This window comes from Bacillus fungorum, from assembly GCF_002746455.1.
Lineage (GTDB): Bacteria > Bacillota > Bacilli > Bacillales > Bacillaceae_G > Bacillus_A > Bacillus_A fungorum.
This window is the reverse complement of record NZ_NWUW01000019.1, coordinates 1-93658: the sequence shown is the minus strand read 5'-3', so window position 1 is coordinate 93658 and position 93658 is coordinate 1. Positions and strand designations below refer to the sequence as shown.

89 protein-coding genes, 20 tRNA genes, 3 rRNA genes, 4 pseudogenes and 2 riboswitches are annotated in these 93658 nt (G+C 35.8%); of the genes and pseudogenes, 24 read left to right on the top strand and 92 right to left on the bottom strand.

The features are described 5' to 3' along the window. The 13 genes from CO726_RS22245 to CO726_RS22185 all read right to left on the bottom strand — a co-directional run. Window positions 1–103: ribosomal RNA gene (locus CO726_RS22245) — 16S ribosomal RNA — on the bottom strand; the annotation flags it as partial. A 77-nt stretch (window positions 104–180) separates the two neighbouring features. After that, window positions 181–251 (bottom strand) — tRNA-Gly (locus CO726_RS22240). A gap of 1 nt (window position 252) precedes the next feature. Beyond that, window positions 253–329 (bottom strand) — tRNA-Pro (locus CO726_RS22235). 4 nt (window positions 330–333) lie between these two features. Next, window positions 334–410, bottom strand: a tRNA-Arg gene (locus tag CO726_RS22230). Between the two features lie 96 nt (window positions 411–506). Then, window positions 507–589: transfer RNA gene (locus tag CO726_RS22225), tRNA-Leu, on the bottom strand. Window positions 590–605: 16 nt separating this feature from the next. After that, window positions 606–678, bottom strand: a tRNA-Lys gene (locus CO726_RS22220). A 5-nt stretch (window positions 679–683) separates the two neighbouring features. After that, window positions 684–758: transfer RNA gene (locus CO726_RS22215), tRNA-Gln, on the bottom strand. Window positions 759–845: 87 nt separating this feature from the next. Then, window positions 846–921: transfer RNA gene (locus CO726_RS22210), tRNA-Asp, on the bottom strand. Between the two features lie 46 nt (window positions 922–967). Continuing rightward, window positions 968–1043: transfer RNA gene (locus tag CO726_RS22205), tRNA-Val, on the bottom strand. 4 nt (window positions 1044–1047) lie between these two features. Then, window positions 1048–1122: transfer RNA gene (locus tag CO726_RS22200), tRNA-Glu, on the bottom strand. An 8-nt stretch (window positions 1123–1130) separates the two neighbouring features. After that, a tRNA-Ser gene (locus CO726_RS22195) sits at window positions 1131–1221 on the bottom strand. A 3-nt stretch (window positions 1222–1224) separates the two neighbouring features. After that, window positions 1225–1299 (bottom strand) — tRNA-Asn (locus CO726_RS22190). A gap of 114 nt (window positions 1300–1413) precedes the next feature. Beyond that, window positions 1414–1872, bottom strand: coding sequence for a SprT family protein (locus CO726_RS22185; RefSeq protein WP_099685708.1), 459 nt, complete (start codon window positions 1870–1872; stop codon window positions 1414–1416). Between the two features lie 195 nt (window positions 1873–2067). Between CO726_RS22185 and cmpA the strand changes: the two genes are divergently transcribed. After that, window positions 2068–2184: a cortex morphogenetic protein CmpA gene (gene cmpA, locus CO726_RS22180; RefSeq protein WP_001143642.1), complete on the top strand. Its 117-nt coding sequence runs from the start codon at window positions 2068–2070 to the stop codon at window positions 2182–2184. 57 nt (window positions 2185–2241) lie between these two features. Here cmpA and CO726_RS22175 read toward each other — a convergent pair whose 3' ends face one another. The 6 genes from CO726_RS22175 to acpS form a co-directional block, all read right to left on the bottom strand. Beyond that, the gene (locus CO726_RS22175; protein ID WP_136699815.1) at window positions 2242–4410 is read right to left on the bottom strand and encodes a Tex family protein; all 2169 of its coding nucleotides are present in this window, start codon (window positions 4408–4410) and stop codon (window positions 2242–2244) included. Between the two features lie 67 nt (window positions 4411–4477). After that, entirely contained in the window at window positions 4478–4828 is a 351-nt protein-coding gene (gene ndoA / locus CO726_RS22170; protein ID WP_000635963.1) for a type II toxin-antitoxin system endoribonuclease NdoA, read from the bottom strand. Between the two features lie 4 nt (window positions 4829–4832). Beyond that, a complete protein-coding gene (locus tag CO726_RS22165) occupies window positions 4833–5120 on the bottom strand; it encodes an antitoxin EndoAI (protein ID WP_000004570.1) in 288 nt (95 codons plus the stop codon). 311 nt (window positions 5121–5431) lie between these two features. Continuing rightward, a complete protein-coding gene (gene alr / locus CO726_RS22160) occupies window positions 5432–6601 on the bottom strand; it encodes an alanine racemase (protein ID WP_098758668.1) in 1170 nt (389 codons plus the stop codon). A gap of 118 nt (window positions 6602–6719) precedes the next feature. Next, window positions 6720–7670: a LolA family protein gene (locus CO726_RS22155; RefSeq protein WP_136699817.1), complete on the bottom strand. Its 951-nt coding sequence runs from the start codon at window positions 7668–7670 to the stop codon at window positions 6720–6722. Between the two features lie 157 nt (window positions 7671–7827). After that, on the bottom strand, window positions 7828–8187 hold the full coding sequence (acpS, locus tag CO726_RS22150; protein ID WP_099685706.1) for a holo-ACP synthase: 360 nt from the start codon (window positions 8185–8187) through the stop codon (window positions 7828–7830). Window positions 8188–8279: 92 nt separating this feature from the next. Between acpS and CO726_RS22145 the strand changes: the two genes are divergently transcribed. After that, window positions 8280–8828, top strand: coding sequence for a rhomboid family intramembrane serine protease (locus CO726_RS22145; protein WP_099685705.1), 549 nt, complete (start codon window positions 8280–8282; stop codon window positions 8826–8828). Window positions 8829–8880: 52 nt separating this feature from the next. On the opposite strand, the gene uvsE is transcribed toward CO726_RS22145, so the two are convergent. The 14 genes and pseudogenes from uvsE to CO726_RS22075 form a co-directional block, all read right to left on the bottom strand. Then, window positions 8881–9843: a UV DNA damage repair endonuclease UvsE gene (gene uvsE, locus CO726_RS22140; protein WP_099685704.1), complete on the bottom strand. Its 963-nt coding sequence runs from the start codon at window positions 9841–9843 to the stop codon at window positions 8881–8883. A gap of 92 nt (window positions 9844–9935) precedes the next feature. Then, window positions 9936–11519 carry a degradosome RNA helicase CshA gene (cshA, locus tag CO726_RS22135; protein WP_000206603.1) on the bottom strand — a complete coding sequence of 528 codons (1584 nt, stop codon included), beginning with the start codon at window positions 11517–11519 and terminating at the stop codon, window positions 9936–9938. A gap of 305 nt (window positions 11520–11824) precedes the next feature. After that, window positions 11825–13201 carry a UDP-N-acetylmuramoyl-tripeptide--D-alanyl-D-alanine ligase gene (gene murF / locus CO726_RS22130; RefSeq protein WP_099685703.1) on the bottom strand — a complete coding sequence of 459 codons (1377 nt, stop codon included), beginning with the start codon at window positions 13199–13201 and terminating at the stop codon, window positions 11825–11827. A gap of 60 nt (window positions 13202–13261) precedes the next feature. Continuing rightward, on the bottom strand, window positions 13262–14347 hold the full coding sequence (locus CO726_RS22125; protein ID WP_099685702.1) for a D-alanine--D-alanine ligase: 1086 nt from the start codon (window positions 14345–14347) through the stop codon (window positions 13262–13264). Window positions 14348–14598: 251 nt separating this feature from the next. Continuing rightward, window positions 14599–15870, bottom strand: a complete 1272-nt coding sequence (locus CO726_RS22120) for an MDR family MFS transporter (RefSeq protein WP_099685701.1) — start codon at window positions 15868–15870, stop codon at window positions 14599–14601. A 109-nt stretch (window positions 15871–15979) separates the two neighbouring features. Next, on the bottom strand, window positions 15980–16117 hold the full coding sequence (locus CO726_RS22115) for an amino acid permease C-terminal domain-containing protein (protein ID WP_281259849.1): 138 nt from the start codon (window positions 16115–16117) through the stop codon (window positions 15980–15982). Further along, window positions 16102–16254, bottom strand: a pseudogene (locus CO726_RS32855) (amino acid permease); the annotation flags it as partial. The pseudogene CO726_RS32855 and the gene CO726_RS22115, both read right to left, overlap by 16 nt. A gap of 153 nt (window positions 16255–16407) precedes the next feature. Further along, window positions 16408–17580, bottom strand: a complete 1173-nt coding sequence (locus CO726_RS22105) for a homogentisate 1,2-dioxygenase (RefSeq protein ID WP_099685700.1) — start codon at window positions 17578–17580, stop codon at window positions 16408–16410. After that, on the bottom strand, window positions 17546–18502 hold the full coding sequence (locus tag CO726_RS22100; RefSeq protein WP_099685699.1) for a fumarylacetoacetate hydrolase family protein: 957 nt from the start codon (window positions 18500–18502) through the stop codon (window positions 17546–17548). The genes CO726_RS22105 and CO726_RS22100 overlap by 35 nt, the downstream gene beginning before the upstream one ends. Before the next feature lie 66 nt (window positions 18503–18568). Next, window positions 18569–19687, bottom strand: a complete 1119-nt coding sequence (gene hppD / locus CO726_RS22095) for a 4-hydroxyphenylpyruvate dioxygenase (protein WP_099685698.1) — start codon at window positions 19685–19687, stop codon at window positions 18569–18571. Between the two features lie 393 nt (window positions 19688–20080). Continuing rightward, window positions 20081–20191 (bottom strand): DUF3948 family protein, encoded by a 111-nt coding sequence (locus CO726_RS22090; protein ID WP_001083700.1) that lies wholly within the window; start codon window positions 20189–20191, stop codon window positions 20081–20083. A gap of 42 nt (window positions 20192–20233) precedes the next feature. Next, window positions 20234–20341 (bottom strand): DUF3948 family protein, encoded by a 108-nt coding sequence (locus tag CO726_RS22085; RefSeq protein WP_000664237.1) that lies wholly within the window; start codon window positions 20339–20341, stop codon window positions 20234–20236. A 43-nt stretch (window positions 20342–20384) separates the two neighbouring features. Then, window positions 20385–20501: a DUF3948 family protein gene (locus tag CO726_RS22080; RefSeq protein ID WP_000654250.1), complete on the bottom strand. Its 117-nt coding sequence runs from the start codon at window positions 20499–20501 to the stop codon at window positions 20385–20387. 34 nt (window positions 20502–20535) lie between these two features. After that, on the bottom strand, window positions 20536–20643 hold the full coding sequence (locus tag CO726_RS22075; RefSeq protein ID WP_000664237.1) for a DUF3948 family protein: 108 nt from the start codon (window positions 20641–20643) through the stop codon (window positions 20536–20538). Window positions 20644–21093: 450 nt separating this feature from the next. Between CO726_RS22075 and CO726_RS22070 the strand changes: the two genes are divergently transcribed. Beyond that, window positions 21094–21966: a Cof-type HAD-IIB family hydrolase gene (locus tag CO726_RS22070; RefSeq protein WP_099685697.1), complete on the top strand. Its 873-nt coding sequence runs from the start codon at window positions 21094–21096 to the stop codon at window positions 21964–21966. Between the two features lie 38 nt (window positions 21967–22004). On the opposite strand, the gene CO726_RS22065 is transcribed toward CO726_RS22070, so the two are convergent. The 6 genes from CO726_RS22065 to CO726_RS22040 form a co-directional block, all read right to left on the bottom strand. Beyond that, a complete protein-coding gene (locus tag CO726_RS22065) occupies window positions 22005–22970 on the bottom strand; it encodes an ABC transporter ATP-binding protein (RefSeq protein ID WP_099685696.1) in 966 nt (321 codons plus the stop codon). Further along, on the bottom strand, window positions 22967–23947 hold the full coding sequence (locus CO726_RS22060; protein WP_099685695.1) for an ABC transporter ATP-binding protein: 981 nt from the start codon (window positions 23945–23947) through the stop codon (window positions 22967–22969). Before CO726_RS22060 ends, CO726_RS22065 begins: the two co-directional genes overlap by 4 nt. 10 nt (window positions 23948–23957) lie before the next feature. Next, a complete protein-coding gene (opp4C, locus tag CO726_RS22055) occupies window positions 23958–24881 on the bottom strand; it encodes an oligopeptide ABC transporter permease (RefSeq protein WP_098758361.1) in 924 nt (307 codons plus the stop codon). Window positions 24882–24893: 12 nt separating this feature from the next. Then, the gene (locus CO726_RS22050; RefSeq protein WP_136699814.1) at window positions 24894–25850 is read right to left on the bottom strand and encodes an ABC transporter permease; all 957 of its coding nucleotides are present in this window, start codon (window positions 25848–25850) and stop codon (window positions 24894–24896) included. 103 nt (window positions 25851–25953) lie between these two features. Then, on the bottom strand, window positions 25954–27681 hold the full coding sequence (locus tag CO726_RS22045; RefSeq protein ID WP_099685694.1) for an ABC transporter substrate-binding protein: 1728 nt from the start codon (window positions 27679–27681) through the stop codon (window positions 25954–25956). A gap of 241 nt (window positions 27682–27922) precedes the next feature. Further along, window positions 27923–29623, bottom strand: a complete 1701-nt coding sequence (locus CO726_RS22040; protein WP_099685693.1) for an ABC transporter substrate-binding protein — start codon at window positions 29621–29623, stop codon at window positions 27923–27925. A gap of 237 nt (window positions 29624–29860) precedes the next feature. Between CO726_RS22040 and CO726_RS22035 the strand changes: the two genes are divergently transcribed. Continuing rightward, entirely contained in the window at window positions 29861–30058 is a 198-nt protein-coding gene (locus CO726_RS22035; RefSeq protein WP_136699813.1) for a hypothetical protein, read from the top strand. A 15-nt stretch (window positions 30059–30073) separates the two neighbouring features. Here CO726_RS22035 and CO726_RS22030 read toward each other — a convergent pair whose 3' ends face one another. The 7 genes from CO726_RS22030 to CO726_RS22000 form a co-directional block, all read right to left on the bottom strand. Beyond that, entirely contained in the window at window positions 30074–31219 is a 1146-nt protein-coding gene (locus CO726_RS22030) for an ABC transporter permease (RefSeq protein ID WP_099685691.1), read from the bottom strand. Window positions 31220–31231: 12 nt separating this feature from the next. Continuing rightward, window positions 31232–32428, bottom strand: a complete 1197-nt coding sequence (locus CO726_RS22025) for an ABC transporter permease (protein ID WP_099685690.1) — start codon at window positions 32426–32428, stop codon at window positions 31232–31234. 15 nt (window positions 32429–32443) lie between these two features. Then, window positions 32444–33376: an ABC transporter ATP-binding protein gene (locus tag CO726_RS22020; protein WP_099685689.1), complete on the bottom strand. Its 933-nt coding sequence runs from the start codon at window positions 33374–33376 to the stop codon at window positions 32444–32446. A gap of 138 nt (window positions 33377–33514) precedes the next feature. Beyond that, a complete protein-coding gene (locus tag CO726_RS22015) occupies window positions 33515–34171 on the bottom strand; it encodes a response regulator (protein ID WP_099685688.1) in 657 nt (218 codons plus the stop codon). Further along, on the bottom strand, window positions 34168–35361 hold the full coding sequence (locus CO726_RS22010; RefSeq protein ID WP_099685687.1) for a sensor histidine kinase: 1194 nt from the start codon (window positions 35359–35361) through the stop codon (window positions 34168–34170). Before CO726_RS22010 ends, CO726_RS22015 begins: the two co-directional genes overlap by 4 nt. 146 nt (window positions 35362–35507) lie before the next feature. Next, window positions 35508–37388, bottom strand: a complete 1881-nt coding sequence (gene abc-f, locus CO726_RS22005) for a ribosomal protection-like ABC-F family protein (RefSeq protein ID WP_099685686.1) — start codon at window positions 37386–37388, stop codon at window positions 35508–35510. A 125-nt stretch (window positions 37389–37513) separates the two neighbouring features. Next, complete coding sequence (locus CO726_RS22000) at window positions 37514–37648, bottom strand: RAxF-45 family protein (RefSeq protein ID WP_000830642.1); 135 nt, start codon at window positions 37646–37648, stop codon at window positions 37514–37516. Between the two features lie 420 nt (window positions 37649–38068). Between CO726_RS22000 and CO726_RS31540 the strand changes: the two genes are divergently transcribed. After that, window positions 38069–38197, top strand: a complete 129-nt coding sequence (locus tag CO726_RS31540) for a spore coat protein B (RefSeq protein ID WP_136699812.1) — start codon at window positions 38069–38071, stop codon at window positions 38195–38197. 135 nt (window positions 38198–38332) lie between these two features. Then, the gene (locus CO726_RS21990) at window positions 38333–39121 is read left to right on the top strand and encodes a DUF4931 domain-containing protein (protein ID WP_099685685.1); all 789 of its coding nucleotides are present in this window, start codon (window positions 38333–38335) and stop codon (window positions 39119–39121) included. Window positions 39122–39137: 16 nt separating this feature from the next. Here the strand turns inward: CO726_RS21990 and CO726_RS21985 are convergent, their stop codons facing one another. Continuing rightward, the gene (locus CO726_RS21985; protein ID WP_099685713.1) at window positions 39138–39671 is read right to left on the bottom strand and encodes a transglycosylase SLT domain-containing protein; all 534 of its coding nucleotides are present in this window, start codon (window positions 39669–39671) and stop codon (window positions 39138–39140) included. A gap of 250 nt (window positions 39672–39921) precedes the next feature. Between CO726_RS21985 and CO726_RS21980 the strand changes: the two genes are divergently transcribed. Then, window positions 39922–41571 (top strand): DUF2334 domain-containing protein, encoded by a 1650-nt coding sequence (locus tag CO726_RS21980; protein WP_099685684.1) that lies wholly within the window; start codon window positions 39922–39924, stop codon window positions 41569–41571. 35 nt (window positions 41572–41606) lie between these two features. Here the strand turns inward: CO726_RS21980 and CO726_RS21975 are convergent, their stop codons facing one another. The 6 genes from CO726_RS21975 to CO726_RS21945 all read right to left on the bottom strand — a co-directional run bounded on the left by CO726_RS21975 (window position 41607) and on the right by CO726_RS21945 (window position 47184). After that, window positions 41607–43502: a TatD family hydrolase gene (locus CO726_RS21975; protein WP_342750727.1), complete on the bottom strand. Its 1896-nt coding sequence runs from the start codon at window positions 43500–43502 to the stop codon at window positions 41607–41609. A gap of 86 nt (window positions 43503–43588) precedes the next feature. Continuing rightward, window positions 43589–43744, bottom strand: a complete 156-nt coding sequence (locus CO726_RS31875) for a hypothetical protein (RefSeq protein WP_169513061.1) — start codon at window positions 43742–43744, stop codon at window positions 43589–43591. A gap of 535 nt (window positions 43745–44279) precedes the next feature. Next, entirely contained in the window at window positions 44280–44636 is a 357-nt protein-coding gene (locus CO726_RS21960; protein ID WP_099685683.1) for a YxeA family protein, read from the bottom strand. Window positions 44637–44774: 138 nt separating this feature from the next. Continuing rightward, complete coding sequence (locus CO726_RS21955) at window positions 44775–45611, bottom strand: YitT family protein (protein WP_016089616.1); 837 nt, start codon at window positions 45609–45611, stop codon at window positions 44775–44777. Window positions 45612–45729: 118 nt separating this feature from the next. Beyond that, window positions 45730–46059 carry a PH domain-containing protein gene (locus CO726_RS21950; RefSeq protein ID WP_099685682.1) on the bottom strand — a complete coding sequence of 110 codons (330 nt, stop codon included), beginning with the start codon at window positions 46057–46059 and terminating at the stop codon, window positions 45730–45732. Between the two features lie 147 nt (window positions 46060–46206). Then, window positions 46207–47184 carry a LacI family DNA-binding transcriptional regulator gene (locus CO726_RS21945; RefSeq protein WP_099685681.1) on the bottom strand — a complete coding sequence of 326 codons (978 nt, stop codon included), beginning with the start codon at window positions 47182–47184 and terminating at the stop codon, window positions 46207–46209. 305 nt (window positions 47185–47489) lie between these two features. On the opposite strand from CO726_RS21945, the gene CO726_RS21940 reads away from it, so the two are divergent. Next, window positions 47490–47585 carry a DUF3948 family protein gene (locus tag CO726_RS21940; RefSeq protein ID WP_080118129.1) on the top strand — a complete coding sequence of 32 codons (96 nt, stop codon included), beginning with the start codon at window positions 47490–47492 and terminating at the stop codon, window positions 47583–47585. Window positions 47586–47659: 74 nt separating this feature from the next. On the opposite strand, the gene CO726_RS21935 is transcribed toward CO726_RS21940, so the two are convergent. Beyond that, a complete protein-coding gene (locus tag CO726_RS21935; RefSeq protein WP_099685680.1) occupies window positions 47660–48265 on the bottom strand; it encodes a lysophospholipid acyltransferase family protein in 606 nt (201 codons plus the stop codon). 336 nt (window positions 48266–48601) lie between these two features. On the opposite strand from CO726_RS21935, the gene CO726_RS21925 reads away from it, so the two are divergent. Continuing rightward, window positions 48602–48697: a DUF3948 family protein gene (locus CO726_RS21925; RefSeq protein WP_098758342.1), complete on the top strand. Its 96-nt coding sequence runs from the start codon at window positions 48602–48604 to the stop codon at window positions 48695–48697. 60 nt (window positions 48698–48757) lie between these two features. Here CO726_RS21925 and CO726_RS21920 read toward each other — a convergent pair whose 3' ends face one another. Next, window positions 48758–48898: a YrzO family protein gene (locus CO726_RS21920; RefSeq protein WP_000894068.1), complete on the bottom strand. Its 141-nt coding sequence runs from the start codon at window positions 48896–48898 to the stop codon at window positions 48758–48760. A gap of 21 nt (window positions 48899–48919) precedes the next feature. Next, the gene (locus tag CO726_RS21915) at window positions 48920–49888 is read right to left on the bottom strand and encodes a DMT family transporter (RefSeq protein ID WP_136699810.1); all 969 of its coding nucleotides are present in this window, start codon (window positions 49886–49888) and stop codon (window positions 48920–48922) included. A 128-nt stretch (window positions 49889–50016) separates the two neighbouring features. Between CO726_RS21915 and CO726_RS21910 the strand changes: the two genes are divergently transcribed. Beyond that, on the top strand, window positions 50017–50883 hold the full coding sequence (locus CO726_RS21910) for a LysR family transcriptional regulator (protein WP_099685678.1): 867 nt from the start codon (window positions 50017–50019) through the stop codon (window positions 50881–50883). A gap of 330 nt (window positions 50884–51213) precedes the next feature. Here CO726_RS21910 and CO726_RS21900 read toward each other — a convergent pair whose 3' ends face one another. After that, window positions 51214–52161 carry a substrate-binding domain-containing protein gene (locus CO726_RS21900; protein ID WP_099685676.1) on the bottom strand — a complete coding sequence of 316 codons (948 nt, stop codon included), beginning with the start codon at window positions 52159–52161 and terminating at the stop codon, window positions 51214–51216. 132 nt (window positions 52162–52293) lie between these two features. Between CO726_RS21900 and modA the strand changes: the two genes are divergently transcribed. The 7 genes and pseudogenes from modA to CO726_RS21865 all read left to right on the top strand — a co-directional run. Then, the gene (gene modA, locus CO726_RS21895) at window positions 52294–53100 is read left to right on the top strand and encodes a molybdate ABC transporter substrate-binding protein (protein ID WP_099685675.1); all 807 of its coding nucleotides are present in this window, start codon (window positions 52294–52296) and stop codon (window positions 53098–53100) included. 5 nt (window positions 53101–53105) lie between these two features. Then, window positions 53106–53780, top strand: coding sequence for a molybdate ABC transporter permease subunit (modB, locus tag CO726_RS21890; protein WP_099685674.1), 675 nt, complete (start codon window positions 53106–53108; stop codon window positions 53778–53780). Between the two features lie 300 nt (window positions 53781–54080). Further along, window positions 54081–54932, top strand: coding sequence for a GRP family sugar transporter (locus CO726_RS21885; protein WP_048528634.1), 852 nt, complete (start codon window positions 54081–54083; stop codon window positions 54930–54932). 192 nt (window positions 54933–55124) lie between these two features. After that, window positions 55125–55928, top strand: coding sequence for a pyrroline-5-carboxylate reductase (proC, locus tag CO726_RS21880; RefSeq protein ID WP_099685673.1), 804 nt, complete (start codon window positions 55125–55127; stop codon window positions 55926–55928). A 1-nt stretch (window position 55929) separates the two neighbouring features. Further along, window positions 55930–56763, top strand: coding sequence for an aldo/keto reductase (locus CO726_RS21875; protein WP_098758336.1), 834 nt, complete (start codon window positions 55930–55932; stop codon window positions 56761–56763). Window positions 56764–56906: 143 nt separating this feature from the next. Then, window positions 56907–57013, top strand: a riboswitch (SAM riboswitch). 128 nt (window positions 57014–57141) lie between these two features. Beyond that, window positions 57142–58782, top strand: coding sequence for a peptide ABC transporter substrate-binding protein (locus CO726_RS21870; protein ID WP_099685672.1), 1641 nt, complete (start codon window positions 57142–57144; stop codon window positions 58780–58782). Between the two features lie 379 nt (window positions 58783–59161). Beyond that, window positions 59162–59338 (top strand): annotated as a pseudogene (locus CO726_RS21865) (peptide ABC transporter substrate-binding protein); the annotation flags it as partial. Window positions 59339–59387: 49 nt separating this feature from the next. On the opposite strand, the gene CO726_RS21860 reads toward CO726_RS21865, so the two are convergent. The 3 genes and pseudogenes from CO726_RS21860 to CO726_RS21850 form a co-directional block, all read right to left on the bottom strand. Next, on the bottom strand, window positions 59388–60530 hold the full coding sequence (locus CO726_RS21860; protein ID WP_136699809.1) for a YhgE/Pip domain-containing protein: 1143 nt from the start codon (window positions 60528–60530) through the stop codon (window positions 59388–59390). A 58-nt stretch (window positions 60531–60588) separates the two neighbouring features. After that, window positions 60589–61170: a TetR/AcrR family transcriptional regulator gene (locus CO726_RS21855; protein WP_099685671.1), complete on the bottom strand. Its 582-nt coding sequence runs from the start codon at window positions 61168–61170 to the stop codon at window positions 60589–60591. A 73-nt stretch (window positions 61171–61243) separates the two neighbouring features. Then, a pseudogene (locus CO726_RS21850) lies at window positions 61244–61561 on the bottom strand (helix-turn-helix domain-containing protein); the annotation flags it as partial. A gap of 172 nt (window positions 61562–61733) precedes the next feature. Between CO726_RS21850 and CO726_RS21845 the strand changes: the two are divergent. Beyond that, on the top strand, window positions 61734–62201 hold the full coding sequence (locus tag CO726_RS21845) for a YusW family protein (RefSeq protein WP_001221552.1): 468 nt from the start codon (window positions 61734–61736) through the stop codon (window positions 62199–62201). A 16-nt stretch (window positions 62202–62217) separates the two neighbouring features. Here the strand turns inward: CO726_RS21845 and CO726_RS21840 are convergent, their stop codons facing one another. The 5 genes from CO726_RS21840 to CO726_RS21820 are packed head-to-tail and all read right to left on the bottom strand — an operon-like array spanning window position 62218 to window position 67516. Continuing rightward, entirely contained in the window at window positions 62218–63828 is a 1611-nt protein-coding gene (locus tag CO726_RS21840; protein WP_001975321.1) for a peptide ABC transporter substrate-binding protein, read from the bottom strand. A 13-nt stretch (window positions 63829–63841) separates the two neighbouring features. Further along, window positions 63842–64615, bottom strand: a complete 774-nt coding sequence (locus tag CO726_RS21835) for an ABC transporter ATP-binding protein (protein WP_000205663.1) — start codon at window positions 64613–64615, stop codon at window positions 63842–63844. Then, window positions 64612–65622, bottom strand: a complete 1011-nt coding sequence (locus CO726_RS21830; RefSeq protein ID WP_099685669.1) for an ABC transporter ATP-binding protein — start codon at window positions 65620–65622, stop codon at window positions 64612–64614. The genes CO726_RS21835 and CO726_RS21830 overlap by 4 nt, the downstream gene beginning before the upstream one ends. After that, a complete protein-coding gene (locus CO726_RS21825) occupies window positions 65579–66583 on the bottom strand; it encodes an ABC transporter permease (protein ID WP_099685668.1) in 1005 nt (334 codons plus the stop codon). Before CO726_RS21825 ends, CO726_RS21830 begins: the two co-directional genes overlap by 44 nt. A 15-nt stretch (window positions 66584–66598) precedes the next feature. Continuing rightward, a complete protein-coding gene (locus CO726_RS21820) occupies window positions 66599–67516 on the bottom strand; it encodes an ABC transporter permease (RefSeq protein WP_099685667.1) in 918 nt (305 codons plus the stop codon). A 136-nt stretch (window positions 67517–67652) separates the two neighbouring features. Next, window positions 67653–67758: riboswitch (SAM riboswitch) on the bottom strand. 168 nt (window positions 67759–67926) lie between these two features. Between CO726_RS21820 and CO726_RS21815 the strand changes: the two genes are divergently transcribed. Then, the gene (locus tag CO726_RS21815) at window positions 67927–68142 is read left to right on the top strand and encodes a DUF3951 domain-containing protein (protein ID WP_000371390.1); all 216 of its coding nucleotides are present in this window, start codon (window positions 67927–67929) and stop codon (window positions 68140–68142) included. 16 nt (window positions 68143–68158) lie between these two features. Here the strand turns inward: CO726_RS21815 and CO726_RS21810 are convergent, their stop codons facing one another. The 6 genes from CO726_RS21810 to CO726_RS21785 all read right to left on the bottom strand — a co-directional run bounded on the left by CO726_RS21810 (window position 68159) and on the right by CO726_RS21785 (window position 74945). After that, a complete protein-coding gene (locus CO726_RS21810) occupies window positions 68159–68662 on the bottom strand; it encodes a hypothetical protein (protein WP_098758331.1) in 504 nt (167 codons plus the stop codon). Window positions 68663–68924: 262 nt separating this feature from the next. Further along, the gene (locus CO726_RS21805) at window positions 68925–70136 is read right to left on the bottom strand and encodes a multidrug effflux MFS transporter (RefSeq protein ID WP_245916710.1); all 1212 of its coding nucleotides are present in this window, start codon (window positions 70134–70136) and stop codon (window positions 68925–68927) included. Between the two features lie 166 nt (window positions 70137–70302). Further along, window positions 70303–72024 (bottom strand): DUF3981 domain-containing protein, encoded by a 1722-nt coding sequence (locus CO726_RS21800; protein ID WP_099685665.1) that lies wholly within the window; start codon window positions 72022–72024, stop codon window positions 70303–70305. Window positions 72025–72102: 78 nt separating this feature from the next. Continuing rightward, window positions 72103–72636 carry an MFS transporter gene (locus tag CO726_RS21795; protein ID WP_099685664.1) on the bottom strand — a complete coding sequence of 178 codons (534 nt, stop codon included), beginning with the start codon at window positions 72634–72636 and terminating at the stop codon, window positions 72103–72105. Continuing rightward, window positions 72633–74069 carry an FAD-binding oxidoreductase gene (locus CO726_RS21790; protein ID WP_136699808.1) on the bottom strand — a complete coding sequence of 479 codons (1437 nt, stop codon included), beginning with the start codon at window positions 74067–74069 and terminating at the stop codon, window positions 72633–72635. Before CO726_RS21790 ends, CO726_RS21795 begins: the two co-directional genes overlap by 4 nt. A 111-nt stretch (window positions 74070–74180) precedes the next feature. After that, the gene (locus tag CO726_RS21785) at window positions 74181–74945 is read right to left on the bottom strand and encodes a hypothetical protein (RefSeq protein WP_099685663.1); all 765 of its coding nucleotides are present in this window, start codon (window positions 74943–74945) and stop codon (window positions 74181–74183) included. A gap of 145 nt (window positions 74946–75090) precedes the next feature. On the opposite strand from CO726_RS21785, the gene CO726_RS21780 reads away from it, so the two are divergent. Further along, on the top strand, window positions 75091–75999 hold the full coding sequence (locus CO726_RS21780; RefSeq protein WP_099685662.1) for an NAD(P)-dependent alcohol dehydrogenase: 909 nt from the start codon (window positions 75091–75093) through the stop codon (window positions 75997–75999). A 202-nt stretch (window positions 76000–76201) separates the two neighbouring features. Here the strand turns inward: CO726_RS21780 and CO726_RS21775 are convergent, their stop codons facing one another. Beyond that, window positions 76202–76978: an SDR family oxidoreductase gene (locus CO726_RS21775; RefSeq protein ID WP_136699807.1), complete on the bottom strand. Its 777-nt coding sequence runs from the start codon at window positions 76976–76978 to the stop codon at window positions 76202–76204. A 439-nt stretch (window positions 76979–77417) separates the two neighbouring features. On the opposite strand from CO726_RS21775, the gene CO726_RS21770 reads away from it, so the two are divergent. From CO726_RS21770 to CO726_RS21755, 4 genes are all read left to right on the top strand, one after another. After that, complete coding sequence (locus CO726_RS21770; protein WP_099685661.1) at window positions 77418–78704, top strand: DUF5068 domain-containing protein; 1287 nt, start codon at window positions 77418–77420, stop codon at window positions 78702–78704. 140 nt (window positions 78705–78844) lie between these two features. Next, window positions 78845–79336 (top strand): RNA polymerase sigma factor, encoded by a 492-nt coding sequence (locus CO726_RS21765; protein WP_099685660.1) that lies wholly within the window; start codon window positions 78845–78847, stop codon window positions 79334–79336. After that, the gene (locus tag CO726_RS21760; protein WP_099685659.1) at window positions 79336–80253 is read left to right on the top strand and encodes a sigma factor regulator N-terminal domain-containing protein; all 918 of its coding nucleotides are present in this window, start codon (window positions 79336–79338) and stop codon (window positions 80251–80253) included. Before CO726_RS21765 ends, CO726_RS21760 begins: the two co-directional genes overlap by 1 nt. 241 nt (window positions 80254–80494) lie before the next feature. Next, window positions 80495–81001 carry a DoxX family membrane protein gene (locus tag CO726_RS21755; RefSeq protein ID WP_099685658.1) on the top strand — a complete coding sequence of 169 codons (507 nt, stop codon included), beginning with the start codon at window positions 80495–80497 and terminating at the stop codon, window positions 80999–81001. 71 nt (window positions 81002–81072) lie between these two features. On the opposite strand, the gene CO726_RS21750 is transcribed toward CO726_RS21755, so the two are convergent. From CO726_RS21750 to CO726_RS21655, 20 genes and pseudogenes are all read right to left on the bottom strand, one after another. After that, complete coding sequence (locus CO726_RS21750; protein ID WP_099685657.1) at window positions 81073–81639, bottom strand: DUF4256 domain-containing protein; 567 nt, start codon at window positions 81637–81639, stop codon at window positions 81073–81075. Window positions 81640–81757: 118 nt separating this feature from the next. Further along, a pseudogene (locus tag CO726_RS21745) lies at window positions 81758–83714 on the bottom strand (S9 family peptidase). A 279-nt stretch (window positions 83715–83993) separates the two neighbouring features. Then, window positions 83994–85796, bottom strand: coding sequence for a glutamine--fructose-6-phosphate transaminase (isomerizing) (gene glmS / locus CO726_RS21740; RefSeq protein WP_099685656.1), 1803 nt, complete (start codon window positions 85794–85796; stop codon window positions 83994–83996). Between the two features lie 12 nt (window positions 85797–85808). Beyond that, window positions 85809–85994 carry a hypothetical protein gene (locus CO726_RS21735; protein WP_001208183.1) on the bottom strand — a complete coding sequence of 62 codons (186 nt, stop codon included), beginning with the start codon at window positions 85992–85994 and terminating at the stop codon, window positions 85809–85811. A gap of 287 nt (window positions 85995–86281) precedes the next feature. Beyond that, entirely contained in the window at window positions 86282–87628 is a 1347-nt protein-coding gene (gene glmM / locus CO726_RS21730) for a phosphoglucosamine mutase (RefSeq protein ID WP_099685655.1), read from the bottom strand. After that, window positions 87621–89096 (bottom strand): CdaR family protein, encoded by a 1476-nt coding sequence (locus tag CO726_RS21725; RefSeq protein WP_099685654.1) that lies wholly within the window; start codon window positions 89094–89096, stop codon window positions 87621–87623. Before CO726_RS21725 ends, glmM begins: the two co-directional genes overlap by 8 nt. Next, window positions 89089–89910 carry a diadenylate cyclase CdaA gene (cdaA, locus tag CO726_RS21720; RefSeq protein ID WP_098760785.1) on the bottom strand — a complete coding sequence of 274 codons (822 nt, stop codon included), beginning with the start codon at window positions 89908–89910 and terminating at the stop codon, window positions 89089–89091. Before cdaA ends, CO726_RS21725 begins: the two co-directional genes overlap by 8 nt. A gap of 248 nt (window positions 89911–90158) precedes the next feature. Then, window positions 90159–91052, bottom strand: coding sequence for an arginase (rocF, locus tag CO726_RS21715; protein WP_099685653.1), 894 nt, complete (start codon window positions 91050–91052; stop codon window positions 90159–90161). A 209-nt stretch (window positions 91053–91261) separates the two neighbouring features. After that, window positions 91262–92407 carry a glycerate kinase gene (locus CO726_RS21710; RefSeq protein ID WP_136699806.1) on the bottom strand — a complete coding sequence of 382 codons (1146 nt, stop codon included), beginning with the start codon at window positions 92405–92407 and terminating at the stop codon, window positions 91262–91264. A gap of 114 nt (window positions 92408–92521) precedes the next feature. Next, a tRNA-Ala gene (locus tag CO726_RS21705) sits at window positions 92522–92594 on the bottom strand. A 10-nt stretch (window positions 92595–92604) separates the two neighbouring features. Then, window positions 92605–92676, bottom strand: a tRNA-Gly gene (locus tag CO726_RS21700). A gap of 5 nt (window positions 92677–92681) precedes the next feature. Next, window positions 92682–92757 (bottom strand) — tRNA-Lys (locus CO726_RS21695). 5 nt (window positions 92758–92762) lie between these two features. Continuing rightward, window positions 92763–92837, bottom strand: a tRNA-Gln gene (locus CO726_RS21690). A gap of 65 nt (window positions 92838–92902) precedes the next feature. After that, window positions 92903–92986 (bottom strand) — tRNA-Tyr (locus CO726_RS21685). 17 nt (window positions 92987–93003) lie between these two features. Further along, a tRNA-Val gene (locus tag CO726_RS21680) sits at window positions 93004–93079 on the bottom strand. A 5-nt stretch (window positions 93080–93084) separates the two neighbouring features. Continuing rightward, window positions 93085–93159, bottom strand: a tRNA-Glu gene (locus CO726_RS21675). A 22-nt stretch (window positions 93160–93181) separates the two neighbouring features. Next, window positions 93182–93254, bottom strand: a tRNA-Thr gene (locus tag CO726_RS21670). Window positions 93255–93258: 4 nt separating this feature from the next. Then, window positions 93259–93333, bottom strand: a tRNA-Asn gene (locus CO726_RS21665). A 9-nt stretch (window positions 93334–93342) separates the two neighbouring features. Beyond that, window positions 93343–93458, bottom strand: a 5S ribosomal RNA gene (gene rrf, locus CO726_RS21660). Between the two features lie 87 nt (window positions 93459–93545). Then, window positions 93546–93658: ribosomal RNA gene (locus tag CO726_RS21655) — 23S ribosomal RNA — on the bottom strand; the annotation flags it as partial.

Sequence of the window (93658 nt, the reverse complement as noted above, 5' to 3'; positions counted from 1 at the left end):
CCGCTAACTTCATAAGAGCAAGCTCTTAATCCATTCGCTCGACTTGCATGTATTAGGCACGCCGCCAGCGTTCATCCTGAGCCAGGATCAAACTCTCCAATAAAGTTAGTTTGTCTAGCATCTAAAAATAAAAATTGACGTTTCACGTTGTTTGTTTCGTTCAGTTTTCAAAGAACTAAAAGCGGGTGAAGAGAATCGAACTCTCGACCAGAGCTTGGAAGGCTCTTGTTTTACCACTAAACTACACCCGCGTGGTCGGGAAGACAGGATTTGAACCTGCGACCCCCTGGTCCCAAACCAGGTGCTCTACCAAGCTGAGCCACTTCCCGTAATTGGCGCGCCCGAGAGGAGTCGAACCCCTAACCTCTTGATCCGTAGTCAAACGCTCTATCCAATTGAGCTACGGGCGCTTATTCATGATGTTTTTTCGTCGTTGTATTTTGGCGACTCAATTATCTTATCATACTTCTTTTTCAAATGCAAGTACTTTTTAAAAGATTTTTTGATGCGGCCGAGAGGACTTGAACCTCCACGGGGTTTCCCCCACTAGGCCCTCAACCTAGCGCGTCTGCCGTTCCGCCACGACCGCGCGGAAAAAACAAAAGTGAGCCATGAAGGACTCGAACCTTCGACCCTCTGATTAAAAGTCAGATGCTCTACCAACTGAGCTAATGGCTCGTAAATGGCTGGGCTAGCTGGATTCGAACCAGCGCATGACGGAGTCAAAGTCCGTTGCCTTACCGCTTGGCTATAGCCCATCGAAATACTTATCTTCTTTTCAAAGACAAAAGTTATTATACCATAATGACCAATAAAAAACAACTGCCAATTAGCAGAAGTTAAAATGGCGGTCCCGACCGGGGTCGAACCGGCGATCTCCTGCGTGACAGGCAGGCATGTTAACCACTACACCACGGGACCATTTAATCTTTACATTAATATCATTTTACTTTTCATTATAATATTATGGTGGAGGATGACGGGATCGAACCGCCGACCCCCTGCTTGTAAGGCAGGTGCTCTCCCAGCTGAGCTAATCCTCCGAAGTGGTGACCCGTACGGGATTCGAACCCGTGTTACCGCCGTGAAAGGGCGGTGTCTTAACCACTTGACCAACGGGCCAATATGAATGGCAGAGAAGAAGGGATTCGAACCCTCGCACCGCGTTCGCGATCTACTCCCTTAGCAGGGGAGCCCCTTGAGCCACTTGGGTACTTCTCTGTATGGCTCCGCAGGTAGGACTCGAACCTACGACCGATCGGTTAACAGCCGATAGCTCTACCACTGAGCTACTGCGGAATAATAAAGACAATTTGTATCTTATAAAATTTCTCATCGTAAGTCAAGAAGTTTTTTCACAACATCTTGTACAAACGTGACATGTTTATAATATACTGGATTGCGTTTTCACTGTCAAGATGTTTTCTTTATCAAGATTAGTTTCCCTTTACACTTTCCGCAGACATATCTTTTTGTATTTATTTGACGCCTCCTTACATATTGAAGCGAGCATTCCATACATTCATACATATAAACCTTTTTTTCCTTCTCTTCATTCATCATTCGTTTACAAAAGCGCGGTGCACCAACTGCCTTTAACAGTTCACGAAAATCCTTATCCCGGTGCTTATACCCTCTCCCTGTAATATGTAAGTGATAATGACAAAGTTCATGTTTAACGATCCCAACTAATTCTTCTTTCCCATACATTTCGTAATATCGATAATTCAGTTCAATATTGTGCGTATTCAATAGATAACGTCCACCAGTTGTACGCAACCTACTATTAAACATTGCCTTATGCAAAAACGGCATTCCGAAGTATTGTAGCGATACTTCTTCCACTAGCCCTTGTATTTCTTGCTCATCCATTCCCATTCCTCCTAAACAAAAAAATATTTTTACACTTTTCTCCTCTCTTATACATATATTAAATAGTACATATACCCATCCTCATTCAAGAAGCGTGGTTTCTAAAAACATAGCAAAAATAGAAATCCACTCACCAACCTCTCATCAATAGTACCTTACATTTTTGAGAGTAGGATTAAACAAGGAGGGATTCCTATGCCTACGTGGCTAAAAAAACAAATGCAACGCGCATATTTTGAAAAAAACCGGTATCAAATTAAATTACTAAATGAATGCTGGTTTTATTATAGCAAAATACATCAAAGCTCCTAATCCATTACACGTTTTACCACATAAAAAAAGAGCAGTTTCATCTGCTCTCTTCTCTTACTATTCAATCGGCAACATAGATAATGCAACGCGACCTTTTTTCGTATCAATATCATCTACCCATACTTTGACGATTTGTCCGACAGATACAATATCTAACGGATGCTTCACGTACTGTTTGCTTAGTTTAGAAATATGTACTAAACCATCTTGTTTTACACCTACATCAACAAAAGCACCAAAATCAACAACGTTACGAACTGTTCCTTCCAGTTCCATACCACGTTTTAAATCTTCTAATTTCAAAATCCCTTTTTTCAGAAGCGGTTTAGGCAACTCATCCCTCATGTCTCGCTCCGGACTAATGAGTGCATCTATAATATCAACTAACGTCGGCTCCCCAACTCCTGTTTCTTGCGACAACTTAGAAATCTCCACTTCTTCTAAACTCTTTTGTAATTGTGGTTGCCCTACGTCATCTTTTGATAATCCTAGACTCTTCAATAACAATTCAACATTTTTATATTGTTCTGGATGAATACCTGTACGGTCTAACGGATTTACCCCTTCTAATATACGTAAGAAACCTATACATTGTTCATATGTCTTCGCACCTAGACGTGGTATTTTCTTTAAGTCTGTTCGTTTTGTAAATTTCCCTTCTTCTTCACGCTTTGCTACAATATTTTTCGCGACAGTTTTTGATAAACCCGAAACATATTGTAACAACGCAACTGAAGCTGTATTTACATTCACACCGACTTGGTTAACTGCCGTCTCTACTACAAACGTTAATGATTCATTTAATCTTTTTTGAGATACATCATGTTGATATTGTCCAACCCCAACTGATTTAGGATCAATCTTTACAAGTTCAGCAAGTGGATCTTGCAGACGTCTTCCAATAGAAACCGCACTTCTTTCTTCAACCTGTAAATCCGGGAATTCCTCACGTGCTAAATCAGAAGCCGAATACACACTCGCACCCGCTTCGTTCACAATAATATAGAAGACTTCTCGTTTCACATTTTGTAATACATCAACTATAAATTCTTCCGATTCTCTAGAAGCTGTACCATTCCCAATCGCAATCATTTCAACTTGATATTTATCAATAATAGAAAGAACTTTCGCTTTTGCATCTTCATATTTACGCACTGGTGGATGCGGATAAATAACATCAATATATAGAACTTTCCCCGTATCGTCTACAATAGCTAATTTACATCCCGTTCTATATGCAGGGTCTACAGCTAACACAACCTTCCCTTTCATTGGAGGTTGTAATAACAAATTACGTAAGTTCTCAGAGAAAATATGTATCGCTTGTTCCTCAGCTGTTTCTGTTAATTCTTTTCGAATCTCTCTTTCAATAGAAGCTTGAATTAATCGTTTATAACCATCCTCAATTGCTAACTTTACATACTGTGCACTTTTTGAATCGTTATCACGAATTACTTTCTTATATAAGAAAGCTACTATCTCATCTACTGGTGGAACAACAGAAACTCTCAATATATCTTCTTTCTCACCGCGATTCATCGCTAACACACGATGCGGCACGACTTTCTGCAAAGGTTCTTCATAACTGTAATACATTTCATATATATTCTTTTCATCTTTCTCTTCATCTTTTACGGACGAAGACATAACACCTTTTCTAAAAGTAACATTCCGAATCCAACTACGATACGCCGCTTCATCTGAAACGATCTCTGCAATAATGTCTTGGGCACCTTGTAATGCTTCTTCTGCAGACTGCACTTCTTTCTCTGCATTCATAAACTCCATTGCCTTCTGATTTGGATCTTCTTTCTTATATAACAATAACCATTCAGCTAATGGTTCTAATCCTTTTTCTTTTGCAATCGTTGCTTTCGTTCTTCTTTTCTCTTTATATGGACGATATAAATCTTCTACTTCTTGCAACTTTGTAGCTTTCACAATTTGCTGACGTAACTCCCCTGTCAGTTTGCCCTTCTCATCAATAAGACGAAGAACCTCTTCTTTCCTATCTTCAAGTTGCATCATATATTGCCATCTCTCTAAAATTGTACGAATTTGCACTTCATCTAAAGAGCCTGTCCATTCTTTTCGGTAACGAGCAATAAATGGAACTGTGTTACCTTCTTCTGTTAATTGAATAACATGACGAACTTGCTTTTCGGTAAAGCCTAATTCCTTCACTAACATTTTCATTAACGCTTGTCGATTATCTACCATTTCCATATACAACCGCAACCTCCTCTATAATAAAAAAAGTTGCCCTGCAAAGAGAGCAACTTAAACTGCCGATTTAAAAATCTATTAGTCCTAAACTAATTTGTAGCGCTTCATCTACACGAATCATCATCACTTCATCTAAGTGAGTGATTTTGTCCGTTAAGCGCTGCTTATCGATTGTTCGAATCTGCTCAAGTAAAATAACAGAATCTCTCTCAAAACCGTACTTTTTCGCATCAATTTCCACATGAGTGGGTAATTTCGCTTTTTGAATCTGTGCAGTAATAGCCGCTACAATCACCGTTGGACTAAAACGATTTCCGATGTCATTTTGAATGACAAGAACCGGACGAACGCCTCCTTGCTCAGAACCAACAACTGGGGAAAGGTCTGCAAAATACACGTCGCCGCGTTTTACAATCAAAATATTACCCCCCGCTAACTAAGCGTTCTACTGTATGAGCTGCTTCATACTCTGCTAAGAAAGCTTCAGATGCAATACCAAGATTAATTTTTCCCATTTCAATGTACCCACGTCGCATTGATTCATGTTGGTAGCGTTTCTTCGTCTTATGTTGACGCAATAACAGTTGTGTTGCCTGGCAAATTAGTTCATGGCGATTCTTATTCTCTTGTTTTCCAATTCCGTCCAATTCCGTTACCATTTGCTTTGGCAACCGAACCACGATTTCAGTAGTTACACTTGATTCGGACACAAAAATACACCTCCACCGTCAACTACACACCCAAATATATATATGACACCTATTGTAATAATACCATTGTATGGAGCCTGTTGCAAAGACTTCCTTATTCCTTGCTTATGTTTTCCAATTCACAAACAAAACATTCATATTCTTTTATTTTTTATCTCATTACAAACAAGAAACGGAATGGTTTCTTCGCAAAATTCACTTTAAATCATGTTAAAAGTACTTATAAGTAAAAAGCTTCTCGTCAAAAAATGAACTTATTCTTAACCAATGAACAGCCCTCTCAAATGACAAGAAGCAAATCATACTACCTTCTATATGTCGTTCAAATAATTGATTACTTCTACAACCTTGCCATGCCGTATAAATATTCTCGGAACCCGGAAGCTTATCGTTGCAATAATTTCATAATTAATAGTCCCGGAATATTCAGCAACCTCGGTAGCACTAATATATTCATCACCTTGTCTTCCAATGAGTGTAACTCTCGTACCAAGCGGCACTTCACAAGGAAGGTGTATCATGAATTGATCCATTGTTACTCGACCTACAATCGGTACCCTTTTACCATTTACAAGCACTTCAAATCCTTGTAATCTTCTAAGCCACCCATCTGCATATCCAATTGCAACAGTTGCAATCCATTCTTCCGTTTTCGTTCGATAAGTGACGTTATAACTGATTCCATCCCCTTTAATCACCTGTTTAATATGAGCAACTTTCGTATGCAGTGATAGCGCTGGTTCTAATTTAAACGGTAAAAAAGGGCGTATTTCTACAGATGGGGATAACCCATACATCGCAATACCAATTCGTACTGCATTAAATGTGATTCCTTGAAAACGTAGCGTTGCAGCACTATTAGCTGTATGGACAAATTTAGGATCTACTCCGAATTCTTTCAACCAACTTAACTGCTGCAAAAATGTGTTATATTGCTTATCAAAGTAAGAAGTCTCCACCTCATCTGCTGTTGCGAAATGTGTATACACTCCTTCTAATTCTAAGAATGGTGCACCTTCTAAACTCTTTAAAAACTCTTTTAATTCTTTGCGCTCGCGTATTCCAATTCTCCCCATACCACTATCAAAATTAATATGGTATTTCATTGTAGACCAACCATCCCAAAGTTTGATTGCCTCATCCACCCATTCTTTTTGAAAAACAGTTAACGCTACATCATTTTCAGCAGCTACATTGACATCACGAGGCGGGGAAGGACCTAACACTAAAATTGGCGCAGTAATACCAGCCCTCCGAAGCACTAAAGCTTCGTCTAAAAAGGCAACCGCTAATCTTGTCGCGCCTGCTTCTAATGCCGTTTTAGCTACTGGTACATAATCGTGTCCATATGCATTAGCTTTGACTACAGCAAAAATCTCTACATCACTTGGAATGAAATTTTTAATGTGTGTAAGATTGTTATAAATTGCATCTAAATCCACTTCCACCCAAGTGTCACGGTAAAATGGTGCTTCTTCCATAAATACACTTCCTTATACACGATATGCGAAGCTTATTCTTTTATATGCTTCTTTTATGAAATCCGCCCTTCAAACTAAGAAAAGACGTGGTGCACATATATCACCACGTCTAAGAAGTTTACTTCACTTGCTTCTCTGTAACTGAACGAGCAACCATTAATAGCTCCTTCGGCTCTAAACCTTTAGACACGAGCATATATTCTACTCCGTTATGCGACCACGTTAAAGAGTCTTTCGTCAATGCTCCAATCGTGAAGCCAAGATCAACCAATTCTCCGCTTACACTTATCGATGAAGAAGCCTCTGCAACTTTTGCCTTTTCTTGTATTAAAGTAAAGGATTTCTTACTTCCAGTGTATGTGAGTATCGCACGCTTGCCACTGTCTGTCTTCAACTCTTGTTCATCTTTCAAAACCATACCTTGCGGCGTATCACGCGGATACAAAATAGCAAACGGTTTGTCTTCTTTCGCTGTTGTTTGAACATCTACTTGCGCTCTAGACATATTTTGTTTCGTATCAAATGCACCTTTATCAAATTTCGCTTCAAATTTCACTTTAGAGAAATCTACTTTCACAAGAACATTTTGATCATTATCCATTAACTTCACCGAAACTGGCGTTAAATCACTTTTCTTCAATGTAATCTCTTGTCTTGGCAACATGTTTTGATGTTGATAGTTTGTTTTTGTTTTAAAAATATAATACTTATCTGTTTTCTCGAAAGTAAGGTTTTTCTTATCCTGCAAAATATCTCTCACAAGTGATTCATATAAATAAGCCTGACTACTATTTTGTGGCCAATCACTTTGGAAACGGAAACTCTTATTAAGCGCCGGTGTTAATACAAATACCCCTTCTTCATTTCTTAAAATAATTTGGCTTTGATCTTTTTTCGCATTTTGTAAATTCACACGATAAAAAGAAGGTTCCTTATGCCAAATCTCTACGTTATACTCCTGAGGCTCATTCCCTGTTTTAATAGATAATTTCGCTTCAGCTTGATAACTTTTCAACCCTTTTACTTTCGCCTCTAAATCTCTCACAACATCATCTTGTTTCTTTTCCATACAACCCGCCAACACAAAAACGGTTAATAAACCGACAAGAACTAAAAACAGACGCCTTTTCATCACTTCAGCCCCTTTGCCCCTTATAAATGAATGGAAGATGTACCTTCCTTATCGCTACCTCAAATATATGAGACAAAGATATAAAATATGCAGACTAGCGTGACGAGCTTTCTAAAACAACTTGAGCAACAGCAAACTCCTTACTATGGCTAATTGATAAATGAACAATATGCTCTGTACCTGTAACAAGAATCGGCTTACCTCTCTCATCATTTTTCACTTCAATATCTAAAAAACTCACTTCTTTCCCAATGCCAGTTCCTATCGCTTTTGAATACGCCTCTTTCGCTGCAAATCTTCCAGCCACAAACTCTATAAGGCGACTTCCCTTCAGCTCCTTAGCAACATTACGTTCACTTTCAGTTAAAATACGTTCCATAAATTTAAGCTTTCCATCTAGCATTTTTTCAATTCGGTTCAATTCAATAATATCGATTCCAATCCCTACAATCATTTCAAAATCCCCTTCTTCTATTTAGCTTTCTTTTTTCATATTGTAAGAATAACAGAGAATCTTTCTGATGCAAAAGGAGTGATACTCACAACATGCTAATACCATCTACCCGCATTTCCTTACAACCAATCGTCATCGCTTTACTTTTTATACAATTAGTCATGATTATGTTAGGCGACTTTTTTCTCTTTCCTATGGCAGCCTATAATGAATATATCGCTAAAGGTGAATGGTGGCGTCTCATAACTTCTCTGCTTGTACATGTAGACTTACAACATTTCCTTTCTAATAGTATTTGTTTATTCGTGTTTGGCTCTTCTATTGAAAAACAACTAGGGCACTTTTCTTTCATCATTATTTTTTTCCTTTCTGGCATTCTTGGAAATATTTCTTCTTATCTTATTATGCCTCTTGAATATATTCATGCCGGGGCATCTGGTGGTATTTTTGGATTGCTAGGGGCACAATTATTTCTATTATATAGTCGATATCGTTCTTTCAATCCAAGAGACATTGCTATTTTTTCAATTATGATATGTATATTACTCCTATTCACTTTCTTCAATCCCTCCGCTAACCCCATAAGCCATTTAACAGGATTGATCATTGGCGGTATTTGCACCCCTTTTTTAATAAAGTGAAACTTTAATCAACCCACAAATAGCGGGATAAAAAAACTCGATGGTGCAGAGCTTATTTAATATAAAAGCTTGCACCATCGACAATTTCTACATCTGTTTGTTTACTTAAATCTCTCATTAGTTGAAATAAAGACTCATCCTTCTTCTTCGCCTCAATCATACAATCAATTTGCGAAACACTTCCCTTTATCTTTTTTAAAAAAGATAAAAAAGTATCTACATCAATAAAGTCCGCATGTGCTCTCGGGTCTTTTCCCTCTCTAGGACTAGAAATGTGCATTTTCACTGGTAACAAAGACGATTCCCACGTATGTACAACACGAGCCCAATCTTCATGCCAATCTTCTCGTTCATTATTCATCATATGGTGATGCAAATCAAACACGACTGGAATATCTAACTTCTCACCCAAATACAATGTTTCTTCTAAAGAAAAGGTCGTATCATCATTTTCTAATATGACCATCTCTTGAATACCTCTTGGGACATTCGACCAATTTTCTATAAAACGTTCTAATGCAAGTTCCTTATCGTTATAACCTCCACCCACATGCAATACACACCTCTGTTTATGTTCAATCCCCATACCTTTTAATAATTTTTTATGCATCTGCAATGTCTTTACGGATTGTTTAAAAATACTCTCTTCAGGTGAATTCAGTACAACAAAATGATCTGGATGGAAATCAATTCGCATGTTCATACGAATTGCGTATTCACCTAGCACTTTTAAATTTTCTTTCAACGGACGAATGTAGTTCCACTCTAGCAACTCCTCATGATTCGCTAAAGGAACAAGCTTGGAACTAAGCCGAAAGAAAGATATATCATGCCCTTTATTATGCTTTAACAACCGTAAACAATTTTCTAAATTCGAATTAGCAATTCTTTCGAGTTTACGAATTGCAGCCTCCCGATCATCAATTCGTTGAAACTGCGCATATGTCATCGTTTGAGATGGAGATGCATTCTTTAAATGTACACTCATCGCAACATACCCAAGTCTTACAAGCATGTAGCACCTCTTTTCTACACAAGTTATTATGTAGTATGTACAATTACAGAAATAAAAAAAGAGAATACCCGCAAAGGGCATTCTCTTTTTTATTAAGCTTGTGGACGGCTATGATGTTTTCTTTCGCCACGTCCATTTGAAGATCCAGGGCGACCTTGACCTTCACCTTTACGACCACGGCTACCACCATCACGATTACGATCACGGTTACGGCCATCGCCACCACCGCGTCCATCACGATTGCGATCACGGTTACGACCATCGCCACCGCCGCGTCCGTCACGACTACGATTACGGTTACCATCACGGTATCCGCCTCCGTTACCGCCGCGTTTTTTAGAACCGCCACCTCTTGAAACAACTGGTGGTTCTGATGTTAAAGCGATTGGAGTTGTATCTGGCTCTTTTGTCATCATTTTTAAAGCAGCAGCTACTACTGTTACAGAATCATTCTCTTCTAACATTTCTTCTGCAATACGCTTGTAGTATGATAAGTTCTCATTTTGGATTGTGCTTTGAAGCTTTTCAGCGATTAAACGTTGTTGACCTTCTAATGCCTCGTCAAGTGTCGGTGCTTCCATACGGTCAACTTTACGTTTTGTTGTGCGCTCGATATTTTTTAATTGTCCTGATTCACGTGGTGTTACAAATAACATTGCAATACCTTTTTTACCCGCACGGCCAGTACGACCGATACGGTGAACGTATGATTCTGGATCTTGTGGGATATCGAAGTTGTATACGTGTGTTACACCTGAAATATCAAGACCACGTGCAGCAACGTCTGTTGCAACAAGAACTTCAATAGCACCTTCTTTAAATTTACGTAATACAGACATACGTTTCGCCTGTGTTAAGTCACCATGAATACCTTCTGCTGCATAACCACGTAAGTTTAATGCTTCTGATAATTCATCAACACGACGCTTTGTACGACCGAATACGATTGCAAGCTCTGGAGATTGAATATCTAGCAAGCGTGTTAACACGTCAAACTTTTTCTTTTCTTGCACTTCTAAATAGAACTGCTGAATGTTTGGCATTGTTACTTCTTTTGCTTTTACTTTAATGTGTTGAGGCTCAGTCATGAAACGCTCAGCAATACGACGGATTGGATCTGGCATTGTCGCTGAGAATAATAATGTTTGATGTGTTTCTGGCACATCTGTTAAAATCGCTTCAATATCTTCAATGAAGCCCATGTTTAACATTTCATCTGCTTCGTCAAGAACAACAGTCTCTACGTTTTGTAAGCGAAGTGTTTTACGGTTAATATGATCTAAAATACGACCCGGCGTACCAACAATAATGTGTGGGTGTTTTTTTAGAGCACGAATTTGGCGGTTAATATCTTGACCACCATAAATTGGTAGAATACGAACGCGCTTATGTTTACCAATTTTGTATAACTCTTCTCCAACTTGAATTGCTAATTCACGCGTTGGCGCGATAACAATACCTTGAACTGCTTCTTTATTTGTATCCACTTTATCTAATAGTGGTAATCCGAATGCTGCCGTTTTCCCTGTACCTGTTTGTGCTTGTCCAATAATATCTTTACCTTGCAATGCATGTGGAATTGTTTCAGCTTGAATTGGCGTAGCCTCTTCAAAGCCCATACTTTCAACAGATTGCAGTAAAGACTCACTTAATCCTAATTCTCGAAATGTTGTCAATGTTACTTCTCCTTTTCTATCCTATACTTATCATTTAAAAAAAGGCGTTTTCCGAATTTGCGGAAAAGCCCTTTTCCTGAATGCTCACGTATATAAACGGGCGTATATTCTTCGCGAAAATACTTCTAAACGTTATTACACTTTATCAATTATAAGTTTTGTATGTGTAAAAAGCAAACCCAACTGTTACCTTATTTTCATATTCAGAGTTTTTTTCTTCACTTTTATTTTTTTATGTGTACTGTAAGCGCTTATTATAAGTTTCTTCTATTTTCGTGGCTATCATCCCTATTTATATACACCAATTATTTCAACATCGTAATTACTTCTTCTAATTTCATACCGCGAGATGCTTTTACTAATACAACATCTTTCGCATCGACTACTGCTTGCAACTCTTTCACTAACTCTTCTTTATTATCATACGCCTTTACACGTTCATTAGGGAAATTAATTTTCGCTCCTTCAGCAATTTGAGCCCCTAATTTACCATATGTGAACACATATGAGATTTTTGCTGGATCGATTAATTTACCTACTTCATAATGAAACTGCACTTCTTGATCTCCAAGCTCTAACATATCACCGAGCACAACAATTTTTTTAGCAAATCCATCTAAACCATTCATTAGGTGAAATGCTGCTTCCATAGCTGTCGGACTTGCATTATAAGCATCATTGATAATTGTTAATCCACTATTTGTTTTTACAATTTCCATACGCATGCCTGTCATTTGAAGTGTTACTAAACCTTCTTTCATCTCTTCCCACGTTACCCCAAAATGTTTCGCAATTGCCATAGAAGCAAGCGTATTATATACATTGTGTTTTCCTAATACAGGTAGATAGAATGAAATATTTTCTTCTCTATTCATTTTAAAGTGTGTCCCAGTTGCTTGTAATGTTACAGTCGTTGGATAGTAATCGTTTGCTCGAGCATCACCAAACGTAACGGTTTCAGCTATTAAATTCATTTCAGGAACACGATTTGTTAATAATGGCTCATCCCCGTTATATACGAACACTCCACCTTCTTGTAATCCTGTCACAATTTCTAATTTCGCTTCAGCAATTGCCTCACGAGAGCCTAAGTCCATTAAGTGTGCCTCACCAATGTTCGTAATGATAGCTGCATTTGGACGAGCTAACTTAGATAAGAATTCAATTTCGCCTCGGCTTGACATACCCATTTCTAATACAGCTACTTCTGTATTTTCTTCTAAGTTTAAAATAGTAAGAGGTAACCCGATATGGTTATTGAAGTTTCCTTCTGTTTTTTGAACTTTGAATTTAGTCGCAAGAAGACTTGTTACAATATCTTTTGTAGATGTTTTACCGTTACTACCTGTCACACCAATAACTTTAACATCCAATTGATCGCGATAGTTTTTCGCTAACATTTGTAATGCCGATAGCGTGTCTTCTACAAAAATAACTGGAAGATTCTGAGGTGGATTCGCTACATCTTTCATCCATAATGTCGCCACAGCCCCATTTTCAACAGCTTTATCTACAAAAGCATGTCCATCGAAACGTTCACCTTGAATCGGAACATATAGGTTTCCTGTTTCGATTTTTCTCGTATCAATAGACACTCCTTGTATAGTAATTCCCTCATATTTCTCTGCTAATCCCGTACCATTGACCATCTGTTCCACTTGTTTTAACTTTCGATTTATCATAAAAACACTCCTTACATAGAGGAAGCACTATTCCTGCGAATAGTGCCTCCTCCTTTTTTGTTAGATTGTATATTTAATTTTTTGTTTTTCTTCGTGACGCTCGATTGCTAAACGAATTAGCTCTTCAATTAATTCCGGATACGGTAATCCAGTATGTTGCCATAGTAGAGGGAACATACTAAACGGCGTAAATCCTGGCATTGTATTTACTTCGTTAATATATACTTCTCCATCTTTCGTTAAGAAGAAATCAGCTCTTGTTAAGCCAGCACCATCTAACGATTGGAATGCAATAATCGCATCTCGCTTAATAGCATTAGACTCTTCTTCTGTCATTTCAGCTGGAATAATTAACGCTGTATCGCCATCGATATATTTCGACTTATAATCATAGAAGTCTTTTTTCGGTACGATTTCACCTACAACTGAACATTTCGGTTCATCATTACCTAATACACCAACTTCTACTTCACGTCCAACGATATTTTCTTCTACAATAATTTTACGGTCAAATTGGAATGCCTCTTCAAATGCACTCTCAAGCTCTTCACGATTTTTACACTTATTAATACCAACACTTGAACCAAGGTTTGCTGGTTTTACGAAGCAAGGATATCCTAATACTTCTTCTACTTTTTCATATGCTGTTTCACGATCTTTTTCCCATGCGCTACGAATGAATGATGCATATTTTGCTTGTTTCAATCCAGCTTCTGCAAAGATGTTTTTCATAACAACTTTATCCATACCAGCAGCAGATGCTAGAACACCGTTTCCTACATAAGGAATGTTCATCAATTCTAATAATCCTTGAACCGTTCCATCTTCACCATTTGGTCCATGTAGTAATGGGAAAATAACGTCGATAGCATTTTCCTCAGAAGCTGCAGATGGAATGATTTCTGTACTTAATGATAACGGAGAAATTGCATTTTCTGCACCGCTCATTTTTAGAACTTCAACATCTGTTACTTCACCTGCAATACGCTCACCGCGCACCCATTGACCTTGTTCTGTAATATAAATTGGATGAATCTCGAATTTATCTTGATTTAATGCTTTAATAGCAGCAAGAGCCGTTTGTAGCGAAACTTGATGCTCAGCTGATTTTCCACCATATAATAAACCTAATTTAATTTTTGTCACTGAAATCACCCTAACCAATTGTTTTCATTTTTCTATTTTAGCACTTTTTATAAAAATAGGTAGTTCCTATTTGAAATAAAATGTAACTTCCACAAATAATTAAATGACACCACTTATTGGTTTTCTATACTTTTTCTATATAACTTTCTTCACAATTCCACGAATTTAAATTCTAAAATAAAATTGCACCCCAATCTAGTTATGTAACTAAAATATGTAGAAATCCCTTTTTTGTGTATGTCATCTACTCATTAAGAAGATTGTTTGGTTAGTGTGCCTTTTTGCCTTTGTTCAACGAGACGATCTAAAGAAACATATACAATACCTGCAACTACACATCCTACAGCTAAAATTGTAAATAAAAAGTGGCCAAGTAATCGATCTAATAAAAAACCTCCAAGAAGTGGACCGAATGCACTTCCTGTAATCCATTGCAAACTTGCAGCTCCCATATAAGTCCCTCTCAAATGCTCAGGGGCCAAATTCGCTACAAACGTCATCTGTACAGGCGACATAATCATCTCACCTAACGTATATATGGCATACACAAGCATTAGTGTTATTAAAATAACTGTAACATTTGCATCAAATGCCCCAAACCACTTCGGTAACCATCCTATAAAAAATAATCCAATTCCAAACAAACATGCACCATATAACATTGTCTTTCCGACAGGTTTATCTGTAGCCCATTTTGAAATTTGAAATTGGAACAACACAACTAATAGTCCGTTTAGCGCCATTAAATATGGGTATGGATTGTTAGTTCCAAAAATATCCTTCATTTCATTATCAAAGTGCAGTGGCAACATGCCCTCTGTTTGAGAAAATCCCATTGAAATAATGATACCTGCTAATAAATAAATCATTAGTGCCTTATCTCGCAATACAATTTTCCACACTGCTCCCGATTCCTTTTCTTTCTCCTCTTCTTTATTCATACTCTTTGGCATCGTCTCTTGAATAAGGATGAATACAAGTAATGCATAAAATAACATCGTAGACGAGGCAATAATAAAAACGAGGTTCTTCGACAACATAACTACCGAAGCGCCCATTATGGGGCCAATTGCAGCACCTATATTGTGCCCCATTCGCAACAAACCATATGCTTCTGTTCTTTTTTCTGGCGCTGTTACATCCGCAACCATCGCTGATGCAGCTGGATGAAATAACGAATTACTTAACCCTAAAAAAACAGATAAAATCGCATAAGGAATAAATCCTTCTATAAATAAAAAACCGAGCATTAATACCGCATTACTCGTCATCGAAAATATCATAATCGGCTTTCTTCCATATATATCAGCAATTCTTCCCCCTATAATTGATCCAAAGCTTGCAGCAATTGGAGAAAGCGCCATAATAACTCCAACCTGTAATAATGAATCTACCTTATCTTTTAAATATAATGCAAAAAAAGGCATCAACATCATCATTGCAATTCCATTTAACGTCTCACCAATAAACCGAATCCATACGTTACGGTCCATCTCCCTTAACTCACGCCATGTATTTTTCATCATTCCACCCCTTTTGTTCGCCACCAATTATCTTACAATACATTCAGAAGAATGTAAATTTTCAAAATAAAAAAATCCATCCTAACAGAATTAGGATGGATTTTTCTACTTATAAATTTGCTGCATCATCTTCGTCTTTACTATTATTTAAAGTACTATGTTTTTGGCTATATAAGAAGTAAACCGCAATACCGATAACCATCCATATACCAAAGCTAATCCAAGCCGTTCCGGATAATTGAAGCATATGGTAGGAATATGGATTCCAAATCCCTTCAATAAAGATTGAAAATAAGCGGACCAACCGTTTGCCACAGCAGAGGTAGCAAGTAAATACTCCAGCATTAAGTCCGATCCAATTAATAATGCAAATACTTTTCCCAGTCAATACTTTTGTCAAAATAAGTAGAAATTCTTATGAGTACGCACTATCTTTATCATTTTTTCTATATATCTTTCTATAACTTTTTTGGTATTATTATACATGTCGATTCCACAAAAGAGGCATGCTCCGTTATTGAGCATGCCTCTTTTTACTTATTTCACAGTATATGATCCCTCTTCAATCCAGCTATACATATATTTTTCATCTTCTGTTCCATGCGCTTGTTTTACAATGCGAAGCGGACGAAATGTATCTATCATAACAGCTAATTCAAGCGTTTCTTTCTTCCCTATACTTGCCTCTGTTTTCCCAGGGTGTGGCCCATGAGGAATACCGCTCGGATGAAGTGTAATAGAACCTTCTTCCACTCCCTTTCTGCTCATAAAATTACCTTCCACATAGTAAAGGACTTCATCACTATTTACATTACTATGATAATACGGAGCTGGAATAGATTCTGGATGATAATCATATAAACGTGGTACGAAAGAACAAATAACGAAATTGTGACCCTCGAACGTTTGATGTACTGGAGGTGGCTGATGAATACGACCTGTAATTGGTTCAAAGTCCTCTACATTAAAGACCCAAGGATATAAATAACCATCCCATCCAACTACATCTAACGGATGATGCCCTAAAACATGCTTGTGCATATAGCCCCTCGACTTTGTCATTACGACAAACTCACCTTTTTCATCATATGTCTCTAATTTTTCAGGACCACGAATATCTCTCTCACAAAAAGGGCTATGCTCTAACAATTGTCCGTATTCATTGCGATAGCGACGCGGCGTTGTAATTTGGCTATTTGCCTCTACAACAAGAAACTTAGTCTCTCCTTCATCTGGAATAACACGATAGATCGTTCCAATTGGAATCGTTACATAATCACCTTTTCTATAGTGAATCGTTCCAAACATCGTTTCGATTTCCCCTGTTCCATAATGAACAAACAACATTTCATCGCCATCACCATTACGGTAGAAATAATCCATTTTTTCTGTTGGAGTCACTACTCCGATTAATAAATCTTCATTTCCAAGGATGAAGTTTCTTCCACTTACTGCATCGCCAGTTTTTTTATTTTCTTTCGTGCGAAAATGCCGATGAGCAAGAGCTACATCTTCTTCATACTGCAACTGACAAGAATGAGATAATGCCGAATGCGATACTTCCGTTGGCATATAATGATGATACAAAATAGATTGCGTACCAGAAAAACCTTTCGTTCCCATTACCTGTTCACGATAAAGTGATCCATCTTTTTTACGGAATTGTACATGTCGTTTATGAGGTAGCTCCCCCATGTGACGATAAAACATGCTCATCACCTGCTTCCTTTTCTTTTTTGACCGTATTACGTAATGTACCTAAACCAGTAATCGTAAGTTCTACAACATCTCCATCTTGCAGCCACTCTTCTGTACCCAGTTCTAAAATACAACCTGTTCCTACTGTCCCAGAACCAATTACATCGCCTGGATATAACGTAACGTCTTCCGAAGCACGTTCAATCATTTCAGCAAATGTATAGTAAATATCTTGGAAGTTTCCCTTTGATAATAACTTTCCATTTACATGAGCCGTCATCTCTAAATCATAACGATCACCGTTACGATAAACATCTAGTTCCTCTTTTGTAACAAGGTGCGCTCCTAATGAAGTGGCAAAATCTTTTCCTTTCGCTGGACCAAGTCCTACCTTCATTTCTGTTGCTTGTAAATCCCTTGCACTCCAATCATTCATAATACAATAACCAAAAATGTACTCCTCTGCTTGCTCACGAGAGATATTTCTTCCTTCTTTCCCAATTACACAAGCAATCTCTAACTCATAATCAAGTTTTTTAGATTTCTTCGGACCAATTACAATATCATCCGGACCAATTACAGCACGATGGTTCGTAAAATAAAAAACCGGGATATCGTACCACTCAGGTACAACATCTAGCCCTCTTCGGCCGCGTGCCGTTTTTACATGCTGTTCAAACGCATAAAAATCCCGAATACTACTCGGGTTAGGGATTGCTGCTGTTAATTGCACTTCCTCTAAGGAATATATACCCTTTTCAGGCTTCTTACTATTACGCAATACCTCTACATACTCATCCGCTTTCTCTAAAAAGGCGAACATAGAAGAAGGTAATTTCCCATCACTAGCAAGATTCATATCAATTACTTTGTCACCTTCAAGCCATCCCGCTCGCATTTCTTTCGAAGGAAGACGAAATGTAACAAATTTCATCATGATTCCTCCCTATGAAAATGAAATTTCCACCAACAAAAGAATTCTTGCTGGTGGATATAAATTTTATAAATTTCCGCGACGCTCTTGTTCTCTTTCAATTGATTCGAATAATGCTTTAAAGTTCCCTTCTCCAAATCCACGTGAACCTTTGCGTTGAATGATTTCAATAAATAAAGTTGGACGATCTACAATTGGTTTCGTAAAGATTTGTAGTAAGTAGCCTTCATCATCGCGATCTACTAAAATCTTTAATTCTTTTAACTTATCAATTTCCTCATCAATTTTCCCAACTCGTGCACTTAACTCATCATAATAAGTATCTGGTGTATCTAAAAACTCCACACCATTTGCACGAAGCGCTTCCACTGTTTTAACAATGTCATTTGTTAGTAAAGCAAGATGCTGTACACCTGCTCCATTATAGAATTCTAGATATTCTTGAATCTGTGATTTTCTCTTTCCATCTGCCGGTTCGTTAATAGGGAACTTAATACGACTTCCATTTGTCATAACCTTCGACATTAACGCTGAATACTCTGTACTAATATCATCATCGTCAAAATGGATCATTTGTTTAAAGCCCATAACGTTCTCATAATAACTAACCCACTCTTCCATTTTTTCAACATTACCAACTACATGGTCCACAGCAATTAAACCTGATTCTTCAAATGGGATATTAAACTCGACCTTTTGGAATCCTGGCATAAATGTTCCTTTATAATTTTTACGCTCTACAAGCGTGTGAATTGTATCACCATACGTACCAATAACTGCTTTTTTCAATGTACCGTTCTCGTCTGTTAACTCTACAGGTGGAGCAATTGCGACGGCACCACGTTTCACCGCTTCCGAGTATGCTTTATCAACATCATCAACAAGTAATGCCACATCTTTCACGCCATCACCATGAGTCTTTACAAACTCTGCAATACGATTGTCGCTACTTAAAGCTCCAGACACAACAAAACGCATATTTTTTTGCACAAGAACATAAGATACCTTTTCACGGTTACCAGTTTCTAATCCAGAGTAAGCCACAATTTTGAATCCGAATGCTCTCGCAAGGTAATAACTTGATTGCTTTGCATTCCCTACGTAAAATTCCAAATGATCTACATCACGTACTGGAAAAAAGTCCTCCATTTGTGCAGCTAGCGTATCCATAGATTTTTGTTTCATAAAATCCTCATCCCCCTGTAAATAGATTAAATGGTTCATACTTAAAACCAACCGAAAACGCTTCCAACATCAATTAATAGAAATTAGTTAGCAAGCTAACAAATTACGACCTTTAAAATTTTCTATCTTTTCTGTCAAATTCCTCTTTTTTTCTTACATATAAAATTCGACTTTTTTCTCTTTGAAATAAAGCGAGATTTTATTCAGTGGATTTTTGTTTATTCGTTGAATCAAGTTTCAACCACAGCGTCTAATTAGCCATGAATGCTGGATAATGAGGTAACTTTAATAATTGAGGGTATATAAGAAGAAAATAAAAAAGACTCCAACATATTAACTACTTACTAATACGTTAGAGTCTTTATTTTTTTTGAATGATTGTATTTATATATCTCATACTAATACATTTGCAAGGAATAGAATAAATGATGTTAATACTACCGCTCCACCTAATGATCCTAATAAATCTGTTTTTGTTACTTGTAACACTTGTTCACTGTTCATATTCCTCATTCTCCTTTCATTTCGTATAATTTAAAACTTTTGTTATACTAATACACTTGATAGAAATACGATCAATGCTGTTAATACTACTGCTCCACTTGCTGATCCTACGAAGTCACCTTTTGTTACTTGTAATACTTGCTCTTTCATATCTTTCATTCTCCCTTCTTTTTCTTTTGTTACAAAGTTTCTATTATACTAATACGCTTGATAGAAATACGATTAATGCTGTTAATACTACTGCTCCACTTGCTGATCCTACGAAATCACCTTTTGTTACTTGTAATACTTGCTCTTTCATATCTTTCATTCTCCCTTCTTTTTCTTTTGTTACAAAGTTTCTATTATACTAATACGCTTGATAGAAATACGATTAATGCTGTTAATACTACTGCTCCACTTGCTGATCCTACGAAGTCACCTTTTGTTACTTGTAATACTTGCTCTTTCATATTATGTATCCTCCCTTTTCATAAGTTATCTATATGTAATTTCTAAGAAATGTTTATTTCATAGTTTTTATGTTATCGTTACATTAAATTTAATAACGTAACGTTTGTAACATTAATGTAACATAACTATTGATACGTTGCAATATAATTACGTAAATTTTATTACACTTTTTTTACGTTTTTTTATAAATCCCCTTAAAAACCTTTATTTAATGCGTTTTTCACTAAGTTCACGTTTGTAACATTTGTGTAATATTACGATCATATAACGAAACATACCCATACCTACCTCTACTTTTGTTACAAATTAAGATAAATCTTTCATTAATAAGATGGAATCTAACGAATTCTTACTGATAGTTCATGAAAGATAAAATACAATCTTTCCAAGATAAGTTTATATGTTTCCTCTATATAACTATGTATAATAAAAACAAAGAGGTGGTCATTTTGAAATTAATCGCATTAGATATGGATGGTACGCTACTATCATCTAATCTTGAAATCTCCAAAGAGAACTTACAAGCAATCCAAACTGCAAAAGAAGCTGGTCATATTGTCATGATTTGTTCTGGTCGTGCGAAAGAGGATGCTTTAAAACTGTTGGAAGAATATAAACTATCTCTTCCAGTTGGAGCAAGCAATGGGGCAATTGTTTATGTGGATGGAAAAGTAATTAACTCTCGTTGTATACAAAACGACAAAGTGTACAAACTTGCAAAATTACTAGAATCTGAAGGTGTTCCATATAAGCTATATACGAATAAAGGAGTTTATTCTCCATATACATGGCAAGATCAAGTCATGCAAGCGTTCGAAAAAAACAAGCATGCACTAGATGTTACACTTGAGGAACTTGAAAGAATTACAGAAAAACAAAAGAAATCAAACTTAATTACTGATTTCCAAAAAATCGAAGATGTTGTAAATAATCCTGAGTTAGAAATATCTAAATTCTTCATTTTGACATTTAATGCAGAGCATCGTGCACAGCTATTAAGTATGTTACAAGAAGACACTGATATTATGGTTACAGCATCTGCTCCTACTAATTTAGAAATTATGGATAAGAACGGACATAAAGGGAATGGACTGAAACAAATGGCAGCCCATTTTAATATACCAATTGAAGATACAATTGCCATCGGTGACAATTTTAACGATGTACCCATGTTACAAGTAGCTGGCTTATCAGTTGCAATGGGAAATGCTGAAGAAGATGTAAAAAAACTATGTGATGTTGTAACATTAACAAACAATGAACATGGTGTTGCTCATGCACTTGAGCAATTTGTATTGAAACAAACTTCATCTAGTAAATAAAAAAGGACTCTTTCAACCTCTGAAAGAGTCCTTCTCTTTTATACATGATGACAAGCAACATAATGCTCCTCACCAACATTACGGAATTCTGGTACCGTTTGTTTACAAATATCTGTTGCAAATGGGCAACGTGTATGAAAACGACAACCCGAAGGTGGATTTGCTGGACTTGGAATATCCCCTTCTAGTATAATTCGCTCTCGCTTCACTGTTGGATCTGGTATTGGAACAGCTGATAACAATGCTTTTGTATACGGATGAAGCGGGTTCGTAAATAACTCATCACGCGGCGCTGTTTCCACGATCTTTCCTAAATACATAATCCCAATTTTCGTACATAAATGCTCTACTACGCTTAAATCATGTGAAATGAATAAATAAGATAGTCCCTTTTTCTCCTGTAACTCACTAAACAAATTAATGATCTGTGCTTGAATAGATACATCTAGTGCCGCTACAGGTTCGTCAGCTACAATGAATTCTGGGTTTAATACCATAGCTCTTGCGATAACGATACGCTGGCGTTGTCCACCAGAAAACTCATGAGGGTACCGGTCAATATGATATGGGGCTAAGCCACATAACTCTAATACTTCTGTCACTTTTTCACGAACATTTTCTTTCGTCGCTAGTCCGTGAGCCAACATCGGCTCACCAAGTGCTTCTCCAATTCTCATTCTCGGATTTAATGAGCTAAATGGATCTTGAAACACAAGTTGCATATTAGGACGATGTTTTCTCAATTCCTCTTTTGATAGAGAATAAACATCGTGTCCTTTAAACTTCACTTCCCCCTCCGTTTTTTGGACGAGACGTAAAATTGTTTTTCCTATCGTCGTTTTTCCGCTTCCTGATTCACCAACGAGGCCGAACACTTCACCTTTATTAATAGTGAAACTTACTCCATCAACTGCTTTTACATGTCCAACCGTTCTACTAAATATGCCGCCTTTAATTGGAAAATATGTTTTTAAGTTTTTCACTTCTAATAATGGTTCACTCATTGTTCCGCACGCTCCTCATATAACCAGCAAGCTACTTTATGATTCTCATCATGTACATTCAGATTTGGCACTTCTTCTTTACATATTTCCATACAATGCTCACAACGACCGCTAAAGTAGCAAAACTCATCCAAACCAACTAAATTAGGCACTTGCCCTGGAATAGAATATAGTTTATCTATTCGTTTTCCCATCACTGGTTTTGATTTCAACAACCCTTTCGTATACGGGTGTTTCGGATTTTGGAATATCTCTAGTACTGGTGCTTCTTCAATAACTTTACCGCCATACATAACGACAACGTAATCAGCCATTTCTGCTACAACGCCTAAATCATGTGTAATTAATAAAATTGATGTTTTAAATTCCTCTTTTATTTGCCTTAATAAGTCTAATATTTGAGCTTGAATCGTAACATCAAGAGCCGTTGTCGGTTCATCAGCAATTAATAACTTAGGATTACAACTAAGTGCTACAGCAATCATAATACGTTGTAACATGCCACCACTTAGTTCGTGCGGATAAGAATGGACGATTTCATCCGCACGAGCTATGCCGACTTTGCGAATTAACTCAATTGCCTTCTTATACGCTTCATTCTTACTAAGTAATTCATGCTCCCTTAACGTTTCTACAATTTGCTCTCCTACAGTGAAGACCGGATTTAGCGATGTCATCGGTTCTTGGAAAATCATCGCAATATCATTCCCTCGTAAACTACGAAGCTCTTTCTCTTTCATTCCTAAAAGACTTTTTCCTTCATATAAAATATCTCCGCCTACTACACTTCCTGATTCAGCAATAAGTCCCATAATAGATAAAGCTGTTACACTCTTCCCGCAACCTGATTCACCTACAACACAAACAGTTTCACCTTCTCGAACTGAAAAGCTAACGTGATTCACAGCCTTTACTGTCCCTTCTTCTGTCTGAAAGTGTGTTTGTAAGTCTTTCAGCTCTACTACCGCTTTACTCATACCTTCTCACCTACCGTCTCATCTTTGGATCTAATGCATCACGAAGTGCATCACCAAGTAAGTTAATTGATACAACTGTTATAAAGATTGCGAAACCAGGCGGAATCCATAACCACGGACGCTTTTGGAAGTCAATTAATGAGTTCGCTGCACTAATCATATTCCCCCATGATGGTGTAGGTGGGACGACGCCGAGACCTAAGTAACTTAGTGCGGACTCCCCTAAAATAGAACCTGCAACGCCTAATGTGGATACAACAATTAATATTGGTAAAACATTAGGAATTAAGTGATATATAATTTTTCGGTAATCTTTTATTCCTAGCACATCAGCAGCTTGCATAAATGCTTGCTCTCTAAGTGATAAAATTTGACCCCGTACAAGGCGTGCAAGCCCCGGCCAACCTACTAAACTTAAAATAATCATAATGACATACAGACGATAATCAGACGGTACTTTCCACTCTGATAAAATCGCCCCCATTATAATAAGTAACGGTAATCCTGGCATTGACATTAAAATATCAGCAAGACGCATAATAATATTATCAACGATGCCACGATAAAATCCTGCAATAGCCCCTAATACAGCTCCTAATATCACGGATAAAACCATTGAAGCTAAGCCAATTGTTAATGAAATTCGTCCCGCTTGCATCAGTCTCGTTAAAATATCCCTTCCTAATTGATCTGTACCAAGCCAATGAGAAAAACTCGGTGGTTTGTTAATTAACGTAACTTGTATTTTCCCTGATGCATATGGTGAAAAGAACGGACCAATAAAACAAAATAAAAACATAAAAATTAATGCATACAACCCTACGAGCGCCATCTTATTCCTCTTTATCCGCTTAAGAGCTTGTCGCCATGGCGATGATTCATTTTTTCTTCTCTTTTTTTCTTTCTTCTCTGTAATCGCTGTAATAGTCTCCACTTCTTTCCCCCCTTACTTCAACCGAATTCGTGGATCAACAACTGCATATACGATATCAGCTAAAAAGTTTGAAACGATTGTTAAACAAGAAAGAAACATCGTAAATGCCATCAATACTGTATAATCACGGAAATTTAGTGCTTCCAATTGAATACCGCCAATCCCTGGCCAGTTAAAAATTTGTTCAATAATAATTGCTCCAGAAAACAATCCAGGTAACTCAAACGCAAGCAATGTAATAGCCGGTAAAATGGCATTTTTTAATGCATGTTTATAAATAACAGTCTTCTCTTTTAACCCTTTTGCTCGTGCCGTTCGTATGTAATCTTGTCTTACAACTTCTAACATACTCGTTCTAAAGTAGCGAGTTAATGAGCCCACACCAAGAAGAGTCAAAATAAATACTGGTAGAACCATATGCTTTGCAACTTCTATCACATAAGCGAATCCAGTTGAATTACTACCAACATCAATCATTCCACCTATTGGTAATAACTTAAGATCAACTGCGAACACCTTAATTAGAAACAAACCTATAAAAAATGAAGGAAATGACATTGCTGCAAAAATACCAATTGTTACAAACTTATCGAATAAAGAATGTTGTTTTGTCGCTGAAAATACACCGATAATCAGTGCAATTAGCCAAATAAAAAACAATGCAACAATTGCTACAATAAAAGAGTTCCAAATAAATTTATTTAATAATGATGTTACAGGTTCTTGATATTGAAGCGAAAAACCAAAGTCTCCTTGTAACGCATTACCTAGCCAGTGAAAATAGCGTTCAACAATTGGCTTATTTAATCCGTATAATTCCCGAAGCTCTTCCGCCCTTTGCGGTGTAATCTTTGGATTCGAATCAATATAATCCCCCGGAAGAAGTGCGAACAGGAAGAAAATAACAACTGACGTTCCCAAAAGTGTAGGAATCATTTGTAACAACCTACGAACGATATACGTTTTCACCCTTTTTCTCTCCAATCTTATGCTTAAAATAGAAGAACATTTTTTCAAATCAGCATATTACTAGCCGAATGAAAAAATGTCTTCTACTTATACATCCTTCTCGTTATTTTTCAATAGATAATACTGGTGAGTTTGAACTAATACTGTCATACTTCTCAGGATCAATTCCTTTAATGTTTCCATTGTAAGCTGTAATGACTCTACGATAATTTAATAAAATTACTGGTGGATCATCACTTAGTTCTTTATACAGTTCTTTGTAAATTGGTTTACGTTTCTCAATATCTACAGTTTCAATTCCTTTTTTAATTAATGCATCTACTTTTTCATTTTTATAACCTAAAGTATTATCATCACCTTCTGAGGAGTAACCACTTACGGTTTCACTTGGATCTGTTGTAATTGGTGTTGCAACAGAAGCTAAATCATAATCGCCTTTTTTCACTTTTGATAGCATCGTATTGAAATCCATAAATTCAGGATTAAACTCAACACCTAATTCTTTATAGTTCTCTTTTGCTATCGGAATAAATAAATCACCTTCTTTTGCTGAACTTGCACCATAATACGTTAATTTAAGTTTTTGACCATCTTTTTCACGAATTCCGTCTGAACCAGCTTTCCATCCAGCTTCATCTAATAATTTCTTCGCCTTATCTAAGTTATATTCGTACTTATTAATTCCCTCTTCTGTATAAGCCCAAGATGTTGGATGAATTGGAACATTTGCTACTGTACCGTATCCTTTCAAAGCTGTTTCTACATACTTTTTACGATCCAATCCATAAATAAGAGCTTGACGAACTTTCTTATCTTTTAAATACGGTTTTTTACTATTCATTCTTATATAACTAAATGAAGCAGCAGTCTCTATTTCAACATTTGCAAACTGTAAACTCTTCACTTGTTCTAAAATTTCATCCCCGTAACCTACTCCTGTATAATCTATCTCACCTGTTTGGAATAATTGGAATTTTGTATCCGGTGAAGTAATCTTATAAATAAAGTTTTGAATTTTTGGTTTGCCTGCATAATAATTTTCATTTGCTGTAAAACGAACTTCCTGTCCTGGGATATACTTTTCAAACTTATATGGTCCCGCAGCTATCGGTTTCCCATATAACTCTTTTAAATAATCTAAACTAGTATTTTGTTTATACTCTTTTCCATAATAAGCTTTTGATAATACTGGACCACCTAAAGCAATTAGCGCTTGTGAGTTAACCTTTTCGGTCGTAATTTTAATTGTTTGTGGATCAACAACTTGAATTCCTTCAATAGACGTCGCTTTTCCTTCTTTATATTCCTTTCCACCTTTAATTGCATATTGTGAAATATCATCGCCACCTTCATACGCTTTATCATGTAGAAGCGATAATGTAAACGCTACATCGTCAGCAGTTAATGGCGATCCATCACTAAATTTCAAGCCTTTGCGTAAATGAAATGTATATGTTAATTGGTCTGAAGAGACATCCCATTTCTCAGCAAGATCTGGTATAGGTTTTCCTTGTTTATCTGTTGTAACAAGGGAAGCGAAAATAACCGATGTCACATTGCCATCCCAACCGTTCTCTTGAAAGTAAGGTAGAAAAACTCCCCCCGGCTTTGAGATGCCAGAAATAAACGTATCTTTTCTATTCTTTGCCTTATCAGGTACTTTCGTCTTATCTGTAGCCGCAATTTTTTCAACTTTTATATTTTTTAAATCCTGCTGTTTAACCGGCTCTGTAGAAGCCGTATCCTCCTGTCCCCCACAAGCAGATAACACAAGCGAACTACTCAGTAATACCGAAAATACACCAGCCCATTTTTTTGTCTTTTTCTTCATTGTCCCCACCCTAACTGTTTAATAGTTATACCCTTTGAACTTATTAGCTTATGTATGCCTCCCATATCACATTTATAGCCAATCGGAAAAGTCGGTTTTAATTATAAAAAAATAGATGTATTTGAGGGGTAATAATCCTATTCCGACCTTTCCGGTAGACTTTATGGTTATTAGCTTATATCGTCCGTTATATTTTGTCAATTCTTTCTAAATAAATATTTTGAGAATTTTTAAAAAATTATTATTCTATCTTTAATTTAGGTAAACTTAACAAGATACCGTTATAGTTATCTTCTTGTAATCCTTGAATGCGTGCATTATGCGCAGACACAACTTTACTATTATTTATGAAAATAACAGGCGGATTTTCACTCAACTCCTGGTACAACTTTTTATAAATTTCTTTCCGTTTTTCAATATCTAATGTTTCTAGTGCCTGCTTAGCTAATTCATCTACTTTTTGATTATAATATCCATCATAATTTCGTTTACTTGTTGAAACAAACTCCTCAATCGTTCCACTCGGATCATCAATCATTGGCGTAGATACCATCGCTAAATCATAATCACCTTTTATCACTTTTGAAATCATCGTATTAAAATCCATATATTCTGGATTAAACTCTACACCAAGCTTTTTATAATCCTCTTTCATCACAGGAATCATTACATCATTTATTTTGCTTGCTGATGAGGCAAAATAACTTACTTTCAATTTTTGTCCATCTTTTTCACGGATTCCATCCGAACCTGCTTTCCATCCAGCCTCATCCAATAATTTCTTTGCTTTCTCTAAGTTATACTCATATTTATTAATACCTTCTTCTGTATACGCCCACGAAACTGGAGTAATCGGTATATTAACGAGTGACGCATATCCTTGGAAATACGTATCAATAACCTTTTGACGCTCTAATCCGTAAATAAATGCTTGGCGGACACGTTTATCTTTAAAGTATGGCTTCTTATAATTCATTTTAATGTAGCCGTAAGAACTTCCTGTATATACATTAATATTGGCAAAACCTAACTCTTTTAATTGTTCAATGGTCTCCACGTTTGTCGTAAAACCATCATAATCTACTTCTCCTGCTTGAAATTGTTGTAGCTTCGTATCACCTTTTGTAATTTTGTAAATAAAGTGCTCAATCTTCGGTTTTCCTTGAAAATAATTTTCATTTGCTACAAATCGAACCTCTTGACCAGGAATATATTTATCCAATTTATAAGCTCCTGCTCCCAACGGCTTCCCATACAACTCTTTTAAGTACTCCAAGTGTCCTTGTTTATACTCTTTCCCATAATAAGCTTTAGATATAACTTCCCCACCGATTAATGATAGTGTTTGAGCATTTACCTTTTCAGTCGTAATCGTAATTGTTTTTGGATCAATGACTTGAATTCCTTCAATAGAGGTTGCCTTTCCTTCTTTATAAGCTTGCCCACCTTTTATGGCTGTTTGGCTTATATCAGTCGCACCACTATAAGTTGGATCATGTAATAACGTTAATGTAAATGCTACGTCATCTGCAGTTAACGGAGAACCGTCACTAAACTTTAAATCATCTTTCAAATAGAATGTATATGTAAGCTGATCCTCCGAAATATCCCACTTCTTCGCCAACATTGGAATTGGCTTTCCTTCCTTATCCAGCCCAACAAGAGGAGCGAAGATAGCTTGCGTTATATTACCATCCCATCCATTCTCCATAAAGTGCGGAAGGAATATCCCCCCAGGACTCGGCATTCCAACTACAAAAGTATCTTTTCTTTCTTTTGCTTTTACGGGACTTTTTACTTTGTCACTTGCCTTAATAAATTCATCTTTTACTTTTGGTACGTTCCCAGATTCGTTTGTACTCGCTTCCTCTTGACCACATCCGGCTAGTAATACTGATACACTAAGAAATGTAGCAATTGCTCCTTTAAAAACATTTTTCATTGCACTCTCACCTTTACCTTCCTAATTTTTAACAATGTGGGAACATAGCCCCATCCCTGTAACTATGTTTATTTTTCCTATGTAAATAGTATGAATTAATTTCAAGATTATTCCTTTCCTCCAAACATGTCAATCGTTCTCTTTTATTTCGTATGAAAAAACTTAAAAATTCACTTCTATTCGTTCAGCATGAAACATAGAATACTAATAACCAATTACCAAAAAGGGGGCGAAAACATGGACAACCTATTTCAATACGTCCTACACTACGTATTATTAACAATTATGATAGTTGGGGCGCTATTACTATTCCCATTCTTCCCAAAGTTCGTCCTCTTTTTAGCTTTTTTTATTATGCTCGGGATCGCTATTATCATTTCAACAAAGGAAGATACCACGCAAAAAGAAAGCAGAATTCAGCGCGTAAAGCTGTAACTCTGCTTTCTTTTTTCAGTCGTAACGTATTCTTGTTAAACTAATTATGAAAAAGACCCCTGCAAATAAAATGAGTATACCAATATATCCTCCTATATCCGCTAATGTACCTCCCCTTACAATTAACTCCGTAAAGCCACGCATCGCCCAAGTTTGCGGAACAAAATTTGCTGCCGTCTGCATCCATGCTGGTTCAATTTCAATCGGCCAATAAAGGCCACCAATCATGCATGTTGAAATCACAACGATATTACCTAATGCAGACTGTTGTTCTGTTGTTTTCACGATGCTTGCTAATAATAAGGCTAGACCAATGACAGCTAATAATAATACGGAAACGAGTATAATAACCCCTAATAAATTTCCCCACTGCACGTCAAATAAGGAATGCGTTAATATCATTAGAACACCAAATTGAATCCACCCTATTAAAAAGAATGAAAGGATATATCCCGTTAGTATTTGCACTTTTGAAACTGGCGCTTCTAATAAACGAGACCAAACACCAAGTTGTCTAGCTTTCAAAATAGTCCCCGTCGCACTTAACATAACAATCATAACGAATAGAATTGAAAAGCCTGCCGCTCGCCCTGTAACGTTATTTAACTTTTGATCATCATGTGAAATTGACTCTTTTTGAATCGAAATAGGTTCTATTTTTGTATAGATTTCTTTATACATTATTTCCCACGAAGTGTTACTTTTCTTCTCAAAATCTCTCGCTGCACTAACTTCTATCTCCATTTTTTTTAATGCACTTGCCAATACTTGCTCTACAGAAGTTCCACCAGTAAAATCAGCACTGGCTTGAAACTGAATACTTTCTACCCTTCCATCAAGCATACTCTTTTGAAAGTCTTTCCGAATAATAACTATGCCGGATGATTTTTTGTTTTCAAGCTTCTGTTTGCCTTCCTTATACGTTACCTTCTCTATAGAAATTAAGTCACTTTTCTTTATGTCCTCGTAATACTTTCTAGATAATACAGAACCATCTTCATCTACTAAGCTAACATTTACTTTCGTATTCCCACTTCCACCTAAAAGTCCGCCGAAAATGAGTGTAAAAATAATAGGCATTCCAAACATGAGTATATAACTTTGTGGTTTTATTAAAATTTGTTTTAACTCTAGCCAACAAAGTGCCCAAACCTTCTTCATCATTTCCCCCTCCTATCTCGTACGTAAACGTAATGTTCCTATCATAACGGAGACAATTCCTGCACTACATAAACTAAAAATAACAGGGATTAGCACATCCCAAGATGTTCCCGACATAATATTTAAGAAGCTTGTAAGTGCCCATTTATTCGGAGCAACATTCCCAATGGTTTGAAGTGTATCAGGGAATACGTAAATCGGTAACATCGATCCTCCTAATATAGCGAGTATTTGAATACCGATTCCTCCCATTACATCTGCCGTTTTTTCCTCATGGATAAAGGCTGCAATTAACATAGATAAACCAGAAACACAAATTGCATATGAAATTCCCAACACTACTATTTGAGATACATCTTCCCCCCACTCCACGTGAAACATAAAGTGTGTAGCAACTATAAATATTCCCAATTGTATACAAGCAAATAGTAATGTACCTAAAAACTTCCCAAATAAAATTGAAAATGAACTCGTCGGTGTACTGAACAAACGCGCCAACGTTTCAGTTCGTTGTTCTGTGACAACTGACTTTGCACCTACTGTTATGTTATATAGTAAAAACATGACTAACATCGCCGCTGCATAATACTGCATCGCTGCAACTGTTTTTTTACCTATCTTTCCTTTTTCAAGGTTATCCGCATTTGTAGTTGCTATCGCCTGTAAACTTCCACTTACCTCTTTAGCAACTTGTGCTACATCACCCTGCTGAGATTTTACTAATTCTGTTACAACACTTTTAGTAGATACTGCGACTGTTTGAACACGTTCTGAAAAGGATCGGATCATTGATTCAGCAATTTTCGCTTGTATATCTTTTGATGGGTCTACAAGCACCTTAGGTTCTTTTAATTTTCCATCTTGCACTTGTTCGCTCCATTTATTTGGGATGACGATTCCCACATCGATTTTCTTTTCCTTTAACATATCTTCAAGCTCTTCCTGAGAATTAACTACCTTTACTTTCACATCATCTTTTAATTCTTTAGATTGTAATACGTCTTTTTGAAAGACATCTGCAAACTCATCAGTTCCCACTTGATAATAGCCAATCACTGTTTTCGGTAGTCCACCATTATCAAATACATTACTTAACGCTGAACCTAAAATCGCTGTTAATAAAAGCGGCATAATTAACATCATCATAAATCCGCGTCGATCAATTAAACGTATTTTTAAATCTTTCCATGCAATAATGAAACTTTTCATCTCGCACTAACCTCCTTAATCACGAAGTGAACGTCCTGTTAATTGTAAAAAGAGTGCCTCTAAATTTGGTTCTTGCACTTCAAGCTTTAAAATTTGAGCGCTGTTCTCCACAACTACTGACACAACTGTCCCAATGGCCTCGCCACCATTTAGTCCAATATCAATCGTGCTATTATCTTCATCAAAAATAATCCGTTCAACGACAGATAGTGCTTTCAACTTTTGTAGCAATTCCGTACTATAGCGATTTAATTGCAATTTCACTATAAATCCATCTGTCAGGCGATTGCATAGCTCTCTTTTCGTTCCTAATGCAATTACCTTTCCGTGATCAACAATTGCAATTCGTTCACATAAGTACTCTACTTCTTCCATGTAATGACTCGTATAAATAACTGTCATCCCTTTTTCATTTAATTTCTTAACAGTCTCTAAAATATGATTTCTTGATTGCGGATCAATCCCAACCGTTGGTTCATCCATAATTAATAACTCTGGTTCATGCATAAGTGCTGCGCCAATATTAATACGCCTTTTCATTCCACCCGAAAATGTTTCAATTTTATCTTTTCCACGGTCCTGTAAACCGACGTAAGCTAATACTTCCTCCGCTCGCTCTTTTGCAACCCTTCCATTTAAACCGTACATCTTTCCCCAAAAAACCAAATTGTCCTTCGCTGAAAGTGTCGGATACAACGCAATATCTTGCGGAACAATACCAATTTTCTTCTTCGCTTCTAATGGATATTCTTTTACAGATTTCCCACCAATTTTTATATCACCACTATCATATGGAATTAACCCGCAAATCATTGATATCGTCGTTGATTTTCCCGCTCCATTTGGACCAAGCAATCCAAATGTTTCACCTTTTTTCACTTCAAAAGAAACATTTTTTATGATTTCCTTCTTACCAAATGATTTCGTAATATGATCTATGACTAACATACTGATTCAGCCCCTTTGCATTCATTTACAATTTCATTGTAGAAAAATCTCTTCTCTTCTCCATCACCCTTAAGATAGAAGTACAAAATAAAAAAGCAGCAAATTCTGCTGCTTTTTCACAATTATATATGCCAAAAGTCATGTGTACATCGTGATGCCATACCTCACTGCGTATATGGCTGCTTGCGTTCGATCTCTCAGTTCTAACTTACTAATTAAATTAGAAACATGATTCTTAACAGTTCCCTCTGTAATAAATAGCTTTTCCGCAATCTCTTTATTATTTAACCCGAGTCCAATTTCTCTTAAAACATCTACTTCTCGCTCAGTTAATTCTTCTAATTGTTCTGGTGTGTTGTACTCTACTACTACTTTTGTCTTTTTTAATTCTTTTATGATTTGCGCCGTTACATCCTGAGGAAGCACAGCCCCTCCACTATGCACCGTTAAAATTGCTTGAGCGATTGCATCTGTCTCCATGTCCTTCAATAAATAGCCACTTGCTCCTTGCTCCAATGCTTCAAAAATAAGCTCACTATCACTAAAAGTCGTCAACATAAGAACCTTTATATGAGGGAACTGTTCTCTAACTAAACGTGTTCCTTCAACACCATTCATACGAGGCATCCGAATATCCATCAAAATAATTTCAGGATGTAGCTCTTTCACCTTTTGTATCACTTCATCTCCATCCGTAGCCGTTCCTACTACTTCAAATTCCGGACGTAAATTTAATAACATCGCTAAACCATCACGAATGAGTGATTGATCATCAACAATCATAATCCGAATCATACAGTTCCCCCTATTATCCACGTTTTCTCCTGAAGTGGAAATTCAATCTGTAACTGAAAGCCTTTTTCTATCTCACTCTCAAATTGAATAGTTCCACCATGTTCCTCTACGCGTTCTCTCATATTAAGTAAACCAAAACCCGGGCTTACCTCGTTAACTCCCACGCCATTATCCAAAATACATAGTTTAACTTGTTTCGTCGAACAAGTTAAACTCACTTCACATAAACTCGCTTTCCCATGTCGCTTTGCATTAGTTAAAGACTCTTGCATAACCCGGAGCAGTGTAGGTTGTAGTGACAACGGAATCACAACCGGATCCCCTTGTAATTGAAAAAATACTTGTACTTTCGTCGCTTTAGAATATTCATGTAACATTTCACGCATATTCTCTATTATGTTCCCTAATTTACCTTCTTCTTTTAAGGCATGTACAGAAGCTCTCACCTCTTGAAGTGATTTTTTGGCTAGCCCATGACATGTATGTAAAACCTCTTCCATAGTGTCTGATTTTTGTTTCCACAAAGCCTCTGCCAGTTGTAATTGAACAAGTAAGGCTGTCATATTATGACCGACAGTATCATGAATTTCTCGTGCAATATCATTTCGCTCCCGAACGGCTGTCAATTCTTCTACCTCTTTGGCATATAGACGTAATTGTTCATGCGCTTCTTTTAAAGCTGTATGAGATAATGATAATTCTCCATATTGCTCATCTACCATTTTCCGAGCAGCTGTAAGTTTTTTTATTAAACTCCCAGCTAAAGCACTAAAAACGATGAACATAAAATTAATGGCATTACTCTCCAATTCTAAACTACCTGTATGTTGATACGCATGTAGTATATTTATAAGCCAACAAAGAAAGAAAAAAGTAATAAAAAAGGATGTCATGCTTCTACGAAATTCATGAATAAATAGTCCTACTGCATCAATTCCAAATATAATTAAATATAAACATGTCTCGGGAAATAAAAAACCTAATAAAGCTGTGACTATCCCATTTGCTAATAGTGTATAAAAAACAAGTTTTTTACCTCCGCTTACTTTTACTAGCAAAATATGATTCACAATATAAATAAAAAGTGCTGTACCCACAAAAAATTGTAAATGTGCTGTTTCACGTGAAACATGGTTTGCATAAACAAAACAAATCATGACGATTGTAGCAATCCGCGCGTATCCTAACATAACATTCTCCTCACGTTTTAATAACCTAAAATTCGTCTCTTCATTGCAATAACAAGAAAATTATACCAATTTTTATCCTTTCGTACATAAAAAGAGCAAGCCCTCCCCTCAAAATATGAGAAAATAACTTGCTCTTTCTAATTTCTTTACTCCACGATATTCTCTAACTCATTATATAGCTCCGCTCGTAACAACTCGTTCTTCGTTTTTTCTTCATACAATTTTTCAAGCATTTCAACATCAACTACATGTTCCATCTTACACTCAAGCGCATATATATCTTCTTCTACATGCATTAACTCTGTTTCAATCTCCTCTACATTCCTAGTTTCTTTCTTTTTTACAGGGACTCGTTCAATACTTTTTCTTCCTTGGTGCTGCTGTTTTATTACTTGTTTCTCGAGTTTTTCTTCCCATTTTTGACGCGCCCATGCATAGTTCCCTGCAAACTCAAATAATTTACGCTCATCAATCCAATACGTCTTTTCAAATAACTTATTTAAAAAATAACGATCATGTGAAACAGCTAAAATCGTTCCATTATATTGTTCAAGAGCCTCCTCTAAAACTTCCCTTGATTCAATATCGAGATGGTTTGTCGGCTCATCTAAAATTAAAAAATTGATATCTTGATACATAAGTTGAGCAAGTCTTAACCTCATTTTTTCTCCACCGCTCAGTTGCGTTACTTTCTTAAACACCGCTGGACCATAAAATAAAAACTTAGCTAATATATGTCTCGCTTCTCCCTCTGTTACAGCTACATATTCCCTGAAAGCTTCTAATACATTACTCTTCATATTTCCATACGCATGCTGTGACAAATAACCGATTTTCACACTACTACCAATCCGAATTTCTCCAGCATCTGGTTCTATTTCTTCTAATAATAACTTTAGTAGCGTTGTCTTTCCTGTACCGTTACGACCAACGATAGCCGCACGCTCTTGAAAACGAACATGTAAATTTGCTTCGTTAAATAAAGGATGGTCAGCAAATCCTTTACTCACTTCTTTCATTACAACAACATCTTTCCCACTTCTCTCTTGCCCTTCAAACTGGAGTCCCATTTGTTTTCGTTCTAAAATAGGTTTCTTTAACTTCTCCATACGTTCCAGCGCACGTTCCATACTTCTTGCTTTCTTATGCAATCCTTCATTCGGAGGATTCGCCTGATTTGCCCATTCACGTAGCCGCTTAATTGCTTCTTTCATTTTCTTTATTTTCTTTTGTTGTTCTTGATAAGCCTGAAACTCCTGAAGCAATCTTTCTTCTTTTTCTTCAACAAACCGAGAATAGTTTGTATGATACACGTGAATCTCTCCATCTTCTAAATCAAAAATCTTCGTTACAACTTCATCAAGGAAATAGCGATCATGTGAAATGACCATAACCGTTCCGTTGTATTCTTTTAAAAATTGTTCTAGCCATTCTACAGCGAATAAATCTAAATGATTAGTTGGTTCATCTAATAAAAGTAAATCTGGTTTCTGCAATAGCATGTATGCAAGGCTTACTTTTGTTTGCTCCCCACCACTTAACTCCAGAAACGATCGAGTGAATAGTTCTGTCACCTGTAGACCATTTGCTACCTTCATAATATTCGCTTCTATTTCATAACCACCAAGAAACGCAAACTTTTCTTGAATTACTCCGTACCTCTCCATTAATTTTTGTAACGCAGACGGTTCCTGTTCTTCCGCCATATTTTTTTCTAAAGTACGCATTTCTCTTTCTAATTCCTTTTCTGTCTTAAAGGCAGAACTCAATACATCATATACAGTCATACCTTCATCAAATTTCGGAATTTGTGCCACATGACCAATACGTGTACCTTTCTTCATATGAATGGCCCCTGTATCCAAACTTTCCATTCCAGTTAGAAGCTGAAAGATTGTTGTCTTCCCACTACCGTTACGACCAACTAATCCAACACGTTCACCATTCTTTATTTCAAGCGATATATTTTCAAATATGATGTTTCCACCAAAAGATTTCGTTACATTATTTACACTACAAATTGTCATTTTCCGTACTCCTTTCAATATAAAAAAACCATGGGAAAGAAACATTCCCCATGGTTTTCAGCATAGAAAAAGGAAGCCAAATAGCTCCCTTTTCACACGTTTATTAAAAATGGGTGAAGAGATTTCTATCGTTCAATAGCTACTATGCAATTGTTAAAAAAGGACAGACGTATCCCGTTAACAACTACATCATGAAAAATTGCACGACAAAAATAGATAAAATCTAAAAATTTGGCACGTGCAGCTAAAGAACGTTTCATCTCATTCACCTCTTTCGTACGGAATTTAATACTTACTTCTTTATTATACTTTCCCATTCCACGTTTGAATAGTCATTTTTCTGAAAATAATGAAGATAGACTAAACATTTCAATAAGTGACATCAAATCTTACAAAACTGTTATGTTCACGTAATGGAAAGCGATAGTACGAAAAGATGCCTCCCTATACAATAAAGATGTAAACAAGAGAGACAACAAAAGGGGGGGAACAATCATGATGAAAGAAATCGTAAAAGCAATCTTTGAGGTATTAGTGAACGGACAAGCAGTTGTAAAAGAACTAAACGAACTATAAAAAGGAGTGAAAGAATATGATGAACATGGTAAAAATGATTTTACACGCTTTAGTTGATGCAAAAGCAGTTAGCCAAGAATTAAACCAACAATAAAAAGGGGTAAATGAATATGAAGAAAGCCATTATTATAATCGCAAGTACAGCAATTGCCTTATACACAATAAAAAATAGAAAAAAGAAACATAATGAAAATACTCTATATTATCCATACACACTATTAAAGAAAAAATAAAAGACAAGGTACCCTATCATAATAAGGATATCTTGTCTTTTATTTTTTCCTATTCCCTTTAAAGGATTTCCTTCTCCTTTTCCCGAATGTATTAAGCGGGATTTTTACATATATTTTAAAGGGGCATATATACAAATGGATACACAACAACTATACTTTTTAAACGATATCGGCAAACAAAAACCAGAAAGCATTCGAAATAGAAGCGCAGCATGTCCTTTTTGTGACAGAGAAAATTTAACGGATATTTTAGCAACTGAGGGCTCAATTATTTGGCTAAAAAACAAATTTCCTACATTAAAAGATACATTTCAAACGGTGCTAATCGAAACCGATAATTGTGAAGAACATATTGCGACATATACAAAAGAACATATGAGATCGCTAATTCGTTTCTCGATTAAACATTGGTTAGACTTACAGAAGAACGAAGAATTCACATCTGTGATTTTATACAAAAATCACGGTCCCTTCTCAGGTGGAAGTTTGCATCATGCACACATGCAGATTATCGGAATGAAATATGTAGACTATCTCGGTAACGTAGAACAGGACAACTTCCGAGGAGTCATTGTACAAAAAAACAAACATATTGAACTCAATATTTCAGATCGTCCTATTATCGGTTTTACTGAATTTAATATCATCATTGAAGATATTGGATGCATAGATGAACTAGCAAATTATATTCAGCAAACTGTACGTTACATACTGACAGATTTCCATAAAGGATGTAGTAGTTATAACTTATTCTTCTATTATTTAAACGGAAAAATCATTTGTAAAGTTGTTCCTAGATTTGTCGTTTCACCGTTATATGTAGGATATAAAATACCGCAAGTTTCCACAAAACTAGAAGAGGTGAAAATACAACTAGCGGAGTATTTCACAAAACAAGACGACGCAATTACCCACAAAAAATAGAGTAGGTCTCAAAAACCTACTCTTTAATTACACCTTTATTTCGATAGTACACATCCTCTAACCCGATGTTATACTTCATATTATTATCCGTCCACTCTGGCCCTAAATTCCCTGGCCATCCAGATGTATTTGCTATATATTTTAGTAATGCAAAATCAGTCAAACCTTTTTGCACCCCGCGCTTATATCCTTTCATTAAATGCGGCATTGCAATTTGCGCATTTATACGTGGATCTTTCAACTCTTCATCGGTTAAATGATCTGGTGCAAGCCCACCGCCACGGTGCAATTGAAACAATCCGAATGAAGTTCCGTTATCTCCAACACTTCTTGGATTTAACCGGCTTTCATGTTCGGCAATTGTAAGAGGTATCCATTCTGGAAGATTGACTTTCTTTGCTTCCTCTATAATAACTTGTTTCATCTGTTTTGCTTCTTCTGAGTCAACATAGCTTATCTCATTCACTAACTTACCCATTCCTTCAGACTTTCCTTGGAAATATAAGTACACCCCAAGGACAACTAAAAATCCTACAAAGAATTTCTTCACTACCTCTACCTCTTTCTCCGCTGAAATTTGTCCCCTTTCAGCCTTCTTCCCTTTACAATTACCCACATTCTATCATTCTCTTACCCTTTTATCATAGCAAATAACTATACATATTATCATCATGCTTTAGACCGATTTTGTGAAAAAACAGCTGGTAATTACGTGCAAGAATGTAACTTTCATAGACTATAACTTTTTTCTTGTATATAATTGTAAATTGAACTATACATATAGAATAGGAGCAGACCAAATGAAAAAGTGCATAATACTCTTGTTCAGTATTTTACTTCTTATCCCTATCCACACCTCTGCACAAACGTCATCAAAACCAAAATTACTTGTTTTATATAGTACAAAAGACGATAAAATTACAAATAATATCCAAATCCTTAATACTCAATTCGGACATTTTACAAACGATATAACTACGAAAAGTTTAAAAAAGGCTAATGAAATTACTAACTCATCTTCTTATACACATATTGTCTATATCGGTGAACAAAAAGAAGAGTTTCCTACTGAAACAAAACAACTTATAGAAAATTTCTCAGGCCCAGTATTAGTTCTAGGACAAAATGTTGAGCAATTACCTAATCGCTTTTCTTTCATTACCCTAAAGGATAATGATATACGAGTTAATAAAATCGAATATCCAAGTAATAAGCTAAAAAACACTTTAGAAGAGGAACGATTGATTCAATCTTTCGATACAAACGGAACTGTTCTTGCTAACGCTTTAAACTCAAATAGCAAGAACCCACTAATCGTTCACCATGAAACATCTTATTACGTTGCAACGCCACATCTTTTTAACTGGATATCCCATTACATCGGTGAAATGTTATTTTCTTACTTTGGACAAAAACCAACGACAAATAAAGCGAAAGCTTATTTACGTCTTGAGGACGTTCATCCAGCCGCAGATACAAATCAATTAAAAGAAATTGCTGCCTTACTAAAAGAGAAAAAGATCCCTTACACGATTACAGTCATCCCGGTATATAAAGATCCAGATACAGGAAAGACGATACATTTAAAAGATAAACCTGAGCTAGTCGATCTTTTACGCTCTATGCAAAAGAATGGTGCAGCAATTATTATGCATGGTTATACTCACCAATTTTATGATAGTGAAACTGGTGAAGGTTTTGAATTTTGGGACGTAAAAACAGATCAACCAATTCGTCAACCGAAGCATGAAAAACCAAAAACAAAAGATGATTTCCCTACTATAGAGGCATATAATACATACGTAAAAAAAGGGGAAGAGTTTGAAGAAAAATATACGACTGATCATATTGAAAAAGGCATTCAAGAACTTGTGGACGCCAAACTATATCCTGTCGCATTTGAAGCACCTCATTACACGATGTCTCAAAAAGGATATGAAATATTATCAAGGTACTTTTCAACTTATGTAGGACAACTACAGTTAAGTGATACAACTTGGAAATCTATGCACTCACCATTTTATACAAGTACTCCATCCTTTTTACACGGGATGAAATTAATGCCTGAAACAGTCGGATTTATTGAAGAAGATAAGCCACAAGCTATTGCTAAACTGAAAGAACGTGCTCTATCAGTTTCTAAATTATCCGATGGAGTTATTGGTGCATTCTATCATCCTTACTTAGGTGTAAAACCATTAAAAGAAGTGTTAAAGAATCTAGAAAGTATTCCAAATATAGAATGGATTGATTTACAAAAAGAAACAAATGAAGTGAAAATGAAAGATATTCATATTACTACTAATAAAGACGGCATTCACGTTGAAAAATCAAAAAGCGCAAGTGACGTAATGGATTATATAAAACAATATGGATTCTTCCTTATACTTGGTTTCTTTGTCATTGTCTTTCTTTTATTATTAAGACGTGCGAAAAAATTAGAATCCTAATACAAAACCACCAAGCAAAATGCTTGGTGGTTTTTCTAACTTAAACCAAAACGTGGCATGTTATTAATAACCCATTGATTATTTTCATAAACAAATTCAACTTCTACTTTTTCCGTTACATTATCATAGTCATTATACGTTTCTACCTGCGCTTTTATTTTCCCATCCTTTAAATCGGCAGAAATAATTTTTGTAAATTTAGTTGCTGCTTTTGACCCTGGATCTCCAATAGCATAGTGCATTTTTCCATTTAACTCTTTCATATACTTACTCTTCATATACTCTGCTATAAATGATTTTGAGAAGTACGTAGATATCGTAGTCTCTAAAGCATCCTTCGTATTATAAATAGGATTCACTAATTCCCCATATGAAAAATCCCCTACTCGTTTTGGGTTTCTTGTTAGTGCAGCCATTTGAATATTAGTAAGTTCCTTCTGTGCATTCCATACTTTCTGTAACATAACATCATCTGCTAGTTTCTTATCTTGTACTTCATTTGAATTCTTTGTATCTAAATTCAAAATCGTTCCATTATCTGTATAGAGGTACATATCTCCTGCTACAAAATATAAATAGGATTTAGTTGGTTCAACCGCTTTATTATAAATTACTTTTTCATTTCCACCATTCATTTTCTTCTTATATACTCCATCCTTTTTTAAATAATAAAAAGTATCCCCTTTCACATTCATCTGCAAGGCATCCTTTACCAATAACTTTTCATTATTTTGTTGAACGTCTATTTCATATATGCCGTGCTCAGCTTGATTTGTTTCAAAAGGTAACGAAAAGTCGACAACAGCATATAATTTTTCATTATTATACGTAGCACTAGATATTGTTGCATAATTTTCTTTTGACCAAGTTTTATTATCTTTTGTCACTTGTGTTCCACGATTTTTATTCCAATGTAGAATACTATCATCTATCGTTTGAGACCAACCAGAATTTTTAAATGCCGCTTCTTCTTCCTGTCCCGTCTTCAAATCCATTTTTGCGATCCCTACAATATCAAAACCACCATGCTCAGAATATTTTTTCGGATAAAATAAAGTTTGATCTTTTATATAAACATAATTCGTATCCGCTTTTAACGTATCTAACTTTTTGTTAGATATATCGTACTTCATTAAAGAAGATAATCCCGCATTCTTATCTTCATCCGTATGAATAAAATATAAAACTTTGTTTTTTATATTTATGTAAGAAGCATTTACACCTTCCACTACACGTTCCGAAGTCTGAAATTGATCTTTCGTACGATAAATGCCTCCTGTATTTTTATCACCATTTACCGCATAGTAAACCCATCCATTGCTCTCTGCCATCTTCCCTTTATTAGAACTGTTTCCAACCGTATTCCCATTTTTCTCATTTTCTTTCATCTGTTTTTCAACTACTGGATCAATTTGTTCTTCCTTCTTTTCTTGTGTTGTGTTTGGGTTTATAACCTTTTTTTCTGCTTCACACCCAAAAGCTGCAAGTGAAAGTGCACCGACTATCATTGTAATAGCTATTTTTTTATATGCTTTCCCCATTTTCTCCCCTACTTCCTTCATCAAATTACACACATCATAAATTATAGAAAATATTAGAAAAGATATCCATAATAAAAAAGATAAGAGTAACTCTCCTATCCTTTCATCTTCTTTCCTTAAATAATACGGTAAGCCTACTTCACCAATTGCTACTATATCCTCTACATGATCTTCTATTAATTTATAGATTTGCTCACATTCTTTTTTATGAATTGGTTGCTCCGGATGAAAACCTATTGCTGGATGTACAAAAGGATATTGCTTTGCTAAAGATAAAGTTTCTTTACATGATTGATAATTCATAGATACCGCAATAAGCCCCTTTATCTCTTTGCTATTTTCCACATCTTGAAGTAATCTACTTTTCTCTTCATCTTTATATTGATCCACATGTATATGGCTATCGATCTATTTCATCTTTATTCCTCCATAAAAAAAAACAAGAAAGGATCTCCCTTCTTGTTTTATCATCTATGTTATTTAACAATTAAGTTTGTTATGATATCAAATAATCCAATACATACTACGGCAACAGTAAAGTAGCTACAGAAATCTTTAATTGGAAACTTCACTACTTCTTCTTTACGCATCCCATTTTTCTCCCTTCTTACTAAATCCCTAATTATTTTCATTTATTTGTATCTATTATGCAAAAAATATGACAAATTTACTATCGAATTAACTTACGTAAACCTTACAATGTTGTAAGGTTTATAAAAAGAGCCCCATCTACATACAGATGAGGGCTATTAAAAAGTAGTTGGTTTTTTATTCTTCATTACATTACATTACAAACAGAAAGTAATACATTAGACTTTCTACTTATACTATATTAAATTTACTATCTTTTAACTATCGAATTACATTACAGAAGGCTTACATGTTTGTAAGCTATGCGTAATGTAATTCGATAGTTTTCCTTATCTATATTTCGTACAATATAGTTGGAAAGTAAGCCAAATAAGAAGAACACTCACATAACCAAATTACATTGCTAGTAGCTACTCTTCTTATACCTTTCACTCATGCTACTACAATGTACCCCCTTCCCCTTTATATAATAAAAAAGGCCTTAGTCCACATGGACTAAGGCCTTTTTTACGAACTCTAAAATACCCATACCTAGTATTTTTATTTTCGACAAAAAATAGGTAGGGGTATATCCCGCTATCTCATCGCTAAAAGTTTACTCTTCGCTTTAATAGGAATATTTACAGCTTCAATTTCTTCAATTGACTCGCCGTAGCGTCCTTTTGCGTACACCTTTAATGCTTCATCTCTCTTTAACATATGCTTAACAGTCTTCTTTATTTTTTGTTCTCTTCCACGTTCGTCAAATGCAATAAATTCATATTCATACCACTCATCACCAACATGTTGACCAATTGTATTTACAACCGTATAGTATTCTTTCGTCTTATAAAGCGGATTATATTTATCGATAACTGGCCCAAGTTTCGTAGGCAGTAACATTACTACTATCACTAGTATCGCTATTATAGTAGTGATCATTTTTTTCTTCATAATAAACATTCCTCCTCTGCAGGATATATATACATCCATTTTAAAAAGAAGGAATAAAATCTACTATTGAATCTCATTACACTACACTTACATTTTTGTAAGAATAAAAAAAGGTGAACGAATTTACTCGTTCACCTTTTAGCTCGCTTTAAAGCCACCACCAAGTACATCACGCACATCGTGAATAACAACGAAAGCATCTTCATCTACTCGGCTAATAACTTGCTTTAACTTAACAAGCTCTTGTTTATTAATTACAACATATAAAACTTCTTTATTTTTACCAGTATATCCGCCGCGTCCTTCTAATACAGTGACACCGCGTGTCATGTTTTTCGTAATAGCCTCACGTATTAAGTCTGGTTGATTTGAAATGATTGTGACAGCCGTTTTTGTATCCATTCCTTCTACAATGAAATCAATCACTTTCGCTCCGATGAATACTGCAACAAGTGTGTACATCGCTTTTTCTTGTCCTATTATAAATACAGAACCAGCAATTACAACGATATCAATAATAAGTACGCCTTTACCAACGCTCCACCCTAAATATTGATTTGCTAACCGTGCTAAAATTGCCGATCCTCCTGATGTACCTCCAGCTTTGAACATACAGCCTAATCCGATACCCACAAACAAACCAGCAAATAAAGCTGCTAATAGCGTATCACTATTTACATGATACTCAATATGTTCTGTAACATATAAAAACAAGGATGTTTCTACAATTCCTAAAATTGTATAAACCATCGTTTTTTTATCAAAAAACTTATAACCAATAGCTAGTAAAATTGCATTTATAGCAAAGTTCACAATCCCTGGTGACCAATCAAATAAGTAGTACGTAACAACCGTTAAACCAATAATTCCACCTTCCGATAAACGGTTTGGAATTGCAAAGTAATTAATACCAATTGCGAATAATAATGAACCAATTGTAATTAGTGTTATTTCCTTTATACGTTGATTAACCATAGTTCATACCCTCCCCCCATTTGACATTGTATCACTATCTCCTAGAGGTTTAGAAGTGGTTTTTATTCCGCATTTTACCTCTTAAAGATCGAGATATTATGTTTAAACAAAGGGGTGATTAATTATTCATATTTGTTCTCACTGTACGGACAAATCGCTCCACATTCCCTTTCTGAATATGCTTAGCTCGAATGGTTTCATGATTACAAATAAATTCGAAATGCGGATGAAAATCTATGCTATCTATATGCAAATATGAATAATCTTTAAATGTTGTAGGATAATAGGGAAGTTTCCCGTAAAACAGGAGACGTCTAGTAGTAGCTACAAAAACCCCATGTTGATACGATAACGTAAAATTATCCTTCTCAAAGACCCCTACTACAAAGGCTAAAATCTTTTCGTCATCCTCTATATACTTTTTCATACTTAAAAAAAGTTCATTCATGCATATCCCTCCAAATATTATTCTTGAAAAGAATCCATGGATTGTTACAAACCGGTTTAACTTCTTTATAAAGTATGAAACGCGTTTCCTGTCAAAGATATTTCAAAAAAATAATCCGTTATGTGATGTACACATAACGGATTAAAATTAAACTGTAGAGCGTTCCACAAGTTCGTATGGAATTTCCACCTTTTCTTGTTTAGAACTCTCGTCACTTATTTGCCGGTAAAACATTTCAAAAGCCGCTTTCCCTATCCCCTTCAAATTTTGATCAATCGTTGTCAACTGCAACACTTGCGAAATAGGTTGGTTATCCAAACCAATAATCGCTAAATCCTCAGGAACTCGAATACCTAATTTTTCAACTTCCGTCATAACTCCGATTGCAACTTCATCTCCCGCTACTATTAATGCTTCGGGAAGATCCTGCATCCCCTTTAATTTATGAGCCACTTTCACACCATCTTCTAATGTAAAACATTCTGTGAAAATCCACTCTTCATTCACTTCTTCATCTATAGATTGCAATCGTTGTTTATAAACATCAAAACGCTTTTGACTACTCGGTCCTAATTTCCTTCCCGTACAATAACCGATTTTTTTATAACCTTTTTCAATAAGGTGATTCATTCCTAACCGGAAAGCTGCTGAATGATTCGTATATACACTTGAGATATTTGAAATATCATTATCTTCACAAGCAATTATTGTGCCGTAAGAAGCATACGGCTCTATCGTTTCCCATTCATTCGCACGAGAACAAATAATAAGACCATCCAATTGTTTCGTTTTTAACATATGTAAACTTTTTATTTCTTCTTTTTTATTATAATTCGTTTGGCAAAGTAGTACCCTGTAATTATGAGTTAACGCTCCCTCCATCATTCCCCCTACCATTGCATCGAAGCTCGGGTGATTAATGTAAGGTAGAATTACACCAACAATATTCGTCTTTCCTTTTGATAAATGAACAGCATTTGCGTTTTGTGAGTAATTCAACTTCTCAACTATCTCTATAACCGCTTTCCTCTTTTCTTCACTTACATACGGATGATTATTTAGCACCCTCGAAACAGTCGTAACGGAAACCCCCGCCATCTTTGCGATATCTTTAATATTAGCCATACACTCACCTCTACTTTTAACTTAATGAATCCCATGAACATATGTCAAATCTTCTTATCATTACAACTTCATTCGTTTTTCTTACAAAAGTGTAATTTTCCTGTAAGCTAATTCGATAGTTACTCTCCGCAATATTTCATACAATTAAGTCAGAAAAAGGGCAACAACTACTCGAAAAGGAGCGGATTCATATGATGAACACAATGAAAATAAACAATTTCTTCAATACAATGGGCATGGTATTTTCCGCTCTTATCGATGCAAAAGCTGTTGCTTCTACATTAAACAAGTAAGGAGACTGCATGATGAATAACATCACTTTTAACAAATTAGATTTTGTAGGATTAGCTAGTGGCTCGATTCTTCTTACTGCTTTTATTTACGCCGCTACGCTTGTATAAATTTTGTGTCCCCCTTTCCCCTTTATTATAAATAGTAATAGAAAAGACGACCGTCTATGCCCGGTCGTCTTTTCTTACTTTTGATGTGATTGCAAAGTTTCCTTTAGCTCCTCAAACTTCTCATTTAATTGATCTGTCATCATTTTCATAGCTGTTTTTCGATCTATTTGTTCTCCGGCATCAATTTGAATCGGGTCTCCAAAAATCAATTGCGCCTTTTTCCCTTTTATCAATTCCTTTACACTTGATGGACCAATATAAGCTGCCGGTACTAACGGAACGTTAGAACGAAGCGCAATCGTAACAGCACCAGCTTTTAATGAAACGTCTTCTGTTGATCTCGTTCCACTTGGAAAAATCCCTACTACTTTTCCTTCTTTTAATAGGCGTGATGGAATTTTAAGTGTACTAGGTCCTGGATTCGCACGATCTACAGGGAATGCATTCACATTTTTAAAGAACCAATTTTTGAACTTCCCTTCAAATAACTCTTTTTTTGCCATGTAATGAATTTGGGTCGGGTACATCCCTGTAGCTAACATTAATACATCCATAAAACTTGTATGTGTACATGCAACAACATATGGGCCACCTTCTGGTAACTTTTCTCTTCCTTGCACTTCTACTTTCCCAGCTGTTTTAAATATATATTTCAACAAAAATGTAATTGGTTTATACATTTGTTTCGTTCCTTTCTGAATATCCGAATTATAATCATTCTCTTACAACGATTATAACACTAAGTTTTAGGAGTTGGTAATAATTTTGAGTATTAATTGTTAAATTTCAATTCTTACAAAAGTGTAATTTTCTTGTAAGCTAATTCGATAGTTACTTCCCCAAATATTTCATACAATTAAGTCAGAAAGAAACAACAACTATTCGAAAAGGAGCGGATCAATATGATGAACACGATGAAAACGAATAATTTCTTACATACAATGGGCATGGTATTTTCCGCTCTAATCGATGCAAAATCTGTTGTTTCTACATTAAACAAGTAAGGAGAATGTATCATGAATAACATCACTTTTAACAAATTAGATTTTGTAGGATTAGCTAGCGGCTCTCTTCTTCTTACTGCTTTTATTTACGCTGCTACGCTTGTATAACTTTGTGTCCCCTTTCCCCTTTATATAGAAAAAGACGACCGTCTATGCCCGGTCGTCTTTTTACATTTTTCTTTCTTTCAATTCTTTTAAAAGCTGTATCATCTCAGCTTGTTGTTTTATCTTTTTACGACCATTTCGGTTAATTGCTGCAAGCTCGCAGGCAACTCCGACGGCGAAGAAAAACAATAAACTTTCTAACATGTGAAATCCTCCAATTGCCTATTAAACAGCTTGGCGTAATTGCTCTTCTTGTAAAATCTTCTTATTTATATTTTCTTCTTTTCTCTGACAAACATTATTGCGAATAAGTGCTGCAATAACAAGTAAAGTCCCTATAATATCAAACATTGTGATTCGATATCCTTGCATCATCATAATAACTAAAGTCGTGATTGGTACAAAATTAATAAATAAAATCCCATTAATGGACGATAAAATTTTCACACCATAGTTCCAAGCAAGTAACGCTACGATACCTGGTAATGTCATCATAAACAATAAATCATATTTCACGATAGAAATCGTTCCCATACTCGGAACCGATACGTATCCAAACGATGTAATGATTACAGTTATAATCCCTGTGACAGTCGTACCAAATACACACGTCAACGTAGAATAACGTAATGTTGACCAATCGCTACACGTTTGACCACCCATCGTATAAATAACCCAACCTACAACACCAACAAATATAAAGGCCAGCGAAAACATGTTATCTTTCAATGTTAAAAAAAAACTCATATCACCTTTCGTAATAACGAATACAGCTCCTACAAAAGCAATCATCATGCTCGTTATCATATACTTTTTCGGTTTTACATGCTTATATCCCCATAGAATACAAATAGAAATCATCGGCATCAGTGCTTCCATAATAGAAGCAACCATCACGCCTGATTTCCCCATTAACATTTGACCTAAAAATATAAGTACATTATATACAGTAAACGCCATCGTTCCGAAAAAGACGAGTAACTTTCCTCTTCCCTCTAAACGAAATGCCTGTTTTCCTTCTTTCATTAACAATAATACAATCAGTACGATCGCCACCGCTCCATAGCGAATGAGCGAAAAATAAAATGGATCTATGTATTCTAGCGCATGATCAGCAACCGGAAACATTGCCCCCCATGACATACTTGCAATTAAACATGCTAAAGCCCCTATTATCATTTGACCTTTTCTCACCACAATCCCCCCACTTCTTTCTATTTGCACAAAGAGAATTGTAAAAGAAAAAATATATCACGTAAAATGATTCAAAATGATGTTAACTATCACTTATAATGATAGTTAACATCAAGGAGGATCGTATTATGGAATTAAGAGATTTACAAATCTTCCAGAGCGTCGCCGACCGCGGTAGTGTAAGCGGTGCAGCAAAGGAATTAAACTACGTACAATCAAATGTAACTGCACGTATTAAACAACTGGAAAACGAGCTAAAAACACCGCTCTTTTATCGTCATAAACGAGGCATGACTCTCACAGCTGAAGGAAGAAAACTGCTCGTTTATGTTAATAAAATTTTGCAAGATGTTGACGAGCTAAAACAAGTATTTTTAGATAGTGAAACTCCCTCTGGCATATTAAAAATCGGTACAGTCGAAACAGTAAGTACATTACCTACCATTTTATCTTCTTACTATAAAAGCTATCCCAATGTCGATTTATCATTACAAGCGGGTCTAACAGAAGAATTGATTAGAGAAGTACTTGATCATCAATTAGATGGCGCCTTTATATCAGGTCCTATTAAACATCCACTAATTGAGCAATACGATGTTAGTACAGAAAAATTAATGCTTGTAACACAAAATAAAGCTTTTCATATAGAAGAATTTACAACAACGCCCCTACTCGTTTTTAACCAAGGATGTGGATACCGTTCCAAACTAGAACGATGGCTGAAAGATGAAGGTTTACTACCAAAAAGAATTATGGAATTTAATATATTAGAGACAATATTAAACAGTGTTGCACTCGGCCTTGGAATTACACTCGTACCACAGTCTGCTGTCCATCATCTTTCTAAAGCAGGTAAAGTGCATTGTCATGCAATCCCTGAAAAATATGGTAGTATTTCAACGGTTTTCATACGCCGTAAAGATAGCTATATGACGAATTCAATGCGCAGCTTTTTAAAAACAATTGAAGAGCATCATCATATCAACATGCTTTAAAGGACATTCTTACGCGAATGTCTTTTTTTCTTACAAAAGTGTAAGTCTTCCGTAAGCTAATTCGATAGTTGCAGGCGATTATATTTCCTATAATTAAAACATAAAGCAGGGCAACAACAATTTGAAAAGGAGCGGATACGCATGATGAACAAAATAAAATCAAACAAATTTTTAAATACAATGGGCATGGTGCTATCCACACTTGTCGATGCAAAAGCTGTTGCAACTACATTAAACAAATAAGGAGAGATTATAACGAACAACATTACTTTCAACAAATCAGACTTTTCCCCGCATTAACGGGCAGTAAGACCCCCACTGATTAAAGTTTCACTTTATTTCATATATAATTTGACCTGTTTTCGTCATATCGTATCCGCCAATTGCTTTTAATTCATTATGAAATTCTTCCGATTGTAGAATGTCTTTCACGACTTCAATCAGCTCTTCATTTTCTTTATTCTTTAAAATCACTAAATCATACTGTTCTTTCATAATTGGAATAAAGTCTACGTTTACAATTTGTGAAAACTTTTCTGACCCTACTCCCACATCAGCTTTTCCATTCGCGACTTGCGTGGCAACACCAAGATGATTCGATTCTTCCCATTCATATCCACTAATGTTTTCTTTATTCAACTTTTGAATGCGCAATTGTTCATCCACTAATACCCTAATACCAGAACCTTTTTCTCGATTTACAAATCGTATAGATGACTGAGATAAATCAGCCCATGTTTTTATATTTTTTGGATTTCCCTTTTGCACATAAAATCCAACGTTCCTTGCTAATAAATTAATCATAGTACACGGTTGTCCAACTAAAATACGTTTTACATAAGGAACATTATATGTACCCGTTTCGCCATCAAACAAATGCAAGCTAACGATACTTCCTTCTCCTTGATACATTTTTATTAAACTTGTTAAACTACCTTGATATGCCCTTAATATATTTGAGCTTGGTAGACGACTTTCTATACGCTTTGCCAACATATCTAACGTTAGTTCTTGTCCGCTAATAATACATGTATTCGAGATACTATTACTGTCATTCTTTACAGGAGTAACTTGTACCTTCCCTGTTTTCATTTGCTTTATATATTGTTCTAAATCTGCTGCATCAATACGCATCTGTCTACCAACTCTATAAGAAGGTAATTCTCCTTTTTTAATTAAGTCGTACACAGTTAGTTTCGATACTTTTAATCGCTTTGCTACTTCTTCCGTTGTGTAGGAATGATGATCCATAGACGATTCCTCACTTTCTCCTTTCATTGTAACAAAGAAAAGAATATTTCTCCTATTTTTTAAAAATAGCTACACGTTCAAATTATATTCAATTATAACTAATTATATTTAGTTATAATTAGTTATAATTGAATATGTCAAAACGAAAGGGGATTTTTTATGAATAAGTTTACATTACGATCCATCGGGGCACTTATACTTTCTTTTCTTCTTATATTTAGTGTTGCATGTACAAGCGGAGAGAAGAAAGAGAAATCAACTGCTAAAGAAGGAAAAACAGTCGAACTTACTATATCAGCAGCTGCAAGCTTACAAGATGCATTAAAAGAAATTGAAACAAAATATAAAGAAAAAGAACCTACTATTAAAATTTCTTTTAACTTCGGCGCTTCTGGTGCACTTCAACAACAAATTGAACAAGGTGCACCTGCTGATTTATTCTTCTCAGCAGCTGAAGATAAATTCCAAACTCTTGTTAAAAAAGGATTCATTAATGAAAAAGAGGGAAAAAATCTTCTTGGAAATGAGCTCGTTCTAGTCGTCCCAAAAGATAGTTCTCTTACAAAAATTCAAGATTTAAAAGATGAAAAAATTAAGAAAATCGCACTTGGTACACCTGAATCTGTACCTGCGGGAAAATACGCAAAGGCTTCTCTCACCCATGAAAATCTATGGAATGACATTCAAAGTAAAATCGTATTTACAAAAGATGTTCGCCAAGTGTTAACATATGTAGAAACAGGTAATGTTGATGCTGGTATTGTATACAAAACAGATGCTCTCATTTCAAACAAAGTAAAGATTGGTGAGACAGCAGCAGCTACCTCTCATGAGCCAATCCACTATCCTTTAGGTGTTATAAAAGAGTCTAAGCATAAGAAAGAGGCGACTTCATTTTATGAGTATTTGCAGTCCAAAGATGCACAATCTATCTTTAAGAAATATGGATTTACAGTCCTATCATAAGTGCCATGAGCTTTGATGCCATTTTTTCACCAATCTTTCTATCTTTACGAGTAGCTGCATGCGCCACCATAATCGTTACAATTTTAGGAACGATTATTGGGCGGGCGCTAGCACGCTCCTCATGGAGATATAAAGTAATACTAGAAACTATTTTCTTATTACCAATGGTACTTCCACCAACTGTAATCGGTTTTTTCCTCATTATCATTTTTGGAAATCATAGCCCCATTGGAATGTGGATAGAATCATTGTTTCAGCAGTCCATTATGTTCACATCTACCGCTGCAATCATTGCTTCTACAGTTGTTGCATTTCCGCTGATGTACCAATCAGCAAAAACAGGATTTTCTATCGCGAATGTACAAATTGAAGAAAGTGCCCGTGACCTTGGCGCAAGTGAATATCAAGTTTTTCTACATGTCACACTTCCGCTTGCATTTCCTGCACTACTAAGCGGTATGATTTTAAGCTTTGTTCGTGCGCTCGGTGAATTTGGTGCTACACTCATGTTTGCCGGAAACATTCCTGGTAAAACACAGACAATCCCAACTGCCATTTACATGGCCATTGATGCAAGTAATATGCAACTCGCCTGGACACTTGTAGTTATCACTATCAGTATGTCACTCGTATTTCTGCTATGTATTCAACTTATTAATAAAAAAATTACTAACTCTTAAAGCAGCTTTTTTCGAAGCTGCTTCTTTATTTCTTAGGAAATAAGATATACCGCTGGGAAATAACCGAATTTTTACTCTTATTTAAATATACATTCTATTTGAATTTACTTTCTAAAATAGGCAATTTCCTGTTATTATATGTAGGTGTTTGAAAAAATGAAGAAATGAAAACGCATTTATATCTTGAATTCTTCATCCTGTTTTAGCGATCGGTAATCTTCTACTCTATCAGTGGAGCATTACCGATCATTAGAACGATATGTAATTATATTGGTATAGCAAACCGAAGGGAGTCTTGTAATGGACATTTTATTAGCGCTTCTTCCTGCAATTGCATGGGGAAACATCTTATTAGTAAGCGTAAAAATGGGCGGTGGTGCATATAGCCAAACGGTAGGTATGACAATCGGTGCTCTATTCTTCGCAACAATTATGTATGTATTTACTCAACCAGCTTTAACAATGACAATCTTGATTGTTGGCTTTATTTCAGGTTTATTCTGGGCTTTAGGACAAGTAAACCAATTAAAAACAGTTGAAAAACTAGGTGTTTCAACTACTGTAACAATTTCTACTGGTATGCAACTTGTTGCAACTTCTATCTTTGGAGTTATCGCTTTCCGTGAGTGGACTACTACAACAACGATTGTTCTGGGAACGATTGCAATCCTATTAATCGTAGTTGGTGTTGTATTCACATCATTAGATGATAAAGAAAATGCACAGCCACCAGGACAATTGAAAAAAGGACTTCTTACTTTAATTGTTTCTACTTTCGGCTACCTTGTATATGTAATTATTATTCGTTGGTATAATATCGATGGTTGGTCTGCTATTTTACCACAAGCAGTTGGTATGTTTGTTGGTGCGGTCGTACTGACATCTAAACATAAACCATTTAACAAATATGCAATCCGTAATGCTTTATCTGGTTTACTATGGGGAACTGGAAACTTATTCTTACTTCTTTCATTACCACGTGTCGGAGTAGCAACAAGCTTCCCATTATCTCAAACTGGAATCGTTATCTCAACATTCGGTGCGATTGTCTTCTTAGGTGAAAAGAAAACAAAACGTCAATTGATCTTTATTGCACTAGGTAGTGTTTTAATTATCGGCGGCGCTGTATTACTAGGTATGACAAAAGCATAAACTTATAATCTATTAATCTCTGAGGCATAACTGCTTCAGGGATTTTTTATTACAACTATTTTTAAAATATAATAATCTTTATAACATTATTTGTATTAACCCTTCTCTCGATAAGCCTTTTCCTTTTACAAAATTCTCTTAAAGATGGTATCGTTTTTTATAACATATCTCCACTAGAAAGGAATAGAGGATATGCTAACTAAACATCGAATTTTATTTATTGGTGCTGGTCGTATGGCAGAAGCTATATTTTCCGGATTACTTAAAACAAGCAAAGAATACATCGAAGAAATTATCGTTTCTAACCGCAGCAACGTAGAAAAGCTAGAACAATTACAAGGGCAATATAATGTGTCTATTACAACAGATTGGAAACAGTATGTTTCATCTGTTGATACGATTGTTTTAGCAATACCGCCTTCTGCACATGAAGAATTATTAGCAGAATTATCTCCGTTACTATCGAATCAACTTGTCGTAACAGTAGCTGCTGGCATTGGCCCATCTTATTTAGAAGAAAGACTTCCCGGGGGGACACCTGTTGCTTGGATTATGCCAAATACAGCTGCTGAAATTGGAAAGTCTATCTCCTTATATACAATGGGACAATCAGTAAACGAGATGCAGCAGGAAACCTTACAACTGCTTTTAAGAGGCATTGGTACTTCGCAACTTTGCACTGAGGAAGAAGTTCATCAGCTTACTGCCGTTACTGGAAGTGCACCAGCCTTCCTTTATTACTTTGCTGAAAGCTTAATTGAAACAACAAAAAGTTATGGAGTCGATGAAGCAACTGCCAAACACCTTGTCATTCAAATGATTTCTGGCTCTGCTTCTATGCTTGAACAAACGCAAGATCCAGCTAACCTCCGCGAACAAGTAACAACACCAGGTGGTTCCACAGCTGAGGGTCTCAAAGCTTTATATGAATATAATTTTTCAGAGGCAATTCAAAAAGCAGTAGAAGCAACAAACAAAAAAGCTAGGGGGAAATAATATGAGTTTAACAAGTTTAAAAGACTATACAACATTACATAACGGTGTAAAAATGCCTTGGTTTGGTTTAGGTGTTTTTAAAGTAGAAGATGGTTCAGAAGTAATTGAATCTGTAAAAGCAGCAATTCAAAATGGCTACCGCAGCATCGATACTGCAGCAATCTATCAAAACGAAGAAGGTGTTGGACAAGCGATCCGTGAATCAGGTGTTTCACGTGAAGAATTATTTATCACATCAAAAGTATGGAATAGCGATCAAGGGTACGAAACAACACTTCAAGCATTTGAAACTACATTAGAAAAATTAGGTCTAGAGTATCTAGATTTATATTTAGTACATTGGCCTGTAAAAGGGAAATATACTGAATCATGGAAAGCGTTAGAAAAGCTTTATAAAGACGGCCGTGTTCGTGCAATTGGTGTGAGTAATTTCCACATTCACCACTTACAAGACGTATTTGAAATTGCTGAAATTAAGCCAATGGTCAACCAAGTGGAATACCACCCGCGTTTAGCACAAGAAGAATTACATGCTTTCTGTAAAGAACATAACATCCAGCTTGAAGCTTGGTCACCATTAATGCAAGGACAGCTACTAGATAACCCAACATTACAAGACATTGCGACAAAATATAATAAATCAACTGCACAAATTATTTTACGCTGGGATCTACAAAACGAAGTTGTAACAATCCCTAAATCTATTAAAGAACATCGCATTATTGAAAATGCAAACATCTTCGACTTTGAATTAAGTGCTGATGATATGAAAGCAATTCAAGCTTTAAATGAAGATCGTCGCGTTGGTCCAGATCCAGATAACTTTAACTTCTAGTAGAAAAACCACTGCCATATGCAGTGGTTTTTCGTTAAAGAAAACTGAAAATTTAAACTATATTTCATTCAGTTGACACTTCATCATCCAAGGTGTAAGATTTTGAATTATCAAAGAAACACAAAAATTAATAAAATTTACTCATTGTATCAAGAGAGGTGGAGGGACTGGCCCTTTGAAACCTCGGCAGCAGGTTCATTTTTGAATACTGTGCCACTTCCTGCAAGCTTTATGGCTTGAAAGATAGAATGAGGGACTTCGTTTATATACGGGTGCATAACTTGTACGTAAAAATCCCTCTTTCTCAATATGAAAAGAGGGATTTTTTTTCATTTCCCTCATCATCATCCAAACTTAATTATTTAGGAGGAAAATCAAATGAAAAAGAAGTTTGTACCCGGTATTGCATCAGTTGTAGGAGTAAGTATTTTATTAACTGGTTGCGGTAGTTATAAAAACGAAGCGAGTGGAGCAAATGCAAAAGATGAGGCACCTAGTAAACAAGTTTTAAACTTATCTTCACCTACTGAAATACGAACAATGGATACGGCTCGTGCTACAGATACCGATTCTGGTCAAGTAATGAGAAACGTATTTGAAGGTTTGTATAATCTTGGTGAAAGTAATAAACCTGTCCCTGGTGTTGCAAAATCTCATGAAGTAAGTGGTGATAAAACGAAATACACATTCCACCTGCGAGATTCAAAATGGTCAAACGGCACGCCTGTTACAGCGAAAGATTTTGTCTTCGCTTGGCAAAGAGCTGTCGATCCAGCAACAGCCTCTGAATATGCATTTCTATTCTTTGATATTAAAAATGCAACAAAAATTAACAACAAAGAACTTCCAACCGACCAACTTGGTGTAAAAGCAATTGATGACCATACGTTTGAGGTAGAATTAGAACGCCCTGTTCCATATTTTATTAGCTTAACAGCGTTCCCAACATTTCTACCAATTAACGAGGAATTCTTTAAAGCACAAGGTGATAAGTATGCTTTAGAAGATAATACAATCTTGTACAACGGAGCTTTTACACTAAGCGATTGGAAGCACGAACAAAGCTTTAAATTCAAGAAAAACCCTACCTATTGGGATAAAGATACTGTCAAACTAGAGGAAATCAATTTTAACGTCGTAAAAGAAAAATCAACAGAAGTAAACCTATTCGAATCAAAACAATTAGACCGTATAAAATTAACATCCGACTTCGTTGATAAATACAAAAAGGATGGTAACTTCAAAGAACGTCCGAATGTAGGCGTACAATTTTTACGTATGAATCAACAAAACAAAGTACTTCAAAACGTTTCTGCACGACAAGCAATCGATCAAACAATCGATCGAAAATCCTTTGTAAATACGTTATTAAATGATGGCTCTACACCAACCTTTGGTCTCGTTCCGAAAAACTTCGCAAAAGGACCTGATGGAAAAGACTTCCGTACTGCAAACGGTAATTTAACAAAGGTCGATACAAAATCCGCTCAAGAATTATGGAAAAAGGCTAAACAAGAGCTTGGTTCTGAAAAGATAACATTAGAATTATTAACAAGTGATGCTGATCTTGATAAGAAAACTGGTGAGTTCTTAAAAGGGCAACTAGAAAAGAATTTAGATGGATTAACAGTGAAGTTAAAACCGCAACCGCGTAAGCAACAAGTTTCACTGTTATTAAAAGGTGACTACGAAATCGGAATTGACGGCTGGAGTCCTGACTTTGCGGATCCAATTACATTCCTTGAACTATTTACAACGAATAACCCTTATAACTTAGATCACTACTCTAATAAGGAATTCGATGACACAATTGAGAAAGTGAAAACGACTTTAGCTGGTGATGAAAAAGCTCGCTTTGATGCATTACTAGCATCAGAAAAAATACTATTTAAAGACTCTGTTATCGCTCCTCTTTATCAAAAAGGAGAATCTTATTTAGAACGTTCTTATGTGAAAGGAATTGTGCAAGTAGACTTTGCTGGTCAGTTAAACTTCAAATGGGCAAAAATTGAAAAATAAAGTGGAACTTTAACCAACGTTATTCCACCATACTAATTATTTTTTCACAAAATGCATTAAAAGTAGATTCCTTAATACATCGGAATCTACTTTTTTAATATATTATTTCAAAAAACAACATTCTATTTTTATTATTGACATATAGTTCTTTCCAGTGTTAATATTCTAAAAATTAAAGAAACGAAATATTTCACCATCAAAATATAACGTCTACTACGTTGAAATATATAACGATAAATTATAGTTCAATATGTATATACATATTGAACACCTGATTGCCTACATGCACATATCTATAATAGGTTTTCTCTTCTATAGCTACAATTCAAGACATGGACATTATGATGTTACAATCAACACATTTAGGGCGGAACGAACAATGAAGAAAAAAGTTGTGCCTGTTGTTGCATCTGTTTTAGGGGCAAGTCTATTACTAACTGCTTGCGGGGGAAATAAAGATCATGCAAGCGGAGTGAAAGCAAATGATAAAGTAAATGATAAACAGGCAATTAACTTATCATTCGCTTCAGAAATTCCAACAATGGATGTTGCAAAATAATAAGTACCAGTAAAAAGGTATCCAATTGAAGGATACCTTTTTTACTTTATACTTCTTTAACTACAGAGCTTCTTCTTCCCTTTACGATTCCTTTTATAGCTAAAGTAACCACTGCTAGCGATTGTGTAACCAATATAATAACTAATAATGAAATAATATTTTTCTCTAAACTAACTCCTCCAAATATTATTGTATAATAGCCATTCGCTGCATATGTTGCGGGAAATAATTCGCCGATTGTTTGATATGTTTTAGAAAGCATCTCATGTGGTACGATTACTCCTGAACTTACAAGCTGTAGCGATAGTGAAATGATATTAAAAATCATACCTGCATTTCCGAAAACAGTTATGAACATTTGTGTTAATGAAAGAAAGGCGAAGAAAATTATCGCTTGAAATACCCATATACTCCATACTGCTTCATGCATTTCAATTTGAAATCCTCTCATTAAACCAATTGTAATGCATGCAAGTAAAATTGATACTGTACCGTTAATGATTTGTCTTGATACGAAATTACTCCAACCGTTCCTTACTTCCTTTGCAACTTTTGATAGTTCCATACTCATGATCATTGCTCCTACAAATGAAGCTAATACCATCATTAATGGTACCATATTAGCCGAAAATCCTTTTGCATCATTTACTTTATGAACTGTAAAACCAATTGAATTTTCGGTTAAACCTTTTATCACTTCTACATTCTCAGACCCTACAGCTTGTAATTTCCCACCAATCGCTTGTTTCTTATAACTTGTTATCTCTTTATTTACATTGTCTCGAATTTGTTTTGCTGCTCCTTCCATCATTTGCTTTGCCATCATGGCATTCGCTTGATTAATATGGAAGTCTAAACTTGATTTTCCTGCTTCATTTATATCCTTTGAAAAAGAAGCAGGAATTTCAATAATCATATCGTACACATGGTCATTCATTTCTTTATTTGCTTTTTCCATAGACTGTTCTGCTTTCACCTGAAATGGTAAATTTCTCTGCAAACCTTCTGCTATTTTACTACCTATATTTTCATCTTCATTCACAATAGCGATACGCATTTGAGCAGCTCTTTCATTCACTCCATCATATGCCGTTAACCAAACACAAAAGAAAATAATTTGGAATGATAGCGCTACTACCATTCCTATATACGTACCTGGTCTTTTTAAAAACTGTTTTAATGTATCCATCTTCCCGCTCTCCCATTTAGCAAGCAAGTACTTACTTTCATTTTATTTTAAATAAATACTAGGGTCTTAAAGCCCTAGCATATAAAACTATATTATTCTCAATAAATTTCTCATCATCGATTTCCATAAGTCGGTTTTCAAAACGCAATTTAGATAGGAAGTAACCAAAATTTATCCATATAAAATTCATTACTTGCGCTTCAATATTTGTATGAATAATCTTTCCCTGTTCCTGCATTTTAGCAAAATATATGATTAGTTCTTCTTTTAACCCTTTTGGAATTTTGGAGATTTCCTCATCTAATTCAGGAAATTCCCTCGCCTCACGTATACCGATAAAAATAATATCTTTTATGCTACCTAAAAATTTATGATAATGCCTTGCTAAGTTCTTTAAATCCGTTTCTAATTCCCATACAATTTCTGTTTGTAAAAAATGTTTTAAATGCGGTACATACGAAAATTCAGCAACCGCCGCTTCAATAACACCCTTTTTACTTTTAAAATTGCGGAATATCGTTACTTCATTAACACCAGCACGCATTGCAATTTCTTTCGTTGTCGCTGCTGTATATCCCTTTTCTTTCACTAATTCAATTGCTGCTTGGATGATTTTTTCTGCTGTTTTTGAGCGCGCCATAAAATCCTCTCTCTCTCATGCAAGTGATCACTTACATTTAGATTATATACTTTTTCTAATCATTGTCAATAATCCTCTTTCCCTTCTTTTTGTATTGAAACATCCTTTTAAAAGCTCTAGTAAATGCCTCTTGTGAGGAAAAACCGTATTGCACCGCAATATCAATAACTGCTCTCTCAGTCGACACTAAAACCTGCGCAGCATGTGTTAACCTTCTCTTTCGAATATAATTCGTTACACTCATCCCAACATAGCTTTGAAAAATACGATGAAAATGGTACATCGATACGGCACTGTGAGATGCCACTTTTTCTGTTGTAAGCTCCTCATCTAAATGATCTTCTATATATTTAATTGCTTTTTTTATCATCGCTTTATATTCTTCATACATTTTAGTACCTTCTCACAACTTCAATTTACCATATACATACAAATTGTTTTTGATTTAAATTGCGGATTAGCCCCTGTGGCTACAGGATAATAATTTATTTTCAGCACATACATAATTACATGATTTTGGGAAAAACTTGTATAGAACGAATTTACATAAGGAGGAATTTATAATGAGAATTTTACTATCAGTTTTATTAGCTCTTATGCTAGTACCTGCATTAACAGGATGTAAAGCTCCTGCAAAAGAAGACACAACTTCTAATAAAAAGACTACAGAAGAGGCAAAGAATGAAGCTCCTGCTGATTTAAAATTAAACTTCAATGAATTCGATTTAAAGGCAGACTACCAAGATACAAAGAAAGACTACGAAGCAGACTATAAAAATGTAGCAGCTGATAAAAAAATGGAAGCAAAAATTGAAGATCATAAAGCAGATGTAAAATTAACAGGAGACGAGGCTATCACAAAATTAAGCCCACTTCTACAAGAATTAAAATTTGATAAAGATACTCCTGACCAAGAAGTAATCGATCAAGTAGTGAACGTGTTCAAACTTGATAAAGACTACCAAAAATTCGATTTAGAAGTTGTCTTCTCTGATGGAACGAAAAAAGAATATAAAAGAGAAATAAAATAAAGAAGTAGGCGGTTGCCTACTTCTTTATTTTTGCATATCTTAAATCTGGTTTAGATCCAACATAATATTGAAGTCCAGATACCGTTTGTTTTTGTAAATAGGAATCCGACGGGAATATAATTGGAATTAATGGTGAATCTGTAAACATAATATCTTCCGCTTTATGCAATAAGTCAAAACGCTTATCTTCATTTTGTTCAACTTCTGCTTCCTTCACTAAAGCATCAAATTCTTTATTATGCCATTTTGCATAATTGTTTGGACCATCACCTGCATATAAATCTAATTTAGTAATTGGGTCTAATAGAGAACCGCCCCATCCCATATAAGCTAATTGGAAATCACTTTGCTTATATGTGTCGATGTAACTCTTCCACTCTTTATTTTCTAATTTAATATCTACGCCAAGATTTTTCTTAAACATTTCTTGCATTGCTTCTGCTACTTTTTTATGTTGTGTATCTGTAGTGAATTTTAATGTTACTTCAGGTAAAGTAGACCAGCCTTGTTCTTTCATGCCTTCTTCTAATAATTTTTTCGCTTCTGCTGGATCAAATTTAACGTAACCACCTTTTTCTTTGCGGAAATCACGCCCACTTTGTGTTTTTGCTCCTTCTGGAACGAATGCATTTGCTTCTTGTGCATTGTTTTTATACAGTTTTTCAACAATAAACTTACGATCAACTGCTAATGAGAATGCTTTACGTACTTTCGCATTTGTGAACGGCTCTTTTTCTACGTTAAACGAATAAATATAAGATGAAAATCCTGCAACACGTTTATATTCTTTATTTCCTTTTTCTTTCTCAATCATTTCTTGCGGTAAACTACTTAGTAAATCTAATTCTTTTGATTTGTATAATTGGTACGCTGTTTTAGAATCTGGAATAATACGAAACTCAATTTCTTTTAATGTTACCTTTTTATCATAGTATTCTTTATTTTTTTGTACTGTAATAGCCTGATTATGCTTCCATTCTTTTAATGTGAATGGTCCGTTCGTAATTAACTCTTTTGGATCTGTTTTTAATTTATTATTATCATCAATTGATTTTTTAGATAATGGAATGAATAATGAGCTTGCTAATTTTTGTTTAATAGAAGACACTGGGTGCTCAAGTGTTACCTTTAATGTTTGAGGATCAATGACTTGAATGCCAACTTGTCCTTCTTCACCTTTTCCAGTATTGTATGCCTCTGCCCCTTTAATAAAATACATTTCTGTTGCATTCATAGAACCCGTTTTCGGATTTAATAATCGCTTCCATGCAAATTCAAAATCATTTGCTGTAATAGCAGAACCATCTGACCATTTAATATCTTTCTTTAAATGAATTGTATACTCAGTTCCATCAGCATTTACTTCTTCTTTCTCTGCTAATTCATTTTGATATTTCCCATCACTATCTTGCGTATATAAGCTTGAGAATAAATGTCCAATTACATAACCTGAAGTACTATCTGTCGCGATAGCGGAATCAAGTGTATATGGATCGCTACCAATATTCGTTACTAATCGATCTCCTTCTCCCTTACCAGCACTCGCCTTTTGCGTCTCTTTCTTACCGCAAGCGACAGAAGTAATTGCTAAAACAGTCATAATGACAAACAGTAAAAACTTCTTCATCCTACATCCTCCTTTAACCTGAAATTTTTGGTGTTGATGCCAATAGTGTTTTTGTATAAGAATGTTGTGGATTACGGAATACTTCGTCCGTATTTCCAAATTCAACAAGTTCTCCTTTATATAGGACAGCCACTTTTTCACATAAATAGTGAACCATCGGTAAATCATGCGCGATGAATAAATATGTATAACCTTGTTCTTTTTGGATTTTTTGCAGCAGATGTACAATTTGAATTTGCAATGAAACATCTAATGCTGAAATTGGTTCATCAAGAATTAATACTTCTGGCTCACACAATAACGCTCTTGCAATAGCAATTCGTTGACGTTGTCCTCCGCTAAATTCGTGCGGATAGCGATCGATATATCGTCTATCTAATCCCACACGTTCTAGCGCATCACCTGCTACTTTATCCTTTAATCCTTTATCACCTAAACCGAATGAAATATAACCTTCCGTTACGCTATCGCGTACTTTCCAGCGCGGATTTAATGCTGCTGTGGAATCTTGAAAAATAAACTGTACTTTCTGTAAGAAATCACGTTTATGAGCTGCCTTCAACTTGTGAACGACTTGACCGTTATAATCAATTTCACCAGACGTTGGGCTCTCAATCCCAGCTATGAGCTTACCAAGTGTTGTTTTTCCTGAACCACTTTCTCCAATAATGCCCAGCGTTGTTCCTTTCGGGATCGCAAGTGATATGTCTTTTAACGCTGCGATTTCTTTATTTTTACTTCCATACGTTTTCGTTACTTGCTTTACAGTAATTAAATCTGTCGTCATGAGGCATTCACCTTCTCTTTTGGTTTCGCTTCGTCATGCTCTAGAACATGTTGCCAACAATGTGAACTGTGTTCCCCAGAATATGCTGTTCTATCAGGGAAACGATGAATGCATTCTTTTATTGCTACTGGGCATCTATTTACAAATGGGCACCCAAAGCTATTTAACGTCTCAATGGAAGGTGTCGTTCCTTCTATTGCACGCAATACTTTTTCGGAATCATCCATATTGGGAATTGCTTGTAATAAGCTTTTCGTGTATGGATGTTTAGGAGAACCTATCACTTCCTCTATCGTTCCTTTTTCAACAATACGTCCTCCATACATCACAACTACTCGATCCGCTACTTCACGTACAAGTGCTAAATCGTGCGTAATTAATAAAATACTCGTATTTTGCTTTTCCTTTCTTTCCTTTAATAACTCCATAATTTGTTTTTGAATTGTTACATCTAATGCTGTCGTAGGTTCATCTGCAATAACGAGTTTTGGGTGGCAGGCAAATGCGATTGCTAAACAAATACGTTGCCTCATGCCTCCGCTTAATTGATGTGGGTACTGTTCAAAACGTTTCTCTGCTTCATGTATCCCTAAATCATTTAATAAGTTAATTGCAATTTCTTTTGCCTCTTTTTTCGATTTCTTTTCGTGCTGCAAAATCACTTCTGTAATTTGCCTTCCCACCTTCATCGTCGGATTTAAAGATGAAAGTGGGTCTTGAAAGATAAAAGAAATATCCTTCCCACGAATTTGATTCCATTCTGATTCTTGTAGATTCGTTAATTCCTCTGATTCAAAAGATATATTTCCATCATCAATATGAATTGATTCTTGATTTAAGCCGATAATAGATTGTGCTGTAACACTTTTCCCTGAGCCACTTTCTCCTACAAGCGCAACTATTTCACCTTCGCTAATAGAAAAGGAAACATGCTTCACAATTGCTTGTTTACTATTCTCTTTTTCAACGGCTAACGTTACGTTTTCTAAAGATAAGAGCTGTCCCATGTTTTTTCTCCTTTCGATTCTGTTTTACGATTTTTGGATCAATTGCATCTTGTAATCCATCACCAATTGCATTAAATGCGAACATGATGAGTGCAATCATGATTGCGGGGAAGAATAGCTGCCACCATTCCCCACTCAATAATGTCCCAAGTGCATCATTCGTCATCGTCCCCCAGCTCGCTGCCGGTGATTGTACTCCTAGTCCGATAAAGCTTAAAAATGATTCTGAGAAAATAGCTGCTGGAATTGTAAATGATAAATTTACGATAATAATGCCTGTTAAGTTCGGAATTAAATGCCCGTATATAATTTTCATATGTGATGTACCTAATCGCTCCGCTGCAATAACAAACTCTCTTTGTTTTAAAGATAAGACTTGTGCCCTAACGAGACGTGCCATACCAATCCATCCTGTTAATGCAAGGGCGATGATAATAGTAAAAAGACCTGGTTTCATAACAATTAATAGTAAAATAACAATTAATAAATACGGGATACCGTATAACACTTCGATCCCTCGTATAATCCACTCATCCATTAATGTCCCAAGGCGATTGCGCCCTCTCACATATCCACTAAATCCTCCGATTAGCACACCAAGTCCTATATCAAGAGCAGCTGCCACTAATCCAACTGTTAATGAAATTTTTCCGCCAGCCCAAGTACGTGCCCATATATCTCTACCTAAATCATCTGTTCCGAACCAATGCTCACTACTAGGTGGCAAGTTTGTTGCCTCTTTTACTTGTTCACTCGCAGTAAATGGCGTTAAACTTTCACCAATAAGCGAGAAAACAATAATGAGTAATAACGTCACTGATCCTAAAACTGCGATTGGATTCGATACAAACTTACGAAACACTTCTTTCTTTCGGCTAATCTTTTGCTGATCTTTATTTATCGTTAATTCTTTTTTCTCTTCATTTGTTAATAACTGGTCATTAATTTCATAAGCCCCCATCTAAACATCCCCTCCTTACGTAATAGAACGAATACGTGGATCAACAATACGGTGAATAATATCTGTAATAAAAATACATACAATTAAAAGTGCACTATAAAAAATGGTTGTTCCCATAATCACTGGATAATCTCGATTAAAAATACTATCTACAAAATATTTTCCGAGACCAGGAATTGAAAAAATCTTTTCAATAACGAAAGTACCTGTTAAAAGTCCCGCCATTAATGGTCCAACAAATGTAAGTACTGGAACAATCGCATTTCGAAGAGCATGTCTTATAATAATCTTCTTAATCGGTATACCTTTCGCTCTCGCTAATTTAATATAATCACTCTGCAGTATTTCGATCATATTAGAGCGAACAAATCTTGTAATCACTGCGATTGGTCCTAACGCTAATGCAAAGGATGGCAATACCGTATGTTCAAATGTACCCCAAGAGGCTACTGGTAAGAGCTCGAATTGAATAGCGAATACTTGTATAAATAGTGGTGCTAAGATAAAACTCGGAATAGAAATACCGAGGATGGCAAGTAAACTTACACCGTAATCAATTACCTTCCCATGATAAAGAGCAGCAAATGTACCTGCCGCAATTCCGACTAACAATGAAATAACGAGTGCTTGTAAACCAATAATTGCTGATGGACCAAAACCAGTTATTATAATTTCTGATACACCTTGCCCGGTTGATTGAACAGATTCACCAAAATCAAAATGAACTACGCCGTCTAAATAAGCAACATATTGATTCCATAACGGTTCATCAAGGTGATACTTCGCTCTCATGTTTTGGATCACTTCTTCAGGAAAGATTTTTGCATCTGATGAAAATGGATCCCCCGGAATAATATGCATAATTAGAAATGTCACTGTCGTAATAACCCATAGCGTGAACACCATAACTGATAATTTTTTAATTACATACACTCCAATAACCCCCTAAACACATATATTTACTTAGTTTTATGAACGTACTTTTTCCATTACTCCCTCTTCTCTTTTTAGAATACAAAAAGCCTTGATCTTAAAAAATAAGATCAAGGCTTAATAAACAAAGGCCCATCACTTATCTTTCAAGACTTGCTTGCTGGAATTAGCACGGTGTTCCTATTACAGAACCCGCTGCTGAGGTGTCATAGGGCCAGTCCCTCTACCTCTCTGGATAAGTAAATTGCTATATTATTATTTGGTTCAAATTGTATATTTCGAATTATAATTCTGAAAAAACGAAAAGTCAATCAAATTGGATATATTTAGAAAAGTCAGTTTTTAATTCATTTATCTGAATTATAGCTTTCGCTTATAATAAAAAGAAATGATGTTAAAGGAGTTATAAGATGGACCCCTTACTTCTGGCTACTATAGGATTACCATTAACAATCGTCATACTTGTCATCATCGGATTCTACAAACTATTCATTAAAAAGAAAAGCATTACCTCTTTTTACACACCCTTTGATAATATTACCGGACAAACTATTTCCGAATTTCACGAAGAACAGAAAGTATTAGTATCCGAGGATGAAGACGGAGATGGCAAGAAGAAAAAATAACCTTGCACAGGCAAGGTTATTTTTTCGTTTCTGCTTGAAAACGTTTATAGTATGTCGATGCTGTTGCAAAATTAATTTCTATATCACGAATCAACGATGAATCTTCTTCTTTAGCTAACTTCTGTAATTTTTTCATCGCTTGTTCTGATTCATTCAAGAAACCAACATATACCTCATGTTCTTGCTCTTTCGACTTCGGAACACGAATTTCTTTGCGTATATGATCAATATCTTCTAACATGCTTGTCGTTACCTTTTGCACATCTTCTTTATATGTAGCATTCGTTATTTCCTTACCGCCCTTTTCTTTTGACACTTCAAATAACTGCAGTGCTTTATTAATTTCTTTATTCATTTTCAAATCATATTTTTCATGTACTGCACGGTATTCTTTCATCTCTTCTGTTTGTTCTGTAGATTGCTCTACCTTTTCTTTCGGTTCTTTCGTATCTTTATTTCCATTACATCCTGCTAGAAGGATCATACTTCCCATTACAGCAATACCCAAAACCTTCTTCATCTCTTCTTCTCCTTTTATCTACAGCTACTACTCATTATAGTTTCTTTTATCTCCACTTGTTATTATACCGAGAACATCCTACTTTTTACACTTAAGACGACATCGTAATATATATACCAACATGTTTGTCACAGTATCGTCACTTTATACAAATAACTTTTGCACTGCTTTACTACATCACCTTACAAAACTGTATGAGGTATTTCAAAGAAATGAAAAAAAGAACTGATTCACATATTTCCTTTGAATCAGTTCTTTTTTGTTAAGCCTCTAAATTTTGTCTTTGTTGCAGTTCAAACTGCTTCTCGCTTCTTCTAGCCATAAATAAGTAACACAATACAGCACCAATTTCACAAAGAGCTATCACAACACCCATCGGTAATGCTGTATTACTTCCACCAATACCTACTAACGGTGCAACAAATGCTCCTGAAATAAACTGTAATAAACCTAGTAAAGCTGACGCTGTTCCTGCAGCTTGTTTTTGATTTCTCATTGCTAAAGAGAACCCAGTTGTTGAGACAACCCCAACACTTGATACGACAAGGAATAACGAACATAAAACACCAATTAAACCTATTCCTAGTACGATTGTCAGCAGTAAAAATAGGCCACCAACAGCTGCAATAATAATACCAGAGACAAATAATGTCTTCTCATTAACTTTCCCCGCTAAACGACCCGTTACCTGACTAGCAATAATAATACCGATACCGTTAATCGCAAAGAATAAGCTAAATTGCTGTGGTGATGCCCCGTATATATTTTGCAATACAAATGGCGATCCCGAAATGTAAGCAAACATTGCTGCTGTTACTAATCCTTGTGACAATGCATACCCCATAAACAAACGATCTTTCAGGAGTTTTCCATATGTCGCCAATGTCCCTGACAGACCACCTGTTTCTCTTTCTTCAGGAGGTAATGTTTCACGTAATACGAAAGTAGCTGATATTAACATGAATACACTAATTGCTCCGAGAACGATGAAAACACCGCGCCATGTTGTAAACTGTAACAATTGTCCCCCAATAATCGGTGCCAAAATAGGTGCTGCTCCGTTTACTAACATGAGCAGTGAGAAAAACTTCGTCATTTCAGAACCCGAGTACATGTCACGTACCATTGCACGTGATATAACAATCCCAGCCGATCCTGAAGCTCCTTGTAGGAAGCGCAATAACACTAAAGTCCAAATAGATGGCGCAACAGCACAAAGCAAAGAAGAAGCAACATAAATAATAAGAGCAATAATAAGAGGTTTGCGCCTTCCATAAATATCACTAATTGAGCCAACAAATAATTGTCCTACTGATAGCCCAAGCAAACAAGCTGTCAATGTAAGCTGCGCGAGGGATGCGCCTGTTTGTAAATCATCCGTTAACTTTGGTAACGAAGGCAAATACATATCAATAGATAATGGTCCAATCGCCGTAAGTGTCCCTAATACAAGAATCATCCATAACCTGTTCATCTTTACAGGTTTATATATTTCGTGATTAACTTCATTCACTTTTTAAATTCACCCTTTCCTATACATACTAAATCGTAACAATTATAGTTACAACATAAGCATACGTCAAGTATAGTGCATTTTCCTGTTTAATTCTGTAAAAAAAAGCGATAGAATCTCTATCGCTTTACTTGTTCAAATTCCTATTTGTAAATTTAGATACGGAAGACATCGCCTCTCCTGTATCTAAATATGTGATTTGAATTGGATCTCCCACTTCTGTAAACATAGCATATGGGAATTTCTTCACAGGTATCATAAATACTTTTTGTTCATTCTCTAACAGTACGTACACAATTGTATTTTCACCTGATTTTTCTTTATATACACGTTGTACAACGCCTTCTTTTTGTGCTTCTTTCCCACTTGAAGTCGGTCTAAATGAGTCTCCACTTCCACTCAGCGCATTTTTATAATTCTCAAGCGCTTCTTTTTGCGTCGAACCTGTTGCAAATATTTTCGCATTAGAAGCATAGATAACAGTATGGGCACGTACTAATCCTCCGTCATCAATAACAGGTACAATCCAAGAAGGTTTACCATACACGTTATAAATAACCGGCATCGTTCCATGCCATTTCTCTCTCTTAAAGGAATTATCCACGACTTCCGAAGCAGCTGAACCATCCATAATTCCCTTTACTTCTTTTCCGTTATAGTAATACAATTTACCTGTACGCGCATCAATGAGTGAGTAACCTAACGCAGAATCTACTCCTTCTTTCGGAGAGGTGAAATCAGTAAAGTAATATAACGTCCCATCCTTACCGAAGATTGGTGTAACTCCTTCTTTCGTTCCCCACTCAGTCGGGATCTTCATATCAGTTTGCGAAAATTTCGTATTCCAAAATCCGTGAATATATTTACCGAAGTACGTATTTAATGTAGATGCAGTCTCGTGATTTAATACACCATCAACAAATTTAGGCGCCTTTCCTTTATCGTATCTTTTCACTTCACCTGTTTGTGCATCTACTACTACAACGCCCTCTACCTCAAATCCAGATCTTCCTGAAATAAATTCACCATACGTCATTGTATAATACGGTTTACCTTTATCATCGACTTCAAATTTCGGTTTACCTTTAAAGATTAAATTTGGTTCTGCTTGCCTTACCAAACGCTCTAAATTATTTCCGAAAAACATGCTTGGCACGTATTTCATTTTATAACCGAGGTGCAGTTTCGCTTCCGCATCAGGGTTTGTACCTGACATCGTTACGTACCCTGGAATTGTCTCTGCTTTACGTGCTTTAAAAAATCCTGAAACTTCAATCGGTGCTACATATAAAGCTTCGCCATTTACCATTTGCGGAGTTAATTCTCCTAGCTCAAAATAAGCTACTTTTGGAATATCCCCAAATACTTTTTTCATCTTATTCTCCGCTGTCTTTGGCGGCACTGTAAACGGCTGATCATTTTCAGTAAATGGCTCTGAAATTTCTTTCTCTACCTTTACAACAGAATCATATTTCGTTTGCGAGATTACTATATCGTGCAAATAACCAAAATAGCCGTAACTTGCGAGTAAAACAAACATTAGAAGTCCCTTTAACGTGCCTTCTAATTTCCCTATTTGATCTTGCGAAAATAAAACAAGCCCAATTAAAATTGCTACTGCAACAGAATAATGAGTAAGAATTGAATCTGCTCGATCATCAATTAACCAAAAATATTCATAGATTGCAATACCTATCCAAAATAAAACTGGAATAACTAAAATGGATGATTTCTTACCCTTTACAACCCTCTCTTCCCCTTTCTTATCCACTGCTCGAAGTTTACTACCGCTTCTTCTTGTCCATGGAATCAAAAACAAAGTGAGAATAGCTAAAATTAAAAATTTCATCAAAGGCAATGTCCCCTTTTCTTTTGTATTCCCTTTTAGTATAACAAATAAAGGGTATTCAGGTGAAAATAGGAATAGTTATATTTTTTTACTACTTAATACAATTCCGCTCACTACATATAAGATAGATGCTATATAAAAAATTGTACCAATCGTAAAGAAATCTACTAAATATCCTGTTGCAATAATTGCTACTGCTCCTCCAATCGATGTCCACACATGATATTTTCCAATCTCATAACCAGCATTTTCTTGTACAACTTTTCGTGCTAATGACGTCTTCTCCGTATTACGCTGCACAGCCCCTAAAATACCCATTAAGATTTGAAGAATGTATACATGCCATACTTCTGTTGCAATAGGAAAACAAAGCATTAATATTGCCATGGACCAGGCATATATGATTAATAACTTTCTATCACCTACTCTATCAGAGATTCTTCCAACTAATGGATATACTAGAGCTGAAGTTAAGGCAAATAAGCCATATGCCCAGCCAAACTGTGAGAAGCTATTTCCAACATTCCGAAGCAATAGAATGTAAAAAGGAAATACCATACTTCCTGCCATCATAATGATGCTTTGTGAAGCTACAAATCTTCTATATGTCATTTCGTATACTCCCTATAAAATAAATTCACAAATCTCTCTTTTGGATCTGCTTCTTTTTTCTTCTGAAGAAATTCTTCTATACGAGGATATGCTCTCTTTAACTGCTCTTTCGTTGGATAAGAATAATACGGTAAATAATAACTGCCGTTATGCTTTAACGTAACATCAATCATCTTCTGAATAACATCCTCTGTTTTCTTTATCTCATTTTCAGAACGCCCTTGATTAATTAAAAAAACCAGTGCAAACATATCATCTTTCGCATAGGATAAAACTGCATTTTCATTCTTTTCCACGTAACGAATCGTAATATTGAGCAAATTAAACTCTTCCTCATTTAATACGTTACGTAAATCATCTATGTATTCCGTGAAAGAATCTATAGGCACAAAATATTCTTGTAATACCTCTGTCCTATTCGGATTTTCATATTCCATAAAAGCACTATCTGACCTCATAACATTATTTCGTGTCTCATACTTTCCATCTGTACGTTCAAAATAACTTCTTTGTATATCCCAGAACGTATCTTTTCCCCACTCACTATAGCGTGATAATCCAAGTAAAAATTTTGGCGCTGCTATAATAGTTTCTTCTTTTAATTCACTATACTCTTCCCTCATATTTTGATTCTGTGCCAATGTATAATCTGTCACATACATTTCTCTTAAAAATGAATTTGGAGCAACAGAAATACGAGCTAAGTGCATACGAACATTTTCATCTTTTTTCACTTTCTCTTTGAAATAAGACGTGTATTCTTTATAATCTAGCATTTTCGTGTGCGTTTCATATAATTCATCATTTATTAACTTTAAGGTTACATCTAAAATGACACCAAATAACCCGTAACCGCCAATGACATAAGGAAATAAATCTGCATTCTCTTCTCTACTTACATTACGCACCGTACCATCCGCCATTAACAATCTAAACGACTCTACTGTATCAATCAATGCTTCGTGACGAATATCACGACCATGTACATTTACACTTAATGAACCACCAACTGTAAAAATATTTTGCGACTGCATCACCTGAACCGCAAGACCATATGGATTTACTTTCTTCTGAATATCATTCCACGTGGCACCACTTTGAACTGTAATGCGCTTCTTCTCTGGATCAAATTCTAATATTTTATTATACCCTTTCATATCAAGCATCGTACCATGCGGATAATATGTCTGCCCGCCCTGACTATGTTGCATACCAGCAATAGAAATCTTCTCTCCAGAAACATTTGCATCTTGCACTAATTTTATTAACGAGTGCTCATCCGTAGCACTTTCAACACGTTTTATTTTTGTCGGAAGCAATTTACCTACATCACTCATAATAGGATAATCAAGTTGTTTTTTATATGTATGTACAGACGTTGCAAGCAAAACGGTATACGCTACAATGACCACTGCTATCTTTCTTTTTTTCAAATGACACTCTCCTCTTCTACATCTTTTCCTCTTTATATTGTACCTATTTTCCTATAAAGAAAGAATACAAAAAAGAGGGACCTTATTTTAGGCCCCTCCTTATCAAAACTGTTACTTTGCTGCTGGTAATTGTATTGGGTCAAACTTTTCGTACGACGTATATTTTGCGTTCGTAATAATGTGTGCTTTATCCTTGCCATTACTACTCATAATCATGTCTATCTTTGCTGATTCATATTGAAAATCTTTTGTAATGATATATTCTGCATCCACTTCTTCTATCTTCGCATTTTGTGCTTGTAACATTTTCTTCTGCGTTTCATCCATGCTAGTTAACATACTTTCTGTTTCTTGCCCTTTTAATGTAAATTTCAGTTTATATTTACCTCCGCTTTTCTCCATCTTCATTTTATCTAAAACTACTTCCGGTACTTCTAACTTATCTATAATATCTTGAGCCGCTTTCATTCCACCAGCGTTTAATTGCTCCTCTGGTACGGTTATAACTTCTCCTGTATTAGGGTTTTTTACCTCACCAGCAACTTTACCATCCACAGTATACACTACAACATCTGTACCGGAAATATTCATTTCAGAACGAGAATTCTTTGTCTTTGGCTCTAATTGCATCTTAGCCTTTACTATATCCATCTCTGTTCCCTCAGCTTTTACCCCTACACCATATGTCATCGTTACATGTTCTTCATTTTTAAAAGCTTCGTTCGTTTTCTTGAAAACATCCTTCGCCGTTAATTCCTTTTCTTTTTGAACTGATTCTTTTTTCGGCTCATCCGTCTTTGCTGTTTTCTCATTACTACACCCTACCCCTAGACTGATTGCAAGTACTAAACTTGAAACAAAAATAATTTTTTTCATACTGTCGCCCCCTTTCCCAAAATAATATCACCTCTTTTCCTATGAAATCTATATAATTTTTAATCTATACTCGCTATATAGCGACATGTTTAATGAAGATCTTAAATATGATGTAAATAATAACAACTCATTTCAGGAGGTCATTATGAAGGCGATCATTTGCACACAGTATGGACCACCTAACGTTCTTCAGCTTCAAAATATAGAGAAGCCTACACCTAAAAAGAACGAAGTATTAGTTAAAATTCACGCAACAAGTGTATCGACTGGAGATTGTAGAATACGCGGATTTAATAGCCCTCTATTATTTTGGATTCCTATGCGACTTGTATTAGGACTTAGAAAACCGAGAAACCCTATACTTGGCGTAGAATTAGCAGGAGAGATAGAGGATATCGGGACAGATGTAACTCAATTTAAAAAAGGAGATCAAATTTTTGCATTAACAGAACTAAATCTTGGTGGTTATGCCGAATACACATGCGTGCATGAAAGTGGATTAATAACATTAAAACCTACCAATGTAACGTATGAAGAAGCGGCAGTTATTCCTTTTGGTGGAACTTCAGCGTTACATTTTCTGAGAAAGGGCCGGATAAAAAAAGGGCAACAAGTTCTCATATATGGTGCCTCTGGATCAGTAGGAACAGCTGCTGTACAACTTGCTAAATATTTTGGCGCTACCGTTACAGCTGTTTGTAGTAATTCAAATTTTGAACTAGTGCAATCTTTAGGAGCGGATAAAGTAATTGATTATACGAAAGAAGATTTTACTAAGCGGGGGGAATGCTATGATATTATATTTGATGCAGTTGGAAAACAGAAAAAATCCCTTTGTAAACAAGTATTAACGCCTAATGGAAAATATGTATCTGTTAATGGAACGATGGCAAAAGTAAGTAAAGAGGATATGATTCTACTAAAAAAACTAACTGAAACAGAACATTTAAAACCTGTTATTGATAGAACTTACCGATTAGAAGAAATTGCTGAAGCTCATATGTATGTGGAAATAGGGCATAAAAAAGGGAACGTTTCGATTACCTTAAAATAAAATATATAAAGATTAAAAAGAAGGTATCTCACCAGGGTGAGATACCTTCTTTTTATCCCGCATTAACGGGCAGTAAGACCCCCACCTCAAAATTCAGCGGAAGCAAAGAATTTAGGTGGGGATCAACTGCCCATAACAGCCCGATTGGTTCAATTAATAATCAGTGGGGATGAACAAAACCCCCACTGATTAAAGTTTCACTTTATCTTTTAAATCCACCTTCTGAATGAATAACTTGTCCAGTAATCCACTCTGCTTCTTCACTTATTAAAAACTTAATAAGTCTTGCTGCATCCTTCGGCTCACCAATTCTGCCAAAAGGAAACATTGGTTTTAATCCTTGCTTTATCTCTTCATTCATCCATCCTGTGTTAGTTGGCCCTGGATTAATTGCATTCACTGTTATTCCTAAATGGGCCACTTCCGCCGATAACGTACTAGTAAGAGCATCAATAGCTCCCTTCGTTGTTGCATACGCCAATTCTCCTGCCATAGGCCCTTGAAATTGCCCCGAAGTCATATTCACAATTCTACCACCAGATTTCTTATCAAATCCTCGGGCAAATTGACTACTTAACAATGTAGTCGCACGAACATTGACCATGTAGTGCTTATCCAGATCTTCAGCAGTCAAATTAGAGAAATCATTATTCGTAGAATACGCTGCATTATTAATTAATATATGAGGGTAGCCTAGTTGTTCAGTAACTTTATTTATAAGCTCTTTCGGTGCATCATTCTGAGTTAAATCTAACTCCATACTCGATACTTTCACACCGTTTTTTAGCAACGCTTCTTTTAATTGTATTTGTTCACTTTGATCAACGCCCCAAGGCATCTCTTTATCGTAAGCTGTCCAATATGTAAAAAATATATCGTATCCTGCTTCAGCTAATTCTTTACAAATCGCTGCGCCTATACCATCTAAACGACTTACACCTGTAACAACTGCTACTTTATGTTTTAATTGATTCATCATATACTCCTCCAATTTTAAAGGATGCATATTTTATATAAGAGATATAAATTTCCCCACATACGTATCTATCCTTACAAAGGGGATGTACAAGCCAAATATGCAGTCCTTGCATGATTTACAGATAGCTAAATAAACCCTCACTGATGAGAGAAAAATTCATCTATCTAATTTCTAATCATTACAAGTTCATCCACATATTGAGTCCTTGTCTCCTTTCCATATACCTCTATTTCTATCATACCAATATGATGTAATATTTCAAATGATTTAAAAATAAAACTCACTATTCCATTCCAAACTTCTATTAATTTTATTATATTATGATATTAAAATAATATGAATAATCAGAAAAAATACTGGTAAATATTGACTAGCCTTCTTATAATAAAACGTGGGGCTAATGTGAGAGTTTAGTTTTACACAAATAGGGGGAAGAAACATGTCAAAAAAAATACTTTCTTTATTTTCTGCAGTAATCGTAGCAGCTTTTGTAATAACCGGCTGTGGTCAAAGCGATACGACAAATAAAGAACAAAAAGAGAATGCAACAAAAGAAAGCAAAACGGAAAAAACGGATACAACGAAAGAAAGTAAACCTGCTGAAAAAAAATCCGAAGATAAAAAGCCTGAAAATACAGCTACTGGATCAAGTGACTACTCTAAGCTGATTTCCTATATGGAAAAAGAAACCGGTGGGAAAACAAAAGTTCTTTTTAAAAATAAGGAACCTCAAGTCCATAAAGCTGAAGATATTTCAGTATCGATGAACAGTTATACATTAGTTGAATTAAATGGATTCCATACGGACTTTAACATTCCATTTAACCGTCAAACAGAGGGCGGAGTCATTCTTGTGAACTATAGCGTCAAAAATAGTTCAGCTAAAGATATTTATTATATGCCAGCATTGGACATATCGTTTACTGGTGCGCAGAAAGTATATAGTAACTATAAAGACTTAATTCCAAAAGAAGATCAGCTACCAACTAAGCTTGCTCCAACGAATGATTACTTAGTAAAAGCAGGGGAAACCATTTCTGGTTATATCGCGTATCCATTCGGAAAAGATGATCTAACGAAAATTTCAAGTCTCTCAACAGTCTCAGTCACAGTCCCAACTGCACAAGCTAATAAAGGAAAATTCGATGCTCCAATCGGAAGCCCTGGAAGCTTTTCATTAAGTTTAAATAAACAAGGTACTGAAAAGGTTGCAACAGATAAAACTTTCTACCAAGATAAAGCTACAGCTAATAACATGGGCGATAAAAAAATGTTAAAAGAGAAATCAAGTATTAATAACAGCCAAGAATTAGGCGCTGTTAATGTTACATTAGATGGATACCAATTTACTCAATTCACACCAAATTCCGTCGAAGCACCGCGCTTTGCAAATTTCAAAAACGGTATTGTTCTATTAACGGTGAAATTCAAGCTTGATAACAAAGATACTCAAGACGTTTCACTATCTCCTATAAGCTCTACATTGAGAGTGAATGATGGTACACAATATACGATTAATGAAGGTATGCTACTAAATTACGACTATAACGCTTCAGTCAAAACGGGAACATCTGGAGAATTACTACAAGTATTTATTTTAGATCAAGAGCAGTATGAAAAGATTTGGAAAGACAAAAGCTTTGAGATTGAGTTAGGACCTATGAGAAATAAAGAAGCTAAAGATATTTCACAAGGTAAAAAAGCTAAATTTACATTACCTAAATAAATTACTACATATATAATAGAAAAGGCATATAACATATGATTGTTATATGCCTTTTTTATTTGTATCAAGAACAAAACTTTAATTTAAGTGTATACATTCACTATTACCTATTCGTTGTATAAGTGTAGGGAGGAAAACTGATGGGAAAAGAAAATATATTGACCTCCTATCTTATCAATGTAGGGGAGGAAGTGTTCAAACTACTACTAGCGAAAGGAGCTATCAAAGAAGATGCAGAAGACATCATCCAAAATACTTTCTATAAAGTATACACATTGCTAGATAGCTTAACCGAGGATAACATACGTCCATGGTTTTTCAGAGTTGCATTAAATGAATACATTGACTTGAAGAGGAAAAAGGAGCAACAGAACATCTATTTAACTGAAGAGATTTATTCAAAATTACAATATACAGACCGGGAATTGGATACTGTTTTAAATAAAGATGAGATTTTCTATCTATTAAAAGATATAAAACTAGAATGCAAAGAAGCCTTCTTTTTAAAGTATTATTATGATTTTACATACGAAGAAATCGCACTAATACTAGATATTCGAGTAAACAGCGTCAAACAAAAGTTACATCGCGCACGTAAAACCATTCATTCTACAGTAGGGGGAAAACCTTAATGGATACTTCTTTAAAAAATGCATTAAAAAAAGCTAAAAGGAAACAGTTACTTAAAATCATCATTACTTCTATTATCGTTGTCATCATACTTATCCCTATCATTTATAAAGTGGGGAATTACTTCGCAGCGAAAAGTTCTACGAAACTTCACGAACAACTATTTTTACATAATGCAATTGCAGAACCGAATGTACAAATTGATTCTCAAGTAACGAGTAATTCATCTATGTTTGGCGGCAATATTACATCAAATCGTTCCAAAAATATTAATGGTTATATTGTCCCATGGAACAAATTAACAAGCTCCTATGGTTGGATCCGTATCAATATCGATTCCAATGAATTAACGCCTGGTTTTTATTGGTCCAGGTCCAATACAGAGTTTTATGAGTATGATAAACAAACAAAGAATAAATTTGCAACATTTTATAATCCCGCTATTAAGGACTATTTTGATGGTGTCCAAAATGAATTAGGGGAAGTTTCACAAATGAACAACTATGTTGCCGAAGTTGCTATCTCTTTCAATCAGCCCTACACACTACAAGAAATTAAAGAAAAAATTCCAGACAACTTAAACATTGTATGGTTATATATGACCTCACCAATTGGAGATGAAAGCAAAGGACCTTCTGGTATGCCTGTTTACGGATTCAATCCAGATAAGTCTCCTGAAGAAGCATACAAAGAGTTCATTGATTCACTTAACCAATACGATGACGATGGACATGACAAAGATATCCAGAAGTTTTTAAAATCAAACAAGGGCAAACCATTCGATCAAGTGAAAATTTTAGGTGTTATGCTAACAGGAAAAACAGAAAACTTTAAGGTATTAGAAAACCAAGACTTTATTCGCGGTGCTTCTGTAGGGGTTACTGCACAAATTGTTCCTTATATAAAACCAGAGAAATAATAAGGAACGCCCAGATGAACTTAAAGAACACACATAAACCTGTTTACTACGGGAGCTATCCGCTACAATAGATAGCTCCCATCTCTCATTTATTGCTTAATTTTCAAAAATAAACTTCACAATATTTTATGTGCAATTTTATAAATAAAAAATCATAAATTTGTTCACATTATATCCATTGTGAATTTTTTTCACAATGGATATATAATAAACTTGTAAATACAATATTGGAGGGATTTCAATGGTTATCAATTTTTTAAGAACTGATAAACGTGCTACTTTCATATTATTATTTTTACGACTTTACATAGGATATACATGGCTCGCTGCTGGAATAGGCAAAGTTTTCGGACAATCTTTTGATGCAAGTGGTTTTCTAAAGGGTGCTATTGCTCAAGCATCAGGTGACCACCCTGCAGTACAAAGTTGGTGGGCAGATTTTCTTCAACATTTTGTTCTTCCACACGCAGACTTATTTAGCTTTTTAGTTCAATGGGGAGAAATTTTAGTAGGGCTAGGTTTGATTTTAGGCGGATTAACAAAAACAGCTGCATTTTTCGGAATCATAATGAATCTTTCATTTTTATTAAGCGGAACTGTTAGTGTAAACCCAAACCTGCTTATTTTGACTATGTTCATTTTAGTTGCAGGGCAGAAAGCTGGACGTATTGGATTAGATGGTTATGTTTTCCCTAAACTTTTCCGTAAAAATAACCATGAAACTTATAAATTAAGTAAAACTGCGTAGTAACAGTTTACTTTTAAAATATAAATAAGAAAAAAAGCCTGAGTATAGGCTCTTTTTTATTTACTCTCAATTTAAACTCTTAACGATCCCCGAAAACCTCTGGCAGCATAATAAGAGTCTGCCCCATTGTGATACACGAAAACGTGTCCGAAGCGATAATCGCAAAATAGAGCACCACCGAGTTCTCGAATATCTGAAGGTGTTTGTACCCAGCTTGATGATTTCATATCAAAATCCCCAAATTTTTGCAATTCCCGATATTGTTCTTCCGTTAATAGTTCAATGCCCATAGCATTTGCAACATCAATAACGTTATTTTCTGGCTTATGTTTTTTTCTTGATTCTAACGCTTCAAGATCATAACAAAGACTTCTGCGGCCTTTAGGACTCTCCTTTGAACAATCATAGAAAGTATATTCGTCCTTCTCTTCATCATAACCAACAACATCCGGCTCACCGCCAGTTACTTCCATTTCATTAATTGACCACAATTTTTCATTATTAGTAGCTAGCTTCGCTTCAACTTTAGCCCATTCAAGACCTTCATGGCGGTTCATGTTTTTCTCAAAACGTGCTTGTAATACTTTTAATAGTTCTTCACGTTGTTCTACAGATAACTCATTTTTATTCTCTGTCATATTCGTCCTCCGAATTACGTTTCTTTATAACCACTTAAATCTTCTCAATAATGGTTTAAATGCAGTTTACAACAATCTGGCCCAATTGCACAACGAATAATCCCTGTGCGGATATCCATTATATAGTACTAAAACCCTCCATACTTTCTCCAAGAATATAATGTGAAAACCACATCAAGTTCTGCTTCATAATAGCCACATTCATTCCCGGCTGATCGGGACTATATGCCATTCCTTTAAATATCATTAATTCTGTATCAACTTCCATATCCATTAATCCTTCATATAGCTCATATGCATTTGTAATTGGAATTCTTGCATCCTTTTCTCCATGTTGAATTAAGGTAGGCGTACAGGCTGATTTAATATATGTCATTGGTGATGTTTTCCTATATATCTTTGGATCATTCCATGGAGTATTTCCTAAATGCATCCTAATAAAGTAAGGGATATCTGTATTTACATAATGGGTACTCCAGTTAGCAATTCCGCCCCCAACTGAAATAGCTTTAAATCTACTACTAAATGTAGAACAGAAAGCTGATATATATCCTCCGTTACTCCATCCCATAACTCCTACTCTATCTTTATCTACATTCCCTTGATCAACTAGTTTATCCACTCCAGAAATAACATCATCGTAGTCAGCAATTCCCTGTTTTCTATAGTTTTCTTTTAAAAATTCATTACCATAACCAGAACTTCCCCTGTAGTTTGGTTCTAAAACGATAAAGCCTTTTTCAACAAACTGTTCAATCGGATATTTCTCATTGAAGCAGTCTGAAAATATCGGAAAGGATGCCCAAGCCGGACCTCCGTGAATTACTACTAATAAAGGATATTTTTTATTTGTATCAAACTCTACTGGTGTTGATAAAACACCTTCTATTTCCAGCCCATCACTATTTTTCCATGAGATGATTTCCCTATTACTTTTAAGCTTATCTTTGAAAAAGCTATTTTCATCCGTTATTTTTTTATCGTCTAAATAGATTTCAAAGGTTTCATTTGTTATAGCTTTATTATATTATATGATTTCCATCTCTTGTTATAGAGGCATCCATTATAAATCCATCTACTTTTTCGCTTAATGTTTCTACAGTGCCATCTTCAGCTAGCACACCAATAAGGTAATTCGTTTTATCCTGCCATCTAATTAAAATCCCTTTAGCTGTCCACTGTAATGGCATAACTGTACTATCAAAGTTTGTTAGAGGCTGAAGTACCTCTCCAGTATTCATATCACATATCTCTAATGTACTCTCTTGTATATGATTTCTATAGTAATCCTTCTCTCTTATGCTTGCTGAGTAACATATTTTGTTGCCCTCAGGAGAAAAGCAAACGCTCCCGCCCAACAACCTATCTACATTCATCTTTTGCAGTTCCTCAGCTTCAACATCTAATATATATAGATCACCGTTTATATGATCGTTTAGGCTTGGTGTAGCCATACATACAACCTTTGTCCCATCATTTGAAATATCAAAGTTATGTATATAAAAATCCTTACCATCAGTTAATTGATAAACACCGTTAATCTCTCGTTCCCCTTTATCATTTTGTATCATTTTTTCTATTTCAATGTAGCATAAACAATTATTCTGATGTTCCTTACCTACATGTTGAAAATCCCCATATAGCTCCTTACGTTTCTTTATTTCCTCACATTCTTTTGACTGTGTAATATAATAAAAACCTTTACCGGTAGGATCCCATTTGAATGTACTGATCCCTTCTTCCTCATTAGTAATTTGCACCCCACCATAACCATCTAATGACTTAACAAAGATTTGATTTCCCCCATTACCAACAGGGCTAAGGTATGCAATATCCCTAGAATTTGGAGACCATAACGGGCATGTACTATCTATATCCCCATTTGTTAATGGATAACTCTGCCCTTTACCTTTTTCATATATCCATACATAATTTCTATATGTATTGTCTTTCCAGTTAGCTGTCCTCTTAACAAATGCTACATTTTTGCCATCATCGCTTATATTGGTACTTGATAAGGTTGGTAATGAAATAATCTCTTCTATACTTAAATATGTTTTTTCATTCATTTTCATTTATACCCCCTCGTAATGTTCATGTATCGTCTCTTCTTTTCATAATGAAAAGAATTGTTCACGAATACTTAAAATAATAACGGAAAATTCAGATAAATAAAAGTAGTTCTATTCCAAATCCGATAAAATAAAACTTTACTTAGTGGGATTCTGTCTACTTATCAATTTTAAATGTTCTTTTTTGACACAAAAATACCCCTTTAGATAAAACATCTAAAAGGGTACAAATTCATAAATTTATTTTAAAGCTACAACTATATTTATTAACCTACCAATCTCCTACTCAACCGTAACAGACTTAGCTAAGTTACGTGGCTTATCAACGTCACACTCGCGGTGAAGTGCTGCGTAGTATGAGATAAGTTGTAATGGAATAACGGCTACTAGCGGTGCTAGCGCTTCGTGTACAGCTGGTAATACGAAGCTGTCCCCTTCCATTTCTAAGCCTTTCATTGAGATGATACATGGGTTAGCTCCGCGTGCTACTACTTCTTTCACGTTACCACGAATTCCAAGGTTTACGTGCTCTTGTGTAGCAAGTGCGATAACTGGTGTACCGTTTTCGATTAAAGCAATTGTACCGTGTTTTAATTCTCCTCCAGCAAATCCTTCTGCTTGGATGTAAGAAATTTCTTTTAGCTTTAACGCACCTTCTAATCCTACGTAGAAGTCTACGCTACGTCCGATGAAGAAACAGTTACGAGTTGTTGCTAAAAATTGTTTTGCTAACGCGTCCATTTCTTCTTTTTGATCACAAAGTTCTACCATTGCATTTGCTACAAGTCCTAATTCGTGTGTTAAATCGAAATCAAGAACTTCACCTTTCGCTTTAGCAATGTCCGCAGCTAAAATTGAAAGTACTGCAAGTTGAGCTGTGTAAGCTTTCGTTGATGCAACTGCGATTTCTGGTCCCGCGTATAACGGAAGTGTATAATCAGCTTCACGAGAAAGTGTAGAACCAGGTACGTTTGTAATCGTTAATGCTTTATGACCCATTTCATTTGTTTGTACAAGTACTGCACGGCTATCAGCTGTTTCACCACTTTGTGAAATGTAAATGAAGAATGGTCTTTCTGTTAATAATGGCATGTTATAAGAGAATTCACTTGCTACATGCACTTCAACTGGCATTTTTGCAAATTTCTCGATAAATTGTTTTCCAACAAGACCCGCATGATAACTTGTTCCACATGCAATGATGTAAATACGATCGCTATCTAAAATCGCATTGCGGATGTCTTGATCTAATTCAATCTCGCCATTTTCATCTTGATACTTTTGAATGATATTACGGATTACAAGTGGTTGCTCATCGATTTCTTTAAGCATGAAATGAGGGTATGTTCCTTTTTCAATATCACTTGCGTCTAATTCCGCTGTAAACGGTGCACGTTCAATCGTTTCACCTTGTAAGTTTTTAATTGTAATACTTTCTTTCGTTACAATTACGATTTCTTTATCCATTAATTCAATAAATTGATCTGTAACTTGTAACATCGCCATAGCGTCGCTCGCCACAACATTAAAGTTGTCACCAACACCTACTAATAGCGGGCTTTTGTTTTTAGCAACATAAATCATGTTTGGATTTTCAGCATCAAGTAATCCGATTGCATAAGAGCCATGTAAAAGAGATAGCGTATTACGGAACGCTTCTTCTACACTTAGTCCTGTGCTCACTTGTTGTTCCATAAGCTGTACGATAACCTCTGTATCCGTTTCACTTATGAACGTTACATCTTGTAAATATTCCTTTTTCACTAACTCATAGTTTTCAATCACACCGTTATGAACTAGTGTAAAACGTTTTGATGTACTTTGATGCGGATGCGCGTTTACTTTGCTCGGAACACCATGTGTAGCCCAGCGTGTGTGACCGATTCCCACGCTTGCTGCTACGTTCTCATCTACGATTTCACGAAGTTTTGCAATACGGCCTTTTTCTTTGTATACAACAACACCGTTCTCTGCTTGTACTGCAATACCTGCTGAATCATATCCACGATATTCTAGCTTTTCTAAACCTTTTAATAAAATTTCCTTTGCATCTTGCTCTCCAATAAATCCTACGATTCCACACATGTTTAGTCGCCGTTACAAATGCTTACACTGCTCTGCGAACATGTAACGACATAGTCCGATACCATTTTTATTTATACTAAAAAACGGATTACATATTGCTAGCCCTGTAAGCTTGTAACGGCTTTCACCTTCCTCTCGATTGGGTTTAAGTCCGTATATACTTATACAGCTAGTTTGTATCCGTTCCTTTTCTCTCATCACACTTTCACCTTTGTCCACTAAGTCACCTTAATGATTTAAGTAAAAGCTTGCGGTTGTGATGAACAACCGGGAGTCATCCGCCGAAATCTCGATAAACCCCACCTCGTCAACTACACTACTTGTAGTTCTGGCGCTTCTATAATTTACAATATTTCCTTTGAGAAAAAGAACAAGACCATCTTATAACAAACATGGATAAACCGTCAATGAAATTTTTTTCATTGTCTATAAAACATATGAAAAAGGAGCACTTCTTGTGCTCCTTTTTCAATAAATTTATCAAATTATTCAGCGCCAACTTCCGCTTTCACAACTTCTACAATGCGATGTACATATGCATCACAAACTTCTTGTGTTGGTGCTTCTGCCATTACACGAATAAGTGGTTCTGTTCCAGATGGACGAACAAGAATGCGGCCATCACCGTTCATTTCTTCCTCTACAACACGAATAATTTCTTTAATTTTTTCGTTTTCTAATGCTAGTTTTTTATCTGTTACACGAACGTTTACTAGTAATTGCGGGAATTTTGTCATTTCTCCTGCAAGCTCAGATAATGGTTTTTTCGTCATTTTCATGATGTTTACAAGTTGAAGTGCACTTAACATTCCATCACCAGTTGTAATGTAATCAAGTAAGATAATGTGACCTGATTGTTCTCCGCCTAGGTTATATCCACCATGCTTCATCTCTTCCATTACGTAGCGATCACCAACTGCTGTTTTATCACTTGTAATACCATTAGCTTCAAGCGCTTTATAGAAACCTAAGTTACTCATAACTGTTGACACAACTGTATTGTGCTTTAGTTGACCAGTTTCTTTCATGTACTTTGCACAAATAAACATAATTTGATCGCCATCAACGATGTTTCCTTTTTCATCTACAGCGATTAAACGGTCACCATCACCATCAAAAGCAAGACCGATATCAGCACCTTTTTCTTTTACTAATTCAGCTAATACTTCTGGATGTGTAGAACCTACTCCATCGTTAATGTTCATACCGTTTGGTGAAGTTCCCATTGTTGAAATATCAGCTTCTAAATCAGCAAATAAGTACGGAGCTAAAGAAGACGTAGCACCATGCGCACAATCTAAAGCGATATGTAAACCAGAGAAATCTTCCTCTACAGTTTGTTTAATGTATTGTAAATATTTTTGTCCACCTTCAAAATAATCACTCACTTGTCCAAGATTAGTACCTGTTGGACGTGGTAATTCATCAACTTCTTTGTCTAATAAAGCTTCAATTTCTGCTTCTTGCTCATCTGTTAATTTAAAACCATCTGAACCGAAGAATTTAATTCCGTTATCTTGTACCGGATTATGAGATGCAGAAATCATAACACCTGCTTGTGCATCTAACGCTTTTGTTAAATAAGCAACACCTGGTGTAGAAATAACACCAAGGCGCATTACTTCTGCTCCAGTTGATAATAGACCTGCTACTAAAGCACCTTCTAACATATGTCCTGATATACGTGTATCACGGCCGATAATTACTTTTGGACGATCTGTATCTTTTGTTAATACATAACCACCAAAGCGTCCAATTTTGAACGCTAATTCAGGTGTTAACTCCTGGTTCGCAACCCCGCGTACTCCATCTGTACCAAAATATTTACCCATTATGATTCGCTCCTTTTTCTGGCTCTTTTTGATTATCTACTGTTGGCTCTTGACTAGTTTCTTTTTGTTTATCTTTATTTTGTTCCTGTTCCTTTTCCGGGTCAGGCTTAGGTTGAGGTTCAGGATTTTTTGGTTGTTCAGTTTGGTTATCTTGGTTATTATTTGAATCTGGTTTTTCACCGTTACCCTGTACTTCTTTATCTGGATTTTCTTTCTTCACAATTGTGACTTTAGCACTTTTTTGTTTTGGCTCTATTGAAATATTACCAGGACCGCTCACTTGAATAGAAACATCCTTCGTCCCCGGAGATACATTTTGCAGATTAATCGATGCTGTTATTTGAGCAGCTGTTATTTTATCTACTATACTTGTTTCTCCTGAAATATCAACGCTTATCTTCCCATCTTGCGGTGAGAGTAGCTGAGCCGTAACATCTTTAGAAAGTCCATTTTTTTGAATTGATATACCATCAATCGTTCTTGTTTTCGTTTGTTTTGCTTTTTGCACGCCTACGGAAACCTTTACTTGATTCGGTTTCGCACTTGTTACACCCTTTGGCAATAAAACAGAGGTATCGAATGTTGTAGACTCTGTCAATTGACTAAGATCTACTTCGACCCCCTCTATCGATTGTATATTATCCAATATATCTTTTGGACCTGCTATCGTTACTTCTCTCGGCTCAACGCTAATATTTGTAACGGCCAATCCTTCTGGTAAACTCCCCTTCTTCGTATACGTTACAGGCACAGTTTTTTCAGTATTATTGGCCGTAGCTTGCGTCGCCACATTCAACGTTACACTAATTTTAGATGGACTTGTTCTTACATTTAAACGTTTTCCTTCTTTATTGTATAATGTAACTTCAGGTGTTTTTGTAACAGTTTTATTAACACCTTTTAAATCGATATACGCCTTAGCAGATGAAATACTTTCAATTTCTTCTTTCGTCCCAACTACCTCAACCGTATCAGGTTTAATGTTTGATTTTTCGAGGGTAGCACCCGCTGGCATCTGATCCTCATTTGATAATTTCAAGTCTACATGAACATATTTTCTCGCTTTTTCATGAAGAGTAATTTTAATTGTTGATGGCTGAACTGTTCCTTTCACATCATCTGGAAGTCCGTTCGTTTTCAAAGAAACTTCATAAGTTCCTTTTTCGCTATCTCTCAAATCAACCGGTATATCAAATTGTTTTTTTGCTTTTGCTGTAGCAACTGCTGCTTTTGGGCCCTCTAACTTCACCTTGACGCCCTCTGCCGGAATACCACTTACAATATATTTCTCTTCATCATACTTAACGTTAATAGCATAATTAGTTAATGTTTCTTTCGCATCATTTGCAAAAGGTAGTATCCCCGATGTCGTATTTTTTTCAGTTAAAGTCGCTGACATAAAAAGCATACACGCCAATAGTAATGAGATCCCCTTTAAAAACCAATGATTCTCCATTAACTTATCCATGACGCTTTCTCCTCCAATTCCATAAAGACGAAGAAGTCGTTTTTTCGTTCGCACTAAATTCAGCTAGCAACATATCTTTTAGTTGTTCTGTCTTCAAATCACGATGCAACTTACCATTTTTTGTTAAAGAAATTTGGCCTGTTTCTTCCGACACAACTACTGTAATACTATCAGTAACTTCACTAACCCCCATTGCAGCGCGATGCCTAGTTCCTAACTCCTTAGAGATAAATGGACTTTCCGACAACGGAAGATAGCAAGCTGCTGCTTTAATGGTACTTCCTTGCATAATTACTGCTCCATCGTGAAGAGGTGTGTTTGGAATGAAAATATTAATGAGTAATTCCGATGATACGTTTGCATTTAGCGGAATACCCGTTTCCACATAATCACCCATACCGGTCTCTTTTGACAAAGTAATTAATGCACCAATTCTACGTTTCCCCATATATTCCGTTGCTTTCGCTATCGCTGTTGCAACCATTTCAGGCTCATCATCCTCATGAGTTCCAGTACGCGAAAATAAACTCCCGCGCCCTAGCTGCTCAAGTGCTCTTCGCAATTCTGGCTGAAAGATAATAATAACGGCTAAAAATCCCCACGTTAATACTTGTTCAGTTAGCCAATATAGCGTACGCAATTCAAGGAAAATACTAATCATCCGAACGACAATAATAACTGTAATTCCTTTTAAAAGTTGAACAGCTTTCGTCCCTCGGATTATGAGAATTAGCTTATATATAATAAACCATACAACGGCAATATCTAATACCGTACTAAGATATTTCAAAATGGTCGTATCTTCAAAAGGCATGCTAACCCTTCCTCCTACTTACGAGCAATTCTATCCATATATTGAAATATTGTTTTATGCTCTATCTGTATGTATTTCCAACAACTAGTTAATTATACCATACATGAAACAAACAACAATTACAAACACCCCCCTTTAGCCTAAATTGGTAAGATGTCAAACATTCTTATCGTACAGTATAATATAAATCATTATTATACGCCTATTTTCAAATAAAAAAAGCAACTTCTCAGTTGCTTTTCTTACATTTATTTTAGTTTTTCACCGAATAAAGAACCCATTAAAGCAACCGCTGTTGTTGCCGTTCTATTTCGCTCATCTAAAATCGTATTTACCTCAACAAACTCAGCAGATGTAACAATATCAGCTTCCGCTAACATTTCCATTGCTAAATGGCTTTCACGATAAGATAGGCCACCAATTACAGGCGTTCCAACTCCTGGTGCATCATGAGGATCAAGACCATCTAAATCTAATGATAAATGCACACCATCAGTATGAGATAAATACGCGATCGTTTCTTCCATAACAGCCGTCATACCCATACGATCAATCTCGTGCATTGAGAATACTTTAATACCTTCATTGCGAATAAAGTCTTTTTCTCCTTCATCTAATGCACGTGCACCGATAATTACAACGTTCTCTTTTTTCACCTTTGGATATGCCCCGTATAAATCTACAAGCGTGGGATGTCCATACCCTAAACTTGCTGCAAGTGACATACCATGAATATTTCCAGATGGTGAAGTTTCTTCTGTATTTAAATCACCATGTGCATCATACCAAATAACACCTAAATTTTTATAATGTTTCGCTACACCAGCTAGTGTACCGATAGCAATACTATGGTCACCACCTAATACAAGTGGAAAACGACCTTCTTCTATAATATGATCTACCTTACTCGCTAACTCGTTACATACATTTGCAACTTGTGTAAGGTTTCTTAAGCTTGTATTTACATCTACTTCTTTTTCTCTCTCTATACATATATCTCCCATATCTTTAACGTCATATCCAATTTCTTCAATTCTTTCAATTACGCCTGCATAACGGATCGCGCTCGGTCCCATATCAACTCCACGACGCATCTGCCCTAAATCCATTGGAACTCCAATAACTGAAATTTCTTTTTTCATAGATAGTATCCCCCTTTTGTGCCTTCACTAAATATTTTAAATCTTTTATATAGTCTGACTCAACTCGACATTTTTCTGTATGGATATACAAATTATTCACTTATATTCGCTTCAAAACCAAAATATTAAGACTGTTCTATGTATAAAGTTAACCTAATGAAACAACTGTTATCATTATTATTAGATAATAATAAAAAACACTCCTACATTTAGAAGTGTTTTTCTGATGCTATTTTCCAAACTGCTGCAATATTCTTTGCTGTCATTTCGATATTCTCTGCTGCAACTTTATATGCCTCTTCTAATGTCATCGGACTTGCTGTAATACTAAATACTGCATCAATTCCTTTTTCATGAACAGCGGGATAATTCGGAGATACAGATCCTCCAATAGCAATGACAGGAATATGAAAATACTTTGCACGCTCCGCAACACCTACAGGGGCCTTTCCATATGCTGTTTGTTCATCTATTCTCCCCTCGCCAGTTATAATTAAATCTGCACCTTCTATATGCTTATCAAAATTTGTATAATCTAATACAATTTCAATTCCTCTTCGCAAGTTTCCCTTTAACACTGCAATAACAGCTGCTCCCATACCTCCAGCTGCTCCTGCACCAGGTATTTTAGATACGTCGCAAGATACGTATTGTTTAAGGATATGCGCATAATGCTTTAAATTCTCATCCAGCTCTTTCATCATCTCTGCATCCGCACCCTTTTGCCGCCCAAATACGAAAGATGCTCCCCTTATTCCTACTAACGGATTATCTACATCACATGCTGCTTCTATCTTTATATGCGTTAAGCGTGAGTCCATTCGCGAAAAATCAATAGCTACAATCGAATGTAACGTTCCTCCAGATGGCTCTATTACTTCCCCTTCTTGATTTATGAACCTGACTCCTAAAGCTGATAACATACCTGCTCCACCATCATTTGTAGCACTTCCTCCAAGTCCTAAAATAATGTGCTCAGCTCCTTCGTCTAGCGCATGTAATATAAGTTCTCCTGTTCCTTTAGTCGTTGTAATAAGTGGGTTTCGCTTTTTAACTGGAACATGTTGTAATCCTGATGCTGCTGCCATTTCAATAAACGCTGTTTTTTTATCTTTAGACATACCGTAAAAGGCTTGTACGCTCTCTCTAAGCGGTCCTGTCGCATGAATTGATATAATTCTACCTCCTGTAGCATCAACAAGGGAATCAACGGTTCCTTCACCTCCATCTCCAATTGGTACTTTTACATACTCTGCTTTAGGGAAAATTGCTCCAAAACCTCTTTCAATAGCTTCACATACTTCTATAGCTTTTAAACTTTCTTTATATGAATCAGATGCAATAACAACTTTCATAATTATCCCCATCCTTTATTTTCACGTTTTCTCCATTTTAAATGACAAACATGAAAGTTGTCTTTTAAATACAAAAAAAGCTTACATCATATGATGTAAGCTTCCTCTATTAGATGGAGCCTAGCGGGATCGAACCGCTGACCTCCTGCGTGCAAGGCAGGCGCTCTCCCAGCTGAGCTAAGGCCCCTTAGTAATTAAGCGGAAGACGGGATTCGAACCCGCGACCCCAACCTTGGCAAGGTTGTATTCTACCACTGAACTACTTCCGCGAAAATGGTGAGCCATGAAGGACTCGAACCTTCGACCCTCTGATTAAAAGTCAGATGCTCTACCAACTGAGCTAATGGCTCGTAAATGGCTGGGCTAGCTGGATTCGAACCAGCGCATGACGGAGTCAAAGTCCGTTGCCTTACCGCTTGGCTATAGCCCATTAATATTTACTAGTATGGTTATCTTTTCAAAAAAATAAACCCTCTCAGGTTATTTTAAAGAAAATGGTGGAGGGGGGCAGATTCGAACTGCCGAACCCGAAGGAGCGGATTTACAGTCCGCCGCGTTTAGCCACTTCGCTACCCCTCCGACATTTAAAGCATATATGGTGGAGGATGACGGGATCGAACCGCCGACCCCCTGCTTGTAAGGCAGGTGCTCTCCCAGCTGAGCTAATCCTCCAAAAGTGGTGACCCGTACGGGATTCGAACCCGTGTTACCGCCGTGAAAGGGCGGTGTCTTAACCACTTGACCAACGGGCCAAAAATTTTAAAACTCTTCCCAAGCTTCCAACCGGGCTTGAACCGGTGACCTCTTCCTTACCATGGAAGTGCTCTACCAGCTGAGCTATGGAAGCATAATGGCTCCGCAGGTAGGACTCGAACCTACGACCGATCGGTTAACAGCCGATAGCTCTACCACTGAGCTACTGCGGAATAATATTAGCCTGGCAACGTCCTACTCTCACAGGGACAAGGTCCCAACTACCATCGGCGCTAGAGAGCTTAACTTCCGTGTTCGGTATGGGAACGGGTGTGACCTCTCTGCCATCATTACCAGACTTTTATCATTATAAACATTTCTTTCGAAATGTCAAGAAGAAAACTATATATTCCTTCAAAACTAGATAACATTTGCTACATATTATATGGTTAAGTCCTCGATCTATTAGTATTCGTCAGCTCCACATGTCACCATGCTTCCACCTCGAACCTATCAACCTGATCATCTTTCAGGGATCTTACTAGCTTACGCTATGGG

Excerpts from the sequence above, each read along its gene's own strand:
- CO726_RS22185 (WP_099685708.1), bottom strand. The coding sequence starts at position 1,872 with ATGGATGAGCAAGAAATACAAGGGCTAGTGGAAGAAGTATCGCTACAA.
- cmpA (WP_001143642.1), top strand. The coding sequence starts at position 2,068 with ATGCCTACGTGGCTAAAAAAACAAATGCAACGCGCATATTTTGAAAAA.
- CO726_RS22175 (WP_136699815.1), bottom strand. The coding sequence starts at position 4,410 with ATGGAAATGGTAGATAATCGACAAGCGTTAATGAAAATGTTAGTGAAG.
- alr (WP_098758668.1), bottom strand. The coding sequence starts at position 6,601 with ATGGAAGAAGCACCATTTTACCGTGACACTTGGGTGGAAGTGGATTTA.
- CO726_RS22155 (WP_136699817.1), bottom strand. The coding sequence starts at position 7,670 with ATGGAAAAGAAACAAGATGATGTTGTGAGAGATTTAGAGGCGAAAGTA.
- acpS (WP_099685706.1), bottom strand. The coding sequence starts at position 8,187 with ATGATTGTAGGGATTGGAATCGATATTATTGAATTGAACCGAATTGAA.
- CO726_RS22145 (WP_099685705.1), top strand. The coding sequence starts at position 8,280 with ATGCTAATACCATCTACCCGCATTTCCTTACAACCAATCGTCATCGCT.
- uvsE (WP_099685704.1), bottom strand. The coding sequence starts at position 9,843 with ATGCTTGTAAGACTTGGGTATGTTGCGATGAGTGTACATTTAAAGAAT.
- murF (WP_099685703.1), bottom strand. The coding sequence starts at position 13,201 with ATGATAAATCGAAAGTTAAAACAAGTGGAACAGATGGTCAATGGTACG.
- CO726_RS22120 (WP_099685701.1), bottom strand. The coding sequence starts at position 15,870 with ATGAAAAATACATGGCGTGAGTTAAGGGAGATGGACCGTAACGTATGG.
- CO726_RS22115 (WP_281259849.1), bottom strand. The coding sequence starts at position 16,117 with ATGCTTCAATTATCCGGAACGGCTTGGATTAGCTTTGGTATATGGATG.
- CO726_RS22105 (WP_099685700.1), bottom strand. The coding sequence starts at position 17,580 with ATGTTTTATCGTCACATGGGGGAGCTACCTCATAAACGACATGTACAA.
- CO726_RS22100 (WP_099685699.1), bottom strand. The coding sequence starts at position 18,502 with ATGAAATTTGTTACATTTCGTCTTCCTTCGAAAGAAATGCGAGCGGGA.
- hppD (WP_099685698.1), bottom strand. The coding sequence starts at position 19,687 with ATGAAACAAAAATCTATGGATACGCTAGCTGCACAAATGGAGGACTTT.
- CO726_RS22090 (WP_001083700.1), bottom strand. The coding sequence starts at position 20,191 with ATGAACAGTGAACAAGTGTTACAAGTAACAAAAACAGATTTATTAGGA.
- CO726_RS22085 (WP_000664237.1), bottom strand. The coding sequence starts at position 20,341 with ATGAAAGAGCAAGTATTACAAGTAACAAAAGGTGACTTCGTAGGATCA.
- CO726_RS22080 (WP_000654250.1), bottom strand. The coding sequence starts at position 20,501 with ATGAAAGATATGAAAGAGCAAGTATTACAAGTAACAAAAGGTGATTTC.
- CO726_RS22075 (WP_000664237.1), bottom strand. The coding sequence starts at position 20,643 with ATGAAAGAGCAAGTATTACAAGTAACAAAAGGTGACTTCGTAGGATCA.
- CO726_RS22065 (WP_099685696.1), bottom strand. The coding sequence starts at position 22,970 with ATGAGTGAACCATTATTAGAAGTGAAAAACTTAAAAACATATTTTCCA.
- CO726_RS22060 (WP_099685695.1), bottom strand. The coding sequence starts at position 23,947 with ATGAGTAAAGCGGTAGTAGAGCTGAAAGACTTACAAACACACTTTCAG.
- CO726_RS22045 (WP_099685694.1), bottom strand. The coding sequence starts at position 27,681 with ATGAAGAAAAAGACAAAAAAATGGGCTGGTGTATTTTCGGTATTACTG.
- CO726_RS22040 (WP_099685693.1), bottom strand. The coding sequence starts at position 29,623 with ATGAAAAATGTTTTTAAAGGAGCAATTGCTACATTTCTTAGTGTATCA.
- CO726_RS22035 (WP_136699813.1), top strand. The coding sequence starts at position 29,861 with ATGGACAACCTATTTCAATACGTCCTACACTACGTATTATTAACAATT.
- CO726_RS22030 (WP_099685691.1), bottom strand. The coding sequence starts at position 31,219 with ATGAAGAAGGTTTGGGCACTTTGTTGGCTAGAGTTAAAACAAATTTTA.
- CO726_RS22025 (WP_099685690.1), bottom strand. The coding sequence starts at position 32,428 with ATGAAAAGTTTCATTATTGCATGGAAAGATTTAAAAATACGTTTAATT.
- CO726_RS22020 (WP_099685689.1), bottom strand. The coding sequence starts at position 33,376 with ATGTTAGTCATAGATCATATTACGAAATCATTTGGTAAGAAGGAAATC.
- CO726_RS22015 (WP_099685688.1), bottom strand. The coding sequence starts at position 34,171 with ATGATTCGGATTATGATTGTTGATGATCAATCACTCATTCGTGATGGT.
- CO726_RS22010 (WP_099685687.1), bottom strand. The coding sequence starts at position 35,361 with ATGTTAGGATACGCGCGGATTGCTACAATCGTCATGATTTGTTTTGTT.
- abc-f (WP_099685686.1), bottom strand. The coding sequence starts at position 37,388 with ATGACAATTTGTAGTGTAAATAATGTAACGAAATCTTTTGGTGGAAAC.
- CO726_RS22000 (WP_000830642.1), bottom strand. The coding sequence starts at position 37,648 with ATGAAACGTTCTTTAGCTGCACGTGCCAAATTTTTAGATTTTATCTAT.
- CO726_RS31540 (WP_136699812.1), top strand. The coding sequence starts at position 38,069 with ATGAATATGAAGAAAGCCATTATTATAATCGCAAGTACAGCAATTGCC.
- CO726_RS21990 (WP_099685685.1), top strand. The coding sequence starts at position 38,333 with ATGGATACACAACAACTATACTTTTTAAACGATATCGGCAAACAAAAA.
- CO726_RS21980 (WP_099685684.1), top strand. The coding sequence starts at position 39,922 with ATGAAAAAGTGCATAATACTCTTGTTCAGTATTTTACTTCTTATCCCT.
- CO726_RS31875 (WP_169513061.1), bottom strand. The coding sequence starts at position 43,744 with ATGAAAATAATTAGGGATTTAGTAAGAAGGGAGAAAAATGGGATGCGT.
- CO726_RS21960 (WP_099685683.1), bottom strand. The coding sequence starts at position 44,636 with ATGAAGAAAAAAATGATCACTACTATAATAGCGATACTAGTGATAGTA.
- CO726_RS21955 (WP_016089616.1), bottom strand. The coding sequence starts at position 45,611 with ATGGTTAATCAACGTATAAAGGAAATAACACTAATTACAATTGGTTCA.
- CO726_RS21950 (WP_099685682.1), bottom strand. The coding sequence starts at position 46,059 with ATGAATGAACTTTTTTTAAGTATGAAAAAGTATATAGAGGATGACGAA.
- CO726_RS21945 (WP_099685681.1), bottom strand. The coding sequence starts at position 47,184 with ATGGCTAATATTAAAGATATCGCAAAGATGGCGGGGGTTTCCGTTACG.
- CO726_RS21940 (WP_080118129.1), top strand. The coding sequence starts at position 47,490 with ATGAATAACATCACTTTTAACAAATTAGATTTTGTAGGATTAGCTAGT.
- CO726_RS21935 (WP_099685680.1), bottom strand. The coding sequence starts at position 48,265 with ATGTATAAACCAATTACATTTTTGTTGAAATATATATTTAAAACAGCT.
- CO726_RS21925 (WP_098758342.1), top strand. The coding sequence starts at position 48,602 with ATGAATAACATCACTTTTAACAAATTAGATTTTGTAGGATTAGCTAGC.
- CO726_RS21920 (WP_000894068.1), bottom strand. The coding sequence starts at position 48,898 with ATGTTAGAAAGTTTATTGTTTTTCTTCGCCGTCGGAGTTGCCTGCGAG.
- CO726_RS21910 (WP_099685678.1), top strand. The coding sequence starts at position 50,017 with ATGGAATTAAGAGATTTACAAATCTTCCAGAGCGTCGCCGACCGCGGT.
- CO726_RS21900 (WP_099685676.1), bottom strand. The coding sequence starts at position 52,161 with ATGAAAGGAGAAAGTGAGGAATCGTCTATGGATCATCATTCCTACACA.
- modA (WP_099685675.1), top strand. The coding sequence starts at position 52,294 with ATGAATAAGTTTACATTACGATCCATCGGGGCACTTATACTTTCTTTT.
- modB (WP_099685674.1), top strand. The coding sequence starts at position 53,106 with ATGAGCTTTGATGCCATTTTTTCACCAATCTTTCTATCTTTACGAGTA.
- CO726_RS21885 (WP_048528634.1), top strand. The coding sequence starts at position 54,081 with ATGGACATTTTATTAGCGCTTCTTCCTGCAATTGCATGGGGAAACATC.
- proC (WP_099685673.1), top strand. The coding sequence starts at position 55,125 with ATGCTAACTAAACATCGAATTTTATTTATTGGTGCTGGTCGTATGGCA.
- CO726_RS21875 (WP_098758336.1), top strand. The coding sequence starts at position 55,930 with ATGAGTTTAACAAGTTTAAAAGACTATACAACATTACATAACGGTGTA.
- CO726_RS21870 (WP_099685672.1), top strand. The coding sequence starts at position 57,142 with ATGAAAAAGAAGTTTGTACCCGGTATTGCATCAGTTGTAGGAGTAAGT.
- CO726_RS21860 (WP_136699809.1), bottom strand. The coding sequence starts at position 60,530 with ATGGATACATTAAAACAGTTTTTAAAAAGACCAGGTACGTATATAGGA.
- CO726_RS21855 (WP_099685671.1), bottom strand. The coding sequence starts at position 61,170 with ATGGCGCGCTCAAAAACAGCAGAAAAAATCATCCAAGCAGCAATTGAA.
- CO726_RS21845 (WP_001221552.1), top strand. The coding sequence starts at position 61,734 with ATGAGAATTTTACTATCAGTTTTATTAGCTCTTATGCTAGTACCTGCA.
- CO726_RS21840 (WP_001975321.1), bottom strand. The coding sequence starts at position 63,828 with ATGAAGAAGTTTTTACTGTTTGTCATTATGACTGTTTTAGCAATTACT.
- CO726_RS21835 (WP_000205663.1), bottom strand. The coding sequence starts at position 64,615 with ATGACGACAGATTTAATTACTGTAAAGCAAGTAACGAAAACGTATGGA.
- CO726_RS21830 (WP_099685669.1), bottom strand. The coding sequence starts at position 65,622 with ATGGGACAGCTCTTATCTTTAGAAAACGTAACGTTAGCCGTTGAAAAA.
- CO726_RS21825 (WP_099685668.1), bottom strand. The coding sequence starts at position 66,583 with ATGGGGGCTTATGAAATTAATGACCAGTTATTAACAAATGAAGAGAAA.
- CO726_RS21815 (WP_000371390.1), top strand. The coding sequence starts at position 67,927 with ATGGACCCCTTACTTCTGGCTACTATAGGATTACCATTAACAATCGTC.
- CO726_RS21810 (WP_098758331.1), bottom strand. The coding sequence starts at position 68,662 with ATGAAGAAGGTTTTGGGTATTGCTGTAATGGGAAGTATGATCCTTCTA.
- CO726_RS21805 (WP_245916710.1), bottom strand. The coding sequence starts at position 70,136 with ATGAACAGGTTATGGATGATTCTTGTATTAGGGACACTTACGGCGATT.
- CO726_RS21800 (WP_099685665.1), bottom strand. The coding sequence starts at position 72,024 with ATGAAATTTTTAATTTTAGCTATTCTCACTTTGTTTTTGATTCCATGG.
- CO726_RS21795 (WP_099685664.1), bottom strand. The coding sequence starts at position 72,636 with ATGACATATAGAAGATTTGTAGCTTCACAAAGCATCATTATGATGGCA.
- CO726_RS21785 (WP_099685663.1), bottom strand. The coding sequence starts at position 74,945 with ATGAAAAAAATTATTTTTGTTTCAAGTTTAGTACTTGCAATCAGTCTA.
- CO726_RS21780 (WP_099685662.1), top strand. The coding sequence starts at position 75,091 with ATGAAGGCGATCATTTGCACACAGTATGGACCACCTAACGTTCTTCAG.
- CO726_RS21775 (WP_136699807.1), bottom strand. The coding sequence starts at position 76,978 with ATGATGAATCAATTAAAACATAAAGTAGCAGTTGTTACAGGTGTAAGT.
- CO726_RS21770 (WP_099685661.1), top strand. The coding sequence starts at position 77,418 with ATGTCAAAAAAAATACTTTCTTTATTTTCTGCAGTAATCGTAGCAGCT.
- CO726_RS21765 (WP_099685660.1), top strand. The coding sequence starts at position 78,845 with ATGGGAAAAGAAAATATATTGACCTCCTATCTTATCAATGTAGGGGAG.
- CO726_RS21760 (WP_099685659.1), top strand. The coding sequence starts at position 79,336 with ATGGATACTTCTTTAAAAAATGCATTAAAAAAAGCTAAAAGGAAACAG.
- CO726_RS21755 (WP_099685658.1), top strand. The coding sequence starts at position 80,495 with ATGGTTATCAATTTTTTAAGAACTGATAAACGTGCTACTTTCATATTA.
- CO726_RS21750 (WP_099685657.1), bottom strand. The coding sequence starts at position 81,639 with ATGACAGAGAATAAAAATGAGTTATCTGTAGAACAACGTGAAGAACTA.
- glmS (WP_099685656.1), bottom strand. The coding sequence starts at position 85,796 with ATGTGTGGAATCGTAGGATTTATTGGAGAGCAAGATGCAAAGGAAATT.
- CO726_RS21735 (WP_001208183.1), bottom strand. The coding sequence starts at position 85,994 with ATGAGAGAAAAGGAACGGATACAAACTAGCTGTATAAGTATATACGGA.
- glmM (WP_099685655.1), bottom strand. The coding sequence starts at position 87,628 with ATGGGTAAATATTTTGGTACAGATGGAGTACGCGGGGTTGCGAACCAG.
- CO726_RS21725 (WP_099685654.1), bottom strand. The coding sequence starts at position 89,096 with ATGGATAAGTTAATGGAGAATCATTGGTTTTTAAAGGGGATCTCATTA.
- cdaA (WP_098760785.1), bottom strand. The coding sequence starts at position 89,910 with ATGCCTTTTGAAGATACGACCATTTTGAAATATCTTAGTACGGTATTA.
- rocF (WP_099685653.1), bottom strand. The coding sequence starts at position 91,052 with ATGAAAAAAGAAATTTCAGTTATTGGAGTTCCAATGGATTTAGGGCAG.
- CO726_RS21710 (WP_136699806.1), bottom strand. The coding sequence starts at position 92,407 with ATGAAAGTTGTTATTGCATCTGATTCATATAAAGAAAGTTTAAAAGCT.